113 protein-coding genes (2 of these 113 only partly in view) are annotated in these 112,353 nt (G+C 64.9%); 54 read left to right on the top strand and 59 right to left on the bottom strand.

The window, feature by feature from the left end:
* The 3 genes from DM806_RS21610 to DM806_RS21600 form a co-directional block, all read left to right on the top strand.
* On the top strand, window positions 1-1,811 hold the 3' portion of the coding sequence (locus tag DM806_RS21610; RefSeq protein WP_179045218.1) for a calcium-binding protein. 712 nt of this gene lie to the left of the window's left edge; 1,811 of the gene's 2,523 nt are visible here — the last part of the coding sequence; its start codon lies off the left edge, out of view; it ends in the stop codon at window positions 1,809-1,811.
* A 74-nt stretch (window positions 1,812-1,885) separates the two neighbouring features.
* Window positions 1,886-2,707: a phosphotransferase family protein gene (locus DM806_RS21605; RefSeq protein ID WP_179045217.1), complete on the top strand. Its 822-nt coding sequence runs from the start codon at window positions 1,886-1,888 to the stop codon at window positions 2,705-2,707.
* A gap of 544 nt (window positions 2,708-3,251) precedes the next feature.
* Entirely contained in the window at window positions 3,252-3,596 is a 345-nt protein-coding gene (locus tag DM806_RS21600; protein ID WP_179045216.1) for a UrcA family protein, read from the top strand.
* A 64-nt stretch (window positions 3,597-3,660) separates the two neighbouring features.
* On the opposite strand, the gene DM806_RS21595 is transcribed toward DM806_RS21600, so the two are convergent.
* Window positions 3,661-3,894: a hypothetical protein gene (locus DM806_RS21595; RefSeq protein ID WP_179045215.1), complete on the bottom strand. Its 234-nt coding sequence runs from the start codon at window positions 3,892-3,894 to the stop codon at window positions 3,661-3,663.
* Window positions 3,895-4,073: 179 nt separating this feature from the next.
* Between DM806_RS21595 and pyrC the strand changes: the two genes are divergently transcribed.
* Window positions 4,074-5,111 carry a dihydroorotase gene (gene pyrC, locus DM806_RS21590; RefSeq protein ID WP_179045214.1) on the top strand — a complete coding sequence of 346 codons (1,038 nt, stop codon included), beginning with the start codon at window positions 4,074-4,076 and terminating at the stop codon, window positions 5,109-5,111.
* 33 nt (window positions 5,112-5,144) lie between these two features.
* Here pyrC and DM806_RS21585 read toward each other — a convergent pair whose 3' ends face one another.
* Entirely contained in the window at window positions 5,145-6,809 is a 1,665-nt protein-coding gene (locus DM806_RS21585; protein ID WP_179045213.1) for an ArnT family glycosyltransferase, read from the bottom strand.
* A gap of 26 nt (window positions 6,810-6,835) precedes the next feature.
* On the opposite strand from DM806_RS21585, the gene rfbF reads away from it, so the two are divergent.
* Together rfbF and rfbG are read left to right on the top strand one after the other, a co-directional pair.
* Window positions 6,836-7,609 (top strand): glucose-1-phosphate cytidylyltransferase, encoded by a 774-nt coding sequence (gene rfbF, locus DM806_RS21580; RefSeq protein WP_179045212.1) that lies wholly within the window; start codon window positions 6,836-6,838, stop codon window positions 7,607-7,609.
* Entirely contained in the window at window positions 7,594-8,688 is a 1,095-nt protein-coding gene (rfbG, locus tag DM806_RS21575; RefSeq protein ID WP_256869423.1) for a CDP-glucose 4,6-dehydratase, read from the top strand. The genes rfbF and rfbG overlap by 16 nt, the downstream gene beginning before the upstream one ends.
* Here the strand turns inward: rfbG and DM806_RS21570 are convergent.
* From DM806_RS21570 to DM806_RS21525, 10 genes are read right to left on the bottom strand one after another with little or no spacing between them, the layout of a single operon-like run.
* Window positions 8,673-9,593 (bottom strand): class I SAM-dependent methyltransferase, encoded by a 921-nt coding sequence (locus tag DM806_RS21570; RefSeq protein WP_179045211.1) that lies wholly within the window; start codon window positions 9,591-9,593, stop codon window positions 8,673-8,675. The genes rfbG and DM806_RS21570 overlap by 16 nt on opposite strands.
* Before the next feature lie 4 nt (window positions 9,594-9,597).
* Window positions 9,598-10,005, bottom strand: a complete 408-nt coding sequence (locus DM806_RS21565) for a GtrA family protein (RefSeq protein WP_372859687.1) — start codon at window positions 10,003-10,005, stop codon at window positions 9,598-9,600.
* Entirely contained in the window at window positions 10,002-11,822 is a 1,821-nt protein-coding gene (locus DM806_RS21560) for a thiamine pyrophosphate-binding protein (protein ID WP_256869422.1), read from the bottom strand. Before DM806_RS21560 ends, DM806_RS21565 begins: the two co-directional genes overlap by 4 nt.
* Window positions 11,819-12,829 carry an NAD-dependent epimerase/dehydratase family protein gene (locus DM806_RS21555; RefSeq protein ID WP_179045209.1) on the bottom strand — a complete coding sequence of 337 codons (1,011 nt, stop codon included), beginning with the start codon at window positions 12,827-12,829 and terminating at the stop codon, window positions 11,819-11,821. The genes DM806_RS21560 and DM806_RS21555 overlap by 4 nt, the downstream gene beginning before the upstream one ends.
* Window positions 12,826-14,124: a glycosyltransferase family 87 protein gene (locus DM806_RS21550; protein WP_179045208.1), complete on the bottom strand. Its 1,299-nt coding sequence runs from the start codon at window positions 14,122-14,124 to the stop codon at window positions 12,826-12,828. Before DM806_RS21550 ends, DM806_RS21555 begins: the two co-directional genes overlap by 4 nt.
* Window positions 14,121-15,056, bottom strand: coding sequence for a glycosyltransferase family 2 protein (locus DM806_RS21545; RefSeq protein ID WP_179045207.1), 936 nt, complete (start codon window positions 15,054-15,056; stop codon window positions 14,121-14,123). Before DM806_RS21545 ends, DM806_RS21550 begins: the two co-directional genes overlap by 4 nt.
* Window positions 15,053-16,168 carry a capsule biosynthesis protein gene (locus tag DM806_RS21540; protein WP_179045206.1) on the bottom strand — a complete coding sequence of 372 codons (1,116 nt, stop codon included), beginning with the start codon at window positions 16,166-16,168 and terminating at the stop codon, window positions 15,053-15,055. Before DM806_RS21540 ends, DM806_RS21545 begins: the two co-directional genes overlap by 4 nt.
* Window positions 16,165-18,054, bottom strand: coding sequence for an SLBB domain-containing protein (locus DM806_RS21535; protein WP_179045205.1), 1,890 nt, complete (start codon window positions 18,052-18,054; stop codon window positions 16,165-16,167). The genes DM806_RS21540 and DM806_RS21535 overlap by 4 nt, the downstream gene beginning before the upstream one ends.
* The gene (locus DM806_RS21530; RefSeq protein WP_179045204.1) at window positions 18,051-18,884 is read right to left on the bottom strand and encodes an inositol monophosphatase family protein; all 834 of its coding nucleotides are present in this window, start codon (window positions 18,882-18,884) and stop codon (window positions 18,051-18,053) included. Before DM806_RS21530 ends, DM806_RS21535 begins: the two co-directional genes overlap by 4 nt.
* Before the next feature lie 11 nt (window positions 18,885-18,895).
* Window positions 18,896-19,708 (bottom strand): aldolase/citrate lyase family protein, encoded by an 813-nt coding sequence (locus DM806_RS21525; RefSeq protein ID WP_179045203.1) that lies wholly within the window; start codon window positions 19,706-19,708, stop codon window positions 18,896-18,898.
* A gap of 240 nt (window positions 19,709-19,948) precedes the next feature.
* Here DM806_RS21525 and DM806_RS21520 point away from each other — a divergent pair, with 240 nt between their 5' ends.
* On the top strand, window positions 19,949-20,548 hold the full coding sequence (locus tag DM806_RS21520; protein WP_179045202.1) for a M23 family metallopeptidase: 600 nt from the start codon (window positions 19,949-19,951) through the stop codon (window positions 20,546-20,548).
* Between the two features lie 54 nt (window positions 20,549-20,602).
* On the opposite strand, the gene DM806_RS21515 is transcribed toward DM806_RS21520, so the two are convergent.
* The 9 genes from DM806_RS21515 to DM806_RS21475 all read right to left on the bottom strand — a co-directional run bounded on the left by DM806_RS21515 (window position 20,603) and on the right by DM806_RS21475 (window position 28,565).
* The gene (locus DM806_RS21515) at window positions 20,603-22,648 is read right to left on the bottom strand and encodes a DUF3857 domain-containing protein (protein WP_372859686.1); all 2,046 of its coding nucleotides are present in this window, start codon (window positions 22,646-22,648) and stop codon (window positions 20,603-20,605) included.
* Window positions 22,649-22,806: 158 nt separating this feature from the next.
* On the bottom strand, window positions 22,807-23,595 hold the full coding sequence (locus DM806_RS21510; protein ID WP_179045201.1) for a ThuA domain-containing protein: 789 nt from the start codon (window positions 23,593-23,595) through the stop codon (window positions 22,807-22,809).
* 28 nt (window positions 23,596-23,623) lie between these two features.
* Window positions 23,624-23,875: a hypothetical protein gene (locus DM806_RS21505; RefSeq protein ID WP_179045200.1), complete on the bottom strand. Its 252-nt coding sequence runs from the start codon at window positions 23,873-23,875 to the stop codon at window positions 23,624-23,626.
* Window positions 23,876-23,993: 118 nt separating this feature from the next.
* Entirely contained in the window at window positions 23,994-24,701 is a 708-nt protein-coding gene (gene trmB / locus DM806_RS21500; RefSeq protein ID WP_179045199.1) for a tRNA (guanine(46)-N(7))-methyltransferase TrmB, read from the bottom strand.
* A 48-nt stretch (window positions 24,702-24,749) separates the two neighbouring features.
* Window positions 24,750-25,145, bottom strand: coding sequence for an MAPEG family protein (locus DM806_RS21495; RefSeq protein WP_179045198.1), 396 nt, complete (start codon window positions 25,143-25,145; stop codon window positions 24,750-24,752).
* A 68-nt stretch (window positions 25,146-25,213) separates the two neighbouring features.
* Window positions 25,214-25,966 (bottom strand): TorF family putative porin, encoded by a 753-nt coding sequence (locus tag DM806_RS21490; protein ID WP_179045197.1) that lies wholly within the window; start codon window positions 25,964-25,966, stop codon window positions 25,214-25,216.
* Window positions 25,953-26,360, bottom strand: coding sequence for a hypothetical protein (locus tag DM806_RS21485; RefSeq protein ID WP_179045196.1), 408 nt, complete (start codon window positions 26,358-26,360; stop codon window positions 25,953-25,955). The genes DM806_RS21490 and DM806_RS21485 overlap by 14 nt, the downstream gene beginning before the upstream one ends.
* 243 nt (window positions 26,361-26,603) lie before the next feature.
* On the bottom strand, window positions 26,604-26,984 hold the full coding sequence (locus DM806_RS21480; protein WP_179045195.1) for a hypothetical protein: 381 nt from the start codon (window positions 26,982-26,984) through the stop codon (window positions 26,604-26,606).
* Between the two features lie 405 nt (window positions 26,985-27,389).
* Complete coding sequence (locus DM806_RS21475) at window positions 27,390-28,565, bottom strand: vWA domain-containing protein (protein WP_179045194.1); 1,176 nt, start codon at window positions 28,563-28,565, stop codon at window positions 27,390-27,392.
* Between the two features lie 145 nt (window positions 28,566-28,710).
* On the opposite strand from DM806_RS21475, the gene DM806_RS21470 reads away from it, so the two are divergent.
* Entirely contained in the window at window positions 28,711-30,075 is a 1,365-nt protein-coding gene (locus tag DM806_RS21470; protein WP_179045193.1) for a methyl-accepting chemotaxis protein, read from the top strand.
* Here DM806_RS21470 and DM806_RS21465 read toward each other — a convergent pair.
* From DM806_RS21465 to DM806_RS21445, 5 genes are all read right to left on the bottom strand, one after another.
* Window positions 29,960-30,904, bottom strand: a complete 945-nt coding sequence (locus tag DM806_RS21465; protein ID WP_179045192.1) for a DUF817 domain-containing protein — start codon at window positions 30,902-30,904, stop codon at window positions 29,960-29,962. The genes DM806_RS21470 and DM806_RS21465 overlap by 116 nt on opposite strands.
* Window positions 30,905-30,945: 41 nt before the next feature.
* The gene (locus DM806_RS21460) at window positions 30,946-31,974 is read right to left on the bottom strand and encodes a hypothetical protein (protein WP_179045241.1); all 1,029 of its coding nucleotides are present in this window, start codon (window positions 31,972-31,974) and stop codon (window positions 30,946-30,948) included.
* A 91-nt stretch (window positions 31,975-32,065) separates the two neighbouring features.
* The gene (locus tag DM806_RS21455; RefSeq protein WP_179045191.1) at window positions 32,066-32,479 is read right to left on the bottom strand and encodes a GFA family protein; all 414 of its coding nucleotides are present in this window, start codon (window positions 32,477-32,479) and stop codon (window positions 32,066-32,068) included.
* 40 nt (window positions 32,480-32,519) lie between these two features.
* Window positions 32,520-33,365 carry an AAA family ATPase gene (locus DM806_RS21450; RefSeq protein ID WP_179045190.1) on the bottom strand — a complete coding sequence of 282 codons (846 nt, stop codon included), beginning with the start codon at window positions 33,363-33,365 and terminating at the stop codon, window positions 32,520-32,522.
* Window positions 33,366-33,439: 74 nt separating this feature from the next.
* Window positions 33,440-34,120 (bottom strand): DUF6975 family protein, encoded by a 681-nt coding sequence (locus DM806_RS21445; RefSeq protein ID WP_179045189.1) that lies wholly within the window; start codon window positions 34,118-34,120, stop codon window positions 33,440-33,442.
* A gap of 575 nt (window positions 34,121-34,695) precedes the next feature.
* Between DM806_RS21445 and DM806_RS21440 the strand changes: the two genes are divergently transcribed.
* Entirely contained in the window at window positions 34,696-35,424 is a 729-nt protein-coding gene (locus tag DM806_RS21440; protein WP_179045188.1) for an FkbM family methyltransferase, read from the top strand.
* A 303-nt stretch (window positions 35,425-35,727) separates the two neighbouring features.
* Here DM806_RS21440 and rpoD read toward each other — a convergent pair whose 3' ends face one another.
* Genes rpoD through DM806_RS21420 form a run of 4 tightly spaced genes read right to left on the bottom strand, consistent with a single transcriptional unit; the run spans window position 35,728 to window position 40,648 of the window.
* Entirely contained in the window at window positions 35,728-37,773 is a 2,046-nt protein-coding gene (rpoD, locus tag DM806_RS21435) for an RNA polymerase sigma factor RpoD (RefSeq protein ID WP_179045187.1), read from the bottom strand.
* A 45-nt stretch (window positions 37,774-37,818) separates the two neighbouring features.
* Window positions 37,819-39,726 (bottom strand): DNA primase, encoded by a 1,908-nt coding sequence (gene dnaG, locus DM806_RS21430; RefSeq protein ID WP_179045186.1) that lies wholly within the window; start codon window positions 39,724-39,726, stop codon window positions 37,819-37,821.
* Window positions 39,723-40,136, bottom strand: a complete 414-nt coding sequence (locus DM806_RS21425; protein WP_179045185.1) for an endonuclease domain-containing protein — start codon at window positions 40,134-40,136, stop codon at window positions 39,723-39,725. Before DM806_RS21425 ends, dnaG begins: the two co-directional genes overlap by 4 nt.
* 59 nt (window positions 40,137-40,195) lie before the next feature.
* Window positions 40,196-40,648 (bottom strand): GatB/YqeY domain-containing protein, encoded by a 453-nt coding sequence (locus DM806_RS21420; RefSeq protein WP_179045184.1) that lies wholly within the window; start codon window positions 40,646-40,648, stop codon window positions 40,196-40,198.
* A 154-nt stretch (window positions 40,649-40,802) separates the two neighbouring features.
* On the opposite strand from DM806_RS21420, the gene carA reads away from it, so the two are divergent.
* The 6 genes from carA to DM806_RS21390 all read left to right on the top strand — a co-directional run bounded on the left by carA (window position 40,803) and on the right by DM806_RS21390 (window position 47,267).
* The gene (gene carA / locus DM806_RS21415) at window positions 40,803-41,981 is read left to right on the top strand and encodes a glutamine-hydrolyzing carbamoyl-phosphate synthase small subunit (protein WP_179045183.1); all 1,179 of its coding nucleotides are present in this window, start codon (window positions 40,803-40,805) and stop codon (window positions 41,979-41,981) included.
* Window positions 41,978-42,346 (top strand): ribonuclease E inhibitor RraB, encoded by a 369-nt coding sequence (locus tag DM806_RS21410; RefSeq protein ID WP_179045182.1) that lies wholly within the window; start codon window positions 41,978-41,980, stop codon window positions 42,344-42,346. The genes carA and DM806_RS21410 overlap by 4 nt, the downstream gene beginning before the upstream one ends.
* 71 nt (window positions 42,347-42,417) lie before the next feature.
* Window positions 42,418-42,714 carry a hypothetical protein gene (locus DM806_RS21405; protein ID WP_179045181.1) on the top strand — a complete coding sequence of 99 codons (297 nt, stop codon included), beginning with the start codon at window positions 42,418-42,420 and terminating at the stop codon, window positions 42,712-42,714.
* Window positions 42,707-46,042, top strand: coding sequence for a carbamoyl-phosphate synthase large subunit (gene carB / locus DM806_RS21400; protein ID WP_179045180.1), 3,336 nt, complete (start codon window positions 42,707-42,709; stop codon window positions 46,040-46,042). The genes DM806_RS21405 and carB overlap by 8 nt, the downstream gene beginning before the upstream one ends.
* An 84-nt stretch (window positions 46,043-46,126) precedes the next feature.
* Window positions 46,127-46,603, top strand: a complete 477-nt coding sequence (gene greA, locus DM806_RS21395) for a transcription elongation factor GreA (protein ID WP_179045179.1) — start codon at window positions 46,127-46,129, stop codon at window positions 46,601-46,603.
* Window positions 46,604-46,607: 4 nt separating this feature from the next.
* Complete coding sequence (locus tag DM806_RS21390) at window positions 46,608-47,267, top strand: rhomboid family intramembrane serine protease (RefSeq protein WP_179045178.1); 660 nt, start codon at window positions 46,608-46,610, stop codon at window positions 47,265-47,267.
* Between the two features lie 49 nt (window positions 47,268-47,316).
* On the opposite strand, the gene DM806_RS21385 is transcribed toward DM806_RS21390, so the two are convergent.
* The 5 genes from DM806_RS21385 to DM806_RS21365 all read right to left on the bottom strand — a co-directional run bounded on the left by DM806_RS21385 (window position 47,317) and on the right by DM806_RS21365 (window position 49,750).
* A complete protein-coding gene (locus DM806_RS21385; RefSeq protein WP_179045177.1) occupies window positions 47,317-47,538 on the bottom strand; it encodes a DUF4170 domain-containing protein in 222 nt (73 codons plus the stop codon).
* Between the two features lie 183 nt (window positions 47,539-47,721).
* The gene (locus tag DM806_RS21380; RefSeq protein ID WP_179045176.1) at window positions 47,722-48,363 is read right to left on the bottom strand and encodes a DUF883 family protein; all 642 of its coding nucleotides are present in this window, start codon (window positions 48,361-48,363) and stop codon (window positions 47,722-47,724) included.
* Window positions 48,356-48,679, bottom strand: a complete 324-nt coding sequence (locus tag DM806_RS21375) for a hypothetical protein (RefSeq protein WP_179045175.1) — start codon at window positions 48,677-48,679, stop codon at window positions 48,356-48,358. The genes DM806_RS21380 and DM806_RS21375 overlap by 8 nt, the downstream gene beginning before the upstream one ends.
* Entirely contained in the window at window positions 48,676-49,062 is a 387-nt protein-coding gene (locus tag DM806_RS21370; protein ID WP_179045174.1) for a hypothetical protein, read from the bottom strand. The genes DM806_RS21375 and DM806_RS21370 overlap by 4 nt, the downstream gene beginning before the upstream one ends.
* Window positions 49,063-49,138: 76 nt before the next feature.
* Complete coding sequence (locus tag DM806_RS21365; RefSeq protein ID WP_179045173.1) at window positions 49,139-49,750, bottom strand: hypothetical protein; 612 nt, start codon at window positions 49,748-49,750, stop codon at window positions 49,139-49,141.
* Between the two features lie 224 nt (window positions 49,751-49,974).
* On the opposite strand from DM806_RS21365, the gene eno reads away from it, so the two are divergent.
* The 4 genes from eno (at window position 49,975) to DM806_RS21345 (ending at window position 54,353) form a co-directional block, all read left to right on the top strand.
* Window positions 49,975-51,249, top strand: a complete 1,275-nt coding sequence (gene eno / locus DM806_RS21360; protein WP_179045172.1) for a phosphopyruvate hydratase — start codon at window positions 49,975-49,977, stop codon at window positions 51,247-51,249.
* Between the two features lie 91 nt (window positions 51,250-51,340).
* The gene (locus DM806_RS21355; protein WP_179045171.1) at window positions 51,341-51,652 is read left to right on the top strand and encodes an FtsB family cell division protein; all 312 of its coding nucleotides are present in this window, start codon (window positions 51,341-51,343) and stop codon (window positions 51,650-51,652) included.
* Between the two features lie 233 nt (window positions 51,653-51,885).
* Window positions 51,886-52,965: a pyruvate dehydrogenase (acetyl-transferring) E1 component subunit alpha gene (gene pdhA, locus DM806_RS21350; RefSeq protein WP_179045170.1), complete on the top strand. Its 1,080-nt coding sequence runs from the start codon at window positions 51,886-51,888 to the stop codon at window positions 52,963-52,965.
* The gene (locus tag DM806_RS21345; RefSeq protein ID WP_179045169.1) at window positions 52,965-54,353 is read left to right on the top strand and encodes a pyruvate dehydrogenase complex E1 component subunit beta; all 1,389 of its coding nucleotides are present in this window, start codon (window positions 52,965-52,967) and stop codon (window positions 54,351-54,353) included. The genes pdhA and DM806_RS21345 overlap by 1 nt, the downstream gene beginning before the upstream one ends.
* A 40-nt stretch (window positions 54,354-54,393) precedes the next feature.
* Here the strand turns inward: DM806_RS21345 and DM806_RS21340 are convergent, their stop codons facing one another.
* From DM806_RS21340 to DM806_RS21330, 3 genes are read right to left on the bottom strand one after another with little or no spacing between them, the layout of a single operon-like run.
* Window positions 54,394-55,047 (bottom strand): TadE/TadG family type IV pilus assembly protein, encoded by a 654-nt coding sequence (locus tag DM806_RS21340; protein WP_179045168.1) that lies wholly within the window; start codon window positions 55,045-55,047, stop codon window positions 54,394-54,396.
* Window positions 55,048-55,055: 8 nt separating this feature from the next.
* On the bottom strand, window positions 55,056-55,637 hold the full coding sequence (locus DM806_RS21335) for a TadE/TadG family type IV pilus assembly protein (RefSeq protein ID WP_179045167.1): 582 nt from the start codon (window positions 55,635-55,637) through the stop codon (window positions 55,056-55,058).
* An 8-nt stretch (window positions 55,638-55,645) separates the two neighbouring features.
* Complete coding sequence (locus tag DM806_RS21330) at window positions 55,646-57,592, bottom strand: Tad domain-containing protein (protein ID WP_179045166.1); 1,947 nt, start codon at window positions 57,590-57,592, stop codon at window positions 55,646-55,648.
* A 150-nt stretch (window positions 57,593-57,742) separates the two neighbouring features.
* Here DM806_RS21330 and DM806_RS21325 point away from each other — a divergent pair, with 150 nt between their 5' ends.
* Both DM806_RS21325 and DM806_RS21320 read left to right on the top strand, forming a co-directional pair.
* A complete protein-coding gene (locus DM806_RS21325; protein WP_179045165.1) occupies window positions 57,743-58,414 on the top strand; it encodes a hypothetical protein in 672 nt (223 codons plus the stop codon).
* A 43-nt stretch (window positions 58,415-58,457) separates the two neighbouring features.
* Complete coding sequence (locus DM806_RS21320; protein WP_179045164.1) at window positions 58,458-58,922, top strand: EF-hand domain-containing protein; 465 nt, start codon at window positions 58,458-58,460, stop codon at window positions 58,920-58,922.
* 16 nt (window positions 58,923-58,938) lie between these two features.
* Here DM806_RS21320 and trmFO read toward each other — a convergent pair whose 3' ends face one another.
* The 3 genes from trmFO to DM806_RS21305 all read right to left on the bottom strand — a co-directional run bounded on the left by trmFO (window position 58,939) and on the right by DM806_RS21305 (window position 61,992).
* Complete coding sequence (trmFO, locus tag DM806_RS21315) at window positions 58,939-60,282, bottom strand: methylenetetrahydrofolate--tRNA-(uracil(54)-C(5))-methyltransferase (FADH(2)-oxidizing) TrmFO (protein WP_179045163.1); 1,344 nt, start codon at window positions 60,280-60,282, stop codon at window positions 58,939-58,941.
* Between the two features lie 118 nt (window positions 60,283-60,400).
* Complete coding sequence (locus DM806_RS21310) at window positions 60,401-61,390, bottom strand: SRPBCC family protein (protein WP_179045162.1); 990 nt, start codon at window positions 61,388-61,390, stop codon at window positions 60,401-60,403.
* Between the two features lie 56 nt (window positions 61,391-61,446).
* A complete protein-coding gene (locus tag DM806_RS21305; protein ID WP_179045161.1) occupies window positions 61,447-61,992 on the bottom strand; it encodes a GbsR/MarR family transcriptional regulator in 546 nt (181 codons plus the stop codon).
* Between the two features lie 101 nt (window positions 61,993-62,093).
* Here DM806_RS21305 and DM806_RS21300 point away from each other — a divergent pair, with 101 nt between their 5' ends.
* Window positions 62,094-62,507, top strand: coding sequence for a VOC family protein (locus tag DM806_RS21300; RefSeq protein ID WP_179045160.1), 414 nt, complete (start codon window positions 62,094-62,096; stop codon window positions 62,505-62,507).
* Between the two features lie 96 nt (window positions 62,508-62,603).
* On the top strand, window positions 62,604-63,149 hold the full coding sequence (locus tag DM806_RS21295) for a superoxide dismutase family protein (protein ID WP_179045159.1): 546 nt from the start codon (window positions 62,604-62,606) through the stop codon (window positions 63,147-63,149).
* A gap of 22 nt (window positions 63,150-63,171) precedes the next feature.
* Here DM806_RS21295 and thpR read toward each other — a convergent pair whose 3' ends face one another.
* Entirely contained in the window at window positions 63,172-63,732 is a 561-nt protein-coding gene (gene thpR, locus DM806_RS21290; protein ID WP_179045158.1) for an RNA 2',3'-cyclic phosphodiesterase, read from the bottom strand.
* Window positions 63,733-63,868: 136 nt separating this feature from the next.
* Here thpR and DM806_RS21285 point away from each other — a divergent pair, with 136 nt between their 5' ends.
* Window positions 63,869-64,615, top strand: a complete 747-nt coding sequence (locus DM806_RS21285; protein WP_179045157.1) for a Bax inhibitor-1/YccA family protein — start codon at window positions 63,869-63,871, stop codon at window positions 64,613-64,615.
* Between the two features lie 61 nt (window positions 64,616-64,676).
* Here the strand turns inward: DM806_RS21285 and DM806_RS21280 are convergent, their stop codons facing one another.
* Complete coding sequence (locus tag DM806_RS21280) at window positions 64,677-65,321, bottom strand: glutathione S-transferase family protein (RefSeq protein ID WP_179045156.1); 645 nt, start codon at window positions 65,319-65,321, stop codon at window positions 64,677-64,679.
* A 124-nt stretch (window positions 65,322-65,445) separates the two neighbouring features.
* On the opposite strand from DM806_RS21280, the gene DM806_RS21275 reads away from it, so the two are divergent.
* Window positions 65,446-66,216 (top strand): NUDIX hydrolase, encoded by a 771-nt coding sequence (locus DM806_RS21275; RefSeq protein WP_179045155.1) that lies wholly within the window; start codon window positions 65,446-65,448, stop codon window positions 66,214-66,216.
* Window positions 66,217-66,219: 3 nt separating this feature from the next.
* Window positions 66,220-66,945: an extensin-like domain-containing protein gene (locus tag DM806_RS21270; protein ID WP_179045154.1), complete on the top strand. Its 726-nt coding sequence runs from the start codon at window positions 66,220-66,222 to the stop codon at window positions 66,943-66,945.
* Between the two features lie 37 nt (window positions 66,946-66,982).
* On the opposite strand, the gene trpE is transcribed toward DM806_RS21270, so the two are convergent.
* Window positions 66,983-68,485 carry an anthranilate synthase component I gene (trpE, locus tag DM806_RS21265; protein WP_372859694.1) on the bottom strand — a complete coding sequence of 501 codons (1,503 nt, stop codon included), beginning with the start codon at window positions 68,483-68,485 and terminating at the stop codon, window positions 66,983-66,985.
* Between the two features lie 19 nt (window positions 68,486-68,504).
* Window positions 68,505-70,457: a peptidyl-prolyl cis-trans isomerase gene (locus DM806_RS21260; RefSeq protein ID WP_179045152.1), complete on the bottom strand. Its 1,953-nt coding sequence runs from the start codon at window positions 70,455-70,457 to the stop codon at window positions 68,505-68,507.
* Window positions 70,458-70,658: 201 nt separating this feature from the next.
* Here DM806_RS21260 and tpiA point away from each other — a divergent pair, with 201 nt between their 5' ends.
* The 3 genes from tpiA to DM806_RS21245 all read left to right on the top strand — a co-directional run bounded on the left by tpiA (window position 70,659) and on the right by DM806_RS21245 (window position 73,803).
* Window positions 70,659-71,420 carry a triose-phosphate isomerase gene (gene tpiA / locus DM806_RS21255; protein ID WP_179045151.1) on the top strand — a complete coding sequence of 254 codons (762 nt, stop codon included), beginning with the start codon at window positions 70,659-70,661 and terminating at the stop codon, window positions 71,418-71,420.
* Window positions 71,421-71,694: 274 nt separating this feature from the next.
* Entirely contained in the window at window positions 71,695-72,081 is a 387-nt protein-coding gene (secG, locus tag DM806_RS21250) for a preprotein translocase subunit SecG (protein ID WP_179045150.1), read from the top strand.
* A 90-nt stretch (window positions 72,082-72,171) separates the two neighbouring features.
* Entirely contained in the window at window positions 72,172-73,803 is a 1,632-nt protein-coding gene (locus DM806_RS21245) for a CTP synthase (RefSeq protein WP_179045149.1), read from the top strand.
* Between the two features lie 52 nt (window positions 73,804-73,855).
* Here DM806_RS21245 and DM806_RS21240 read toward each other — a convergent pair whose 3' ends face one another.
* Together DM806_RS21240 and DM806_RS21235 are read right to left on the bottom strand one after the other, a co-directional pair.
* Window positions 73,856-74,968: an NADH:flavin oxidoreductase/NADH oxidase gene (locus tag DM806_RS21240; RefSeq protein ID WP_179045148.1), complete on the bottom strand. Its 1,113-nt coding sequence runs from the start codon at window positions 74,966-74,968 to the stop codon at window positions 73,856-73,858.
* 84 nt (window positions 74,969-75,052) lie between these two features.
* Window positions 75,053-76,183, bottom strand: a complete 1,131-nt coding sequence (locus tag DM806_RS21235; RefSeq protein WP_179045147.1) for a PQQ-dependent sugar dehydrogenase — start codon at window positions 76,181-76,183, stop codon at window positions 75,053-75,055.
* 197 nt (window positions 76,184-76,380) lie between these two features.
* On the opposite strand from DM806_RS21235, the gene rimP reads away from it, so the two are divergent.
* From rimP to DM806_RS21180, 11 genes are all read left to right on the top strand, one after another.
* Complete coding sequence (rimP, locus tag DM806_RS21230) at window positions 76,381-76,905, top strand: ribosome maturation protein RimP (protein ID WP_179045146.1); 525 nt, start codon at window positions 76,381-76,383, stop codon at window positions 76,903-76,905.
* Between the two features lie 14 nt (window positions 76,906-76,919).
* The gene (gene nusA, locus DM806_RS21225; RefSeq protein ID WP_179045145.1) at window positions 76,920-78,491 is read left to right on the top strand and encodes a transcription termination factor NusA; all 1,572 of its coding nucleotides are present in this window, start codon (window positions 76,920-76,922) and stop codon (window positions 78,489-78,491) included.
* 6 nt (window positions 78,492-78,497) lie between these two features.
* A complete protein-coding gene (locus DM806_RS21220; protein ID WP_179045144.1) occupies window positions 78,498-78,731 on the top strand; it encodes a tautomerase family protein in 234 nt (77 codons plus the stop codon).
* A 63-nt stretch (window positions 78,732-78,794) separates the two neighbouring features.
* Window positions 78,795-79,451: a DUF448 domain-containing protein gene (locus DM806_RS21215; protein ID WP_179045143.1), complete on the top strand. Its 657-nt coding sequence runs from the start codon at window positions 78,795-78,797 to the stop codon at window positions 79,449-79,451.
* An 84-nt stretch (window positions 79,452-79,535) separates the two neighbouring features.
* On the top strand, window positions 79,536-82,166 hold the full coding sequence (gene infB, locus DM806_RS21210; RefSeq protein ID WP_179045142.1) for a translation initiation factor IF-2: 2,631 nt from the start codon (window positions 79,536-79,538) through the stop codon (window positions 82,164-82,166).
* A 179-nt stretch (window positions 82,167-82,345) separates the two neighbouring features.
* Window positions 82,346-82,747 (top strand): 30S ribosome-binding factor RbfA, encoded by a 402-nt coding sequence (gene rbfA, locus DM806_RS21205; protein ID WP_179045141.1) that lies wholly within the window; start codon window positions 82,346-82,348, stop codon window positions 82,745-82,747.
* 1 nt (window position 82,748) lies between these two features.
* Window positions 82,749-83,060 carry an AbrB/MazE/SpoVT family DNA-binding domain-containing protein gene (locus tag DM806_RS21200; protein WP_256869421.1) on the top strand — a complete coding sequence of 104 codons (312 nt, stop codon included), beginning with the start codon at window positions 82,749-82,751 and terminating at the stop codon, window positions 83,058-83,060.
* Window positions 83,057-83,443 (top strand): type II toxin-antitoxin system VapC family toxin, encoded by a 387-nt coding sequence (locus DM806_RS21195; protein ID WP_179045140.1) that lies wholly within the window; start codon window positions 83,057-83,059, stop codon window positions 83,441-83,443. The genes DM806_RS21200 and DM806_RS21195 overlap by 4 nt, the downstream gene beginning before the upstream one ends.
* A gap of 17 nt (window positions 83,444-83,460) precedes the next feature.
* Window positions 83,461-84,336 carry an alpha/beta hydrolase family protein gene (locus DM806_RS21190; protein WP_372859693.1) on the top strand — a complete coding sequence of 292 codons (876 nt, stop codon included), beginning with the start codon at window positions 83,461-83,463 and terminating at the stop codon, window positions 84,334-84,336.
* A gap of 9 nt (window positions 84,337-84,345) precedes the next feature.
* Window positions 84,346-84,924, top strand: a complete 579-nt coding sequence (locus DM806_RS21185) for a thymidine kinase (protein ID WP_179045139.1) — start codon at window positions 84,346-84,348, stop codon at window positions 84,922-84,924.
* Window positions 84,921-85,478, top strand: coding sequence for a GNAT family N-acetyltransferase (locus DM806_RS21180; protein WP_179045138.1), 558 nt, complete (start codon window positions 84,921-84,923; stop codon window positions 85,476-85,478). The genes DM806_RS21185 and DM806_RS21180 overlap by 4 nt, the downstream gene beginning before the upstream one ends.
* 3 nt (window positions 85,479-85,481) lie before the next feature.
* On the opposite strand, the gene DM806_RS21175 is transcribed toward DM806_RS21180, so the two are convergent.
* A complete protein-coding gene (locus DM806_RS21175; protein WP_179045137.1) occupies window positions 85,482-86,177 on the bottom strand; it encodes an HAD family hydrolase in 696 nt (231 codons plus the stop codon).
* A gap of 121 nt (window positions 86,178-86,298) precedes the next feature.
* On the opposite strand from DM806_RS21175, the gene truB reads away from it, so the two are divergent.
* The 8 genes from truB to ligA all read left to right on the top strand — a co-directional run bounded on the left by truB (window position 86,299) and on the right by ligA (window position 96,595).
* Entirely contained in the window at window positions 86,299-87,207 is a 909-nt protein-coding gene (gene truB / locus DM806_RS21170; RefSeq protein WP_179045136.1) for a tRNA pseudouridine(55) synthase TruB, read from the top strand.
* A 17-nt stretch (window positions 87,208-87,224) separates the two neighbouring features.
* Window positions 87,225-87,494, top strand: coding sequence for a 30S ribosomal protein S15 (gene rpsO / locus DM806_RS21165; protein WP_179045135.1), 270 nt, complete (start codon window positions 87,225-87,227; stop codon window positions 87,492-87,494).
* Between the two features lie 175 nt (window positions 87,495-87,669).
* Complete coding sequence (gene pnp, locus DM806_RS21160) at window positions 87,670-90,012, top strand: polyribonucleotide nucleotidyltransferase (RefSeq protein ID WP_179045134.1); 2,343 nt, start codon at window positions 87,670-87,672, stop codon at window positions 90,010-90,012.
* A 157-nt stretch (window positions 90,013-90,169) separates the two neighbouring features.
* Window positions 90,170-91,189, top strand: coding sequence for a sensor histidine kinase (locus DM806_RS21155; RefSeq protein ID WP_179045133.1), 1,020 nt, complete (start codon window positions 90,170-90,172; stop codon window positions 91,187-91,189).
* A 56-nt stretch (window positions 91,190-91,245) separates the two neighbouring features.
* Entirely contained in the window at window positions 91,246-92,043 is a 798-nt protein-coding gene (locus tag DM806_RS21150; protein ID WP_179045132.1) for an outer membrane protein assembly factor BamD, read from the top strand.
* Between the two features lie 108 nt (window positions 92,044-92,151).
* Complete coding sequence (gene recN / locus DM806_RS21145) at window positions 92,152-93,816, top strand: DNA repair protein RecN (RefSeq protein WP_179045131.1); 1,665 nt, start codon at window positions 92,152-92,154, stop codon at window positions 93,814-93,816.
* A 49-nt stretch (window positions 93,817-93,865) separates the two neighbouring features.
* A complete protein-coding gene (locus tag DM806_RS21140; RefSeq protein ID WP_179045130.1) occupies window positions 93,866-94,240 on the top strand; it encodes a putative quinol monooxygenase in 375 nt (124 codons plus the stop codon).
* 237 nt (window positions 94,241-94,477) lie between these two features.
* A complete protein-coding gene (ligA, locus tag DM806_RS21135) occupies window positions 94,478-96,595 on the top strand; it encodes an NAD-dependent DNA ligase LigA (RefSeq protein ID WP_179045129.1) in 2,118 nt (705 codons plus the stop codon).
* 118 nt (window positions 96,596-96,713) lie between these two features.
* On the opposite strand, the gene DM806_RS21130 is transcribed toward ligA, so the two are convergent.
* The 8 genes from DM806_RS21130 to DM806_RS21095 all read right to left on the bottom strand — a co-directional run bounded on the left by DM806_RS21130 (window position 96,714) and on the right by DM806_RS21095 (window position 104,608).
* On the bottom strand, window positions 96,714-97,520 hold the full coding sequence (locus DM806_RS21130; protein WP_179045128.1) for a phosphoadenylyl-sulfate reductase: 807 nt from the start codon (window positions 97,518-97,520) through the stop codon (window positions 96,714-96,716).
* Window positions 97,513-97,953, bottom strand: coding sequence for a DUF934 domain-containing protein (locus DM806_RS21125; RefSeq protein ID WP_179045127.1), 441 nt, complete (start codon window positions 97,951-97,953; stop codon window positions 97,513-97,515). Before DM806_RS21125 ends, DM806_RS21130 begins: the two co-directional genes overlap by 8 nt.
* The gene (locus DM806_RS21120; RefSeq protein WP_179045126.1) at window positions 97,946-99,577 is read right to left on the bottom strand and encodes a nitrite/sulfite reductase; all 1,632 of its coding nucleotides are present in this window, start codon (window positions 99,575-99,577) and stop codon (window positions 97,946-97,948) included. Before DM806_RS21120 ends, DM806_RS21125 begins: the two co-directional genes overlap by 8 nt.
* Window positions 99,578-99,579: 2 nt before the next feature.
* The gene (locus DM806_RS21115) at window positions 99,580-99,876 is read right to left on the bottom strand and encodes a DUF2849 domain-containing protein (RefSeq protein WP_179045125.1); all 297 of its coding nucleotides are present in this window, start codon (window positions 99,874-99,876) and stop codon (window positions 99,580-99,582) included.
* Window positions 99,873-100,688 (bottom strand): uroporphyrinogen-III C-methyltransferase, encoded by an 816-nt coding sequence (gene cobA / locus DM806_RS21110; protein WP_179045124.1) that lies wholly within the window; start codon window positions 100,686-100,688, stop codon window positions 99,873-99,875. Before cobA ends, DM806_RS21115 begins: the two co-directional genes overlap by 4 nt.
* A 274-nt stretch (window positions 100,689-100,962) precedes the next feature.
* A complete protein-coding gene (locus DM806_RS21105) occupies window positions 100,963-101,469 on the bottom strand; it encodes a hypothetical protein (protein ID WP_179045123.1) in 507 nt (168 codons plus the stop codon).
* A 158-nt stretch (window positions 101,470-101,627) separates the two neighbouring features.
* Entirely contained in the window at window positions 101,628-103,061 is a 1,434-nt protein-coding gene (gene astD, locus DM806_RS21100; RefSeq protein ID WP_179045122.1) for a succinylglutamate-semialdehyde dehydrogenase, read from the bottom strand.
* A 149-nt stretch (window positions 103,062-103,210) separates the two neighbouring features.
* Entirely contained in the window at window positions 103,211-104,608 is a 1,398-nt protein-coding gene (locus tag DM806_RS21095; RefSeq protein WP_179045121.1) for a protein adenylyltransferase SelO family protein, read from the bottom strand.
* A gap of 37 nt (window positions 104,609-104,645) precedes the next feature.
* Here DM806_RS21095 and DM806_RS21090 point away from each other — a divergent pair, with 37 nt between their 5' ends.
* The 6 genes from DM806_RS21090 (at window position 104,646) to DM806_RS21065 (ending at window position 109,499) form a co-directional block, all read left to right on the top strand.
* Entirely contained in the window at window positions 104,646-105,515 is an 870-nt protein-coding gene (locus DM806_RS21090; RefSeq protein WP_179045120.1) for an alpha/beta fold hydrolase, read from the top strand.
* Complete coding sequence (locus DM806_RS21085; protein WP_179045119.1) at window positions 105,508-106,653, top strand: glycosyltransferase; 1,146 nt, start codon at window positions 105,508-105,510, stop codon at window positions 106,651-106,653. The genes DM806_RS21090 and DM806_RS21085 overlap by 8 nt, the downstream gene beginning before the upstream one ends.
* Window positions 106,654-106,744: 91 nt before the next feature.
* Window positions 106,745-108,148, top strand: a complete 1,404-nt coding sequence (locus DM806_RS21080; RefSeq protein ID WP_179045118.1) for an NAD(P)H-dependent flavin oxidoreductase — start codon at window positions 106,745-106,747, stop codon at window positions 108,146-108,148.
* Between the two features lie 11 nt (window positions 108,149-108,159).
* Complete coding sequence (locus DM806_RS21075; RefSeq protein ID WP_179045117.1) at window positions 108,160-108,369, top strand: DUF2093 domain-containing protein; 210 nt, start codon at window positions 108,160-108,162, stop codon at window positions 108,367-108,369.
* 402 nt (window positions 108,370-108,771) lie between these two features.
* The gene (locus DM806_RS21070; protein WP_179045116.1) at window positions 108,772-109,155 is read left to right on the top strand and encodes a VOC family protein; all 384 of its coding nucleotides are present in this window, start codon (window positions 108,772-108,774) and stop codon (window positions 109,153-109,155) included.
* Window positions 109,156-109,343: 188 nt separating this feature from the next.
* Window positions 109,344-109,499: a hypothetical protein gene (locus tag DM806_RS21065; RefSeq protein WP_179045115.1), complete on the top strand. Its 156-nt coding sequence runs from the start codon at window positions 109,344-109,346 to the stop codon at window positions 109,497-109,499.
* 300 nt (window positions 109,500-109,799) lie between these two features.
* On the opposite strand, the gene purU is transcribed toward DM806_RS21065, so the two are convergent.
* The 3 genes in view from purU to DM806_RS21050 are tightly spaced (at most 42 nt apart) and all read right to left on the bottom strand, a layout consistent with a single transcriptional unit that may run on beyond the window.
* Complete coding sequence (gene purU, locus DM806_RS21060) at window positions 109,800-110,666, bottom strand: formyltetrahydrofolate deformylase (RefSeq protein ID WP_179045114.1); 867 nt, start codon at window positions 110,664-110,666, stop codon at window positions 109,800-109,802.
* Window positions 110,667-110,708: 42 nt separating this feature from the next.
* A complete protein-coding gene (astD, locus tag DM806_RS21055) occupies window positions 110,709-112,109 on the bottom strand; it encodes a succinylglutamate-semialdehyde dehydrogenase (protein WP_179045238.1) in 1,401 nt (466 codons plus the stop codon).
* A 5-nt stretch (window positions 112,110-112,114) separates the two neighbouring features.
* On the bottom strand, window positions 112,115-112,353 hold the 3' end of the coding sequence (locus tag DM806_RS21050; protein WP_179045113.1) for a DUF1338 domain-containing protein. It continues 790 nt past the right edge of the window; 239 of the gene's 1,029 nt are visible here — the last part of the coding sequence; the start codon falls outside the window, past its right edge; its stop codon occupies window positions 112,115-112,117.

Here is a 112,353-nt window from a genome sequence, read left to right as displayed (position 1 = left end):
CCGGTGACGCCGGCAATAATGTCATTGACGGCTGGTGGGGCGGCGACCGGATGGCGGGGCTGGAAGGCGACGACATCTATATCGTCGACAATGCGCGGGATAATGTCGTCGAGGTCGCGGGCCAGGGCAATGACATGATCTACAGCTTCGTGTCCTACAGCCTGGAAGGGCGAGACGTGGAGATGCTGGTGCTGTCGGGCGACGGTGCGCTGAACGCGACCGGCAACGCCGAGGCCAATACGCTGATCGGCAATGACGACGCCAATATGCTGGACGGCAAGGGCGGCAACGACATTCTGATCGGCGGCGCGGGTAACGATGTCCTGAGCGGCGGTGCGGGAGAGGATAGTCTGGAAGGCGGCAGCGGCAACGACTATCTGTCGGGGGGCGATGGCATCGATCGCCTGGCGGGCGGCGCAGGGAGCGACAATTATTCCGACTATGACGGCACCGACATCATCATCGAACTGGAAGGTGAAGGGGTGGATGGCGTCACCACCTATGCGCACAGCTATGTTTTGGCGGCACATGTCGAAAATCTGTATTTTCATGACAGCGGGGATGTGAACGGGACCGGAAACGATCAGGGCAACCGGATATCCACCTGGGGCCTTGGCAATGATGTCCTGCAGGGGCTGGGCGGCAATGACCAGCTCTTTTCCTATACTGGCGACGACCAACTGGATGGCGGAGACGGTGACGATGAGCTTCATCCGGGCACCGGCCACGATATCGTCGATGGCGGCGCGGGGTTCGATATGCTGGTGCTGTCGGGCGCTAAGGCAAGCTACAGCCTGATCGCCGCAGATGGATGGACCTGGCTCGTCGGCGAGGAAGGGGCGAGCCGTTTCGCGAATGTCGAGCAGGTCGAGTTCGCCGATGGCACCCTGGCGACGGGCGCGTTGGCGGGGAGCCTGTCGGCGTTCGACGGGCTGCGCTACGTCGCGGGTGCGCCGGACCTGATCGCGGCGATCGGACTGGATGCGGCAAGGGCGACCGAACATTATATTACATCGGGCTTTGCCGAAGGGCGCGATGCGCTGGCGTTCGATCCGCTCGACTATATTGCCGGCTATGACGACCTGATCGTCGCCTTCGGCCTCGATACGGCGGCGGCCACGGAGCATTATATCCTCACGGGCTTTGCCGAGGGACGCAGCGACGCGCAGTTCGACGGGCTGCGCTATCTGGCGTCCTATGTCGACCTGTCGGATGCGCTCGGCACCGATACCGAGGCCGCGGCGCGCCATTATATCCAGGCAGGCTTTGCCGAAGGACGCGATGCGCTGGCGTTCGATCCGCTCGACTATATCGCCGGCTATGCCGATCTGAGCGCGACCTTCGGCCTCGATACGACGGCCGCCACAATGCATTATCTGACGGTGGGGCGTGCACAGGGGCGCAGCGACGCGCAGTTCGACGGGCTGCAATATCTGGCGACCTATGCCGATCTGGCGGCCGCGCTCGGCACCGATGTCGAGGCGGCGGCGCGGCATTATATCGAGACCGGGCGGGCGGAAGGCCGGGTCGCCGACGGGTTCGACGGGCTGCGCTATATCGCGTCCAACCCGGACCTGATCGTCGCGCTGGGCAGCGATGACGATGCGGCGGCGCGCCACTATATCATGGCGGGCCGGGCCGAGGGGCGCGATGTCGACGGTTTCGATGCGCTTGCCTATGCGGCGGCCAATCAGGATTTGCGCGCGGCCTTCCACGCCGATGTCGAGGCGCTGACCGAACATTATATCGATGCGGGCTATTATGAGCATCGCGTCCTGGCGCCGAGCGCCGACATGTTCCTGGCGGCCTGAGCGGAGGCCGGAAGGGCGGCGCGGGCGGCGAAAGGCACTGGCCAAGCCCAGCCGGCTGGGGCACAGGCGGCGCGATGAACCCGCCTGACCCTTCGTCCTTCATCGCCGCCGGCGCGAGCGCGCAGGTCTACCGGCTGGATGGCGGCCGGGTGCTCAAGCTGTTCCATGCGGGTGTCGATCCGGGCATCATCGCGCGCGAACATGCGATCGCGCGCGTCGTGCAGGCGAGCGGCCTGCCGGTGCCGCGCGTCTTCGGCCTGGAAGAGGCCGACGGGCGGCAGGGCATCGTCTATGAAGAGATAAGCGGCCCCAACCTGCTGGCCTATATCGCCCGGCATCCCCATCGCACGCGCTGGGCGCTGGACCAGATGGCGCGGTTGCAGCGGCATATCCAGGCCTGCCATGCGCCGACGCTGCGCAGCCGCAAGGCGATCCTGATCGAGGATATCGAGGTGGCGCCGGTCGGTGCGGCGCTGCGCCGGGCGGCGATCGACCGGCTGGTGCAGCTCAACGAAGGCGATGCGCTGTCGCATGGCGACCTGCATCCGGGCAATCTGATCGTGACGGACGAGGGCGTGAGCGTGATCGACTGGTCGCGTGCGGCCTGCGGGACGATCGCCACCGATCTGGTGCGGACCGAGATGGTGATGCGATTCGGGCCGGGGCGCGGGGCGGGCGATGTCGGACGGGTGGAGGCGGCGGTGCGCGATGCGGCGAGCGGCTGGTATGTGCGGCGCTATCGCGCGCTGACCGGGCTGGATGCCGAGGCGCTGGCGGCCTGGCGGGCGCTGGTGGCGCTGGCCTGGACACGCCAGCGCGCGCCGGTGCGCGAATCCGCCTTTGCCGTCTATCTGGCCGATGCGCTGCGCGTGGCGGGGCTGCCGCCGATCGACTGATGTCGTTCGTCGGCGTGGATGGGTGGTTGGTCCAGCCCCCATGCCGCCCGGCGTCCGGGGAAGGCCGGTCATCGAACCATGGGTCACGCCTGCCGTCCGGGCGATATGATGGGGGCGTTAAGGGACGGTTCAGCGCCGATAGCGTCGTCTCTCTGGCATATAGTTCAACCCGATCCGGAGTGCCCGACAGCATCTGGATACGCCCCCGGCCTTCCCTTGCGCCGGGGGCGTTTTCATGTCTGGCGATATCGTTGCGATTCGCGCTTTCCGTTACGGAAAATGTCGTTTGCCGCCGGGCAGATGTCGTTCGTCCCGCCGTTCGTCCCCTTCCGCACAGTCATTGGTCGAAGCTGGTGCCGTTGGCCGACGACGGTCGCTTCCGGTCGAAGCGGACGCGCGGCGCGCGGCGTCCGGGCCTAAACAGGATGGGCGAGCGGGACAGGAGCCGACCCCGAAAACCTCCGGCTTCCCCGCCCGCACCCTCCGGCGCCGCGATGCCCCCCATGGGCGGCCCGGTCACAACAGGTTTCGAGGAGATATGCCCATGTTCCGTTCGTCAAAGATCGCCGCCGCCCTTGCCGCCGCCACCCTGACCGTCGCCGCCGGCGCCGCTTCCGCCGAGGACTTCCAGTCCAACGGCCGCACCAGCGAAGTCTATCATGGCGACCTGAACCTGGCGAAGGCCGACCAGCAGAAGGAGCTGCGCAGCCGCATCGCGCGCGCCGCTTCGCGGGTGTGCGCCACGGCGGATACGGCGACCATGGTGGCGTGCCGCAGCAAGGCGATCGCGCAAGTCCAGGCGCCGATCACGGCCGCCATCGCCCGCGCCGAAACGCGCGAACGCTATGCCGACGCCGGCGCCGGCCCGCGTTCGATGGCGGGCAACTGATCGTCGCGCCATCCGCGACGGCCCGAAGCGAAAGGCCCGGAGTCGATCCGGGCCTTTTGCCGGTTCAGCGCGATGCGGTGAGGATGGGATGGGCAAGGCGCAACTCGTCGGCGAGTTGCTCGACCCGCTCGACCTCGGCCGGAGAGCCGGCCGGATTGAGGGTCCAGTTGCAATGCGGGTGGGTCGCGCGATCATAGAGGCGGACCGGCCCCAGCAATGTGCGCCACTTGTGTTTCTGTCCGCCATGGGCGCGCAGGAGCCTGGCGACGAGCAGGTCGATCATCTGGTCGGCGGTCATGTCCGTCTCCGATGTCCTCTTGTCCCGCGGACGGCGGGAGGGACGAAAAAAAAGCTGGGGTTCCGATCGCGTTTGTCGTGCGCCATCCCATGGCGGTGACGAAATTCCCATCGAAAACTGGTGGCGATGGATTGAAGCTCGGCATCGACGGCCGGCGTGCAAACGGCTAGAGCGGGCGCATGACTGCTCAGATAACGATCCGCCGCCCCGACGATTGGCATGTGCATCTTCGCGATGATGAGATGTTGCACGCGGTTGTCGGCTATACCGCGCGCCAGTTCGCGCGCGCCATCGTCATGCCGAACCTGACGCCGCCCGTGGTCAGCGTCGCCGCGGCGCAAGCCTATCGCGGGCGAATCCTGGACGCCCTGCCGGCGGGCGCGGACTTCACGCCGCTGATGACCTGCTATCTGACCGACGATGCCGACCCGGCGGAAATCGCGCGGGGCTATGAGGAGCGGGTGTTCGCCGCCTGCAAACTCTATCCCGCCCATGCCACCACCAATTCGGCCCATGGCGTCACCGATATCCGCAAGCTGACCGGCCTGCTGGAGACGATGCAGCGGATCGGCATGCCGCTGCTGATCCATGGGGAGGTGACGGATCGCGATATCGATATTTTCGACCGCGAGGCCGTCTTCATCGAGCGTATCCTGACCCCGCTGGTCCGTGATTTTCCGGCGCTCAGGATCGTGCTGGAGCATATCACGACAGCCGAAGCGGCTGCGTTCGTCGCGGAGAGCGGTCCCCAGATCGGCGCGACCATCACGCCGCAGCATCTGATCATCAACCGCAACGCGATTTTCGACGGGGGCATTCGTCCTCACGCCTATTGCCTGCCGGTTGCCAAGCGAGAACGTCATCGCCTCGCGGTCCGCAAGGCGGCCGTGTCGGGATCGCCCAAATTCTTCCTCGGCACCGACAGCGCGCCGCATGGCGTCGGGCGCAAGGAAGCGGCCTGCGGATGCGCCGGCATCTTCAACGCGCCGTTCGCGCTGGAAAGCTATGCCCAGGTGTTCGACGAAGAAGGCGCCCTCGACCGGCTGGAGGGCTTCGCCTCCGAACATGGCCCCAATTTCTATGGGCTGCCGCTGAACGAGGGCGTGGTCACGCTGAAGCGCGAGGCGGTGATCGTGCCGGAGCTGATCACCAGCGGCGATATCCGCGTCGTTCCCTTCCACGCCGGCGAGACGATGCGCTGGCGGATGGTCGGCTGACCGGGGGCATCGGCGGCCGCCTCGCCCCTGCGTCTATGGGGCGGGGGCGTCCAGCCGGATGACCCGCGTAACGGGGCCGCCGACCCGGCCGGGCCGGGGCCGGAAGATGGCGAGGCTCTGCGCGCCGCGCATCAGCCTGTCATATTGGTCGAGCTGCCGGGGGAAGCGGGCGGCCTCGAGCCGATAGCGATCATAATGGGTTATGATGGCGATCCGGGCACGGCAGCCGTCCAGCAGGGCTGGCGCGACATTGCCGAGGTCGACGATCGCCTTGCCGGATCGCTTCTCGCCGACCTGCCGGTAGCTGGGGCCGGCCTTCAGCATCTGATGGACGTCGATGCAACCCGCATCGCCCAGCGGGAAAATGACGGGGCCAGGGCGGTCGAGAAGGTCGAAGGCCGCATCCTCGATCAGGATGGATTGATCGCCTGCGACATGGTCGCGCACCCATTGGCTCGCCTGCTGGCGGGTGTCGTGCGCGCGCACGATCGACCGCGATATGGCGGCATATCCCATCGGGACCAGTAGCGCGGCGAGCGCCGCGACCGGCATCCAGCGCCGCCACCCGCCACTGCCCGACAGGGTCGCGAGCCGATCCAGTGCGACGGCGATGGCCAGGGCGATCCAGGGCAGGAGCGGAACGGCCCAGCGTTCCCAGACCAGAAATTGCGCGGCGATCCCGATCAGGAACAGCGAGGCGCCGGCAAAGCCGGCGAGCGCGAGCGCCCGGTAGCGCAGGCAGATCGTCGCCATGCCGATCGCCGCCAGCACGGTCCCGAACCAGCCGAAGCCGTCCACCAGAATATGGCGCGCATACCAGAGGAGATTGTCGCCAGCCGACCCGCCGGTCGCACCGAGATGCGTCGGCCGCGCCTCTCCGCCCAGGTCGCGCAAGACCGTGCCATGGTCCAGCAGGAGATAGGGGGAGACGAGGCACAGGGTCGCTACGGCAACGACGGGAAGGAGCGGCAGCGATCGCAGGCTGCGCTTCCACCCCGCCTGCCGCCAGCGATGGCCGACGGCGCCGGCGCCGTTGACGACGAACAGCAGCGCCGGCCATTTCGTCGCGCCGCCCAGACCCAGCATCACGCCCGCCAGCACATGATCGCGCAGACTGCCGCTGCCCGCCGCCCGGACGGCGTAGCGGCTGCTCCACAGCATGAAGAGGCTGGCAAGCATGTCGGTTCGAATGACCTGCGACAGTTCGACATGGAGCCCGTTGCAGGCCAGCAAGGCGGCGGCGATTAGGCCGGATCGCGGGCTGACATGATCCCGGCCGATCCGGTAGGTCAGGTAGACGCAGCCGACCCCGGTCGCCGCGATGAACAGGCGCATCGGCAGGATCGCGATCGAAGGGTCGGCATAGACGGCCGAGACATAGCCGGCCGCATCCGGCCACTGGCCCGACAGGGTGCCCGCCCAGCCGACGAAGGCGAAGATGGCGGCGAGGGCGTAGAGCAGCATGGTCGCCGGATGGCCGAACCATTCGGGGTTGAGGCGGTGTTCGCGCACCATGTCGAGCGCCGTCATGACGAACAGCGGTTCGTCCGGATCGTTGAGCGCGGGCAAACCGAAATTCAGGTGCCAGAGGCGCAACGCGGCCGACAGCGCGAGGATGCCGATCAGGACGCCGGTTTCGACCCGCCGCGATTTGCCTCCCTTTTCCGGACGGGATGCGCGATCCGACACCGTCTTCATGCCAAACACCAGTTCTCGGAGGATGAATGCGCACCGTGATTCTGGCTGGCGGCCTTGGCAGCCGGCTCGGCGAAGAAACGGCCGTCCGGCCAAAGCCCATGGTCGAAATCGGCGGCATGCCGATCCTGTGGCACATCATGAAAATCTATTCGGCCGCCGGGCTGAACGACTTCGTCATCTGCCTTGGCTACAAGGGCTATCTGATCAAGGAATATTTCGCCAACTACTTCCTGCACACGGCCGACGTCACCATCGACCTGCGCGGCGGCAACGGCATGGAAATCCACCATGCGCGCAGCGAGCCATGGCGCGTTTCGCTGGTGGAGACCGGCGCTGATACCATGACGGGCGGCCGGCTGGCCGCAATCCGCTCCTATCTCGACCCCGACCAGCCCTTTTGCTTCACCTATGGTGACGGGGTTGCCGACATCGACATTGCTGATCTTGTGCGTTTCCATCGTTCGCATGGACGTCGCGCGACGATCACCTCCGTCACCCCGCCAGGCCGTTTCGGTTCGCTGGAGTTCGATGGCGATCAGGTGACGGCGTTCAAGGAGAAGCCGGCGGGCGACGGCGGGCAGATCAACGGCGGCTTCTTCGTCGCCGATCCGAGCGTCCTGGACCTGATCGACGGCCCCGGCACCGTCTGGGAAACCGGCCCGCTGGAGCAGCTGGCCGCCGGTGGCGAGCTGATGGGCTATCGCCATGACGGTTTCTGGCATCCCATGGACACGCTGCGCGACAAGATTCATCTGGATACGCTCTGGCATTCGGGAGGCGCGCCTTGGAAGCGCTGGTAACGCCTGCCTGGCAGGGCCGCCGCGTGCTGGTGACGGGCGACAGCGGCTTCAAGGGCAGCTGGCTGGCGCTGTGGCTGCGCGCGATGGGGGCGAGGGTCACGGGCTTTTCGCTGCCACCGCCAAGCGACCCCAGCCTGTTCGACGCGGCGCGGCTGGACCGGATGATCGATCATGTCGAAGGCGATGTGCGCGATCCCGCCGCCGTGCGGGCGGTGGTGGAGCGGGCGCGGCCCGAGATCATCTTCCATCTGGCGGCGCAGCCGCTGGTGCGCCTGTCCTACGAACAGCCGATCGAAACCTATGCCGCCAACGTCATGGGCACGGTCCATGTGCTGGAAGCGGCGCGGCAGGCGGGCGGCGTGACCGGCATCGTGTGCGTGACGAGCGACAAATGCTATGAAAACCGCGAATGGGAATGGCCCTATCGCGAAAGCGACCCGATGGGCGGCCATGATCCCTATAGCAGCAGCAAGGGATGCGCCGAACTGGTCGTGTCGGCATGGCGCCAGTCCTATTTCCAGCAGAGCGGCCCGGCGCTGGCGTCGGTGCGCGCGGGCAATGTGATCGGCGGCGGCGACTGGGCGGCCGACCGGCTGGTGCCCGATCTGGTGCGTGCGTTCGAGACGGGCGCGGCGCCGTTGATCCGTTCGCCGGAGTCGGTGCGGCCGTGGCAGCATGTGCTGGAGGCGCTGGGCGGTTATCTGATGATTGGCGAGCGGCTGCTGGCGGGCGAACGGCGCTTTGCCGAGGCGTGGAATTTCGGCCCGGCGGACGAGGATGCCCGGCCGGTGCGCTGGATCGTGGACCGGATGCGCGCGGCCTGGAGCGATGCCGCCCCATCGGCGATGCTGGACGAGGGGCCGCGCCCGCACGAAGCGGGGCTGTTGCGGCTGGACTGTTCGCGTGCACGATCGGCGCTGGGCTGGCAGCCGGCGATGGGGTTGGCGCAGGCGATCGACTGGATCGTCGACTGGCACAAGCGGGTGGGCGCGGGCGAGGATGCGCGCGCCGTGACGCTGGAGCAGATCGGCCGCTACAGCGCGCTGTCGGGGCGGGGGATCGTTCAGGCCGCGGCCTGAGCGATCGTCAGCATATTGCCGAGGCGCAGCGCGATGGCGCGCCTTGGCAGCGGGAGGCGGCCGGGCAGGGTGAAGCCCGCCGCCTGCGCGCCCTGACGGACGAGGAAGTCGATCGGGAAATAATTGGTGCTGGGGACGACCCGAATGGCGGGGAAGCCCGCGCGCGCCACCAGCCGCCGGATCGTGCCGGGGTTGTAGAGCAACGGATGCTGCAGGCAGAAGGGCGGCCAGCGGCGGCCCAGCGCGCGGCGCAGCAGCGACCCCTCGTCATGGGTAACGATCAGCAGCGTGCCGCCGGGCTTCAGCTTCGTGCCGATCGTGCGCAGCATGGTCAGCGGATCGAGCAGATGGTCGAGCACATGGACCAGGACCGCCAGCCCCACGCTGCCGTCCGGCACGGGCGACAGGTCGGTCATGTCGGTCAGGATCGACGCCGGCTTGCCGCCCGTGGCCTGTTTCAGCTGATCGTGGACGGCGCGATTGGGTTCGAACAGCCAGAAACGGCCGAAGCCGCCATGGGCGACCGCTTCGGTGACGAGATGGCCGATATCCGGCCCGATTTCGAGATAGTCGCCCGACAGCGGGCCGCTGCGCGCGGCGGCGGCGAAATAGCCGCGCTGGGTGTCGGCCACGGCGGAGAAAGGCAGCATGTCCATGTTCGGCGGCATGGCGGCGTAGAGATCGGCCAGTTGCGCATCGTCGAAGAAGACGGGATTGTAGAGCAGCGCGCAATCGGCGCAGCGACGGTAGGGGAAGAAATGCTTCGTCTTTTCCAGTCCGTGCCAATAGGGCCGCAACTGCGCCACGGTCATCGTCCCGGCGTCGCCGGGGCAGGCGACCTCGTCCTTTCCGGTCTTGGCCCCGCAGGCAGGGCAGGCGCGATCGCGCAGGGCCGGAAGCGTCATGATCTCATCTCCTCTCCTTGAAGGTGACGCGGCTGTGCCAGAACCAGCTTCCGGCGATCAGCAGCAGGGAAAAGCCGAACTGGGCAAGGACGGGCGACAGGCCGCCGGCTTCCACGAGCAGCGGCAGGGCCGCCCAGTTGAGGGCATAGTTGAACAGATAATAGCCGGCGAAAGCCGCGAATTCGCGCAGCACATGTCCCTGCGTGCGGAACACCCCCAGCTTGTAGGTGGCGAAGGCGAAGCAGAGGCACACCGCCTGCGCGACCAGCAGCGCGACCATATAATGGCTGTGGAACAGGGGCATGGCCCATAGCAGCAGCGGATAGAAGGCAAGGCCGAACGCGGTGTTGACGCCCCCCGCGACCAGGAAACGCAGGGGGCGGCGCTGGCCGGGCAGGGTTGCGGCCTTCACGATTCCTCCAGCAGCGGGATCGCCATATTCTCCCGCAGCACCTCGCGCGGGAGGAAGGGCGAGAGATCCTCCAGCGCCGGGGAGGTGATGCGTCCGTCGGGATGGACCTTCGCCCCGAGCTTTGGCGCGAAGGACACATGTTCGTCGACGATGATCTCGCACAGGGCCGGGCCGGGCGCGGCGAGCGTGTCGGCGATCGCCCGCGCCAGGTCGCCGTGCCCGTCCGCGCGCGCATAGGCGAAGCCGAAGGCGGCCGACACCTTGGCGAAATCCGGGAAGGTCACATGGCTCTTGGGGCCGCCGCCGACCTCCACGCCGTTGAAGAAATTGCGGTGGGTCTGGAAGATCGAGACATAGCCGGCATTGTTGATGAGGAAGACCTTGATCGGCAGGCCATAGCCCGCGATCGTCTGCATTTCCTGGATGTTCATCATGATGCTGCCGTCGCCCGCGATGCAGATGACGCGGCGGTCGGGACCGATGGCGGCGCTGACGCCGATGGCGGCGGGCAGGTCATACCCCATCGTCGCGCAGCCCGAATTGGTCCACAGCCGCTGGCCTTCCTTCAGATGCGCCGACTGGAAACTGACGACGCAGGCGCTGCCATTGCCGGTCACGACCACATCGTCCCCGTCCAGCGCGCCGAACAGCGCCTCCATCGCGACATAGGGGTGATTGGCCGGGCCATGGTCATGATATTCCGGCAGCACGGCGGGGAAGCGGGCGACCCGCTCGCGCGACCAGTCGAGCCATGCGCGATGCCGGTCGGTCGGGCCGGCATAATCCTGCGCCAGCAGGGCGGGGATGAGGTCGGCGAGATCCGCCACCACCGGCATGTCGGGCCTGACGGTCGGCTTCTGCAATTCGATCGGGTCGATATCGACCCAGATCTTGTAGGCGGCGCGGGCGAAGCTGCTCCAGTTGTAGCTGACCTGGCGGATGTTGAGGCGGCTGCCCAGCACCAGCAGCAGGTCGGCGCTCTGCGTCACCATATTGCCGCCGCGATCGCCGACCGTACCGGGGCGGCCGGCATGGAGGGGATGGTCGTTCCACAGCACGTCATGCGCGTTCCAGCCGGTGACGACGGGGACGCCCAGCCGCTCGACGAGGGCGATGAAGTCGCGATGCGCGCCCGACAGGCGCACGCCGCCGCCGGCGAACACGACCGGGCGCTCCGCCTTTTGCATGCGATCGAGAATGTCGCGCGCGACCGGGCCGAGATCAGCGGCGAGCCAGGGCTGGTCCAGTTCGGCCGGATCGAAGCCGGGCAGGTCGTCGGGATCGATTTTCGCTGCCTGCACGTCGAGCGGGATGTCGACCCAGACCGGGCCGGGCCGGCCCCTGGTCGCGAGATGAAGCGCCTTTTCCAGATGATGGCGGATCGACCGGGGATCGTTCACCATAACCGCATATTTGGTGACGGGGCGCACCAGTTCCTCGATATCCAGTTCCTGGTCGCCCAGCTGGCGCAGCGGCAGGCCGGTCGAGCGAACGGTGGTTTCCCGCTTCACCTGGCCGGAAATGACCAGCATCGGAATGGAATCGACATAGGCGCCATAGACGCCGGTGATGGTGTTGGTGCCGCCGGGGCCGGACGTGACGTTCACCACGGCCGGCCGGTTGGTGAGGCGCGCATAGGCTTCCGCCGCCATCGACAGCGCCTGCTCATGATGGGTGAAGAGCGTCTTGAGACCCGGATGCGTGCCGATGCTGTGGTTGAGGTGCATGGCGCCGCCGCCGGTCAGCATGAAGACCTGTTCGATGCCATTGTCGGCCAGCCAGTCGGCCAGCCAGTCGGAAAGTTTCACTTGTGTCATGGGGTCCATCCATTGGAGGCTGCGGTGCGGCGGATTGCTTCGTCGAGGTCGATGGCGGCCGATACGCCGAGGATTGTGCGGATGAGCGCGGTGGAAGGGACGTAGCGGCCGGGGTTCCAGCCGGGGTCGGGGCGACCCAGGATGCGGACGTCCGGGGCGCCCAGCAGCTGGGCGGTGCGGCGGGCGAGGTCGGCGATCGACACCGCCTCTTCGGAGCCGACATTATAGGCCGCGCCCTTGTCGCCGGCGATCAGCAGCGTCCACATCCAGACGGCGAGGTCGGCGGCGTAGAGATAGGAACGGACTGCCTGACCCGAGCCGTGCACCTCGATCGCGCGACCCGCGATCGCGTCTCGGATGAAATTGCCGGCGGCGAAATGGGTGTCGAGCGAGAGCAGGGGGCCGAGCAGCGCGAAGATGCGCGCGGTCACTGTCTCCACCCCGAACTGATGCGCATAGATGGCGCAGAGGGTTTCGGCGGCGCGCTTCCCTTCCGCATAGGCGGACCTGGGATCGCGGATGGAGGGCGCGCCGATCCAGTCTTCGGCGACATGGGTGACGTCCCATGGCTGGACGCCATAGACCGCGCCCGAACTCATGAAGAGCAGGCGGGCCTGCCGGTCGCGGGCGAGGTCCAGCATGGCGCGGGTGCCGTCCAGGATGGTGTCGAACATGCGGCGCGGATCGGTGGCGGTCAGCGCCGCGCTGGCGTCGGTCGCGCCATGGATGATGTGGGTGAAATCGCCTTGCGGCGCGGGGCCACCCCGAATGTCGCCGCGCAGGACGGTGAAGCGTCGGGCCAGATGCGGCGCGCGGGCGGCGAAGGCGGCCGGATCGCGGCTGAGCAGGGTGATATCGACCCGGACCGGCGCGCGGGCCAGCGCCTCCAGCATCCAGCGGCCGATGAAGCCGGTGCCGCCGGTGAAGAAGAGGCGCGCGCCGTCGAGGCGCGGCCATAGCGGGGCGAGGGCCGCGTCGATGGCGGGAAGGTCGGTCTGCGGGATCATGCGGGTACCAGTCCGAGGCTGGGGCGGTGCGTGCCATGGGCGCGGGCGATGCGCGCCAGCGCGTCGAGCGACAGCGCCCAGAGGATGAGGATGAGCAGGCCGGGACGCAGGAAATGGCCGATGGTGAGGCCGAAGCCGGGCGTCACCGGACGGCCGCTGAGCCAGCCATTGGTGTTGAGTTCGATGATCGTCGCGATCGGCACGTCGCCTGACAGGCAGAGCAGATAGGTGCAGATGATCGCGATCTTTGGCCCGGCGCCGTCCCATTTTTCCAGCAGGACAAGGAAGAGCAGGAACAGCTGGGTGTAGCCGCCCGGCGACTGGGTGACGAGATAGGCGCCCAGCAACAGGATGGCGATGCGCGCCCGCGGGAGGGCCGTCGGCTGGAGCCAGGCACCGGCGAGCGCGGCGAGGGCCAGGCACTGGCTGGCCCCGATCAGCAGCGGAACGGCATATTCGATCCCCTCCACCAGGCGCGAGGGAACGAGATCGAGCAGCGGGATCGGCGACGCCTTGCGGATGGAAAGCAGGGGGGCGTAGCTGGTGGAATAATTGACCTCGTTCCACACCTGCCCGCTCTGGAAGATAACCCAGTTGGCGGTGTTGGACGCCAGTTCGCCCGGCGTGCCCGACCCGACAAGGGCGAGGGTCAGCAAATATAGGGCGATCGTGGCAAGGCCCGCCCATTCCAGCGGGCGCCATTCGCGGCGGACCAGCCCGGCGAGCGCGGGCAGCAGCAGGTAGGGCTTGAAATTGATCGTCGCGGCGGTGGCGAGGGCGCGCACGAGCGGCGAGCGGACAAGGGGATCATGCGCCAGGATGAAGGCCGGCATGGCGACCAGGATCAGGTTGGCGCGCTCCAGCGTGAAGAGCAGGGGCAGGCCCAGCGCCATGGCGATGGTGCGCGGCAGCGCGCTGGGCCGGTCGTTACGCCGGAAGGCGATCCAGAGCAGCGCGACGGTGAGCGCATAGGCAGCAAGGATCGTCGCCTGGCCCAGCCAGTCGCAATCCCGCGCCGCGAAGGGCGAGGAGAGGTAGCAGCCAGGCAGGCTGAACAGGTCGAGAAAAACGAAGGAGAGCGGCGGATAGATGCTGCGCCAGACATCATAGGCGCCCGGCCGGTTCGCCCAGAAGGCGGTGTTGAACCAGTCCATGAAAGTGTCGTTGGTGTCCATCACGAACGGCTGCGGCAGGAAGCCGTTCTGCCGGAACCAGAGCGCGGCCCCGACGGCGCTGGCGACCACGGAGGCGGCCAGCGCATATTCGGTCAGCGCCGCGCGTCTGCCGCCGGTCATGCCGGGTCCGCGAAGTTGAGCCGTTCTTCCTCGATCACCAGCGGCACGCCGCGCGTGCGCTCCCCGATCAGGCGTATCTGGTCGCCGATCAGGCCGATGAACAGCAGCAATGTCGCGAACATGCCCGTGCCGACGCTGAGCGCGACGAGCGGCCAGACCGGACCGCCGGCGATGATCGCGCCCAGCGCGGCGACCGACAGGGCGATGGCAGCCATGCCCGCCCAGACCGACAGCAGGATCGGCAGGCGCAACAGGCCCTTGGCCGAGCCGGCGAGGCCCGACAGGGCGAAGGACAGGAGGGTGCGGAAGCCGTTCTTGGTTTCGCCCGCCGCGCGCTCAGGCCGATCGAAGGGGATGAGCGCGAGCGAGAAGCCGCTTTCGACCACCATGCCCCGGAAAAAGGGTTCCGGCTCGTTCCAGCGCTTGAGCGCGTCCACCACCGCCCGGTCGAACAGGCCGAAACCGGTCGCGTTGGGAATGACCGGATAGTCGGCGAAACGGCCGAGCAGGCCATAGCCGATCCGCCGGGAGAGGGAGAGCAGGGCGGAACTGCGTTCCTGCCGCCGCTGCGCCAGCACGACCTTCGCGCCGCCGCGCCAAAGGGCCAGAAGATCGCCGATCATGGCGGGCGGATCCTGGAAATCGGCGCACATGCCGATCACGGCGCGGCCATGGGCCTGATAGATGCCATGGGTGGGCGACCGCATCTGGCCATAGTTGCGATTGTTGAAGATGGCGCGGACGCGATGGTCCTGCGCGCAAATCTGCCGGATGATGGCGCGGGTCGCGTCGGTCGAATCATTGTCGATCAGGATGATTTCATGACCGTCGGCATGGCGTTCCGCTTCGGCCGTGACGGCCGCGCAGATGCCGCGGACATTCTCCTCCTCATTATAGCAGGGAATGACGACGGAGAGTTCGGGTACGGTCATGGCCGGCGGTCCGGCGGGGACAGGAGCGGCAGGCGCATGCCCGTCGCGGGCGCATAGATTTCCGTGAAGAAGGCCAGCACCAGGATCAGCGCCAGCAGCGCCACGGCGGGAATGTTGAACTTGCGGTCGATATCGAGCCGGGGCGCCTCCACCACCTGCGCGTCCGACGCGGTTTCGGCGGCCAGCGATTCCACCGTCACCTCCTCCGAGGAGCGCGCATAGACTTCGTAGAGCGCCTGGGCGAAACGATAGTCGCGATAGAGGTCGAGATAGCGGCCGGAGACTTCGGACAGGCCCGCGACATTGGGCCCGGCCGCGCCGGTGCTGGGATCGGCGCTGCGCGCGATCTGGGCGCGGAGCGAGGCGACTTCCGACCGGAGCGCCTGAAGCGCGGGATTTTCGTCCCCCTGGAACTGGCGCGCGGTCTGGAGTTCGACCAGCTTCGCCTGCAACTGCGCCTGAAGCCCGGCGCGGAGCGACAGTTCGGACCCCAGTTGCGCCTCGGGCGCGGCGAGATTGTTGCTGCGGCGGAAGGCGTTGAGCGCGGTTTCCGCCCTGCCCACGCGCGTGGCGGCTTCCCTGAAGCGCTTTTCGACGATGCCCCGTTTGCGCTGCACGCGGTCATTGCCCAGCGCGTTGAGGCGGGTCGTGATCGCCGCGACATAGGCGCGAGCGAGCGCTTCGGATTCCTGCGGATCGTGGGTGCGCGCCTCCACCTCGATCATGCCGCCGGTCAGCGAATGAATGTCGATCTTCTGCCTGAGCGCCTTTTGCGCGGCGCGGGCCGATCCATAGGCGTCCGGGGCGTCCAGCTTCAGCGTGCGGATCACCATGTCGCCGACCTCGGGTGTGCGCGACACGGCGAGATAGAGATCGATCGGCTGCTTCGCGCCGCCCAGCAGGGAGGCGAAGCTGCCGAGTTGGCCGCCCAGCGCATTCATCATGGAATTGAGACCAATGCTGCCGCTGTCTTGCGGCACGATCTTGGCGCGGGCGACATAGGGCTGGGGCAGGATGCTGAGCAGCGCGCAGGCGGCGGCGCCCAGCGCATAGCCGCGCCGGCGCATGCGCGCGTCGGCGATTAGCGCGCGGGACCGGTCGACCAGGTTCATTGCACCACCGCCGCGACCGACGCCGCGCCGATGAAGCCGCCGAACAGGCTGGAGCTGATGTCGCGCAGACGCGCCCAGAATTCGCCGCGATCCGCATCGATCGGCACGAAGACGAGATCGCCCGGCAATGCCTTTGCCCGCAATGTCGCGCGACCGTCGGCCAGAACGGTGCCATTGGCGCGGACGACGAAGATTTCCTTCCTGTCGCCCAGCTTCTGGATGCCGCCTGCGGTTTCCACGAAGTCGCCGATCGTCCTGCCCGCATCATAGGCGAAGGAGGCCGGGCTGGGCACGGCGCCGAACACGCCCACCGTCACCGGGCGGGTGGGAACAAAGACGGCATCATTATTCTCGACGACCAGATCGGCGGGCAACTGCGTCGCGGTGACGGGCAGATTGAAGACGAGGCGGCCGGTCGGTTCGCGGTCCTGCATTTTCTGCACGACCGACTGGATCAGCGCCTGGTTGCCCGGCGTCGCCAGCTGGGCGCGGTTGACCGACACGAGCGGCTGGGTGCTGAGCAGCATTTCCATGTCCTTGACCGCGCGGTCGAAACTTTCCTTTTGCTGCGCCTTCACGCTCTGGCGCGTGATGACGCTGGCATAGGGGAAGGCATCGGTGGTGAGGCCGCCGGCCTGCGACACGACATCGGCCAGGCGCGTGCCGGGCTGGACATAATAGCGGCCGGGCCGGGTGACTTCGCCGCTGATCGTGACCAGCACCGGCTGCTGGCCCAGCGGGCGGGCGATGCCGATGTCGGACAGGACGCGGATGATATCGCCGCGCTTCGCCACGCGGGTGGTGGCGTCGGCCGGGGCAAGCTGTTGCCAGCCGATCTCGCTCCGGCCGAGGGAATCGAAGAGGAGCAGCCGGCCGGTATCCGCCACGGTCGAGGCTCCGCCGGCATAGCGCAGCGCCGCGTCGACGGTCTCGTTCGGGCCGACTTCGAAGATCGCCTCGCGATTGACGCTGCCGATCACGGCGACCTGGGTGCCCGCGGGCGCGATATGGATGACGTCGCCATTCTGAAGCGCGGCGTCGCCGCTCTTGTCGCCGCGCAGCAGCAGGTCGTAGAGATCGAAGTCCGACACGAGCTGGCCGTTGCGGCGCAGCTGGATCGAACGGAAACTGCCGCCTTCGCTGGGGCCGCCGGCCGCCAGCACGGCGTTGACCAATGTCGACAGGCTGTTGACGCTATAGGCGCCGGGTCGCTGGGCGAAGCCGGTCACATAGACGGTCAGCCCCTTCAGCCGGGCCACCGCCACGTCGAGGTCGAAGCCGCGATATTGGCGTCCGACCTGGCGCGCGATCACATCATGCACGTCGCCGAAGCGCACGCCGCCCACGGTGACGGCGCCGACTTTCGGCACGAAGATGCGGCCGTCGCGATCGACGGTGAGCAGGACATCGTCGGCCTGAACGCTGCCCGACAGGCCAAGGCGCAGCTGGTCGCCGGGGTTGAGCCGATAATCGTCGGGAATGGCCGTGGTGACGGGCGTGCTGTAGTCGCGCGCTTCGGGGAGCAGCAGTTCCGATCCGAAGCGGCGCAGCGGCTTGCCGACTACGTCCGACACATAGGCTTCGAATTCATTGGCCGGGACGGGGTGGGGTGGAGGCGGCGTATCGCCGCGCGGCGGCAGCGCTGCCGCATCCGGCCCGGATACGGCGGCGCGGTTGCCCTGGATGACCGCGGGCTGGAACGGGGCGGGGGCGGCGGCGCTCGGCACCGAGACGTCGGTGCGCGCGCGGGCGACGGCGCCGTCGCCTTGGGCCGCGCCGGTCAGCGGCGACGCGAGCTGCGCATGGCCGGGCAGGGCGACGAGGCCGATCGTTAGGCCGATCGTCAGGACCGTGGCGGACAGGAGGAGGGAACGGGTCAGGATCATGAGGCGAGGGCTTCCGATGCGATCGGATGGTCGAGGAGAAGGGCGTGCAGCAGACCGGCAGCCAATGTATGGCGCCCTTGCGAAGCGGCCAGCAGCACCCCGGTCGAGGTCGATCCGACGCGATAGGGGCTGCCGTCCCAATGGGTTGCGCAGCCGCCGGCTTCGGTCAGGAACAGGACGCCCGCGGCATGATCCCAGGGCAGGATGCGCTGGAACAAGGCGATGTCGTTGCGGCCCAGCACCAGCCGGGGATAGCTTTCCGCGGCGCAGCGGGGAATGGATTCAAGGTCGAAGGCCTTTTCCGCCGCGGCGTGAACCGCGATGCGGCGGGCGGCGTCCATGAACTGGGTGCCCAGCGCGGCGACCGGGCGAGGCCGATCGCACAGCCGCACGCGGACCGGGACGCCGTCCATGGTGGCGCCGGCGCCGCGCACCGCTTCGCACATCCGCCCGCTGACCGGGTCGAGCATCCAGCCGGCAAGCGGCAGGCCATCCTCCACCAGCGCGATCATCATGCCGAAGGGCTGGCGACCGGCCGCGAAATTGGCGGTGCCGTCGAGCGGGTCGATCAGCCAGACGCGGCCCGCGCCGATATCCTGCAGCAGCGAGGGGTCGGCGGCGCAGGCTTCCTCGCCGACGATGCGTGCGTCCGCGCCCAGCCGGTCGAGACCGTCGCGCAGCGCTGCCTCCGCCTCATGATCGGCGCAGGTCACGATCTCGCCCGCGCCCTTGTCGGCGATTTCATGCGCGGCAAGGGTGCAGAAACGGGGCGCGACGATATCGGCCGCCACGCGACGCATCAGCGCGGCGACTTGCTGGTGCAGGGACATGGTAGCGACGGTCAGGCGGCGACGGACTTGATCGGGCCGGCATGGGCGGCCGAGACGCGATCGCGCATCATCCTGATGCGGGCCTGATCCTCCGCGCCGATCGCCTGATAATAGGTCTGCTTGTTTTCCAGCCAGGCCAGTTCGAAGGCCACGGCATTGGCGATGCCATCCTCGAAATCGGCGGATTCGGCGGCAGCGCCGTCGAAGATCACCTTGCGGGTTTCGAAGCGGTCCAGCCGGACCTTGCGGAAGGACCGCAGCGCCGGGGCGGCTTCGACCGCGACCGATCCGCCGACCACCAGGTCGAGATCATTGCTGGCGCAGACCTCCGCCACCCGAAGCACCGCCTGGGTGATTTCCGATGCGTTGATGGCGTTGCGCGGCATGCCGCGCGACAGGGTGAAGTCGACCCGCCCGAAGACGATGCCGTCCAGCCGTGCGCGCGCGATCGGCAGCATCTCGTCCAGCGCCCCCAGCGTCGCTTCGGTTTCCAGGTTGAAGAGGAACTGGGTATCGGTGGGTTCGGCGCCATAGACCTTGTCCCGGGCGTCGGCGAATTTGGACAGCGCATAGGCGGTCTCGACCATGGGCGCGATGATATAGTCGATGCCGTAGAGCCGGGAGGCGAGCAGATCGGAAATCGCCTCGCAGCCGCCGATCTTGAGCGCGACCTTGAGGTCCGCGCGGCGCGCGAGATCGAGCAGGCGCAGCAGTTCGTCGGGACGGGTGCCTTCCGCTTCGAACTCCGCCTTGACGGCGACGACGCCATAATGGTCGCGGCCCTTCTTCAGCATGTCCAGCATCTTGCGTTCGCGGTGGTTCATCTCTCTGTCCCCTATCCGTTATGCGGCATTTCAGGTGTCTTGCGGAATTCGAGACGACGCCGTTCAGAGCAATCCGTGGGGCAAGGCCGAAAATTTTTTGCAGATTTGTAGCGCATTCATGTCGCGCGGATTTTGGCAGAAAATGGCGGATTAGCGTGTGTTTTGGCCGCTTTTCGAAGCCAGCGCGCAAGAACATATTTTTGTCGAACGGATTTTGGCGGCCGACGGCGTCAGCTTGCCATGCAGATGTATTGCGCCTTGGTCGGCGGCCTTCTCGCGGTGCTCATGCCCGCTGCCGAACCATGTATCGGACGGACGCCGATCCCGCCCGTTGCATCGAACTTCGGCGTGCGGCGTGATCCGATCAGCGGGGCCGTGCGGCTGCACAGCGGGATCGATCTCCCGGCGAAAGCGGGCGCGCCCGTCCTGGCCGCCGCTTCGGGCAGGGTCGAATTTTCCGGCTATCGCGGGGGATATGGCATTTTGGTGGAGATCGCGCATGCGGACGGGACGCGCGCCCGCTATGCCCATCTTTCGGCGAGCGAGGTCCGCGCCGGAGAGTGGGTTCCCGCTGCCGCCGTCATCGGCCAGGTCGGGTCCACGGGAAGATCGACCGGACCCCATCTGCACTTCGAATATCGCATCGCCGGCCGGGCCGTCGATCCCTTGCCCTATTTCTCGGACGTCGCACCGCCGGTGGGAAGGAGGCGCCCGAAGCCGGTCGTGCACCGGTCCCAATATTCGGTGCTGCGCTGTCAGGCCGCGCGCGCGGCCATGACGGATGGTCTGTTCGCAACCGGGCTGGACAGCAAGGCGAGGCCGGCCGGTGAATGCGACTGAGCTGATTACGGAATTTGCTGGCGGATGACCGCAAAGGGCCGATGGCAGAAGCCGTTATTCTCGCCGTTCGCTTCCCGGGCTGGCCGCCAGGCACGGCACATTGTCGGCGGTCCAGTCGATATCGAATGTCGTGGGCACGCGCTTCATTGCCGACGCAGCGGCGTTCTTGCCGTTCGGACTGTAGCTTATCCATGCCATGCTGTTGTCGAACAGGGGAAGGCGGCCATTATCGCGCTGCGCTTTTGAGGCGTCCACTTCCTTCTGTTCGATCCGGGCTCCACGGATCATGCGCAGCGAGCCATCATATATGTCGAAGGCGCGGTAATAGGCCCGGCCGAACATCCGGTTATTGATATCGTCCTTGTGCGACCATTGTTCGGCCTTCGTCGTCGATGGGAGGCGAACCGTCGTGACATAACAGTCAAAATTCGGCTTGTTGTAGAATGGCAGCGCCTGGTCCTGCTCCGCCGCGCGTATCCGCTTTTCGGGTGGGCTGAAGCCGCCGCCAGGCAGTGCGAGCGACCTTGCTCCATCGCCATCATCGTCCCAGTCGACGGTGCCGGTGCCGACGACGGTCAATATGCTGGCCTGCGCTTTCACATCATAGCGCCACCGCACATCCTCGATCGTCTGCCAGGTATTGCCGATTGCATTCTGGCGAAAAGCGCTCAGCAGTTGCGCGGGCGTTGCGGCGGAGAATTGGACTTCCTGCTGCAAGCCTTCGATCCCGCGCTTGATCGTGGTGTTCGTGATCCGCGCCGGCTTGTCAAAGCCGGAGCGGGCGTCGATTTCAAAGAGCGTAATCTCGTTCGGGCGTGGCGCCGGCGCCCAGCCCAGTTGTTCAAGACCGCTGCCCTGCCCGGTCAGAGGAAGAACCCATTGATAGGGGATGACCGGTTCGATCGCAGGCGGAGCGACCGCAGGCAGCGTGCCATCAAGCCAGTAGCTTTTCCCGTCGATATGCGCTCGCACCAGCACATGGTCGAACATGCGCGGACTTGGCAGCCGCTCGTCGAGCCCGTCATCCGCGCCACCATTGTTGACCAGCACGGCCTCGGCTTCGACGCCCAGATCGCGCAGCAATGCCAAAAGCAGGGCGGTCTTGGCCTTGCAATCGCCATAGCGCCGTCGCCATGTCTCATCGGCTCCTGCCGGAGTCAGGTTGCCGCCGTTCAGCCCCACATAAATATAGCGAACATCCTGCTGCACCATTTTCAACGCGGCGGCGGCGCGGTCGAGCGGCGTGGCATGTGCGGCAGCGATACGTGCCGCCTCTTGCCTGAGCGGGGAATTGGCGCTCAATCTCGACGCATCGGCGAATAGCGGCGCGAACAGGCGTGATATGCCCTGCCAATCGTCGAAACTGCTATATTCGACCACCCGCTGCCACTGGTAGCGCGGCGGCGCATCCTTGGGAGGCGCCAGCACTGCGGGGTTGTCGAACCGATAGTCGATCGCATTCTTGCCCTGTTCGGCAACCCTCGTCATGTCGCCGGTCATCTTGATGGCGGGCTTGTTTCTTTCCTCCCAGCTCAAGCGGAGATGGTATCGGCCGGGCGCAGGTTCAGGCGCCAAGAGGAGGAGGCCGGCATCATCCTTCCCCAAGGTGGGATCGCTGGCGCGTATAGTCGCGCCGAACTCGATTTCGTCGCCGACCCTCAGGTCGGGTACGCGCAACACGGCAGTCAGATTGCCGTCCAGTCTGGCAGCTTCGAGCTGGTCTTCTCGACGAAGTATCTCGAACGAAGCCTTTTTGAGTATGTCGATGACCTCGCCGTCGCGATGGATCCTGATGACATGCACGACAGGCGAGCCGGCGGCCGGGTTCCAGACGAGCGATAGATTGCCGAGTTGCAGCGCGTTGGGATGCAGAATCCTGATGCGGTAAGCATTGTAGAGCAACTGCCCCCTGTCATCGAGATGGACCTGGCTATCCTGACGACGGATGAATATGGCCCCGGCTGCATCGGCGGGGACCGGCATAGGCTCCGACTGGACTGTCCATTTGGGCGCAGGCCCATTCTGGATCTGGTTGCCAGCGGCATGAGCGATAGTGCCGGCAAGCAGGCTCGCCAGACAGACAGAAATCGTAAAGCGCACAACATCCCCCTAGATTCGCGCCATAATGTCCGTGGCTTTCGAATAAGCAAGTGTTTGATGTTGGCGGCGATTATCGTCCAGCCGCTGTTTGGCGGTTCGATCTGGGCGTTTCAGGTCAGGGCGATGATCCTGGCAGCGGCCCTACACCGCCTGAAGGATCAGCCGACCGGCACAGCCGCCTCGACGCCCCAGGCGATCAGGCGCCGGACGAGGTCCACATAGGTTCCGCTTGCCCATGGACCCGGCTGAACCGGAATTTCGTCGATGAACGGACGAAGGTCATATTTGCCGCAGGCATGGCCGGGCGCCAGATACATCGCTTCACCGGCGCCATGGCGGTGGCGCAGCAATTGGGGGCGAGCGTCATCCGTCAGCCATGGTCCCTCCACATAGCCCGGCGCCTCGCCGGTAAAGCGCGCCTCCAGCAGCACGTCGCATTCGCCGCGCAGTTCCAGAATATAGGGTTCGTCGACGACCTCGAACGGACCGATCCCCTCGGTCACGGGATGCGCGACCGGGCCGGGCGTGATGGCATAGGCTTGCTGGGCCAGATGCGAAACGAACCGCACCCCCAGCAGGTTCATATATGCGGGCTTGAGGTCGGGCGTGTCGGTGAGGCCGGGCAGGTGAATGCCGCCGAGATTGACCGCCGGCGGCTTAAACTGGGTATAGGCGGCGGCGCCATGGATCGCCAGCCAGCGGCCACCGCCTGCCAGGAAAGCGTCGAGCGCGGCGAGAGCTTCGCCTTCGGGAAAGACGTTATTGGTGTAGGTGATCAGGAAATCGGTGTCCGCCAGCGCCGTCCCATCGCCGAAATCCGGAGCGCAGCGTACCCGCAACAGCTCATTTTCGCCCAACAGTTCGAGCAATGTCAGGCGGATGCGGTTCACGTCATGATTTTCGCCGCCGACGATCAGTTCAACCTGCGGCCGTCCATATTTTGCCATATGCTTCCCTCTCCCGATGATGTTCAGCTCACCATGACGCCGCCGTCGACGTTGATCGTCTGCCCGACCACATGATTGCGGGCCGGGGAGGCGAGGCGATCGCGCTCATCCGCATGAGCCTTGTCCAGCCGGCTCCCTTATAGAAGCTGGCGAAATGATCGGCATAGTTGGAAATGGCGAGGTTGACAGATTCGTGACGCTGCTGCTCGACAGCAGTATCGGCGATCGATGGATCAAAAAGCGCATCGATGTCCCGTTTCGCCACCTTTCCCGTCGCCATGGCAGTACATCATGATCCTCTTCGGGTAATCACCATGCGGAAAAGGGGGTATACAACAAGGTAGGGTGGCGTAGGCAGAGTGGCGGAAATCCGGCGTTTTCTGGCGTAAGCCCGCGTGCTATTTTCGCCGGTAACGAAAGTACCAGACTTCATGCCCGATGCGGCGGGCCTTCGCCTCGTAGCGGGTTTCGGGCCAGCCGCCGGGGCGGTTCTGGAAATCCATGGGTTCGCTCGCCAGCCAGTCGAAATCGGGATGGCCGTTCATCACCATCAGCGCCCAGCGCAGATAGACCGGATGGTCGGTGCCGAAGCGGAATTCGCCGCCGGGCTTGAGCTTCCTGGCGATCATCGCGACCGGGCCGGGGTTCATCATCCGGCGCTTGGCGTGGCGCGCCTTGGGCCAGGGGTCGGGATGGAGCAGGTAGACGAAGCTGAGCGCCCCGTCGGGAATGCGGGACAGGACGTCGAGCGCATCGCCCATGTGCAGCCGGACATTGCCGAGCGCCTGGTCGCGGACATGCCCAAGCGCCTGGACGACGCCATTCAGGAACGGCTCGCAACCGATAAAGCCATGATCGGGCAGCATGTCGGCGCGATAGGCCATATGCTCGCCGCCACCGAAGCCGATTTCGAAATGGAGCGGGCGGTCCCCATGCGAACTTGGGCCGAACAGGTTCGCGGCGGTCACTTCGCCTTCCGCTGGTACCGAGATGGCCGGGAGCAAGGTATCGACCAGTTCCTGCTGGCCCTTGCGGAGCTTCGGCCCCGACTGGCGGCCATAGAGGCGGTTGAGGGTCGTGGGATCGCCGGATTTATGCGCAGTCATGGGGCGCGCGCTTAGCGGGGCAGGCGGCGCGGGGCAAGCGCGCCGATGTCAGAAGCTGAGCAGCGGCCACAACACCATCAGCAGGCCGACGAGGCTGGCGAGGAAGAAGAGGGTTCGCACGGCCGGCACGCCGAAGCCGTAAAGCGGCAGGTAGACGATGCGCGCGGCGAGCCAGATCCAGCCGCCCAGCGCCGTCCATTCGCTGGTCCGCGTCGTAATCACCACCCCTATCAGCGCGACGATGGCGATCGGCAGCGTCTCCACATAATTGGCCTGTGCGCGGGAAAGGCGGCCGGCGAGCGGGTTCATCGGCGGCAGATTCTCGTCGCGGGCGCCCATGTTCCATTTGGTGCCATATTGCTTCGTCTTCACATGTGCGGCGGCGAAGATGTGGACGAGGAGCAGGATCATGCCCCAAGCGAGAATCGTCAGTTCCACAGGCATGTGTTGCTCCCCCTCCGGTTAGAGGGGGAAGTTATGCCAAGACGGCAAAGGCAGCAACATATGTCCGTTCAGAGGGTGAAGCCGACCCTTGCGATCAGGCTGGCGCCCGCATGAGCGCTGTCGGGTGCGTCGATGTCGGTATCGGCATAGCGCAGGCCGGCGGACCAGCGGCCCTGATACCAATCGAGCGCGACGCCATGATCCCAATAGGCGCCGGCAGGGCGCAGGCGGGCGGCGCGGAGCGGATCGCGCACATCGCCCGAGGAGCGGCCGACATGGCCCGACAGGGTGAAGGGCGTGCCGGGAATGGCGAGCGCGCTAGCCCCCGAGACATAGAGATTGTCGCCGCCGATGGCGGACTGGCGTGGGGCGTAGCGGGCGCCAAGATCGATGCTGGCCGGGCCGAGCGCGAACCCGGCGATCGCGCCGACTTCGCCATAGCCCCAACCTCCATCATGGGCGTGGGAGGCGCCGGGGAAGATGTGGTAGCGGCCCTCCGCGGTCAGGCGGAAGCCGCCCCACTGCCTAGCATAGGTGGCGCCAAGGTCGAGCACGGCGTCGGCGCCGCCATGCCGATCGCTGCCCCGGAGCGTCGTGGCCGTGCCGTCGAGGCTGAAGCCTTGCGCGACGGGTACGGAGATGCTGCCGCGCAGCACCGGGTCGCCATCGCTCCAGCTGAGGCCGCGGCGGCGTTCGTCGCTGGCGGCTTCAAGGGAAATGGTCGGGCCGGCCGCATATTGGGCGGCGGCCGGAACGGCATGGCCAGCGAGCAGAAATGCTCCCAGCCATGCCAGGCGGCAGAAACGATCAGTTGGATGCAAGATTACGTACCGAGTCCAGTTCAGCCAGAAGGGGCGCGCGATCGGCCTGCGCCACCGCGACCAGATGCGCCTCTATCTTTTCCTGATGCTGGGCAAGGTTGCGCTCGCCCGAATTGCGACCGGGCGTGCAGGCGCCGGCTTCGCTGCCCGAAAAACGCTTGTCGGTGGCGATGGTGCGGGCCAGCGCCGGGCCGTGGTCCAGCTTGCGGTCGACGACGATGGTCGCGGTCCACTGGCAACGCTGGGCGTCCATGCGGTTGGGGGTCTTGGCGCCCACCGTCTTGGTGCGCATTTCCGCACGGGCAGTGTAGGTCGCGCCGACCTGCTGGCCATGATGTTCTATGGAAACGCTGTGTGACGCGGCTGCGGCCGCGAGGGCGATAATCAAACTCATGTCATTCTCCTGCTTGCGACGCCGCACTTTGCTGTTCGGTCGTCGAATGCGGATTTAGGTTTCCTATGTTGCCGCTTGTTTGCTGGTTGATGAGGAATGGCGACTTGGAGGTCGGCGGGCGGTTCGTCACGGTTGCGCGCCTTGCCGCGGCGACGCGCATCCTCGATCAAGAAGTGACGGTGAAATTGGGGTGGTAAGTGGACTGTCTGCTTTTGAGAACGTATTGATAGAAAGCAGTCGCTGTCAAAACTGTATGAGGCGAGCTGTGTCTTCTATGCCTCTCACAATTTTTCGACCGCAAGCTACGGGCAGCTTTTTTTGGCAATCATACTCCTTCTCGAAAAGATATTTTTCATTCCAGAAGTATGTCACTCTTAACCCGTCTCTATTTCCAGAAGCCTTATCAATGTTAGCGATAAGGACCGTCTCGCCGTCCACGTTAATTGTTACAATTTTAGATCGCATAATCCCGAAAAATATAGCATTTGATAGCTCATCGCCGACGACAACAGCTTTCCCATAATTAATCGTAACGGGCATGCCGGGGCGATTTTGTGCAATAGCTTCTCCTGTTATTATTAAGAAAAGCCCAGCCAGAGCAGCCGATCTTAATAATTTTTGCATTTCCGCTCCCGTCAGCTTTCGGGCATCCTGATCCGGAGAATAAAGGTCCGCAAGTGGTCGTTATGAGCTGAGCATCATTTGGGTGGCACCTTCCGAAATGCTATCCAAGTGCACAACGCATAGAAAAATATAACTGTGCCAAAAACCAGCATGGCCGATTTAAACTTGCTTGCTCCACAATCTGCGCTTTGGCTGCAATCACCGAGCAGAGGCAAACTTGCAAGCAGTAACCCTGCGCAAAGCCAAAATTTGGTCCACTTGAAAAATCCTGATTTGGGCGCTGGCATCTGTGGTCCCTCCGTCCGCTTAGCGATGCAGCTACAACATTAGAAAATGACTGCAACTGGTCGCTTCAAGACTCTGATCCGCCCACGTTCGACCGTCGGTGTTGCCCGTCCCTCGGTTTCACCGCTTGCGCGTCAGTTCGCGCATTGCGGCGTCGATACCCTCGATCGTCAGCGGATACATGCGGTCGTTCATCAGCTCGCGGATGATCCGGGTCGACTGGCTGTAGCCCCAATGCGCCTCCGACGCCGGGTTGAGCCAGACGGCGGCGGGGTATGTGTGGGTGACGCGCTGGAGCCAGACGGCGCCGGCTTCCTCGTTCATATGTTCGACCGATCCGCCCGGATGGCTGATTTCATAGGGGCTCATCGCGGCGTCGCCGACGAAGATCACCTTATAGTCGTGGCCATATTTGTGGAGGATGTCCCAGGTCGGGGTGCGCTCCGAAAAGCGGCGGCGATTATCCTTCCACACGCCTTCGTAGAGGCAGTTGTGGAAGTAGAAAAATTCCATATTCTTGAATTCGCCGGTCGCGGCGGAGAAAAGTTCCTCGCACAACGTGATGAACGGGTCCATCGATCCGCCCACGTCGAGAAACAGCAGCAGCTTGACCGCATTATGCCGTTCGGGGCGCATGCGGATGTCGAGCCAGCCCTGCCGCGCGGTGCCGCGGATGGTTTCGTCGAGGTCCAGCTCGTCGGCCGCGCCTTCCCGCGCGAAGCGGCGCAGGCGGCGCAGCGCGACCTTGATATTGCGGGTGCCGAGCTGCTTCGTGCTGTCGAGATTGGCGAATTCGCGCTTTTCCCAGACCTTGATCGCGCGCTTGTGGCGGCTCTCGCCGCCGATCCGCACGCCTTCCGGATTGTAGCCGCCATGGCCGAAGGGGGACGTGCCGCCGGTGCCGATCCATTTGTTGCCGCCCTGGTGCCGGCCCGTCTGCTCCTCCAGCCGTTCCTTCAGCGTCTTCATGATCTCGTCCCAGTCGCCCAGCGACTTGATCTTCTCCATCTCCTCCGGGCTGAGATATTTTTCCGCCACGAGCCGCAGCCATTCTTCGGGTATCTCGGCCTCGACCCCGTCCTGGCCCAGCACGCCCTTGAACACCCGGGCAAAGACCTGGTCGAAGCGGTCGAGCAGCCCTTCGTCCTTCACATAGGTGGCGCGGGCGAGATAATAGAAATCCTCGGGCCGCCGGGCGATGACGTCGCGGTCCAGCGCTTCGAGCAGCAGCAGATGTTCCTTGATGCTGGCGTTGATGCCGGCGGCGCGGAGCGCATCGAGAAAGTTGAGCAGCATGGCCGCCTTGTCGGGCAGGCGGGGACGGGATGCAAGCCGTCGCTGGGATCGGGGGTTGTCCGAATATTAAGTGTTGCAGTGCATGGTTAATCCGTCATCATCCTGCAACAAAGACAGCGGCGGGGCGCATTTGGAAAACAGGGACTTGTTGGCCGACCTCGGGGAAAGGTCGGGCGACATCGCATTGCAGTGCAGCGAGACGGCTGGATATCTGGGCGAGGTCAATCGTCGGATCCAGGGCGACGCGGCGCGCCTGATCGACTTGCAGGCCCATATGGACCGTCTGGCGGAGAGCCAGGGGGAAAGCGTCGCGGCGGCGCGGGAATTGAGCCTGACCGCGCGTCGCGCCGGCCAGATCGTCGCTGACGGTCATGCAGTGATAGGCCTGTCGCTGGGCGAGGTCGCGGGGCTGGTCGAGCATGTCACGGGCCTGGAAGGGCATTTGCGGCAATTCCTGTCGGTGATCGAGGCGGTCGGCTCGATTTCGGAGGATTTGGGCGCGATCGCGCGGCAGACGCGGCTGCTGGGCATCAATGCCGCGATCGAGGCGACGCGCGGCGGGGAGCGGGCGCAGGGCTTTGCCGTGGTGGCCGAGGAAATCCGACGGCTGGCGGGGCAGGCGGGGGAATCCGCCGCGACGGTCGGCGACAAGCTGGGCCAGCTGGACCGCGACGCGCGGCGGCTGATCGGCGGGGTGGAGGCCAATATCGTGCGTGGGCGCGAGGCCGGAACCCATATCGACCAGTTGCGCATGAGCATGGCGGAAATAGCGTCGCTGGTGACGCAGTTCGGCGACCGATCGGAGACGATCGTGGCGTGCACTGACGCCGCCGATCAGGACGTGGCGGCGTTGCGCCATGGGCTGGGCGATTTCAGCCGCTCATCGGGCGAGAGCGCGGCACGGGTCGATGCGGCGCGCGTGCAGCTGGACGGATTGGAGGGGATGGCGAACGCCATGCTCAACACCACCGCCCATGGGCCGCAGGCGACGCGCAACAGCCGCTATATCGCGCTGGCCGAGGAAGGGGCTGACGAGGCGCGGGCGTTGATCGAGGGCGCGCTGCGCGGCGGGCAGTTGAGTGTCGATGCGCTGTTCGATACGGATTATCGCCGGATCGACGGGTCGGAACCGGCGCAATATAGGAACGGCTTCACCGCTTTTGCCGACACTGTGCTGCGGCCCGCGCTGGACCGGCATACGGCGCAGGACAGGGCGGTGGTCGGCTGTTGCTTGATCGACATGAACGGCTATCTTCCCACCCATATCAGCGCGCGCAGCCAGCCGCAGCGTCCCGGCGCGCGCGACTGGAATATGGAACATGCGCGCAACCGGCAGATATTCATGGACAGCCAGACCCGCCGCGCGCTGGACGGGGCGGGGGACTTCTTCCTCTTCACCTATCGGCAGGATCTGGGCGAGGGCCGCTATCGCGCGCTGCGCAGCGTGTTCGTGCCTCTGGTGTTCGCCGGGCGGCGCTGGGGCCTGTATGAGGTCGGCTATCTGATCTGATGCCGTGGATCAGCGACACGAGCACGAAGGAAATGATCATCAGCAGATACCAGCTGCCCAGCTTGGCGAGGCCGACCATCTGCCAGCCAAGACGCTGGTCGGGATAGGTCCAGGCATTGGCGAAGGTGCCGATATTCTCCGCAAACCAGATGAACAGCGCGACGAGGAAGAAGCCGACGAGCAGCGGCATGCGGCGCGGTTCGCGCCATGGGGTGTAGATGATCCAGCTCCGGCCGAAGAGCAGGATCGCCGCCGCGAACAGGGCGATGCGGATGTCGGGCAGCCAGTGATGGGCGAAGAAATTCACATAGATGGCGACCGCCAGCAGCACCGTGGCCCAGACCGGCGGATAATGGGTGAAGCGGAACCCGAAAATGCGCCAGATGCGCGCGATGTAACTGCCGACCGCCGCGTACATGAAGCCGGAGAAAAGCGGGACCGGGCCGACATGGAGCAGGCTGGCCTCGGGATAGATCCATGATCCCGCATGGGTCTTGAACAATTCCATGATCGTGCCGATCAGGTGGAAGGCGAAGATGACCTTTGCCTCGCTCCAGCTTTCAAGGCGGAAGGCAAGCATCGCGGCCTGAATGGCGAGCGCGGCGAGCGTCAGGACATCATAGCGATGGAGCGGTGCATCGGCCGGATAGAAGAGATGCGTCGCCAGCAGCAGCGCCAGCATCAGTCCGCCGAACAGGCACGCCCAGCCCTGCTTGAAGCCGAAGAGGAGAAATTCGAACGCCCATGCCTGCGGGCCGGGGGCGATGCGGATCGCTTCCAGCCGGGCGCGGATGCGGGCGAAGCGGGTCGCACCCGATGCCTTGATCATGATGGACGTCTAGAACGGCTCTGGCGGCAGGGGAAGGGCGATCAGCGGCCGCGTGCGGCCTGCATCGTCACCTGACCATTGGCGGCATAGGTGGCGACGGCCTGCGCCTGCGCGGTCTGGCTGTCCTTGCCATCGAGGATCGCGGCGATCTGGCGCGGGCTGGGCACCTTGTCATAGGTGCCGTAAAGGTCCGTCTGGCCGACCATGTGGATGGAGAGCTGATAGCCCGGCGCATCTTTGGCCGGATCGAAGGCGAGGACGGTGCCACTGTCGTCGACCGGTACGATGATCGCGCCGTCGCTACGCCCGGCCTGTTGGAGCATGTCGTAGCGGCCCTCCGCCGTGGTCACGGTGCCGCGCACGCAGAGCGCATCCTTGCCCTCGCGTGGGATGCGGACGTCCTGCGGGATGGCTCGTTCGGCCGGGTTTGCCTTTGCCAGCTGCGCGTCGCCTGCATCGGCGGCCGGACAGGCGCTAAATGTCGCGGGGGCAGTGGCGTGGAGCGACGCGGCATCGTCGAAGGCGAGGCCGGACAGCATGCCATCGAGGCCAGCCAGCACTTCGGCGCGGCGTTCGGTCGGGCCGGTGACGCGGATCTTGGCGATCCAGCGCCCGGCATGGACGAAGCCCGCCGCCGTGGTCAGTGCGCCGTCAGCGGCATCGTCATACACGGCGCGGATGGCGCGATCCGCCTGGCCGGCGGCGGGGGCGCTGGCATAGGCGGTGCGGCGGGTCTGGTTGCCGAACCGCTCCATGATCGCCTTGTCGGTCATATAGGCCGCAAGCGAGGCGTCGGCATAGGTCGGCATATAGACATAAAGGGTCGCCTGGACGGCGCCGTCCTCGGACAGATATTGGGCGTAATTGTCGATCGCGCGGCCGCCATTGGAGGCTTCGCCGCTCTTGCTGAGCGAGAGGCCGGCGACGGTCTGGGGCAGGCTGATCCCGGCGGCATTGGCGCGGATAGCATCCGCCCTGGGTGTCCAGGCTTCGGCTTCTTCAGCACTGGCCAGCGACGGCACGGCCAGCGACAGGACGGCAGACAACAGGAACAACGCGCGCTTGGGCATCAGCATCCCTCTCCAGATCAAACCGTCTTGGCGCGGCCTTGAACTATGACAGGAAGGCTACAGACTATCCCGCAGCGCGCAAGCGTCTAATTCACGCCACCGGCGGGATTTGCGCGGGATAATGCGGCAACGCGGGATCATGATGCGCCCAGTCGGGGGCAGCGTCGGTCCAGATCACCGCCTGCGGCCCGATGAGCGAGGGGTCGTCCAGCGCACCGGCGCGGATGAAGGTCAGATGCGGCCGCGATTCGGCCATGCTGAACAGCGGCGTGCCGCAGGTCGGGCAGAAGCCCCGCTTCATGGCATTGCCGCTGTCGGCGACGCTGTCATGCCAGCGCACCTCGCCGGTGGTGGTGACATGCTCGGTCGGAAAGCAGACATTCACTGTCGCCGACCCGCCGCCCAAATATTGGCACAGGCGGCACCAGCACATGCGGGCGGCCATCGGCTCTGCGTCGATCGAGATGCGGACGGCGCCGCACAGGCATCCGGCGGTGTGGGGCATGGGGAGGCTTCCTCGGCAACGGAGGTTGTTGGTTGCGTCTTTACCGCCCTTGCCGACGGGCCATGAAGGCCAGCCGTTCGAACATCATGATGTCCTGCTCATTCTTGAGCAGGGCGCCATGGAGGGGCGGGATCGCCTTGGTCGGGTCGCTGTTCTGAAGGATGTCGAGCGGCATGTCCTCGTTCAGCAGCAGCTTCAGCCAGTCGAGTAGTTCGCTGGTGCTAGGTTTCTTCTTGAGGCCGGGGACGTCGCGTATTTCGTAGAAAATCTCCATCGCCTTGCTCACCAGAATCTTCTGGATACCGGGGAAATGGACATCGACGATCGCCTGCATCGTGTCGCGGTCGGGGAATTTGATATAGTGGAAGAAGCAGCGGCGCAGGAAAGCGTCGGGCAGTTCCTTCTCGTTGTTCGACGTGATGACCACAACCGGACGTTCGGCCGCCGCGATCGTCTCGCCCGTCTCGTAGACGTGGAAGGCCATGCGATCCAGTTCCTGCAACAGGTCGTTGGGAAACTCGATATCGGCTTTATCGATCTCGTCGATCAGCAGCACGGGCAATTTGGGGGAGGTGAAGGCCTCCCACAGCTTGCCCTTGCGGATATAGTTGGAAATCTCGTGGACGCGCGGGTCGCCCAACTGCCCGTCGCGCAGGCGGGCGACGGCGTCATATTCGTAAAGGCCCTGATGCGCCTTGGTCGTCGATTTGACGTTCCATTCGATCAGCGGGGCGTCCAGCACCTTGGCGATTTCCTGCGCCAGCACGGTCTTGCCGGTGCCCGGTTCGCCCTTCACCAGCAGCGGTCGGCGCAGCAGCACGGCGGCGTTGACGGCGACCTTCAGATCGTCGGTGGCGACATAATCCTGCGTGCCTTCAAAGCGCATCCTGCAATCCCGTCCCGTTGCCATTGGCAACCGGACTAGGCAATGCGGCGCGCGGGTGCAATGCGTTTATACGGTCAGCCCGCCCTGACGCGGACGGCGGCGCGGGCGCTCAGCAGATCCCACAGGCCGCGATGCTGGGCGAGGAGCTGGCGCGCGCCGAACTGGATCGCGCGATCGATGCCGTCGTCGCCGCCGATGGCGCGGGCGACGTCCAGCGTGGCGGCGCGGTCGGGCAGGCCGCAGGGTTGCGGTTCCAGGCCGGCGCGGATCGCCGCCATGTCGAGCACATGGCGCATCGCGCGCCAGTCCAGCACCAGCGCCATCGCCGCGCCCATGGCGCAACCGCGCCGGTCGGACTGGGCAAGCGTGTCGAGCGCATGGCGCTGCTGGCTGACGGCGGTTTCGCAATCGGCCTGGCCCGCCGTGCTGGGGGCGGGGCCGGCGGCGACCGTGACGTGGGTCAGATAGGCGCGCTCCGCGGCGAAGGCGTCGCCCGCCTCGATCAGCCAGCGGCGCGCGGCATTGTCGGTCGAGCGGGTGGCGGCATAGTCGATCACGCCGGGATGGCGGCCATGAAGCAGCGAGATGTAGGAGGCCGCATCGGCCAGGTCGGACAGCGGCAACTGGCCTTCGCGCACCACGCCCATGCTGGCGCGGTTGGCATAGCTGTGCGCGGCGGTCCCATCGGCGGCGACGAGCGCTTCGAGGACCCGCGATATGTCGCCAAATTGATAGCGGGGGGCCGCTTCGCTCATGCTCCAGATCCCTGTGATGCCCCGCCCATGCAGGGAGAAGCCCGAAAATAGGGAGGCCGAGTAAACGTCCGGTTTACAGAATCAGAAAGGGCGACCGTGAAAGCCGCCCTTTTCCGTCAAGGATGGTTAATTTATATTTACCGATCCACTTTAATTCTACCGGTCGAGGAAAATCCGCATCCTGCGCGCGCGTGACCGGCGTTTGGGCGTGCGCTGCCCCTTCGCCTCCAACGGGCGGATGGGTCGTCATGCGCTCATCGCTTCGCACCCCAAATGTACCGCAATGCCAGATAGTGCGGTTCTTCCCAGAGGAGTTTGCCCTTGATGCACGTGGGCAATGCGAAGCCGTTGCTTTGCCGCACTTAAAAGCTTGCCGATTGCCGGAAATGACGGGCCGTGGGAGTGCATGCCATCCCCGAATTTCCGAAATATGTCATACGCAGTTTGCAAATGACGATTGCTATGCCATGCCCTATGCAAATCTGGATGGGTAATCAGGAAAGACAAGATCTTAATGCATTGTAACGGCTGAGAAATTGGCTGCCATGCTACTTGGATGTCGAGAAGGAGAGATGATGTTACCGGCCTATGAAGCGATGGTGGAAGACGTATATAGTTCTCTGCTGATTTCTGGGGATGTCGCGATAGATGTCGGTTCGCATAATGGCCGGCATTCCATTCCCATGGCGGAAAAGGTGGGAAAAGATGGCAGAATTTACTGCTTCGAGCCCTTGCCTGCGCAATTTGCCAATTTCCAGAATTTGGTAGACGAGCGGAACTTGCAACAAATTTCCGTTTTCAATATCGCGCTGGGAACTGAAGATGGCAAGGCAACCTTTACGTCGGTTCCCGATTTTCCGGAATTCAGTGGATTTAAAGAGCGTCAATATCACGATCATCACGTCCGCGTGGAATCAATAGAAGTCGAAGTTCGATCGATAGATTCTTTCTTTTCCGATATTAATAAAGTAAAATTCATAAAAATCGATACGGAAGGCGGAGAGTTGACTGTTTTGCGCGGCGCTTCCGGTCTTATTTCTCGATCGCGTCCGTTCATTTCATTTGAACTTGGGGACTCGTCTCTTATAAACTACGAATATACATCAAATGATTATTTCTCCTATTTCGAGGATATGGGGTATAAGATATTCTCCATATTCGGTATCGAGCTGGATAGATCTCAATTTGTTCAGTTTTCGGCTGAACAGTTTTTCTGGGATTATGTGGCCATCCCGCGCGAGAAGGCGTGGCCAGCAGCGCATGGGCCGATCCGCACCCTTGTCGCGCAAATGTCGGGATTATAAGTTTGATGTCAGAGCGGCGTGGTTTGCACCTGCTTGGCATCGATCCCTGCTCAAGGCATAAGCGTGTCTTAAACTGGTCGCCCGACGCAAAATAAATGCGGCTTTGGAAGCATTTTAAAGAAGGTGCGATCGGCTGCGGGCGCGAAGATGGCGTAAGATAAGATTGGAGCGGCCAATCCGGTGGAATCGGGTTGAAATCCGTTCCAGTCTTTAACCTTCTGAGGTTTTTCTTGCCTGTGGTGATAAAAAAGGGGGGGCAGCACACAGGCGCTGCCCCCCCTTTTTTATCAATAGCCCTTGATTTTACTGGTCGAGGAAAGACCGCATCTTGCGCGAGCGCGAGGGGTGCTTGAGCTTGCGCAGCGCCTTCGCTTCGATCTGACGGATACGTTCGCGGGTCACGCTGAACTGCTGGCCCACTTCTTCGAGCGTATGGTCGGTGTTCATGCCGATGCCGAAGCGCATGCGCAGCACGCGCTCCTCGCGCGGGGTCAGCGAGGCAAGGACGCGGGTAACCGTTTCCTTGAGGTTCGCCTGGATAGCGGCATCCACCGGGATGATCGCGTTCTTGTCCTCGATGAAATCGCCCAGATGGCTGTCTTCCTCGTCGCCGATCGGCGTTTCGAGGGAGATCGGCTCCTTGGCGATCTTCATCACCTTGCGCACCTTTTCGAGCGGCATGGAAAGGCGCTCGGCCATTTCTTCCGGCGTCGGTTCGCGGCCCTGCTCGTGCAGGAACTGGCGGCTGGTGCGGACCAGCTTGTTGATCGTTTCGATCATATGGACCGGTATGCGGATGGTCCGCGCCTGGTCCGCGATCGAACGGGTGATCGCCTGGCGAATCCACCAGGTGGCGTAGGTGCTGAACTTGTAGCCGCGGCGATATTCGAACTTGTCCACCGCCTTCATCAGGCCGATATTGCCTTCCTGGATGAGGTCCAGGAACTGAAGGCCGCGGTTCGTATATTTCTTCGCGATGGAGATGACGAGGCGCAGGTTCGCCTCCACCATTTCCTTCTTCGCGATGCGCGCTTCACGCTCGCCCTTCTGCACCATGTTCACGATGCGGCGGAATTCGCTCAAGGACATGCCGGTCGCCTGGGCGATCTCGTTCACCTCGTTGCGGATGCGTTCGACGGCGCGCGCTTCGGCAGCGGCGAAAGCGGCCCATTTCTTGTCGAGGCCCTGCACCTTTTCCAGCCAGGCGTCGTCCAGCTCGTTGCCGACATAGCGGTCGAGGAAATCCTTGCGGCTGACCTTGTGACGCTCCGCCAGACGCAGCATCTGGCCGCCCAGCGCGGTCAGTCGGCGGTTATAGGCGTAGAGCTGATCGACCAGATATTCGATCTTCTGCTGGTGGAACTGGACGCTTTCGACTTCGGCGGTCAGGCTTTCACGCAGCGCCTGATAATCGTCCTCGGCCTTCTGGCTCAGCGTTTCGCCATTGGCCATGGCGACCATGCGCGATTCCTGCGCGGCGGAGAAGGTGCGGAAGATGTCCGTGATGGTCGCGAACTTCTCCAAAGCCATCGGCTTCAGGGTCTCTTCCATCTGGGCGAGGGAGAGGGTGTTGTCCTCTTCCTCTTCTTCCTCGTTGCGGCGGGCGCGGGGCGCGCCGTCCTCGTCCTCGTCGGCGTCGGCGGATTCCTCCTCCGGCTCTTCCTCTTCCTTGAAGCTGGGACCGGCGGTCTTCTCGCTGATTTCGCCATCGTCATCCTCGGCGCCTTCCTCCAGATTTTCCGGAGCAGGATCCTTGGACAGCATGGCGTCGAGATCGAGAATCTCGCGCAACTGCATTTCGCCGTTGTTGAGGGCGGTCGACCATTCGATGATCGCGTTGAAGGTGGTCGGGCTTTCGCACAGGCCCAGGATCATCGTGTCGCGGCCGGCCTCGATCCGCTTGGCGATGGCGATTTCGCCCTCACGGCTGAGCAATTCCACTGCGCCCATTTCGCGCAGGTACATGCGAACGGGATCGTCGGTGCGATCGACCGTTTCCTTCTTCTTCTCGGTGACGAGCTTGGGGCCGTCATCGTCGTTCGAATCGTCCTCGGCGTCCTCGGCATCCTCGCGCTCGCGCTGCTCGTCGCCGTCTTCGCTGGCTTCCTCATTCTCGACGATGTTGACGCCCATCTCGTTGAGGGCCGCCATGATATCCTCGATCTGCTCGGACGACATCTGGTCCTGCGGCAGGGCGTCGTTCAGCTCGTCGTAGGTGATGTAGCCGCGCTTCTTCGCACGGGCGATCAGCTTCTTGACCGAGGCTTCGTTGAGATCGAGCAGGGGGGCGTCGCCGCCATCCTCGCCATCGCTCACGCTGCCATTCTTGCTGTTCGCCTTGGTCGCCATCTATTCGCCTTACTTCGTCGCCCTTTTAGAAAGGGCTAACCTAAATCAAACAATGTCTTCGGACTGCGCAAGTTCCGCCAGACGACGGTCGTGATCGGCCTTCAGCGCGCGAACGCGCTGCTGTTCAGCGAAATTCTCCTCGCTGAAGTCGCTCTCGAACCGCCTCGTGGCCTCCACCAGTGCCGTTTCCAACTCCGGTCCCTGCGCCATCACTCGAACGGCCTCCTCCAGATCGCGGGCAAGGCGATCAGGGTCGGTGGCCATCCTGTCGGGAGTGAGTGTGAACGCATCGGCCCGGAGCATCCCCTTGGCCATATTATACAACTCACCTTGCCCCAATATGGTAAGGAGGGCCTGCGTTTCAACTGTTTCTTTGCGAAAGGACAGGCTGATCATCGCAGCGAGCAGTTGCGCGAGCAACGGATCGCCGATTTGCAGGGCCGACAGCATCTCCCGATGAGGCGCGATCTGCTCGGGATGGCGCAGCAGGGCGGCCAGGATCGCGCGCAGCAGGCGCTGCTCCATGCCGCTGGCGCCGATCGCACGGGCTTCGCTGCCAACGGGGGGAATTGGCGGTTTCCAGTTGCCCCGCTTGTCGCGTTGCCAGCGGCCGGCACTGTTGCCGCCGCCCTGAAAGCGCTGTTGCGCCGGGGCCGAGTCGCGGCGGGCGAAGAAGAGGGCGTCGTATCGCTCGCGAAATTCATGGGCGTAATGGGCGCGCACATCGGGATGTGCAATCGCATCCGAAATGGCGCGAAGGCGCTGCTTGAGGGCGGCTTTCTGTTCCGGCGTATCCAGCGGGGCGACGGACATCTCATGTTTCCAGAGGCGTTCGATCAGCGACTCGGCGCCGTTCAGCACGGACTCCATCGCTTGTCGGCCGCTGGCGCGGATCAGGTCGTCGGGATCCTGTCCGGTCGGGAGTGTCGCGAAGGCGAGGCTGTGGCCGGGACGTAGCAGGGGGAGCGCGCGGGTGGCGGCGCGGATCGCGGCCTTCTGTCCGGCCGAATCGCCGTCAAAGCAGAGGAGGGGGACCTCCACCATCTTCCACAGCCGCTCGATCTGATGCTCGGTGAGCGCAGTGCCGAGCGGGGCGACCGCTTCGCCGAAACCGGCCTGCGCCAGCGCGATCACGTCCATATAGCCTTCGACCACGATGACGCGGCCGGTCGAGCGGCTGGCTGGGGAGGCGCGATCGATATTGTAGAGGGTGCGCCCCTTGTCGAAGAGCGGCGTGTCGGGCGAGTTCAGATATTTGGGTTCTCCCGCGCCCAGGATGCGGCCGCCGAAGGCGATGACGCGGCCGCGAATGTCGCGGATCGGCAGCATGAGACGGCCGCGGAAGCGGTCATAGGTGTCGCGTTTCTTGGCTTTTCCGCCATCCGGCTCGGCCCCGTCGGGATCGATGAGCAGCCCGGCCTCGACCAGCATCGGCTCGCCAAAATCCTTGAGCGCGGTCTTAAGGCGGCCGCGTCCGTCGGGCGAATAGCCAAAGCCAAAGGCGCGGCGGGTGGCGTCGCTGATGCCGCGTTTGCCGAGATAGGCGCGCGCCTCCCCGCCGTCGATGCCGCCCAGTTGCTCCTCGAAAAAGCCCTGCGCGGCGGCCATGGCGTCGTGCAGCCCCCTGGCCTGTTCGGCGCGCTTGGCGGCGCGCGGGTCGGCGGCGGGGACGTCCATGCCGGCGGTGGCCGCCAGTTCCTTCACCGCCTCCATGAAGGGAAGGCCGCGCTGGTCGGTCATCCAGCGGATCGCATCGCCATGCGCGCCGCAGCCGAAGCAATGGTAGAAGCCCTTCTCGTCGTTGATCGTGAAGCTTGGCGTCTTCTCGTTATGGAAGGGGCAGCAGGCCTTATATTCGCGGCCGGCCTTCGTGACCTTGATGGTCTTGCCGATGAGGGTCGAAAGCGAGGTGCGCGCGCGCAGTTCGTCCAGCCATTGCGGGGTGAGGGTCATGAGCGCTCTTCCCCCTCCCGCGTGCGGGAGAGGGGCAGGGGGGTGGGCTGGACCGGGCCACCCAAAGCTGCCCTCACGATGGTTTCCAACACGCCCTCTAGATTGTCTGTAAGATCATTATTCCAGAAGCGGATCAGCCGGTAGCCCTGCGCTTCGATCTTTCTGGTTCGCACGGCGTCATAATCTGCCGCATCGACATGCTGGCTGCCGTCGAGTTCGACAACCAGCTTTCGGGAACGGCAGACGAAATCACTTATGAACCCGGCTATGGGCATCTGGCGGCTGAATTTCAGGCCTGCGAGTTGTGCGCCTTTGATGTGGTTCCACAACAGGCGCTCCGCATCAGTGGCGTTGTTGCGCAGATTGCGCGCATCATCGGTCGGACGTGCCAGTCGATAGGGCGAGCCCACCCCCCGGCCCCCTCCCGCAGGCGGGAGGGGGAGAGTGCGTGGCGCTCCCCCGTCGTCGTTCACCCAAGCGCCGCCTTCACCAGCCCGCTGGCCTTGCTCATGTCGATCACCGTGCCATGGCGTTCCTTCAGCACCGCCATCACGCGGCCCATGTCCTTCACGCTTTCCGCGCCGACTTCGGCCTTGATCCCCTCGATCGCGGCCTTCGTCTCTTCCTCGCTCAGCTGCTGGGGCAGGAAGCCTTCGATCACGTCCAGTTCGACCTGTTCCTTGGCGGCCAGTTCGTCGCGGCCGCCGCTCCTGAACATATCGATCGATTCGCGGCGCTGCTTCACCATCTTCTGCAGCACTTCCACGACCACGGCGTCGTCGTCCGGCACGCTGGACGCGGTGCGCAGTTCGATGTCGCGGTCCTTCAGCTTCGCCAGGATCAGGCGCACGGCGGCCAGACGGTCCTTGTCGCCGGCCTTCATCGACTCGATCTGGGCGCTCTTGATGGTGTCGCGAATCATGGGCGAATGAATCCTGTCTCTTCGGGAAAGGAGTAGATATAACGGCAAAAGAGATTTTTAACAGACGTTGACCTTGGGAGGATGCGCGCCTACCTGACCGGCCGTTTAACCCGCTCCAGACGGGTTCCCGCAAAAGCATAAAGGACCGCAGACCATGGCAGACGCCAAGACCCTCATTGTGCCCAAAGGAGCGACAGGGGTCGTGGTTTTTGCGGACGGCTCCGCTGTCTTCGGTCGCGGCTTCGGCGCGGTCGGCGATGCGGTGGGCGAACTCTGCTTCAACACGTCTATTACCGGCTATCAGGAGATCATGACCGATCCCTCCTATGCCGGGCAGATCATCAACTTCACCTTCCCCCATATCGGTAATGTCGGCACCAATCTGGACGATGTCGAGGCGGCCTCGCCCCATGCGCTCGGCTGCATCGTGCGGCAGAATGTCACCGCGCCCAGCAATTTCCGCAATGTCGAACCGTTCGACCAGTGGATGCGCGAAAATGGCCGCATCGGCCTTGCCGGGGTCGACACCCGCGCGCTGACCCGCCTGATCCGCATCAAGGGCGCGCCCAATGTCGTGATCGCCCATGATCCCGAGGGCAAGTTCGATATCGCCGCGCTCGCCGCCAAGGCCGCAAGCTGGCCGGGCCTCGAAGGCATGGACCTCGCCATCGAAGTCACGGGCAAGGAAAGCCGCCTGTGGAAGGACGGCGTGTGGAAGCTGGGCCACGGCTATGGCCTCGATGAGGCGGGCGATGAGCGCCCCCATGTCGTCGCGATCGATTATGGCGCGAAGAACAATATCTTCCGCAATCTGGTGCAGGCCGGCGCGCGCGTCACCGTGCTGCCCGCCACGGCCAGCTATGAACAGGTGATGGAGCAGAAGCCCGACGGCGTGTTCCTGTCCAACGGTCCGGGCGATCCGGCCGCGACCGGCGCCTATGCCGTGCCGGTGATCGCCGCGCTGCTGACCGACAATATGCCGATCTTCGGCATCTGCCTTGGCCACCAGCTGCTGGGCCTGGCGGTCGGCGCCAAGACGATCAAGATGCATCAGGGCCATCGCGGCGCGAACCATCCGGTCAAGCGCCTGTCGGACGGTCTGGTCGAGATTACGTCGATGAATCATGGCTTTGCGGTCGATGTCGACACGCTGCCCGCCAATGCGCGATCGACCCATGTGTCGCTGTTCGACGGCAGCAATTGCGGCATCGAACTCACCGACAAGAACGCCTTTTCGGTACAATATCATCCCGAAGCCTCGCCCGGCCCGCAGGACAGCTTCTATCTGTTCAAGCGGTTCGTGGACGGCATCAAGAAGCCGGTCGCGGCGTGAGCCAGAACCTGCCCCCGGTGGACGAAGCGCGCCTTGCCGCAGAGTGGGAGGCGGACAAGGCCGTCCTCGCCAATCTGGCCGCCAATGGCGACGTGGCGCGGATCGCCCGGCCCGTGGACGTCAGCTTCAAGGGCAGCGAGAAGGATTTCGAGCGCGTCCTGACCATCGCCAGCCAGTTCGGCTTTGTCGAACTGGACCGGGAAGAGGATGAGGAAGGCGACCTGTTCCTGTTTCTGGAATGCGTGCAGCCGGTCGACGAAGCCTCGATCCGCGCGCTGACCAAAAAGTGCCTCCAGATCGAAATCCTCTGCGGCGTCGAATATGACGGCTGGGGCTGCGAGGCGCAGGCGGGGGGCGTGCATTGATTTTTGATTGGCTCTTCGTCCATTGGAGAGCCGTTCTCATTACGGTATTCCTCGCTTTCCTGGCGATTTCGATGCTCGTCAAGTTCATCATCGATCTTCGAAAGATCGAAGCTTTTGATCGTGATGACATCAAGTACTTTCAGTACTGCGCGGCGCACTGGATGTGCGATCGGATCGTTAAACGAGCCGAACCGATGGGGTGGGATTTGGTCAGGCGCGAGGATGCTGAACATAATTGTGAAAGAATAACTTTCAAAGCCAGCGATGGCGCTCCGCCCCTTTCGAAGCTTTTGATAAGCCTTCATTGGTCCGGCTTCCCGATTAAGCCACAACATATGCAATTGGATTGCGATAAGCCCGATGCCTAAAAGAACCGACATCTCCTCCATCCTCATTATCGGCGCTGGTCCGATCATCATCGGCCAGGCGTGCGAGTTCGATTATTCGGGCACGCAGGCGGTGAAGGCGCTCAAGGAAGAGGGCTATCGCATCATCCTGGTGAATTCCAACCCGGCCACGATCATGACCGACCCGGAATTTGCCGACGCGACCTATGTCGAGCCGATCACGCCCGAAATCGTGGCGAAGATCATCGAGAAGGAGCGGCCCGATGCGGTGCTGCCGACCATGGGCGGGCAGACCGCGCTGAACACGGCGCTGGCGCTCTATAATGACGGCACGCTGGAAAAGTTCGGTGTCCAGATGATCGGTGCGGACGCCGAAGCCATCGACAAGGCGGAAGACCGGATCAAGTTCCGCGACGCGATGGACAAGATCGGCCTTGAAAGCGCCCGTTCGCGCATCGCGCACACGATGGAAGAGGCGCTGGAGGCGCTGGAGTTTACCGGCCTTCCCTCGATCATCCGCCCCAGCTTCACCATGGGCGGCACCGGCGGCGGCATCGCCTATAATCGCGAAGAGTTCGTCAACATCGTGCGTGGCGGTCTGGACGCGTCGCCGACGACCGAGGTGCTGATCGAGGAATCGCTGATCGGCTGGAAGGAATATGAGATGGAGGTTGTGCGGGATCGCAACGACAACGCCATCATCATCTGCTCGATCGAAAATGTCGATCCGATGGGGGTCCACACCGGCGACTCCATCACCGTCGCGCCCGCGCTGACGCTGACCGACAAGGAATATCAGATCATGCGCAACGCGAGCATCGCGGTGCTGCGTGAAATCGGCGTGGAAACAGGTGGTTCCAACGTGCAGTTCTCGGTCAATCCGAAGGATGGCCGCCTGATCGTGATCGAGATGAACCCGCGTGTGTCGCGTTCCTCGGCGCTGGCGTCGAAGGCGACCGGCTTCCCGATCGCCAAGGTCGCGGCGAAGCTGGCCGTCGGCTATACGCTGGACGAGATCGAGAATGACATTACCGGCGCGACCCCGGCGTCGTTCGAACCGACCATCGACTATGTCGTGACCAAGATCCCGCGCTTCGCCTTCGAAAAGTTCAAGGGCGCCGAGCCGCTGCTCGGAACCGCCATGAAGTCCGTCGGCGAAGTCATGGCGATCGGCCGCAACATTCATGAATCGATGCAGAAGGCGCTGCGCGGTCTGGAAACCGGCCTCAGCGGCTTCAATCAGGTCGACCATCTGGTCGGCGCGCCCAAGGACGACATCATCGCCGCGCTGGCGCAGGCGACGCCTGATCGGCTGCTGGTCGCCGCGCAGGCTCTGCGCGAAGGCCTCACCGTTCAGGAAATCCATAATATCGCCAAGTTCGACCCCTGGTTCCTGGAGCGGATCAAGGAAATCGTCGACGCCGAAGCCGAAGTGCTGGAAAACGGCCTGCCGCAGGATGCGGACGGCATGCGCCGCCTCAAGGCCATGGGCTTTTCCGACAAGCGCCTCGCTTGGCTGGCGCTCAAGTCCGCGAACCTGCGCGGCAATGAGCGCGGCATCGCGCGCGGTTCGGGCCTGATCCACGACGCCGTCGTCGCCATGACCGGCGGCGTGACCGAAGAGGAAGTGCGCAAGCTGCGTCACAGGCTGGGCGTGCGCCCGGTGTTCAAGCGCATCGACACCTGCGCCGCCGAGTTCGAGGCGAAGACGCCCTATATGTATTCGACCTACGAAGCGCCGATCTTCGGCGAGGCGGAGAATGAGGCGCAGCCCAGCGACCGGAAGAAGGTCGTGATCCTGGGCGGCGGTCCGAACCGGATCGGGCAGGGCATCGAGTTCGACTATTGCTGCGTCCATGCCTGCTTCGCGTTGGGCGAGGTCGGCTATGAGACGATCATGGTCAACTGCAACCCGGAAACGGTGTCGACCGACTATGACACGTCCGATCGCCTGTATTTCGAGCCGCTGACGGCGGAGGATGTGCTGGAAATCCTGCATGTCGAAATGTCGCAGGGGACGCTGGCCGGCGTGCTGGTGCAGTTTGGCGGGCAGACGCCGCTCAAGCTGGCGCAGGCGCTGGAGGATGCGGGTATCCCGATCCTGGGCACCAGCCCGGACGCGATCGACCTGGCCGAGGATCGCGAGCGCTTCGCCGCGCTGATCGACAAGCTGAAGCTCAAGCAGCCCGCCAACGGCATCGCCCGCAGCCGTGAGGAGGCGATCGCGGTCGCCAACCGCATCGGCTATCCGGTGCTGATGCGTCCGTCCTACGTCCTTGGCGGTCGCGCCATGGAGATCGTCGACGGTCAGGCGCAGCTGGAGGAATATATCACCACCGCCGTGCAGGTGTCGGGCGATTCCCCGGTGCTGATCGACCAGTATCTGCGCGATGCGGTCGAGGTGGACGTGGACGCGCTGTGCGACGGCGACGATGTCGTGGTGGCGGGCGTACTCCAGCATATCGAGGAAGCGGGCGTCCATTCCGGTGACAGCGCCTGTTCGCTGCCGCCTTACAGCCTGTCGGACGAGGTCATCGCGGAAATCGAGCGGCAGACCGAGGTTCTGGCCCGCGCGCTTTCGGTGCGCGGCCTGATGAACATCCAGTTCGCGGTCAAGGACGGGGTGGTCTATCTGATCGAGGTCAACCCGCGCGCCAGCCGCACCGTGCCCTTCGTCGCCAAGGCGATCGGCACGCCCATCGCCAAGATTGCCAGCCGCGTGATGGCGGGCGAGAAGCTGAAGGATTTGCCGACGATCGACCGCAACGCGATCAGCCATGTCGCGGTCAAGGAAGCGGTTTTCCCGTTCGGTCGATTCCCCGGCGTCGACCCGGTCCTCTCGCCCGAAATGAAGAGCACCGGCGAAGTCATGGGAATCGACAGCAATTTCGCGACCGCCTTCGCCAAGGCGCAGCTGGGCGCGGGTACTGTGCTGCCGACCAGCGGCACGGTCTTCGTGTCGGTCAAGGACAGCGACAAGCCGGTTATCCTGCCGGCGGTGCAGAAGCTGGCGGGCATGGGTTTTACCATCATCGCGACGGGCGGCACCGCGTCCTATCTGGAAGGGCAGGGCATCGCGGTCGAGACGGTGAACAAGGTGGCCGAGGGACGCCCGCACATCGTCGACCGGATCACCGACGGCGACGCGCATCTGATCTTCAACACCACCGAAGGCTGGCAGTCGCTCAAGGACAGCAAGGCGATCCGCACATCGGCGCTGCGCGCCAAGATCGCCAGCTTCACCACGGCAGCGGCCAGCGTCGCTGCGGCGGATGCGATCGAGGCACTTCGGGGGCATGCCCTTGAAGTGCGCTCGCTCCAGTCCTATTATCCCCTGTCGCAAGCCTGAACCCCTGCACAAGGAATGATGCTGCGGGGCGGCTCCTGTCGAAGGAGTCGCCAGAGGGAAGTTTTGACGAAGGATTTTTAGGGAATGGCGACCGTCGAGAAGATGCCGATGCTGCAGCAGGGCTATGACAAGCTCAATGCGCAGCTCCGCGAACTGAAGGCCGAACGACCCCTGATCGTGGACGCCATCGAGGAAGCGCGGGCGCATGGCGACCTGTCGGAAAATGCCGAATATCATGCGGCCAAGGAACGGCAGGGCCAGGTCGAGGCGACGATCAACGATCTGGAAGACAAGCTGTCGCGCGCCCAGATTATCGATCCGACCACATTGTCGGGCAACAAGATCGTGTTCGGCGCGACCGTGACGCTGTTGGACGAGGACGACAAGCCGATCCAGTATCAGATTGTGGGCCAGGCCGAGGCGGACGCCAAGGCGGGCATGATCAGCTATAACAGCCCGCTGGGCCGTGCGCTGATCGGCCGCGAAGTCGGCGACGAGGTCGAAGTGTCGGTCCCGTCGGGCGACAAATTCTACCTGGTCGACAAGATTCAGTTCATTTGACGCCGTGAGACTGCCAGCCGGTCGCGCCACCAACGGGATCGCGGCGATCAGTGTCGCCGCCTTCCTCCTCCTGTACCTGACGGGCAAGGTGGATGACGCCGCAATCCTTGGCGGTTTCATCCCTGCGCGTATCGGCGAACCGGCCCTGTTGCAGGGCATGGTGGCGGTGCCGACCTGGCTGACGCCGCTGTCCTGCACGCTCATCCATGCCGGATGGCTTCACATCGGTTTCAACATGCTGATGCTGCTCTTCTGCGGGCGGCAGGTGGAGCATGTGCTGGGCTGGGGCGGGACGCTGTTGCTCTACGGCGTCGGCGGCTATGCGGCCTGTCTGGCGCAATGGGCGATCGATCCGGCCTCGACCAATCCGATGGTGGGGGCGAGCGGGGCGATTTCCGCGATCCTGGCAACCTATTCCCTGCTCTACAGCCAGCAGCAGGTGCGCAGGGTGGGGCCGCTATCGGCCAATCTGGTGCGGGTGCTATGGCTGGCGGCGGGCTGGGTCGCGATCCAGCTCATGATCGGGGTGGCGACGTCCGGTGGGTTCAGCGATCTGGGCCAGATCGCGATTGCCGCACATATCGGCGGCTTTTTGGCAGGGCTGGCGCTGACGCGGCCGCTGTTGCGCTGGCGCTTCCGAAAGAAGCCGCGGGTAGTGAACTGAAAATCAAAACCCGTTCAGGCTCAGCCCGAACGGGTTGGGGAAGACTGGATCAGCCGTTCGGCAGTTCCGGTTCCAGCAAGCGGTGCAGGTGCACGATCACATAGCGCATCTCGGCATCGTCGACGGTGCGCTGCGCGGCGCTGCGCCAGGCCTTTTCGGCCGAGGCATAGTCGGGAAACACACCGACCAGATCGACCTGGCTCAGGTCCTGAAATTCCAGCGTCTGCGGGTTGGTGACGCGACCACCCATCACCAGATGCATCTTGCTCATGGTCTCATTGTTCTCCTTTAGCTGATGGCGAGCGCGTGCATTTTTTCCGTCGCATCGCTTTCCACAAAATCCGATCCCGCCTGTCAGCGGGTTCGGATTTTAGTGGGCGATGCTCTAGCACTGACGTCGCGATCAGCCAAGGAGAGGAGAGGCAAGTGTCGATTGCGTATCGGGCAATCGCGATTAGTTTTTCGGCAATCGCGCCTTGATCGCTTCGCTCAGCGCATCGACTTTGGCTGCGACCAGAGTGGCGACATCGTCGGCGAGCTTCGACGCCCTGGCAGGGATTTCGGCCGATGCGACGCTGTCCTTCGCGCTCGACGCGGCATCGCCCGCAGCGTGCAGCGCGTTGCTCGCGCCCTGCTTCACCGTTTCCGCGCCTTCGACGGCAGCGTCGCGCGCGGCGACGGCGGCATCGGCGGCTGCGTCCCGCGCGGTCACGGCTGCTTCGGCCGCTGCGGCACGGGCAGCGATGGCGGCTTCCACCACTTTCGTCCCGGCGCTGGCGGCAAGGCCGGGCAGCGCCTTCATCGCGCGACGGCTCTTGGGAAACATCCAGGCGACGACGGCGCCCACGGCGACCGCGCCGGCGACGGCCGCGATCGGATGTTCCTGCACGATCTCGTTCGCGCGTGCGGCCACGCGCTGGGTGCGGTCCTTCGCATCGCCATAGGCCTCGCTCGCCTTGTCGCGCCCGCTCTGGAGCAGGTCGCCGGCACTTTCGCGTGCCTTGTCGGTGGTGTCCTTGATCCGGTCGGTCGCGGTAATCGCCGCATCATTGGCGGCTTCCCGAACGCGGGTGAATTGGGCGCGGATGTCAGCCATCGTCAGTCTCCGAATTTTCTGAATCTTGGTTCCTGAAGCGAACGTATAGCCGCCGGAAAAGTGCCGCCAGCGGGCGCCGGGCCAGGAAAAGCCCAAAGGCGCCGGCCGCTGCGCCGATTGCGACGGGCCGCTGCTGCACCTTGGCGGCGACGAGCGCGATGCCGTCCTTGGCCGCGCCGCCGATCCCGTCCTTCACATCCTGCTTGAGGCGCGCGGGCGCGACGCGCGCCTTGGCGTCCTCCGCGGTGGCGAGCAGTTGGGCACGTGCGGCGTCGGCGCGTACAGAGGCTTCGCGAAAGTCGAGTTCCCGACTCATGGCCTGATCGCTTTCTTCATGCGGCTGATGCAGCCCTTGGCCGCGAGCAACAGCACGACCACGATCAGCAGCGCGCCGCCGACCACGATCAGCGTGCCCCAGAGCGGCCCGACCTGCTGGGCGAGGGCGATGATGAGGCCGATCAGCAACGCGACAATGCTGGCAAAGGCCAGGATCAGGGCAATGCCGCCAAGGATCGCGGCGTTGCGGATGCCCGCTGCAGCAATGCCCGCACGCAGTTTCTGCTTTTCCGCCTCGGCAGCGGCATAGGCGCATCCGTCAGCGTAAAGGCGGGCGAACACGTCCTTCACGCTCTCGTCGGACGCGTCATGCTGCCCATCGGCCCGCGGCGTCACCGCCGTTTCCGCTGGTTCGTCGATCAAAAATCCCTCCGCCCCGCCTTGCGGGCCTGTGCGTCCGTTCAGGAACGTGCGTCGGTCAAGGAAGCAGGCGCGCCGATCAGGCCTTATCGTCCGATCCCTTGGCGAGGCGCATCAGCACATAGCCGACCACCGCCGCCGCGCCGATCGCCACCGCCGGGCTCTTGCGGACAAAGTCGCGCGCCTCGGTCATCAGCTCGTCGACATCCTTGCTGTCCAGCGTATCTGCTGCACCGGCCACCGATTCCGCCGCCTGGCGCGCATAGTCGCCATATTGCGGGCCGAGCTTCGCGTCGACCGTCCCGGCCGTGTCGGAAATCAGCTTGGCAAGGCTCTGCATCGCGGTGCCGGTCTTGTCCTTGGCGGCGTCGGCGGCAGACCGGGCGGTCTTGCCCGCCTGCTCCTTGATCGGCGTCCAGTCGACAGCGTTGATCTTGTCGGCGGCGGCCTTCGCGACCTTTTCGGCCTGCTCCTTGATCGGCGCGATCTGTGCGGCCCAGCCATGGGAAGCGGCGCCATTGCCCGGCTTCTTGGGCGCAGGAGCCTTGCGCGTCGCGGCCTTCTTGACCGGCGCCGCCTTGACCGGCGCAGCGGCGGCAGTCGTCGCCTTGACCGGCTTCGCCTTTACAGGCTTGGCCACGGGCGTCTTCTTCACGCGCTTGACGGGCGGGGTTTCCGGTGTGTCGGCCATCGTCGTCAATCTCCCTTTCATGTCCAGCATGGCGGCCGCGGGGGAACGCGGCGGGGTCATGCTCCTAATGCTTCGCGGCGGCCTACAGTTCCGTTGCCGTTACATTTTGAGCATCGGCATTTTTTCGCATCGCGCAACCCCCCGCATTGCCAAGGCGGGAGGCGCTGGCTAAGCGGGGCGCGAAATAGCCCCGGCCGTGCAGGGCCGTTCATCAGGGAGCGATCATGACCGCTATTCTCGACATCCACGCCCGCCAGATCCTCGACAGCCGTGGCAACCCCACCGTCGAAGTCGACGTCATGCTGGAAGACGGCAGCTTCGGCCGCGCCGCCGTGCCTTCGGGCGCCTCCACCGGCGCCTATGAGGCGGTCGAGAGGCGCGACGGCGACAAGAGCAAATATCTGGGCAAGGGCGTGCTTCAGGCCGTTGCCGCCGTCAATGACGAGATTGCCGAGCAGATCATCGGCCTCGACGCCGAGGACCAGGCCGAAGTCGACGCCGCGATGATCGCGCTCGACGGCACCGAGAACAAGTCGCGCCTGGGCGCCAACGCGATCCTGGGCGTGTCGCTCGCCACCGCCAAGGCCGCCGCCGATGCGCGCGGCCTGCCGCTCTATCGCTATGTCGGCGGCGTGTCGTCGCATGTCCTGCCGGTGCCGATGATGAACATCATCAACGGCGGCGAACATGCCGACAACCCGATCGACTTCCAGGAATTCATGATCATGCCGGTCGGTGCGGAAAGCATCGCCGACGCGGTCCGCATCGGTTCGGAAATCTTCCACACCCTCAAGAAGGGCCTGCATGACAAGGGTCTGGCGACCTCGGTCGGCGACGAGGGCGGCTTCGCCCCCAACATCGCCTCCACCCGCGATGCGCTCGACTTCATCATGCTGTCGGTCGAGAAGGCGGGCTACAAGCCGGGCGACGACGTCGTGCTGGCGCTGGACTGCGCCGCGACCGAATTTTTCAAGAACGGCAAGTATGAGATTTCGGGCGAAGGCCTGTCGCTCAGCCCGGTCGAAATGGCCGATTATCTCGCCGCGCTCTGCGCCGACTATCCGATCAAGTCGATCGAGGACGGCATGAGCGAGGATGATTTCGAGGGCTGGAAGGCGCTGACCGACAAGATCGGCAACAAGGTCCAGCTGGTCGGCGACGACCTGTTCGTCACCAACCCCGCGCGCCTCGCCATGGGCATCGGCAAGGGTCTGGCCAATTCGCTGCTGGTGAAGGTGAACCAGATCGGTACGCTGACCGAAACGCTGGCTGCCGTCGATCTGGCCCACCGCTCGCGCTACACGGCGGTCATGTCGCACCGTTCGGGCGAGACCGAGGATGCGACCATCGCCGACCTCGCCGTCGCGACCAATTGCGGCCAGATCAAGACCGGTTCGCTGGCCCGTTCGGACCGGTTGGCCAAGTACAACCAGCTGATCCGCATCGAGGAAGAACTGGGCGATATCGCCGTCTATGCGGGGCGCTCGATCTTCCGTTAAAAGTCGGTCCTGAAGGACCAAAATATTCGGCCGGTCGCAAGTTGACATTTTTTCACTTGCGGCCGGCCTTTTGCTGTGATTCCACTAGTCCATGGCGCATATCGCGAAACTTCGACTGTTGCTGGCGTCGGCCTTTGGTCCTGCGATCGCGCTGCTCCTGCTGCTTTCGTTCGCGGGCTATGTCGTGCTGGGGTCGAACGGCGTGCTGGCCTGGGGCGATTATACCCGCCAGCTGCGTCAGGCGCAGGCGGAACTCAAGAAGACCCAGGAAGCCCGCGCCGAACTGCGCAACCGCGTCGACCTGCTCAATCCGCGCCGGGTCGATCCCGACCTGTCGGATGAACTGATCCGCCGCCAGCTTGGCGTGATTCACCATGACGAAGTGATCGTCCCGCTCAACTGAACCTTGCGCGCGCTGGTGTGCTGCGCAAGGATTTTGCGCCGGAAAAGCCGTCTCGGTAATAATGCTGCGAGCGTGTCGAAGCCTCCGCCGCAGAGCGCCTTGAGAGTCATCAGTTTTCGGCGGCAGCTATTGGTTTTGCCCGGATTCCGCGGCGTCCGCCGTTGCAATATATGCAACTCTGCCGCTATATCGAGGCTCCTTCCATCCTACCCCCACGCAAAAGGATAACAGCCTTGGCGAAACCAACGACGCCGCGCGCAGCGAGCGCAAAGGCAAAGGCGGCTGCACCCGCCACTGCCGGTGCGGACCATAACCGCCCGCGCCCGCAAACGCCGACTGACTACAAGGCCAGCAAGGAAGAGCTGCTGGAATTCTATCGGCAGATGGTTCTCATTCGTCGCTTCGAGGAAAAGGCCGGCCAGCTTTACGGCCTGGGTTTCATCGGCGGCTTCTGCCACCTCTATATCGGCCAGGAAGCGGTCGCGGTGGGCATCCAGTCGGCGCTCAAGCCCGGCAAGGACAGCGTCATCACCGGCTATCGCGATCATGGTCACATGCTGGCCTATGGCATCGATCCCAAGGTTATCATGGCCGAACTGACTGGTCGCGAAGCGGGTATCTCGCGCGGCAAGGGCGGTTCGATGCACATGTTCAGCGTCGAACATAAATTCTACGGCGGTCACGGCATCGTCGGCGCGCAGGTGTCGCTGGGCGCAGGCCTGGGCTTCGCGCACAAATATAACAATGACGGCGGCGTCTGCGTCGCCTATTTCGGCGACGGCGCGGCCAACCAGGGCCAGGTCTATGAATCCTTCAACATGGCCGAGCTGTGGAAGCTCCCGATCATCTTCGTGATCGAGAACAACCAGTATGCCATGGGCACCAGCGTCAACCGCGCCTCGTCGGAAGACCAGCTCTACCGTCGCGGCGAAAGCTTCCGCATCCCCGGCCTCCAGGTTGACGGTATGGACATTCTCGCCGTGCGCGGCGCGACCGAGGAAGCGCTGAAGTGGGTGCAAGAGGGCAATGGCCCGATCCTGCTGGAAATGAAGACCTACCGCTATCGCGGTCACTCCATGTCCGATCCGGCCAAGTACCGGTCGCGTGACGAAGTGCAGGCCGTGCGCGAAAAGTCCGACCCGATCGAGGGCGTGAAGAAATATCTGATCGATGCCGGCGTCAGCGAAGACGAGATCAAGGTGATCGATCAGGATATCCGCAAGATCGTCGCTGAGGCGGCCGATTTCGCCGAAACTTCGCCTGAACCCGAAGCGCATGAACTCTATACCGACGTGCTGGTGGAGCAATATTGATGGGTATCGAAATCAAGATGCCGGCCCTTTCCCCGACGATGGAAGAAGGCACGCTGGCCAAGTGGCTGGTGAAGGAAGGCGACGAAGTGAAGTCCGGCGACATCCTCGCCGAAATCGAAACCGACAAGGCGACGATGGAATTCGAAGCCGTCGATGAAGGCAAGATCGGCCAGATCGTGATTGCCGAAGGCACCGAAGGCGTGAAGGTCGGCACCGTCATCGCGACGATGGCTGGAGATGGGGCGGGCGAGGACGGCGAAGCGGCCGCTCCGGCGCCTGCAGCACCCAAGGCTGCGGAAGCCCCCAAGGCCGAGGAAGCGCCCAAGAAGGCCGAAAGCGGCACGTCCAAGCTGGCGTCGGAAGCCCGGGCGACCGTGCAGGACCCGGATCTTCCGGCCGGCACCGAGTTCGTCAAGACGACCGTCCGCGAAGCACTGCGCGACGCGATGGCTGAAGAAATGCGCAAGGATGAGCGCGTCTTCGTGATGGGCGAGGAAGTGGCCGAATATCAGGGCGCCTACAAGGTCACGCAGGGCCTGCTGGACGAATTCGGCGACAAGCGCGTCATCGACACGCCGATCACCGAATATGGCTTTGCCGGCATTGGCGCGGGTGCGGCCATGGGCGGCCTGCGTCCGGTCATCGAGTTCATGACGTTCAACTTCGCCATGCAGGCGATCGACCACATCATCAACTCGGCGGCCAAGACCAACTACATGTCCGGCGGCCAGATGCGCTGCCCGATCGTGTTCCGTGGTCCCAACGGCGCGGCCAGCCGCGTTGGCGCGCAGCACAGCCAGAACTATGGTCCCTGGTATGCCGCCGTCCCCGGCCTGATCGTCATCGCGCCCTATGACGCGGCCGACGCCAAGGGCCTGCTCAAGGCCGCGATCCGCTCGACCGACCCGGTCGTGTTCCTGGAGAATGAACTTCTCTACGGTCGCAGCTTCGACGTGCCCAAGGTTGACGATTATGTCCTGCCGATCGGCAAGGCGCGCATCATGCGTCCGGGCAAGGACGTGACGCTGGTCAGCTATTCGATCGGCGTGGGCCTGGCGCTCGACGCGGCGGAAACGCTGGCGGCCGAGGGCATCGACGCCGAAGTGATCGACCTGCGCACGCTGCGCCCGCTCGACACCGCGACGGTGCTGGAGAGCCTGAAGAAGACCAACCGCCTCGTCGTGGTGGAAGAAGGCTGGCCGACCTGCTCGATCGCGTCGGAAATCGCTGCCGTGGTCATGGAAAAGGGCTTCGACGATCTCGACGCCCCGGTCCTGCGCGTCACCAACGAGGACGTGCCGCTGCCTTACGCCGCCAACCTCGAAAAGGCGGCGCTGATCGACGCGGCCCGCGTGGTCGAGGCAGCCAAGAAGGTCTGCTACAAGTAAGAAGAGGAAAGGGCGGTCCTGACGGGCCGCCCTTTTTCCATCAGGTGCAGGCGGCGGTGGCCGAAGTCGCCAGGTTGCCCGCGTTCTTGATCGCCTGATCGGTCCGTTCGCGCACATTGAAGGCGCTGCTGTAACGGATCACCCTGTTGCCGAAGATCGCATTGCTGACCAGCGGCTGGTAATTATAGGCGACTTCCACGAACATGACGGCGGTGCCGCTGGAGGCGGTCACTTTGGTCGCAGCCGTGGTGCCTGGCCCCATGCCCAGCACCATGCTCGCATCATTCTGGCCATTGCCCGCCACGCCATAGCTGGACGTGAAGCTGCCGCTGCCCCAGCAACGCTGCCAACGAATATATTGACCGGTGTTCGGGCTGGCTTTGCCGTTGGGTTCAAGGTCGGACAGGAAGATGCGGCCATTGGCTTTCAGCCTCAACGCCTCTGTCGACAGGTCCGCGCCGGTCATGATCTCATTGACGTCGGCTTCGTCGATCGAGGTACGGACGCGCGCGGCATTGTCGGCGACGAGCATGGCGACCTGGCTGACGCGCAAATGCGCCAGCGCCAGATTGGCGCATTCGAGACCCGCCAGGCATAATATCACCAATACCGGCAAGGAGATGGCGAACTCGATCAGTGCCACACCGCGATCATCGCGATGCAGGCGGTCCGCGAAAGGGAAAAGACGGGGCATCGGCGTCCTCAGCAACGGATCGTCGGCGCGCTCTGGTTGGACCAGGGCTGGTTGCGGACCATGGTGGTGGCGGTGGCGGATTGCGTTGCGCTCCATCCGAGAAATTTTGCCATCGGAAACAGGCGCGGCATCGACACGGTGACTTCGTAATAGACGATATCGTCCGCGCCACCCAGGCCAGACGCACCGCTGTTCGTGTCGTAAGTGCCGTTGTTGTTGGCGTCTTCGTAGCAGTCGCCCGTATTGTAGGTGCCCAGAGGAGCCGTGTCGGTGGTGATCTTTTCCGGCTTCCCGACGCGGGAGAAGTTATAATAGCTCTTCTTTGTCGTCGAAGTCGTGCCGTTCTTGGTGTTGATCGTGGCCATCTGCGCTTCGATATAGGCATCGATCTGGGTCGTATTGAGCGTGCCGACCGATGCCGCGCGTGCGGCCTTTTCCAGAACCCCGCGCGTAACCGCGCGCAGATAGGATTGATAGGCCAGGTCGCCGATCGCCATGATGGTAAGGATCAAAACCGGCGCGACCAGTCCGAACTCCAGCAGCGTCGCGCCCCGCGCATGATCGCGCAGGCGGGCAAGGAGGCGTCGCATGCGCCCGATCATTGCGACAGCCTCAGGCCGCCGATATTCTTGGCGATATCCCTGAACTTCTGGCTGAGCGAAGCAGCGGTATAGGCCATGGTCCAATGGTTGGAAGAGGAGGCGCAACCCTGCAACGGGGTCTGGATATCGCCTTCGGACTGGTTGCGGAATCCGATCACCCAGACGGTGATCTTCTTGCCTTTGACCGCATTGCACAGCATCTGGAGGCGCTGGTTGTGAATCGCCGTGAGGCCGGTGTCGTTGGTGTTGGTCGCCGCGACGCGGCCGTCCAGCACCTGATAGCCATAGGCGCCATAGACGCTCTGATAGGCGCTCATGTCGCCATCGGTCATGAACACGATATGGCGGGAGATGTTGAAGCCGTTGGGCGCACTGGCGTTGTCGCTGGCGAAGATGCCGGTCGGCGACAGGAAGCGCGCGCCCCACAGCATGCCGATGTCATGATAGGTGCCGCCTACCGCGATCAGGCCGTCGACATAGGCATTGAAGCTGCTCGTCATGCCGGCCGGGGTCGAACTGCGGCTGGCATAGCTGGCTAGCCGCCGCGACTGGCTGGGGCAGGCGTTCCAGCCACCGCTGATGCGCGTGGCGTCGTTCAGATAGGCTCCCGCTCGCGTGAACTCGACTTCGGGCCAATGCGGGCGCCATCGCGTATCGGTGTCGGTCGGCGCTTCGTCGATATTGAGGTCATGGGCGTTGTCGGGGACGGACGCGGTCGAGGTGGTGGCCGTGATGGTGCTGTCGGTCGATCGTTCCTCGATGCAGCCCGACCATGTGACGGTCGCCGGCACAGGCTCGCCATCCACGTCATTTGGCGTGCTGACATAATAGGTTGGATTGGCGATCGAACTGCCAGCGATGTAGGCGGATACGGGGATGTCATAATCCCCATATTCCAGTTTCAGTTCGGACCAGCCGGTACCAGCGACATAGCCGCTATTATGGGTCGTCGTGGTTTCACGCCGGACGCAGGAGCGCGCGGTCGAGCCGGATGACGGCACGGGTGAGACGCCATTGTAGGTTTCGGGGGTGTAGGTCACTTTGGTGATGGTGTTCGGCGCGGACCCGCTCAGCGTGGCGGCCGTGTTGCCCCAGTTGTAGCATTGGCTTTGAGTCCGGGTGTTGCCGGAATCGCTTTCCGCAGTCGCGAGCGTCGTGCGGCAGTTGTTGTTGTTATATTTGCGGTAGCAGGTGCTCGTGGTCAGGGCCGTATTGTTGTAATAGGTCATGCGGCGGCTGTTGTAGGTCCATGTCTCGCCGCTCCTGCCGCCGACCAGGGCGGTGGAGGGTAGCTGATAGCCGACATTGACGGTCGAGCTATATGGCATGAAGCCGTAGCGGATCCGGCCGGTGCTGTCCGAACCCGCGCCCAGCGTGTCGTAGAAATCCTTCACCGCCTGCTTGAGCGCGGCCAGGCGGGTGGTTGTGCCGCCGTTGCCGTCGGAGATGGAGTAGGCCATCGATCCGGTGGTATCGAGCACCAGCATGACGTCGGTATTGCCGATGTCGAACCGGCTTTCGCACGTGACCGAGAGCGCCAACGTGCTGTAGCCGAACATCTTCATCACGGTGGTGGGGATCGTCGTTGCCGCCGTCACCTGCACGGTGGTGGTTTCGCCGGGCTTGCTTTGGATGACGGGCGTGAAACTGGCGGTCTGGAACGTTCCCTGGGGAAAGTTGAAGTCGAAGAATTTCTTCGCTTCAGCCTTGTCGGAATCGGTCATGGATGACGTCGTCATGGCGCGCCTGCCGGCGAGGGCGGCGGCGTCGCACGCCTGTTGTATGCGCGCGCGCGCCATATAAGAGCGGCCCATGTCGAGACCGCCACCGATCAGCGCGGCCAGTGGGATGATCGCCGCTGCGACGATCGCCATGGTGTTGCCGGCCTGGTTTCGCAGCAGCCGCGCCAGAAAGCCCGTTTGATGTCCGTTCGACTTGCCCATTTGTCCGCAATCACCCATGTCGCGCCCGCGTGCCCAATATGGACTGGGCCTTATCCCGGCCTATGCAGGCCCACCCGTTAGAATGTGTATGAGGAAGATGGTTAAAGGACCGATAACCCGACGAACCCTTTGGATGTGCGGAGTTGTGCGATGAGCGGGGAAGAAGATGCGCTGCCGCCGCTCGCCATGTTGTTGAGCGCCCATGCCGGGTCGCGGGCGGCGCGGCATCGGGCGATCTGGGGCTTTGACGGGCGGCTGGCCAAGGTCGCGCGGACGACCAGCGAGCGGACGATCGGGCAGATGCGGCTTGCCTGGTGGAACGACGTGATCGAGGATGCGGACGCGCGCAAGGGGCGGGGCGAGCCGGTCGTGGACGCGATGCGGGCGACGGGTGCGATGGCCGCGCCCGGCCTTGTCGCGATGATCGACGGCTGGGAAGTGCTGGTGGTCGAGCCGGAGATCGATGCCGATGGCCTGCGCGATTATGCGGTGGGGCGTGGCGGCGGGCTGTTCCGGGCGCTCGCAGAGATTGGGGCGGAGGTTGACGACGCGCCCGAATGGCTGGTTGCGGCGGGGCAGGTCTGGGCGCTCTGGGATCTGGTCGGCCATGTCGATGATCCGGCGCTGTCGGAGGCCGCGTTGAAGATGGCGCGCGATCTGTTGCCGCAGGTCGAGGGCGCACGCTGGCCGCGCGCCTGGAAGCCGCAGCGGATCGCCTTCACTCTCGCTCGGCAGGATGTGTTGGCGGGACAGGGCGCGCCGGCGGGGATGCCGCGCGGATTGGCGCTCAGGCTGCTGCGGATCGCGCTTGTCGGGCGCTAGTCTATCGGGATAGGTTCCGCGCTCCGAAGCTGAGGGGGACGGCATGGGACGAGTGTTGGCGGGGGGCATGGCGGCGCTGCTGCTGGTCGCGGGCGGACTGTTCTGGTGGCAGGGGCGCGCGGATACTGCACCTGTGCCCCAATTGGCGAGCGCGCCGCCGCCACCGCCCGAAATCGAGAGCCTGCCGGAGGGCGATCCCGATGCCGTCGGCGAAGCGCCACCGATGCCGGGCGAGGCCAGTCCGCAGAGCCGCGAGCAGAAGCGCTTCGCCCGCTATGACCGCAATCGCGATGGCGTCATCACCCGCGTCGAGATGATGGGCAGCCGCACCAAGGCGTTCAAGGCGCTGGACAAGGATGGTGACAACCTCCTGTCCTTCGAGGAATGGGCGGTGGCGACGGCCGACCGCTTCGGCGCAGCGGACGCGGACAAGGATGGCAAGCTGACCCCGGCGGAGTTCGCCGCGACCGCGCCCAAGCGGGCGCCTAAGCCGAAGTGCAGATGTTGACCCGAAATTTATAGCGTCAGGCCAGTTCCATCTCGCCCATCCACGCGCCGAAGGAGGCGCGGGCGCGGGATGTATAGGCTTCCTTGCGCTGTTTCTTCTTCACGTCTTCCAGCGTCGGGAAGAGGCCGAAATTGACGTTCATCGGCTGATAGTCCGCCGTCTCGACATTGCCCGTCACATGGCCGAGCAGCGCGCCCAGCGCCGTGTCGGCGGGCGGCGGCGTCAGGTCGCGGCCCAGCAGTTCAGCCGCCGCGAAACGCCCGGCGATGAGGCCGATGGCGGCGCTCTCGACATAGCCTTCGCAGCCCGTCATCTGCCCGGCAAAACGGATATGGGGGGCGCTTTTCAGGCGCAGCGTGGGGTCGAGCAGCTTGGGGCTTTGGATGAAGGTGTTGCGGTGCAGCCCGCCCAGCCGCGCAAACTCGGCCTTTTCAAGCCCCGGAATGGTGCGGAACAGTTCGACCTGCGCGCCATGTTTCAGCTTGGTCTGGAAGCCGACCATGTTCCAGAGCGTTCCCGACGCATTATCCTGCCGCAGCTGCACGACGGCATAGGGCCAGCGGCCGGTGCGCGGATTGTCGAGACCCATCGGCTTCATCGGCCCGTGGCGCAGTGTTTCCGGCCCGCGCGACGCCATGACCTCGATCGGCATGCAGCCCTCGAAATAGGGGGTGCTGGACTCCCATTCCTTGAACTCGGTCTTCTCGCCGTCGAGCAACCCCTGGACGAAGGCCTGATATTGCTCCTTGTCCATCGGGCAGTTGATATAATCCTTGCCCTCGCCGCCGCCGGGGCCGATCTTGTCCCAGCGATTGGCCATCCAGCACTGGTCCATGTCGATGCTGTCATGATGGACGACCGGCGCGATCGCGTCGAAAAAGGCGAGATGCTCCATGCCAGCCGCCTGGCCGATGCTCTGGGCGAGGGCGGCGGCGGTCAGCGGGCCGGTGGCGACGATGGTCGTGCCTTCGGTGGGCAGCGTGTCGATCCGCTCGCGCACGATCTCGACATTGGGATGTTCGGCGAGCGCGCGGGTGACGCCGCCGGAAAAGAGATGACGGTCGACGGCAAGCGCGGAGCCGGCCGGCACCTTGGCGGGTTCGGCCTGCGCCATGATGAGCGAGTCCAGCCGCCGCATTTCCTGATGCAGCAGGCCCACGGCATTCTTGTCGGCATCGTCGGAGCGGAAGCTGTTGGAGCAGACCAGTTCGGCAAGGCCATCGGTCTGGTGCGCCGGGGTCATGTCTCCCGTTCCCCGCATTTCCGACAGGCGGACGCGAATGCCGGCCTGCGCCAGCTGCCAGGCGGCTTCCGATCCGGCGAGGCCGCCGCCGATGATATGGACCTGATGATTGGACATGGTTCGCTTAACTTCGCACTTTTCCCGCAGATTCGGCAATTTCCGGTCGCCAGTGGGACATATTGTTATCAGAGGCAAGGAGTATAGCCGATCAGACCGCCGATAGGACAGGGGCGGTTCAACGCCGCTCCGCACGCTGGCGGATGAGAGCAAGCAGATTGTCTTCGATGTCGCCCAGGAAGACCTCTCCCCACAGGCGGGAATAGCCATTGACCGGCGTCTGCATCCAGTAACGGGTGTCGATGGTGACGCGCGTGCGGCCGGGGGCGATCGGCTCCATGCGATAGCCGCCGGTCGTCACCTTGAAATAGCGGCTGTCGGGCATCAGGTGCCGGTCGGTGAACTGCCAGGCGTCGAGGCCGCGAAAGTCGAAGCGCCAGCCGATGCTGCGGCCCGGCTGCCAGTCGATGATATGTTCGGCGAAGCGCACCTGCCGTCCCCAATTGGCCAAGCGCGTGGCGCCGATGCCTTCGCCCAGCATATGGGCGCCGATCGGACGGGGTACGCCCAGCACATCCTGGGTGAAGGTCCATGTGCCGTCGCCGGGGCGGACGTCGGGGATGCCGCGCAGCAGCGGCCAGATTTCCACCGGGCTGGCGTTGACGATGACGGACCGGCTGACGGTCGCGGTCGCCTGCGGCAGGGGGATCATTGGTTCGACCTGCATCGCGACCAGCGGCAGGGCGAGTGCCACCATGCAATAGGTGCCGCCATCCCCGGCGCGGCCGCGCATCCGGTAGGTGACATAGGCGCCGACCATGCCGCTGGCGATCCAGAGCGGCGCGAGCATCACGACGCAGATGATGCCTTCCTTCAGAACCGGGATTGAGATGAGCATTACCGCGCCCAGCAGCCAGAGCGGCATGGTCATGTAATAGGCGCGGTTCCGGGTCGCCATCGGATCGCCGACGAAGGTGACGAAGGCGGTGATCGCGGCGGGCAGGATCAGCAGGAAGGAGAAGCTGATGAGGCCGCCATTGGGCTGGAGCGCTTCGAGCAGCAGGTAGACGCCGAGCGCGAAGGCGAAGGCGGTGCCGATCGCGGCGAGGATGCGGAGCAGGGCCGTGCGGTTCTGGCCGGCATCGGGCATGTCTTCAATGTCAGACATTTCTGGAATCTCCGAAATGTTTGGGCGTGAGAAGGGAAGGAAGGGGCGGCGGCGGACTATTCGGCCTTCTTCGCGCCCGGCAGGAAGCGGGCGACCTTGCCACCCAGTTTCATCAGTGCGACCAGCGTCGGCTTGGGCAGGGCGCGGACCTGTTCATACCAGTTGCCCAGGGTCGACATGAATTCGTGCATCCGCGTGATCCGTTCGCGCACATGGGGCGGGCAGCTGTCATCGTTGGCCAGCCGCTGGGCGAGGTCGTTCAGCAGCGCGATGGTCGGGTCGATCTCACGCCGCTTGCGCTCGGCAGTGATGCGGGTGAGCATTTCCCACAGGTCCAGTTCCGCAACGAAATGGTCGCGCCGGTCGCCCTCCACATGGACGCGGCGGACGATGGCATAGGACTGCAATTCCTTGAGCGCGGTCGAGACGTTGGAACGGGCGAGGCCGAGCTGGTCGACGATCTCGTCGGCGGGCAGCGGTCGGTCGGAGAGGTAAAGCAAGGCATGGACCTGGCTCACCGACCGGTTGACGCCCCATTGCGTGCCCATTTCGCCCCAGTGGAGCAGGAACGCCTTGGCGTCGGGATGGTCGAGAAGTGGCATGACGTTCCTTTCTGTAAAAACAGAAATAACGGAATGAACTGAGTCGGGCAAGCGGGAACGGTCTTCGGAGATCAGAGGTTGGGCGGGAGAGGAGAAACATCATGATCGACCATGTCGGGTTCGCTGTCGGCGATGCGGAACGGTCGGGGGAATTTTATGACCAGCTGCTGGGCGCGATCGGCCTCGTCCGGCTGCGGACGATCCCGCCGGAGGAGAATGGCAGCGGCGGGACGGCGCATGGCTATGGCAGGACGGCGGATGACGATGCCTTTTTCTGGATCGGCGACAATGAACGGGTCGGGGAAGGAACGCATATCGCCTTTCGCGTAGCGAATCGGGCGATGGTCCATGCCTTCCATGCGGCGGGACTGGCGGCGGGCGGCCGGGATCAGGGCGGGCCGGGGCTGCGGCCGCATTATGGCCCATCCTATTATGCCGCCTTCATCCTCGATCCCGACGGTCTGAATGTCGAGGCGGTCTGCCATGTGCCCGAAGAACCCGTCGCGGCGGGGTGACAAATGGATTCGGATCGGCAACAAAAGCCCGTCTGCCGCGTTCGCGCAGAAGTTTCGGCGCTGAGACCTCTCTCGCGTTTTTTCCGGAGATTATCCATGAAGATCGTCCCCCTTTTGCTCGCCCTGCCGATCGGCCTCGCCACGTCGGCCTGCGCCACAGCCTCGTCGGATGCGGCCGCGCCTGCCGCTGCGCCCACGGCGCGTGCCAGCCTGGCCGCCGGTGACGGCAGCGCGCGCGGCACGGCGACCGTGACCGAGGCGGGCGACGGCCTGCATGTGCTGGTCAAGGCGACGGGGCTGACGCCGGGCATCCACGCCGTGCACATCCACACCACCGGTACCTGCACCGGTCCCGACTTCACCAGCGCGGGCGGCCACTGGAACCCGACCGGGCGCCAGCATGGCAAGGACAATCCCGCCGGCATGCACATGGGCGACATGCCCAATATGCTCGCGGGATCGGATGGCGCGGGCGAGCTGGAATATGTCGTGCCGCACGGCCAGATCCAGGGCGGCGAGACGCCGCTGCTCGATACCGATGGCGCGGCGGTGGTGATCCATGCGCAGGCCGACGACAACAAGAGCGATCCGGCTGGCAATGCCGGCGGCCGTGTCGCCTGCGGCGTGCTGAAGGCGGGCTGATCCGCTGTAAAGGCGCGGGGGATCAGGCGGGGGTGCCAACGCCCCCGCTATGGCCCCCGCCATAATGGGCGACCGCTTCGTAGCGGGCGCCCTCATGGCCGATCCGGCTTTCGAACAGGCTGAACCCCTCGACCGGGAAGGGCGGGCTGACCAGGCCTGCATGGACGGCTAGGAAGCCGTCCACCATCCCGCCCGTCCGGCCGAAGCGCGCGACCGTGACATGGGGCAGATAGGCGCGGCCCTCCGGCTCCAGACCGACCGAGACGCAGGCGCGATCGATCTTCCTGTGCAGCGCCGCCAGTTGATCGCGCGGCTGCACCCCGGCCCAGAGCGTGTCCACCACTCCCTTGCGGTCGAAGCTGCCGACGCCCGACAGGGCGATGTCGAACGGCGCGAAGCGGATCGTCGAAAGCGCGTCGGCAATGTCGTTGGCGCGGTGGCGGTCGACTTCGCCGATGAAGCGCAGGGTCAGGTGCAATTGCTCGTCATCCTGCCAGCGCGCGCCGGGCACGCCGGTCATCAGCGACAGCAGCAGCGAACGAATGGGGGCGGGCGGCCGGATGGCCACGAACAGACGGTGCATGGCTTCGATATAGGGCCGTGCCCACGATCTGCCATGGCCTTTCGGGGGCAATCGTTCCGGTTTGTCTTGAAGTCGGGCCGCGTTCGACAGATAATAGGAACATCGGCACTGAACGCCGTCAAAGGAGATGATTTTCATGGCCAACTGGTCCGACCCCCGTTCCGGCGCCCCGACCGGCATTCCGGGCTTCGGCGGAGCCACCGCCGCGCGAGGCGAGGCGTTCGACGCCGGCCTGCGCCGCTACATGCTGTCGGTCTATAATTATATGGCGAGCGGCGTCCTGCTGACGGGCGTGGTCGCCATGCTGTTCGCGTCCAGCGGTCTGGCGCTCCAGATCCTGGCCGGCCCCGGCATCCTCAAATATGTCATCATGTTCGCGCCGCTGGCGTTCGTCATGGTGATGAGCTTCGGCATCAACCGCCTGTCGACCGTGACGATGCAGGCGCTCTTCTGGGCCTATGCGGCCGTGATGGGCCTGTCGCTCTCGTCGATCTTCCTGGTTTATACCGGCACCTCGATCGCGCAGACCTTCTTCGCGACGGCCGCGGCCTTCGCGGGCCTTAGCCTGTATGGCTACACCACCAAGAAGGATCTGTCGGGCTTCGGCACCTTCCTCATCATGGGGCTGGTCGGCCTGATGGTCGCGATGCTCATCAACCTGTTCCTGAAGTCGAGCGCGATGGATCTGGTCATCAGCTGCATCGGCGTGCTGCTGTTCGCGGGCCTGACCGCCTATGACACGCAAAAGATCAAGAGCATCTACGCGCATGTCGCGGGTACCGACATGATGGGCAAGTCGGTGGTGATGGGGGCGCTGAACCTCTATCTCGACTTCATCAACATGTTCATGTTCCTGCTGCGCTTCATGGGCGATCGTCGCTGATCGCGCGAACGCAACGCAGAATAAGAGGCCCGGTGGAGATATTCACCGGGCCTTTTTTATTTTACCCCTTCTTCTGCATTTCTGCGATCAGCGCGCCGTCTATCTCCTTCTGCCGCCTGTAGGCCGGGCGTTCGCGCAGGCGGGCGGCATAGGTTTCGAGGGCGGGGCGGGCTGGCATGGTCTTGAAGCTCAACCCCCAGTCGATCTGCGACCCGACATAGACGTCGGCGGCGGTGAACTGGTCGCCGCAAATCCATGCGTCGCCGGACACCGCGCTTTCCAGCGCATGGATCGTGTCGTCGAAGCTGCCATAGCCGGCGGTCCGTTCGCGCCCCTCGGGGACGACGAAGCCCAGCGCCTTGTTGGTGACGGCGGCTTCCACCGGCCCGGCGGCGAAGAAGAGCCAGCGATAATAATCATGCCGCTGGTCGGCGGGCGGGGCGAGATTGGCGGCGGGGAAGGCGTCGGCCAGATAGGCGCAGACGGCGGCGCATTCGGTGACGACCCGGCCCCGATGGACGATCGTCGGCACCTTGCCCATCGGGTTGATCGCCAGATAGTCGGCCGACTTCATGCCGCCCGTGCCGCCGCCATCGCCATAGTCGAGGATCACCGTCTCATAGACTTCGCCGACCTCCTCCAGCATCCATCGAGCGATCTGCCCGCGCGACATGGGATTGGTGTAGAAAACGAGGTCGAGGGACATGGCACGCTCTCCTGAATCGGGAGGGGGAGGGTGACGCAAGGACGCGCCGGACGCCACCCTGTTCCTTTGCGCAGCGTGACTCACCGACTGGCGGCGGGCGCATCGAGCGCCTAGGATATTCGGCATGACAGAAGAAAAAGAAGCGGGGCGTCCCGCCGCGACGGTGGTGATCGTGCGCGATCGACCGGGAAAGCCGCCCGAGCTGCTGATGATGGAGCGGGCGTCGACAATGGCCTTTGCCGCGGGCGCGCTGGTTTTTCCCGGCGGCGCGGTGGACGAGGCCGATCATGTGCTGGCGGCACGGATCGGCGGCGGGCTGGACATGGACGAGGCCGCCGCGCGCATTGCCGCGATTCGCGAGACGATCGAGGAGGCGGGGATCGGGATCGGCATTACCGGCGCGGTGGATGCGGCCATGGTGCTGCGCCTGCGCGACGGGCTGCACGACGGCCGGCCGCTGGCCGAATTGCTCGACCGGCATGGGCTGGGTCTGGCGCTCGATGCGCTGACCCCGTTCGCACGCTGGCATCCGGCGCCGTTCGAGCAGGCGCGCCGGGTCTATGATACGCGCTTCTATCTCGCCCGTGCGCCTGAGGGACAGGTGGCGAGCGTCGACACGACCGAGAATGTCCGGCTCTTCTGGAGCAGCGCCGCCGACACGCTGGCGCGCTGCGACGCGGGGGAAAGCCGGATCATCTTCCCGACGCGGCGCAATCTGGAGCGACTGGCGCTGTTTGGCTCCCATGCCGATCTGGTCGCCCATGCGGCGGCGCATCCGGTGGAGAAGGTACGGCCGTGGAAGGAGGAGCGGGATGGCGAGGCGCATCTCTGCATCCCCGATCATCTCGGTTATCCGGTGACGTCGGAACCAATGGAGCGGGTCCGGCGTGCTTAGGGGATGCGGAGACTGCATTTGACCCTGCGCCGCCTTGTCCTGCTCGGCGGCGTGCTGATCCTGCTCTTCCTTGGCTATGCGTATCTGCGCCAGCGGCCGCAGGATCTGCCCTGGACCGATCTCGACCTCGGCCAGCCGGTCGGCCTGTTCACCGGGCGCAAGCTGGTGGCGCTGACGGGTGATACCGCGCGGTGCAGGGCGCTGCTCGACCGGGCGGGGGTTGCTTATGTCGCGATGAAGCCGGGCGGCGCGGAGCAGTGCGCCTATGCCGATGCGGTGCGGTTGAAGCGGGAGGTCGACGCCATCGCGCTGGTGCCCGCGTCGGTCGCGCCGTCCTGCCCGGTGGTGGCCGCGCTCAAGCTCTGGGAATGGCAGGTGGTGCAGCCCGCCGCCCAGCGCATCTACGGCCAGCCGGTGCGGTCTATCCGTCATTTCGGCAGCTATAGCTGTCGGCGGATGTATGGCCGCAGCCAGGGTGATTTCAGCGAACATGCGACCGCCGATGCGATCGACGTCGCCGCCTTCGTGTTGAAGGACGGGCGGCAGGTCAGCGTGCTGAACGACTGGAAGGGGGAGGGGAAGGATGCCGCCTTCCTGCGCGCGGTGCGCGACGGGGCGTGCGGCCTGTTCTCGACCGTGCTGTCACCGGACTATAATGCGGCGCATCGCGATCATTTCCACCTCGATCAGGCGGAGCGTGGCGCGATGGGGTGGCGGGCCTGTCGGTGATTTGAATTCCTCCCCAAGCTTACTTGGGGAGGATATTTTACTGCCCGAAGCCGCTTTCCCGCGCCACGCTCACCGCCTCGCGTGCGGCGGCGAGCAGGGCGCCGCTCTTCGCCTCGCATTCGCGCTGTTCATATTCGGCGTTCGAGTCCGCGACGATGCCCGCGCCCGCCTGCACATGCATGACGCCGTCCTTCAGCACGGCGGTGCGCAGCACGATGCAACTGTCCATATTGCCGTCCGGCCCGAAATAGCCGACCCCGCCGGCATAGGCGCCGCGCGTTTCCGGCTCCAACTCGGCGATGATCTCGCAGGCGCGGACCTTGGGCGCGCCCGAGACGGTGCCCGCCGGGAAGCCCGCGAACAGCGCGTCGATCGCATCCTTGTCCTCGGCCAGCCGTCCGACGACGTTCGACACGATGTGCATGACATGGCTGTAGAATTCGACGGTATAGCTTTCCGTGACCGTCACCGATCCGGCGGCGGCGACGCGGCCGACATCGTTGCGGCCAAGGTCGAGCAGCATCAGATGCTCGGCCCGTTCCTTCGGATCGGCGAGCAGGCTTTCGCGATTGGCGGCATCCTCGACCGCGCTCTTGCCGCGCGGGCGGGTGCCGGCGATCGGGCGGATCGTCACCTCGCCATTGCGGGCGCGGACCAGGATTTCCGGCGACGATCCGATCAGCGCAAAGCCGGGCAGGTCGAGATAATAGAGGAAGGGCGACGGGTTGATCCGCCGCAGCGCGCGATAAAGGGCGATCGGCGGCAGGGTGAAGGGGCTGGTGAAGCGCTGCGCCAGCACCACCTGGAAGATGTCGCCCGCGACGATATAGTCCTTGGCCGCGTCCACCATCTGCGCATAGCGGCCGGGTTCCAGCACTGGCGTCACCTCGACATCGGCGATGTCGGCGGGCGCGGGCAGGGCAGGGAGCGGCGCGGCAAGGCGGGCGGCGGTGGCGTCGATCCGCTCCAGCGCGGCCTCGATCGCCTTTTCGGCATCGGCGAAGCTGCCCTTCCAGACCGGCGACACGAGGTAGAGCTGATCGGCGAGGCGATCGAAGATCAGGATGACCGTCGGCCGCACGAACAGCATGTCGGGCACGCCGATCGGATTGGGCGCGGGGCGCGGGAGCTTTTCCACCAGCCCAACCGTCTCATAGCCGAAATAGCCGACGAGGCAGGCGAGGGCGGGCGGCAGCGCCGCGTCCATTTCCGCCCGGCACTCCGCCACCAGCGCGCGCAGAGCGTCGAGCGCCCCGGCGCTTTCCGGCACGAAGGCGTCGCGGTCGGTCGCCCATTGGCGGTTGATCTCGGCACTCTGGCCGTGGGCACGGAAGACGAGGTCGGGGGCGAGGCCGATCAGGCTGTAGCGGCCACGCACCGCGCCGCCCTCGACCGATTCGAGCAGATAGTCGCCGCGATCGGACTCGAACAGCTTGAGCGCCGCAGAGATCGGCGTGTCAGTGTCGGCGATCTGCCGCCGCCACACCAGCGCCGATTCACCCCGCGCCAGAGCCGCGCGCGCGCTGTTCACGCCGTCCATGCCCCCGCCAACCGTCATCTTACTGGTCGCCGCTGTTGGTGGCGGACAGCGCCTGACGGACCTGCGCCACGGCGTTGGGGTTGCGCGTGACCTTCAGTTCCTTTTCGACCGCGCGCTCGAACTGCTGGCCATATTCCTGGCCGATCACTTCGCCCAGCTGGTCGCGGACCTGTGCCAGCAGCTGCGGCTGGTCCTTGGCGTCGCCACGTTCGATCTTGTTCAGCTGGACCACGAAATAGCCGCGATCCTGGCCGATCGGCAGGGTCTTCACCGTGTTCGCCGCCATCGAGAAGAGGATGGCGACTTCCGCCGGCGGGCGCTGTTCGCCGCGCATGATGTCGGCGCGGCGGCCGCCCAGCTGCTGCGGCGCGGGCAGCTTGACGCCGGCCTGCGCGATCGCGTCGGCCAGACTTCCGCCCTTGGCCAGCTTCGCCTGGATCTGCTCGGCCAGCGCCTTCGCCTTCAGATTGCCGGCGTTGAGCTTATATTGAGCGAGCACCAGTTGCTTGACCTCGGCCAGCGGCGGCGGCGCAGCGGCGGTGATCTGGCCCGGCGCGACCAGCGCATAGCGCTTGTCGGCGACGATCGGCACCAGCTGCGCGTCATCGTCGGCGCTCATCGCGAAAACCGGGGCCAACAGCGGCTGGATGTCGGGGGTGGGCAGATAGGTCTGGTCCTTGACCTGCTTGCCGGTCGACAGCAGCGCGGGGCTGGTCTCCAGCGTCAGGCCGTTATCCTTGACGACTTCCTCGAAGGTGCCGCCATCGGCGATCTGGTCTTCCAGCTTGCCGGTGAAGTCGGTCAGCAGCTGCTTTTCCTTCTGGACGCGCAGCTTCTCGACGATCTCGCCGCGCACGGCGGCGATCGGGCGGGCGGCCGTCTCGTTCACGGCCGTGACGCGCAGCAGCAGCCAGCCCAGCGATCCGCGCACCGGACCGACCAGTTCGCCCTGCTTTGCGGCCCATGCGGCGTCGGCCACGGTCTTGCTCGCCGAAGCGGCCAGCGCCTCGCGGCTCTGGTCGGCCAGCGTCGACACGGCGAGGCCCGCGCCCCTGGCGGCGTCGGCCAGGCTCTTGCCGCCCTTCACCTGATCGGCGATCGCCTTCGCGCCGGCCTGCGTCGGCAACACCAGCTGCTCGACGGTGCGGCTCTGCCGGGCGGCGTAGGTCGCCTTGTTCTGGTTGTAATAGGCGCTGATGTCCGCGTCGGTCGGGTTCGCCGCCTGCACGAAGCGCGCGGAATCGACCACGGCATAGCGGATCTGGCGCTGCTCCGGGATGGTGAAGCGTGCGCTGTTCTTCTTGTAATAATCGGCCAGCTGCGCGTCGGTCGGATTCTTGTCGTCGAGGAAGGCGACCGCCGGGATCGCCGCGACCGTGCCCTGCCGCGCTTCCAGCAGCAGCGAGGCATAGGGCAGCACCAGCGTTTCGGACGGGCGCGCGCCAAGCCCGATCGGCGCCAGCAGCTGGCGCTGGAGGATTTCGCGGCTGATATCGTCGCGCAACGCCTGTTCGGTCAGCCTTTCGCGGGCCAGCAGCGCGCGGAAATTATCATTGCTGAAATTGCCAGCCGCATCCTGGAAGGCGGGGATCTGCGCGATCTGCGCATCGACCAGCCGCTTCGAAATATGCACGCCCTGATCGTCGGCGAAGGCACGCAGCGTCAGCGATGCGACCAACTGGTCGAACACCTGCGCGGCGCCGCCCTGCGCGAAGAAGTCGCTGATCTGCAGTCCCGGATTGGAACGGCGGGCGTTTTCGAACACGCGCTGGACGCGGTCCTGAAACTCGCCCTGGCTCAGCGATTGGCCCTTCGCTTTGGCGGCGGAGGCGCCGCCAAACATCGATCCGTTGCCGAATTTGCCGCTGGTGATGTCGCCCATGATGAAGGCGCCAGCGATGATCCCCAGGAAGAGGATCGCGAAAAGTGCGCCGAACTTGGAGCGGATGAAGCTGCGAAAGACAGAAAGCATAGATTTTCCGGAACTGCGGCTGTGTGGCGGCCCGCTTTAAGGGCGGATCGCCGTGCGGGCAAGGCTTGCACTGGACAAATGCGTGAGTGCCGTTCATCGGCTTTCCTCAGTTCCCATTTCTTCCGGGGAGGCGCCGGGCAACGGACCGGCGGCGGAAGGGCGGGGGCGACGTGCAGCAATAATCATAAGGAAAGAAAGCGGATGGACAGGCGAAAGCTGGTTGTCGGCAACTGGAAGATGAATGGGATGCGCGCGCATCTGAGCGAGGTGGAGGCGATCGGCCGCGTGGCGGCGGCGCATCCGGCGGTGGAAGTGGGCCTGTGCCTGCCCGCGACGCTCATCATGGCCGGCTCCGAACGGCGCGGCGCAGCCTTCATCGGCGCGCAGAACTGCCATATGGATATGAGCGGCGCCTATACCGGATCGCTGTCGGCCGAGATGCTGGCCGAGGCGGGCGCGACCTGGGTCATCACCGGTCATAGCGAACGGCGCGAGGCGCGCGGCGAAACCAACGCCGATATCGCCGCCAAGTCGGTCGCCGCGCATGAAGCCGGGATCAACGTCATCCTGTGCGTCGGCGAAACGCTGGCCGTGCGGGACGCCGGACGGGCCGAGCAGGTCGTGGCCGACCAGTTGCTCGCATCCCTCCCCGAAGGCGCATCGGCCGACTGGCTGGCGGTCGCCTATGAACCCATCTGGGCGATCGGCACCGGCCGCATTCCGACGATCGAGGCGGTCGCCGCCATGCATGCCGCCCTGCGCGCCGCGCTGGCCAGCCGGATCGGCGAGGAAGCCGACAAGGTGCGAATCCTTTATGGCGGGTCGATGAACGGCGACAATGCGGCCGACCTGATGGCGATCGCCGATGTCGATGGCGGCCTGGTCGGCGGCGCAAGCCTGACCGCGGCGAAATTCGCCCCGATCATCGAGGCGGCGGACCAGCGCATGGCGACAGCGGCCTGATAATCCAATCTCCGTTCGCTTCGAGCGAAGTCGAGAAGCGGCTGGCGCTGTGTCGGTGTTTAGCTTCGCTGAACTCGGCTCTGCCTCGTTTCTCGACTTCATCCGCAGAGCGGATGAAGTTTATCCTGAGCGACTGCCGCAGGCAGGCAGTCGAAGGGCTCGAAACGAACGGTGTAGTGTCCGGGATCAGGATGCGGCCCCTCACAGGTTGCCCCCGCGCCCCATCATCGCTATGTGCGCGCCAACGCACTCCTTCACCGGACAGAAACTCGCAATGTTCACTTTCCTCCTCGTCGTGCAGGCAATCGTCGCCGCCCTGCTGGTTGCCGTCATCCTGATGCAGAAGTCGGAAGGCGGCGGTCTGGGCGTGGGCGGCAGCCCGGCGGGGCTGATGTCGGCGCGCGGCGCGGCGGATTTCCTGACCCGTTCGACCACGGTCCTCGCCAGCATCTTCGTGCTGCTGTCGATCGTGATGGCAGTCATCGCGTCGGTGCGTCATGCGCCCAGCGACATCGACACCTCGCTGGTCAAGCAGGCGCCCGCGACCCAGAGCGCTCCGGCTACCCCGAACGCCGATCCGCTGGCGGGTGCGGCCAGCAACGCAGCCTCTGCACCGGCGGGTGGCAACGCGGCTGGCGGCGCGGTTCCGCTCGCCAACTAACCACTTCACCGATCTTTCGATCTTTTTTTAAGCGCGCGTGGATTCGCGCGCTTGCCCTTTGTTGTTCCGAAAGGCTAAGCCTCCACTCCCATGGCGCGGTATATTTTCATCACCGGCGGCGTGGTCTCCTCGCTTGGCAAAGGCCTGATGGCCGCTTCGCTTGCAGCTCTGTTGCAGGCGCGAGGTTTCCGTGTTCGCATCCGGAAGTTCGATCCCTATCTCAACGTCGATCCGGGCACGATGAGCCCGTATCAGCATGGCGAGGTCTATGTGACCGACGACGGGGCGGAAACCGACCTCGACCTTGGCCATTATGAGCGGTTCACCGGGGTTTCCGCGCGCCAGTCGGACAATGTGACGCAGGGCCGCGTCTATCAGACGATCATCCAGCGCGAACGGCGGGGCGACTATCTGGGCGCGACGGTGCAGGTCATTCCGCACGTCACCGATGAGATCAAGGCGTTCGCCACCGCCGACACCGAAGACCTCGACTTCGTGCTCTGCGAAATCGGCGGCACCGTCGGCGACATCGAATCGCTCCCCTTCATGGAAGCGATTCGCCAGCTGCATAATGATCTGGATCGCGGCCAGTCGATCTTCGTCCATGTGACGCTGGTGCCCTATATCGCGGCCGCCGGCGAGCTGAAGACCAAGCCGACCCAGCATAGCGTGCGCGAGCTGACCTCGCTCGGCATCCAGCCCGACATCCTGCTCTGCCGCTGCGAGCATCCGCTGCCCGAGAGCGAGCGCAGGAAGATCGCGCTCTTCTGCAACGTCCGTCCCGAAGCGGTCATTCCCGCGCTCGACGCCAGCAGCATCTACGCCGTGCCCCAGCAATATCATGCGGAAGGGTTGGACGCCGAAGTGCTGCGCGCCTTCGGCATCAGCGATGCGCCCGCGCCCACCATGGAGCGCTGGGACGACATCATGGACCGCCAGCTGAACCCGGAAGGCGAAGTCACCATCGGCGTGGTCGGCAAATATGTCGGCCTGCTCGACGCCTACAAGTCGCTGCACGAAGCGCTGCACCATGGCGGCCTCGCCAACCGGGTGAAGGTCAACATCAAGTGGATCGACGCCGAACTGTTCGAGAAGGGCGAGGATCTCGCCGTCAGCCTTGAGCCGATGCACGGCATTCTCGTCCCCGGCGGCTTCGGCGTGCGCGGGTCGGAAGGCAAGATCGCCTCGGTCCGCTTCGCGCGTGAACGCAACGTGCCCTTCTTCGGCATCTGCCTCGGCATGCAGATGGCCTGCATCGAAGGCGCGCGGAACACGGCGGGCATCGCCGACGCGTCGACCACCGAGTTCGGCGAAACCAGCGAGCCGGTCGTCGGCCTCATCACCGAGTGGATGAGCAAGGAAGGCCTGCAACAGCGCACCGCCGAAACCGATCTGGGCGGCACGATGCGTCTGGGCGCCTATCCGGCGAAGCTCACCGGCAATAGCGTCGTCGCGGGCATTTACGGCGCCAACGACATCAGCGAGCGGCACCGCCATCGCTATGAAGTCAATGCCAGCTACCGCGATCCGTTGGAAAAGGGCGGCCTGATCTTCTCGGGCATGTCGCCCGACGGGACGCTGCCGGAGATCGTCGAGCGGCCCGACCATAGCTGGTTCGTGGGCGTGCAGTTCCACCCGGAACTGAAATCCAAGCCCTTCGACCCGCACCCTCTCTTCGCCAGCTTCATCGAGGCCGCGGTCAAGCAGAGCCGGCTGGTGTAAAAGGAAACGGGGCCGACAAGGCCCCGTTTTTCGTTTGAGTGCTGTTCTTGTGTCAATCCTTCGGCGCGTCGAACAGATGTCGATACTGCCGCGGCTGGCAGCGCAGATATTGCGGGGCGGCCTTCACCGAAGCGCCCAGATGGGCTGCCGCGTGCCAGGGCCAGCGCGGGTCGTAGAGGATGGTGCGCGCGATCGCGATCAGGTCCGCGTCGCCCGTGCCGACGATCGCCTCGGCCTGTTCATAGTCGGTGATCAGGCCCACCGCGATCACCGGCATCGCCACCGCCTGCTTCACTGCGCGGGCGAGCGGAACCTGATAGCTGGGGCCGACCGGAATATCCTGTCGCGGATCGAGACCACCGCTCGACACATGGATGGCGCTGCATCCGCGCGCCTCCAGCGCCCTGGCGAAGGCGACCGTCTGCTCGATGTCCCAGCCACCCTCGACCCAGTCGGTGCCCGACACGCGCATCGTCACCGCCTTGCCCGCCGGGAAGGCGGCGCGCACCGCGTCGAAAATCTCCAGCGGCAGGCGCATCCGGTTTTCGAGACTGCCGCCATAGTCATCGTCGCGCCGGTTGGAGAGGGGCGAGAGGAACTGGTGCATCAGATAGCCATGCGCGCCATGGAGCTGCAAGGCATCCAGCCCCAGATTGTCGGCCCGTTTCGCCGACGCGACGAAGGCGTCGCGCAACCGCTCGATCGCCGCCCGGTCGAGCGCCATCGGGGCGTTGGTGCCGGGCGTGAAGGGCAGGGGAGAGGGGGCAACCGTCTGCCAGCCATTGGCGGCATCGGGCGCAATCTGCGCGCCGCCCTGCCACGGCACCTGCGTCGACGCCTTGCGTCCCGCATGACCAAGCTGGATCGCGATCGGCATATCGCTATGGCGGCGCACGCCGTCCAGCACCCGCTTCATCGCCGCCTCGGTGCGGTCGTCCCACAGGCCGACATCGGCATGGCTGATCCGCCCCTCCGGCAGAACCGCGGTCGCCTCGATCGTGAGCAGCGCGGCGCCCGACAGGGCGAGCTGGCCGAGATGGATGAGGTGCCAGTCGGTCATTTCCCCGTCCACCGCCGAATATTGGCACATGGGAGCGATGACGATGCGATTGTCGAGCTTGATGTCGCCGACATGGAAGGGTTGGAACAGCTTGGGACCGCTCATGGGGATCTCCATGAAAGAAAAAGGCGCGGCACGAATGATCGTGCCGCGCCGCAAATAGGGAGCGTAATGGGCCGCGGAAAGGGGTCAGCCCATCGGCGTCAGCTTTAGCATCCGTCCCTGCGACTTGCCGCCATCCTCCAGTAGCCAGAGCGCGCCGTCCGGTCCCTGCTCGACCTCGCGGATGCGCGCGCCCATGTCCCACTGGTCGGCCTTTTCCGCTTTCTCTCCGTCCAGCTTCACGCGGACCAGCGCCTGGCTCGACAGGCCGCCGATAAACAGCGAGTTCTTCCATTGCGGGAAGAGGTCGCCCGAATAATAGAGCAATCCGCCCGGCGAGATGACCGGGTTCCACCAGACCTTGGGCGCCTCATACCCGTCGCCCGGTGCGTGGTCGGGAATCGGCTTGCCGTCATAATGGTCGCCGTTGGACACCTTGGGATAGCCGTAATTGAGGCCCGGCTTGATCAGGTTGACCTCGTCGCCGCCCTTCGGCCCCATTTCCTGTTCCCACAGCCGCCCGTCAGCGTCGAAGGCAATGCCCAGCAGGTTGCGATGGCCGTAGGACCAAATGGCGGGGTTGAAGCCCTTCGCGCTAAGCGGATTGCCCGCTGCCGGCGTGCCGTCGAGGTTCAGGCGCAGCACCTTGCCCAGCGTCGACTTGGTGTCCTGCGCGGGATCGAACTTCTGCCGCTCGCCATTGGTGAAGAAAAGATATTTGCCGTCGGGGGAAAAAGCGATGCGGCCGGAATAATGACCGTTGCCGTCGACATAGGGGCTGGCGCGGAAGATGACCTGAACGCCGTCCAGCTTCGTCGTCCCGTCGCTCGCCTGGTTGAACGCACCCTTGGCCAGCGCCACGCCCTTGAGGCCGTCGCGCTCCTCGGAGAAGCTGAAATAGACCGCCTTGTCCTGCGCGAAGGTGGGCGACAGCACCACGTCCATCAGCGCGCCCTGTCCGGCATAATCGACCTTGGGGATGCCCGCGACCGGGATTTTGGTGCCGTTCTTCGGATCGAACAGGATCATCTCGCCCGCCTTCTCCGTCACCAGCGCGCGGCCGTCCGGCAGGAAGGTCATCGCCCAGGGCGAATCGAAGTCGGCGATGACGGAGGTCTTGAACGGCTTTTCGCCGGGGGCGGTCGTCTGGCTGCTTGCCCCGTCACCCGAACAGGCGATCAGCAGAAGGGGAAGGGCGGCGAGCGTCAAATGGCGCATCTGTGTCTCCATGTCAGGGCTTTGGGGCGGGCGTAAGGCGCGGGGTGATGCGCTTCAAATGGTTCGAGACGAATAATGTTGCAGATTTTCGACGTCGCGCCTATATCGCGCTTGCTTCCTTACATCGTCAAACATGTCAGGGTCGCAGGCCAAGCCTGCGGCGCGGGAAGACGCACATATTGGTTTACGGAGACTGCATGGCGGACATCGCCGAACTGACCGCGCTGATCGAACCTGAAGTGAAGGCTTTGGGCTTTGCACTGGTGCGCATCAAGCTGTTCGGGTCGGGCGACGAATATACGCTCCAGATCATGGCCGAAAATCCGTCGACCAAGCAGCTTGTGATCGAGGATTGCGCGACCATCTCGCGCCGCCTGTCTGACGTGCTGGATGAAGCCGACCCGATCGAGGACGCCTATCGCCTGGAAGTGAGTTCGCCCGGCATCGACCGGCCGCTGACCCGCCTGCACGACTTCCTCGAATGGGCCGGGCACGAGGCGAAGATCAACGCGACCGAAATCGTGTCGGGCCGCAAGAGCTTTCGCGGCATCCTGAAGGGCGTCGAGGGCGAGGAGATTCTCTTCGCCGACGCCAAGGCGGGTGACGTTTCCATTCCTTTCGCGCTTGTGGGCGACGCCAAGCTGGTGCTGACCGACAAGCTGATTGCTGCTAGTATGCCGCTCTCCTCCGATGGGGCGGACGAGTTTGAAACCGAAGAATAAGGGTTCATAACGTCATGGCCAACGCCATTTCCGCCAACAAGGCAGAGCTGATCGCCATCGCCAATTCGGTGGCATCGGAAAAGATGATCGACAAGGCCATCGTCATCGAGGCGATGGAGGACGCGATCCAGCGCGCCGCGCGCGCGCGCTACGGCGCCGAGAATGATATTCGTGCGAAGCTGGACCCCGACAGCGGCGATCTCCGTCTCTGGAGAGTTGTCGAAGTGGTCGAGCTGGTCGAGGATTATTTCAAGCAGGTCGACCTGAAGCAGGCCGCCAAGCTGAAGAAGGACGCCGTCGTCGGCGACTTCATCGTCGATCCGCTGCCCGCGATCGACCTGGGCCGCATCGACGCCCAGTCGGCCAAGCAGGTGATCTTCCAGAAGGTCCGCGACGCCGAGCGCGAGCGCCAGTTCGAGGAATATAAGGACCGCGTGGGCGAGATCATCACCGGTGTCGTCAAGTCGGTCGAATTCGGCCATGTCGTCGTCAATCTGGGCCGCGCCGAAGGCGTGATCCGCCGCGACCAGCAAATTCCGCGCGAAGTCGTCCGCGTCGGCGACCGCATCCGTTCGGTCGTGCTGAACGTGCGCCGCGAAAATCGCGGGCCGCAGATTTTCCTCAGCCGCGCGCATCCCGAATTCATGAAGAAGCTGTTCGCGCAGGAAGTCCCCGAAATCTACGACGGCGTCATCACCATCATGGCCGCCGCCCGTGATCCGGGCAGCCGCGCCAAGATCGGCGTCATCAGCCGTGACAGCAGCATCGATCCCGTCGGCGCCTGCGTCGGCATGAAGGGCAGCCGCGTCCAGGCCGTCGTGCAGGAAATGCAGGGCGAGAAGATCGACATCATCCCCTGGTCGGAAGATACCGCGACCTTCGTCGTCAACGCGTTGCAGCCCGCGCAGGTCGCCCGCGTCGTCATCGACGAGGAAGAAGAGCGCATCGAAGTCGTCGTTCCCGACGATCAGCTGTCGCTCGCCATCGGCCGCCGCGGCCAGAATGTCCGCCTCGCCAGCCAGCTCACCGGCAAGGCGATCGACATCATGACCGAGGCCGACGCCAGCGAGAAGCGCCAGAAGGAATTCGTCGCCCGGTCTGAACTGTTCCAGAACGAACTGGACGTGGACGAGACGCTGTCGCAGCTGCTGGTCGCCGAAGGCTTTGGCGAGCTGGAAGAAGTCGCCTATGTCAGCGTCGAGGAACTCGCCGCGATCGAAGGCTTCGACGAAGACCTTGCCGCCGAGTTGCAGAGCCGTGCGCAGGAAGCGCTCGACCGTCGCGAGCAGGCCGCCCGCGAAGAGCGTCAGGCGTTGGGCGTCGACGACGCGCTGGCTGACATGCCGCACCTCACCGAAGCGATGCTGGTCACGCTGGGCAAGGCGGGCGTCAAGACGCTCGACGACCTCGCCGACCTTGCCACCGACGAACTGGTGCAGAAGAAGCGCGTCGACCAGCGTCGTCGCAAGTCGGACAGCAGCAGCGACGACAAGGGCGGCATCCTGGCGACCTATGGCCTGTCCGACGAGCAGGGCAATGAGATCATCATGGCCGCTCGCGCCCACTGGTTCGAAGAGGAAGCCTGAGACTCCATGCCTTTTGTCGACATCCGTCTGGCCGGCAACGCCACTCGCGAGCAGAAAGCCGCGATCGTTGCCGACATCACCCAGTCGCTCGTGGAGCGGCTGGGGAAGTCGGCGGCTGCCGTCCAGGTGGTGATCTCGGAAATCCCGACCGAAAATTACGGGGCCGGCGGGCAGCTGCTCGCCGATCGCGCCAATCCTCAGCCCAGGGAGGACGCCAATGCTGCGGACACTCCCCGATGAGAGAATAAGCGCTCCCCACAGCGTTGGACTTGCCCTTTCTTCCGTTCTGGCGGAGGAGCGCGCATGACCGAACGTAAATGCATATTGACCGGCGACCGCGCCGATCCCGAAACGCTGATCCGTCTGGCCGTGGGGCCGGAAGGGCAGGTGCTTCCCGACATCCGCGCCAAGGCGCCGGGGCGGGGCGCCTGGATCGGCGTGACGCGCGCGGAGCTGGAGGTCGCGCTGGCCAAGGGCAAGCTCAAGGGGGCGCTCGCCCGCGCCTTCAAGGAGGGTGCGCTCCAGATTCCCGATACGCTGCCGGACCTGATCGAATCGGGGCTGCGCAAGGCGCTGCTCGACCGGCTGGGGCTGGAGGCGCGCGCCTCCATGCTGCTGACGGGATCGGAAAAGATCGACGTCGCCTGCCGCAAGGGGCAGGTGCGATTGCTGTTCCATGCCGCCGATGCGGCGGCCGACGGCAACCGCAAACTGGACCAGGCGCTGCGCGTCGGACAGGAAGCGGAGGGCACGGATTTGGCGGGCATCGTCTTGCCTGTGGACCGCGACGCCCTATCTATGGCAATGGGGCGGGATAATGTCGTCCATATCGCGGTGACCGACTCGCGTGCTGCATCGCGCCTGCGCGCGGCCATAGCCCGCTTGGAAAGCTATCTGGGTTGCGCTAACGGAGCGCCTGTGCATGGAGAGCATGACTCTGCCGATGCGCCGCGTCCTTGAGTGAATGCGGGCCGAGTAAGCATAATATTGGGCGTCGGCGGGCCTATCCGGCCGAAGCGGAAGTGAAGGGTTAAGTTCGATCGTATGAGTGACAGCAAGGAAGACAAGCCGGTTCTGGGCCGCAAGCCGCTGGGCATCAAGCGGACCGTCGAATCCGGCCAGGTGCAGCAGCAGTTCAGCCATGGCCGCAAGAATACGGTCGTGGTTGAGGTGAAGCGGCGCCGCGTCCTGGGCAAGCCCGGTGAGACGACCGGTGGCGCTCCTGCGGCTGCGCCCCAGGTCGATCCGACGCCCGCGCCGGCCGCGCCGCGTCCTGCCGCTCCGCCGCCGCAACAGCCGCAGGCGCGCGCGCCGCAGCCCGCCCCGGTGCGCCAGTCGCCGCCGCAGAGCCTGATGTCGCGTCAGGAACTCCAGGCCAAGCTGCTGCGCGAGGCCGAGGAAGCCCGCATGACCGCGCTGGAAGATGCGCGCCGTCGCGAAGATGCGCAGCGACTCGCCGCGATCGAGGAAGAAAAGCGCCGCGCCGAGGAAAATCGGCTCGCTGCTGAAAATGCGGAAGCCAATGCCACGCGTCAGACCGAAGCCGCTGTAAAGGCTGCCGAGGACGTTGTCGCCACGCCCGCGCCCGCGCCGGTCGAAGAGGCTGCGCCCGTCGCTGCGGCGCCTGCCGAAACGGCTGCGCCTGCCGCTGCCCCCGCCGAGCAGAAGCCGGCGACGACCGCCGCCACCATTCCGCCGCCGCGCCGCTTCACGCCGGTCGCGCCGGTCAAGCGCCCCGAACCGGCCAAGCCCGACCGCGCCAAGAAGGGCGAGGATAATCGTCGTCAGGCCGGCAAGCTGACCGTGACCAAGGCGTTGGCCGACGACGACAGCGCTCGCGCGCGCAGCCTCGCGGCCCTCAAGCGCGCCCGTGAAAAGGAGCGTCGCGCGCATTATTCGGGTGGTTCCAAGACCCGCGAGAAGCAGAGCCGCGACGTGATCGTGCCTGAAAGCATCACGGTGCAGGAACTTGCCAACCGTATGGCCGAAAAGGGCGCGGACTTGGTCAAGTCCCTGTTCAAGATGGGCACCGCCGTCACGCTCAACCAGCCGATCGACCAGGATACGGCGGAGCTGCTGGTCGAGGAATTCGGCCACCGCATCCAGCGCGTGTCCGATGCCGACGTCGAAATCGGCATGGAAGGCGAGGTTGATGCGTTCGAAACGCTGAAGCCCCGCGCGCCGGTCGTGACCATCATGGGCCATGTCGACCATGGCAAGACGTCGCTGCTCGACGCCCTGCGCGGGACCGATGTGGTCGCCGGCGAAAGCGGCGGCATCACCCAGCATATCGGCGCCTATCAGGTGACGACCAAGGGCGGTGATGTCATCACCTTCCTTGACACGCCGGGCCACGAAGCCTTCTCGGAAATGCGAGCCCGCGGCGCCAACGTCACCGACATCGTCATCCTGGTGGTGGCGGCCGATGACGGCCTGATGCCGCAGACTATCGAGGCGATCAACCACACCAAGGCTGCCGGCGTCCCGATGATCGTCGCGATCAACAAGTGCGACAAGCCCGACGCCAATCCGCAGAAGGTGCGCGAGCGCCTGCTGAGCGAGGAGATCGTGGTCGAGGATATGGGCGGCGACGTCCAGGACGTGGAGGTTTCGGCGCTCAAGAAGACCGGCCTCGACGAACTGATCGAGAAGATCCTGCTTCAGGCCGAAGTCATGGAACTGACCGCCAACCCCGATCGCGCCGCCGAAGGCAATGTGATCGAGGCGCAGCTCGACAAGGGCCGCGGCGCTGTGGCGACCGTTCTTGTCCGCAAGGGCACGCTGAAGATCGGCGACACCTTCGTTATAGGGTCTGAAAGCGGCAAGGTCCGCGCGATGATCAACGACAAGGGCCAGCAGGTGAAGACCGCCGGTCCCTCGACCCCGGTCGAGGTTCTGGGTCTGTCCGGCGTTCCGATGGCAGGCGACCAGCTCACCGTCGTGGAAAATGAAGCCCGCGCCCGCGAAGTCGCCGCTTACCGTCAGGAGCAGGCGACCAAGAAGCGCACCACCGCCGCCCCGACGAGCTTCGAGCATATGTTCTCGGCGCTCAACACGACCGTCATCGAATATCCGGTGGTGGTGAAGGGCGACGTGCAGGGGTCGGTCGAAGCGATCGTGACCGCGCTGAACCGTATCTCGACCGACGAGATCAAGGTCCGCATCCTGCATTCGGGCGTCGGCGCGATCACCGAAAGCGACGTCACGCTGGCCGCCGCCAGCCGCGCGCCGCTGATCGGCTTCAACGTCCGTCCCAATGCCAAGGCGCGTCAGCTGGCGGAGCGCGAGAAGATCTCGCTGCGCTATTATGACGTGATCTACGACCTGCTCGAAGAGGTTCGCGGCGAAATGGCGGGCCAGCTGGCGCCCGAGCGCATCGAAACGATCGTTGGTCGTGCCGAGGTGCTTCAGGTGTTCCCGGCGGGCAAGAAGGACAAGGCGGCCGGTCTGCTCGTCCTCGACGGCATCATCCGCAAGGGTCTGTCGGCGCGCCTCACCCGCGACGATGTCATCGTCTCGCGCACCCACATCGCGTCGCTGCGTCGCTTCAAGGACGACGTGTCCGAAGTGCGTGCAGGCATGGAGTGCGGCGCGGTCCTGCAGGACACGAACGACATCAAGGCCGGCGACACGCTCGAACTGTTCGAGGTCGAAGAGCGCCAGCGCACGCTGTAAGCCAGGACGGACGATCTTCCCTTTCGGGAGAAGAGCTTGGGGTGGGTGCGATTGCGTGAGCAATCACACCCACCCTTTCGTTATTCGGCAGTGCCCGCTACGCTCGCAAACCACCCCCGACCCTCTCAGGAGGGTCATGTGCCCCTCCTGAGACCAAAAGGGAGGGGGGAGTTTTAATTATGGCTCAACAGCAATCCGAAGGCCCCTCCGTCCGCCTCCTTCGCGTGGGTGAGCAGGTGCGCCATGTCCTGTCCGAAATTCTCCAGCGCGGCGATGTGCATGACGATGTGCTGGCCAAGCATGTCGTCAGTGTCACCGAAGTGCGCATGTCGCCCGACCTGCGCCACGCGACGGTCTTCATCAAGTCGCTGCTGGGGCAGGATGAGGAAGCGGTGCTCAAGGCGCTGCGCACCAACACCGCCTATCTCCAGCGCGAGGTGGCGCACCGCATCCGCCTCAAATATGCGGCGAAGCTGAAGTTCCTGTCGGACGAAAGTTTCGACGAGGGTAGCCATATCGACAAGCTGCTCCGTGATCCCAAGGTCGCGCGCGACCTGGCGCAGGATGAGGGCGAGGATTGACTTGGGTGACGGTAAGACGCATCTTACCGTCATGAACGCCAAGACCACCCTGTCGGCGAAAGGTCAGGTCGTCATCCCCAAGGATGTGCGCGACCAGCTTGGTCTTATGCCAGGGCAGGTGCTGGACGTCGTCGCCATGGGCGGCGGCGTGCTGCTGAAACCGCAGCACAAGAAGTCCGGCCGGAGCTTTGATGAGATCATGGCCGGAATCAGGGCGCGTATCGATTATCAAGGGCCGCCCGTGACGATCGAGGACATGAACCAGACGATCGCGGAAGGCTGGCGCAAAGCGGCCGAGGATAGCGATCGTTGAAAGCGGTCGATACGAATATCCTGGCTCGGGCCTTGGTCCGGGACGATATTCGGCAGGCCGAGATCGCGGATGCCCTGATCGCCGAAGGCATCTTCATTCCCCTCACCGTGATGTTGGAAACCGCATGGCTGCTCGGTAGCCGTTACAAGGTGGAGCGATCGGCGCTGGCGGATATCCTGTCCGACATCATGGACTTGCCGAACGTCGAAGTGGAGCAAGCCGATGGCGCGCGATGGGCTGTGGCGCAATTTCGCGCTGGCGCGGACATTGCCGATGCCATCCATGTCCTAGCCGCCAACGGCGCTGAAGCGTTCGTGACGTTTGATGAACAGGCTTTCCGCAAGCTGGCCGATCCGCCCGTAGCAATCGAGGTTCCGAGATGATGCGTTTCCTGTCCGCCATGATGCTGGCCTGTGCGGTGATCGTACCCGCCCAGGCAAAAGATCCCGCCACCCATCCCGCCGTCATCGCCGATCCCAAGCCCGACGCCGCTTACCAGGCGGGCATGAGCGCCTTCGTCATCCCTGCGCAGGATGGGGCAATGAACGCGGTCATATATACTCCCGCCGGGCCGGGCATCCATCCGACGCTGCTGCTGCTCCATGGCTTTCCCGGCAATGAGCAGAATCTGGATCTGGCGCAGGCCGCGCGGCGGGCCGGGTGGAATGTGCTGACGCTCCATTATCGCGGCAGCTGGGGCAGTCCCGGCACCTTCTCCTTCGGCAATGCGTCGGAGGATGCCTTCACCGCGCTCCAGTTCCTCCAGCAACCCTCGACCGTCGCCAGATATCGTATCGACACCAGCGCGATCGTGGTGGCGGGGCACAGCATGGGGGGCTTCATGGCCGCCGATGCCGCCGCCGCCGAACCGCGCGTCGCCGGGCTGTTCCTGATTGATCCCTGGGATCCGGCGCAGACCGTGGCGGCGCTCGCCACGGCGGAAGGGGAGGCGGGCTGGAAGGCCGAGGTGGCGGGCGACCTGCCACCGCTCAATGGCGCGACCTATGAAAGCCTGACGGGCGAGATCAAGGCGGATGGCGCGAAGTTCGATCTGGGGCGGCGGCTTGCCGGCTATGGCCGCCGGCCGCTGACCATGATCGGCGCGGAAAGGGGCATCGGCGCCATGGCGCGCAAGGCGGCCGCCGATGCGCAGGGTGCGAACCCGGATACGCGACTGATGGTCTGGCCGACCGATCACAGTTTTTCCGACAAGCGGATCGCGCTGGCCGACGCGCTGGTCCGTTTCCTCGCTGGCGTCGCGCCGACAATCCGCTAATCCCGCGCGATGGCGAAGCTCTATTTCTACTATAGCTCGATGAATGCGGGCAAATCGACGACGCTGCTGCAATCGGATTTCAACTATCGCGAACGTGGCATGGACACGATGCTCTGGACCGCAGCGCTGGATGACCGCTACGGTCAGGGGCGGATCGTGTCGCGCATCGGGCTGGAGGCGCATGCCGCTCTGTTCGACAGCGAAACCGACATGCTCGCCGCCATTGCCGCGGAGCATGCGGCGACGCCGCTTTCCTGCGTGCTGGTGGACGAAGCGCAGTTCCTGACCGAGGCGCAAGTGTGGCAATTGGGCGGGGTCTGCGACCGGCTGGGCATCCCCGTCCTTTGCTACGGCATCCGCACCGATTTCCAGGGGCAGTTGTTCCCCGGCAGCGCCGCACTCCTGGGGCTGGCCGACTCGCTCAGCGAGATCAAGACGATCTGCGAATGCGGACGCAAGGCGACGATGAACCTGCGCGTCGATGCGCAGGGCAGGGCGATCCGGCAGGGCGACCAGACCGAGATTGGCGGCAATGATCGCTATGTGGCGCTGTGCCGCCGCCATTTCGTGGAGCAGATGCAGGGATGAACCGGATCGATCAATTGCTGGCGCCGATCGACGCGCCCGGCCTGTATCTGGAGCAACTGCGCGAGGCGCATCGCGAAACGCTCCGCGCCATCTGTCCGATCGACGATCCGGTGTGGGAGATTTTCCCAAGCCGCTGGGCGGCGGAGGATTTCGACGCCGTCTTCGACGCGACCATCGCCAACCAGGATCGCTGTCCCTTCCTGATCCGCGCTGATGGCGTGGCAGTGGGCATGTCGGGCTATCTGCACCTCAATCCGGCGGACAACTGGCTGGAACTGGGTGGCACCTACATGACGCCGGCGGTGCGCGGCACGGGATTGAATGGCCGGATCAAGCCGTTGCTGATCGGGCGGGCGATCGACTGCGGCTTTACCCGGATCGAATTCCGCATCGACCAGCGGAACATCCGCTCGCAAAAGGCGGTGGAGAAGCTGGGTGCAGTGCGCGAGGGCGTGCTGCGCCAGCAGCGCATCACCTGGACCGGCCATATCCGCGACACGGTGATCTATTCGATCTTGGCGGATGAATGGCGGGCGCGGGCTGTGGAGAACTAATCATTACGATATAGAAACGATCCAGTCCGGCAGCTCCGCCAGCCGCTCCAATTGTGTGAAGTGCGGATGATCGGACGGCGCCTTGGCGCTTTCATGGTGCCAGGCGCCTTCCTGCGGGATGAAGGCGGCCCATGCCCCGGCTTCCAGTGCCGGGAGGATGTCCGAGCGCATCGAATCGCCGGCCATCACTGCTTCTTCGGGGGCGATGCCGTGGCGGGCGAAGAGGGTGCGGAAGGTGTCCGCCTTCTTGTCGCTGACGATCTCGATGCCGGAGAAAAGGTCGCCGAGGCCCGAGGCGGCCAGCTTGCTTTCCTGATGGAGCAGGTCGCCCTTCGTCACCAGCACCAGCGGGCCGACCTTTTCCAGCGTCTCCAGCGTGTTTTGAACCCCGTCGAACAGCTCGACCGGATGCGCGAGCAGGGCGCGACCGGCCGCCAATATTCCCTCTATCATCGCCGTCGAGAGGCTGTCGCCAGCCAGTTCCACCGCCGTCTCGATCATCGACAGGGTGAAGCCCTTGGCGCCATAGCCGTAGAGCGACAGATTGCGCGTCTCGCAGGCGATCAGCCGCTCGCGCGTGACGTCGGCCTCGGCAAAGGGGCGCAGCATGTCGAGCAGCGCATCCTCGGTCGCATTGAAATGGCGCATATTGTGCCAGAGCGTGTCGTCGGCATCGAGGCAGATGAGCTTGATCGTCATGGGTGACGAATAGCGCGGCGCGGGCCGTTGTGAAATGTCCGATCGACAAGGAGGTGTGTCCGTCGCGCTCATGGCTATTAAGGGCTGACAGGGCGGGGCAGGCGATATAGAGCGCGCCGCCATGCACGGCTGGATCATCCTCGACAAACCCCATGGCCTTGGCTCGACGCAGGCGGTCAGTGCGGTGAAGCGCGCTCTGCGGATACAGCGGGAAGTGCTGGGCGGAACGGAAAAGTGGAAGGTCGGCCATGGCGGCACGCTCGATCCGCTGGCGACCGGGGTGCTGCCGATCGCGATCGGGGAGGCGACCAAGCTCGCCGGGCGGATGCTCGAGAGCGACAAGATTTATGATTTCACGATCCGCTTCGGTGTCCAGACCGATACGCTGGATCTGGAGGGGAAGGCGATAGCGCAGAGCGATCATCGGCCGACGCCGGGGCAAGTGGAGGCGATCCTGCTCCGCTTTACCGGCCCGATCGAGCAGGCGCCGCCCGCCTACAGCGCCATCCTGATCGACGGCCAACGCGCCTATGACCTCGCCCGCAAGGGGGAGGAGGTCGAGATGAAACTGCGGTCGGTGACGATCCATGCGCTGACGATCGGCGCGCAGGAGCAGGAAGGGGGAGCACTCGCCTCCGTCACCCTGACCGCCCATGTTTCCAAGGGCACCTATATCCGCTCGCTTGCCCGCGACATTGCGCTGGCGCTCGGCACGGTCGGCCATGTCACGATGTTGCGCCGGATCAAGGCCGGGCCGTTCGCCCTGGAAGCCGCGATTTCACTGGACAAATTGGACGAAGCTGCTAGGGGCGGCGGCATCGCGCAGTGCATGCTGCCGTTGACGGCGGGGCTGGACGACATCCCGGCTCTCGCAGTCTCTCCCGATGAAGCACTGGCTCTCCGACAGGGGAAGGTGCTCGTGGGGAAACCGCATACCGGCTTGATGCTGGCGATGGCGGGCGACACGCCCGTCGCGCTGGTCGAAGCCAGTGGCCCGGAAATCCGGGTGGTGCGCGGCTTTAATCTCTAGATACAGAAAGGAAGCCGATGTCGATCACTGCAGAGCGCAAGGAAGCGCTGATCAAGGAACATGCCCGCGTCGAAGGCGACACCGGTTCGCCGGAAGTCCAGGTTGCGATCCTCTCGGAGCGCATCGCCAACCTGACCGAGCATTTCAAGGGTCATCACAAGGATAACCACAGCCGTCGCGGCCTGCTGATGCTGGTCAACAAGCGTCGTTCGCTGCTGGACTATCTGAAGAAGAAGGATGTGGGTCGCTATAACGACCTCATCGCCAAGCTGGGCCTGCGTAAGTAAGCCTGCTACAAAGGGACGGCCCCATTCGGGGCCGTTTCCGATTCTGGAATGGGGCGCAATCCGGCGCCCTGTTGCATATCAGGGGCCACACGATGCCCCGACACCGCAGCGGGCCGGCTAGCCCGCGCCACAGGCCCCGCCCGGCAATAGGGCCAGGCGGGCGAAGGAAAATATTATGTTCGATGTAAAGAAAGTTTCGATCGAGCTGGGCGGCAAGACGCTGACCCTCGAAACCGGCCGTATCGCACGCCAGGCCGACGCCGCCGTGCTGGCGACCTATGGCGAAACCGTGGTGCTGTGCGCCGTGACCGCCGCCAAGTCGGTGAAGGAAGGCCAGGACTTCTTCCCGCTGACCGTCCACTATCAGGAAAAATATTCGGCCGCCGGTCGCATTCCGGGTGGCTTCTTCAAGCGTGAGCGCGGCGCGACCGAAAAGGAAACGCTGGTTTCCCGCCTGATCGACCGCCCGATCCGCCCGCTGTTCCCCGAAGGTTTCTATAACGAAATCAACGTGATCGCGCAGGTTCTGTCGTTCGATGGCGAGAGCGAGCCCGATATCGTGGCGATGATCGCCGCGTCGGCCGCGCTGACCCTGTCGGGCGTGCCCTTCATGGGTCCGATCGGCGCCGCCCGCGTCGGTTACAAGGATGGCGAATATCAGCTGAACCCGAGCCTTGACGAAGTGAAGACCGGCGAACTCGACCTGGTCGTCGCCGCCACCGGCAACGCCGTGATGATGGTCGAATCCGAAGCCAAGGAATTGTCGGAAGACATCATGCTGGGCGCGGTCCTGTTCGCCCATGAAGCGTCGAAGAAGGTCGCCAACGCGATCATCGACCTCGCTGAAAAGGCCGCGAAGGATCCGTGGGATATCGCCAAGGGCGACAATCTGGACGATCTGAAGAAGAAGCTGAAGAAGCTGATCGGCAAGGACATCACGGCCGCCTACAAGCTGACCGACAAGTCGGCCCGCTCCAACGCGCTCAATGAAGCCCGCGCCAAGGCGAAGGCCCAGTTCACCGAAGACGGCCTTGACGCCCAGACCGTGATGGCCGGCATCAAGCTGACCAAGAAGCTGGAAGCCGAAATCGTGCGCGGCGCCATCCTGAAGGACGGCAAGCGCATCGACGGCCGCACCACCACCCAGATCCGCCCGATCGAGGCGATGGTGGGCTTCCTGCCGCGCACCCATGGTTCGGCGCTGTTCACCCGTGGTGAAACGCAGTCGATCTGCACCACCACGCTGGGCACCAAGGACGCCGAGCAGATGATCGACGGCCTGACCGGCGTTCATTATGAAAACTTCATGCTGCACTATAACTTCCCGCCCTATTCGGTCGGTGAAGTCGGCCGCTTCGGCGCGCCGGGCCGTCGCGAAGTCGGTCATGGCAAGCTGGCATGGCGCGCCCTGCACCCGGTGCTGCCGACCAAGGATGAGTTCCCCTACACCATCCGCGTCCTGTCCGACATCACCGAGTCCAACGGCTCGTCCTCGATGGCGACGGTCTGTGGCGGTTCGCTGTCGATGATGGACGCGGGCGTTCCGCTGAAGCGTCCGGTGTCGGGCATCGCCATGGGGCTGATCCTGGAAGGCTCCAAATTCGCTGTCCTCAGCGACATTCTGGGCGACGAGGATCATCTGGGCGACATGGACTTCAAGGTGGCCGGTACCGAAGCGGGCATCACCACCATGCAGATGGACATCAAGGTTGCCGGCATCACGCAGGAAATCTTCGAAGTCGCGCTGCGTCAGGCCAAGGAAGGCCGCGCGCACATTCTCGGTGAGATGAGCAAGGCGCTGTCCTCGACCCGCACTGAACTGTCGGCCCACGCCCCGCGCATCGAGACGATCCAGATCGACAAATCGAAGATCCGCGACGTCATCGGCACCGGCGGCAAGGTCATCCGCGAGATCGTCGCGGAAACCGGCGCCAAGGTCGACATCGACGACGAGGGCATCATCAAGATCAGCTCGTCCGACATCGCCCAGATCGAGGCCGCCAAGAAGTGGATCCTCGGCATCGTCGAGGAAGCGGAAGTCGGCAAAGTCTACACCGGCAAGGTCGTCAACATCGTCGACTTCGGTGCGTTCGTGAACTTCATGGGCGGCAAGGACGGTCTCGTCCACGTGTCCGAAATGAAGAATGAGCGTGTCGAAAAGCCGACCGACGTCGTGTCGGAAGGCCAGGAAGTGAAGGTCAAGGTTCTCGAAATCGACCCGCGCGGCAAGGTTCGCCTGTCCATGCGCGTCGTCGATCAGGAAACCGGCGAGGAACTGGAAGACACCCGTCCGGCCCGCGAACCGCGTGAACCCCGTGGAGATCGCGGCGACCGTGGTGATCGGGGCGACCGTGGCCGTGGCCCGCGTCGTGACGGCGGTGATCGTGGCGGTCGCGGTGGTGATCGGGGCGGCGATCGCGGCCCTCGCCGTGACCGTGGCCCGCGCAGCGAAGGCGGCAAGGGCGGCGATGACGACGGCTCCAACGCCGGTCTGCCCGACTTCCTGACCCAGGACTGATCGGTCCGGTCAGCGTCGCATCAACAGGATAGAAAGGGGCATCCGGTTTCGCCGGGTGCCCCTTTTTTCGTCGCAAAAGCGATCCGGCGACTGATTTCGATCAATGCGACCCGATAAGGTTCTGCTACTGTAACAAAACGCCATCCTGGGGATCGAGATGCAGAGGAGCAACGAGCGCTTTGTCGAACGCCTGCCGCTCGTGCTCGATCGGCCGGTCTATGCCTATGTGTTGAGCCTGATCTTCTGCGCCGCGGCGCTGATGCTGCGCTTCGCGGCCGATCCGCTGCTGCCTAGCGGCTATCCCTTCGTCACCTTCTTTCCTGCCGTCATCCTCTCCTCCTTCCTCTTCGGCGTGCGGCCAGGCATTTTCTCCGCGATACTCTGCGGCATTCTGTCCTGGTATTTCTTCATCCCGCCGCCTTTCGGCTTCGTGCTGAACCCGGCCGTCGCCGTGGCGATGCTTTTCTATTCGGCCGTGGTCGTGGTCGACATCCTGCTGATCCACTTCATGCAGAGCGCCAATTTCGCCGTGGCGGTCGAGCGTGAGCGCAGCCGGACCCTGGCGGACAATCGCGAACTTCTGTTCCGCGAATTGCAGCATCGCGTGTCCAACAATCTCCAGGTGGCGGCCGCGATGCTCTCGCTTCAGCGCCGCCATATCGACCATGACGGCGCCCGCCGCGCGCTGGACGACGCCGCCGAACGGCTGGCGCTGATCGGGCGCATCAGCCGTGCGCTCTACGATCCATCCGGCAAGGGGCAGAATCTGCGCGAATTCCTCACCGAACTCGCGCGCGACGTGCTGGATGCGAGCGGACGTCAGGATATCCGGCTGAGCGTGGTCGCGCCTGCCGGCCTAACCCTGGACGCCAATACCGTCATTCCGCTGGCGCTGGTCGTCGCCGAAGCGGTCAGCAACGCCATCGAACATGGCCTGCCCGACCGGGCCGGGCGGATCGAGATCGCGCTGGCGGAAGAGGGGGATGGCGTCAGGCTGCGGATTGCGGACGATGGATATGGCGTGGCCGCGGATGTCGATGCGAGCAAGGCCGAATCCTTGGGCCTGCGCATCGCCCATGCGTTGGCGGCGCAGCTGGGCGGCTCCTTCGTGCTGGAGCCGGGCGACCCGCGCGGGGCGATCGCCAGGCTCGATCTGCCGTTCCGGACAGCGAGTTGAACGGCCCAGCATTCTGCCGCTTGGCGGCGGCCACCGGCTCGGCTATGACCCGCCCCATGCTGACGAAAAACCTGACGCGCATCGGCGCGGTCGCCGCCCCGGTTCTGCCCGCGATCCTTCTGGCCGCCCTGCTGTCGGGTTGTTCGACATCGAAGAACAAGGCCGATACGCTCTATGTCGCGCGCGACGTATCGACCCTCTACAATAGCGGCAAGTCGCGGCTCGATCGCGGCCAGTATAAGCTTGCCGCCGCCCTGTTCGATGAGGTGGAGCGCCAGCATCCCTATTCGCCCTGGGCGCGCCGCGCGCAGCTCATGTCGGCGTTCAGCTATTATATGAACCGCGATTATCCGGAATCGATCGCGGCCTCGCAGCGCTTCCTGTCGATCCACACCGGCAACAAGGACGCGCCCTACGCCTATTATCTGATCGCGCTCTGCTATTATGAGCAGATTGCCGACGTCACCCGCGACCAGAAGATCACGCAGCAGGCGATGGATGCGCTGGGCGAACTGATCCGCCGCTATCCCGACACCCGCTACGCCGCCGACGCGCGGCTGAAGGTCGACCTGGTGAACGATCACCTGGCCGGCAAGGAGATGGAGGTTGGCCGCTTCTACCAGCGCCGCGGCCAGTGGCTCGCCGCCACGCTGCGCTTCCGCACCGTGATCGACAAGTATCAGACGACGACCCATACGCCCGAAGCGCTGGAGCGTCTGGTCGAATCCTATCTCTCGCTCGGCATCCCCGCCGAAGCGCAGAAGGCCGCCGCCGTGCTGGGCCGCAACTATCCCGGCACCAAATGGTATGAGCGCAGCTACAAGCTGATGCAGCAACATGGCGGCAAGGCCTGACGGCCTGACATCGTCACCCCGGTGCAGGTCGGGGTCTCAGGCCTCTGGGTTCGCCCCAGCGGCACGAGATCCCAGCCTTCGCTGGGATGACGATCGTGAACGAACGGCATGCTGACCTCGCTCGCCATCCGCAATGTCGTGCTGATCGAGGCGCTGGACCTGGAGTTCGGCGCGGGTCTGTCCGTGCTGACCGGCGAGACGGGCGCGGGCAAGTCGATCCTGCTCGATTCGCTGGGCCTTGCGCTGGGCGCGCGCGCCGACACCGGCCTCGTCCGCAATGGCGAGGCGCAGGCGAGCGTGGTCGCGACCTTCGATCCGCCTGCTGCCGACCACCGCGCCACCGCGCTGCTGGTCGAGAATGGCATCGATATCGAGCCGGGCGAGCCGCTGCTGATCCGCCGTCTGGTGAAGGCCGATGGCGGCAGCCGCGCCTTCGTCAACGACCAGCCCTGTTCGGCGGCGCTGCTGCGCGACCTGGGCGGATCGCTGGTCGAGATTCACGGCCAGCATGACGATCGCGGCCTGCTCAACCCGCGCGGCCACCGGGCGCTGCTCGACACTTATGGCCGCTGCGAGGCGGAGGCGGTCGCTGCCGCCCATGCCGGCTGGCGCAGCGCCACGAGTGCATTGGCCGAAGCCCGCACCATCGTCGACAATGCCGCACGCGACCGCGATTATCTGACTCATGCGGTCGAGGAATTGCGCAAATTCGCGCCGGAAGCCGGTGAGGAAGCGGCGCTGGCCGAGGAACGCGCGACCATGCAGAAGGGCGCGCGCCTGACCGACGATTTGTCCGCCGTCAGCGACTGCCTGACCGGAACGGATGGCGGCCTTGCCCAGTTGCGTCAGGCTGCGCGGCGGCTCGACCGGATCGCCGGGGAAGAGCCGCTGCTGACCGCCGTGCTCGAAGCGCTCGACCGCGCCGTTGTGGAAGCGGGAGAAGCGGAGGATCGTCTGGCCGAAGCCGCCGAGGCGCTGAGCTTCGATCCCGCCCGGCTCGACGCGATCGAGACGCGGCTGTTCGACCTGCGCGGTCTGGCCCGTAAGCATCAGGTCGCAGCGGACGACCTTGCCGCGCTGCGCGACGAGATGGCCGCGAGGCTCGCCGCGATCGAGGGCGGGGAGGAGCATATCGTGGCGCTGGAAAAGGATGTCGCGGCGAAGGCCGCCGCCTATCGCGCCGCCGCGCAGGCGCTGTCGGCCGAGCGCCAGCTGGCCGCCGGACGGCTCGATGCGGCGGTCGCCGGGGAACTCGCGCCGCTGAAGCTGGACGCCGCGCGCTTCCGCACCGTGGTCGCGCCGCTGGACGAGGGCCAGTGGAGCGCGCAGGGGATGGACCGGGTCGAGTTCGAGATTTCGACCAACCCCGGCGCGCCTTTCGCGCCGCTGGCGAAGATCGCGTCCGGCGGCGAATTGTCGCGCTTCATCCTCGCGCTCAAGGTCGCGCTGGCGGAGCGGGGCGGGGCGGATACGTTGATCTTCGACGAGATCGACCGGGGCGTGGGTGGTGCTGTGGCTGATGCGATCGGCGAGCGGCTGGCGCGGCTGGCGCAGAGCAACCAGATCCTCGTCGTCACCCACAGCCCGCAGGTCGCGGCGCGCGGGGCAGGCCATATGCTGATCGCCAAGTCTTCGGATGGTACGGTGACGCGCACCGGCGTCCACGCGCTGGACGATAGCGAACGCCGCGAGGAAATCGCGCGGATGCTGTCGGGCGCGGAGATCACGGCGGAAGCGCGGGCGCAGGCGGAGCGGTTGCTGGAGCGGGTTTAATTCTCCTTCGCTCGAAGCGAACGGATAGTGGAGGTAGAGGACAAGCTATATGACCCATAACCGCAGGGACATGCTCGGCCTCGCCGCCGCCGCGATCGCCAGCACCACCATTCCCGCAGCCGCGCAGGAGGCAAAGCCGCGCTATGGCCTGATCGGCCAGATGCTCAGCGCACCCGGCAAGCGCGACGAACTGGTCGGCTATCTCAGGGCAGCGACCGGCGCGATGCCGGGCTGCCTGTCCTATATCGTGGCGCTCGACACCGCCAATCCCGACGCGATCTGGATCACCGAAGTCTGGGACAGCCGCGAAAGCCACGCCGCCTCGCTCAAACTCCCCGCCGTCCGCGCCGCCATCGCCAAGGCGAAGCCGATCATCGCGGGCTTCCCCCAGCATTTCGAGACGGTGCCGGTAGCGGGGGTATGACAATGGAAATGACTTGGTTTTGGGTGATCGCTCTGTTGTTCGCAGCACTAGTCTTGCTGGTTCGCGCATTCGTTGACGCCAGAAAGCGGCAATATCTCTGGGCAGTGGCAAGTTTTGCCGGAGCCTTGGCCATTTTATGCGCCCCTATCCAGACGCACGCTGTTAAAATCGACCTGCCGCGCTCCGCAGGACAATAGCGGTCTTTGTGGACGACAAGCTGTTCGCTAAAGCATCCCCATGATCGATCCCGCGACCCTCACCGAAGCCGAAGCCGCCAACCGCCTGATGCGCCTTGCCAAGGAGGTCGCACGGCATAACCGGCTCTATCATGACCAGGATGCGCCGGAGATCAGCGACGCGGACTATGACGCGCTGATCCGCGAGAATAACGCGCTCGAAGCCGCCTTCCCGCAGCTGATCCGCGCCGATTCGCCCAATGCGCAGGTCGGCGCTGCTGCCACTTCGGCACTGAAGAAAGTGCCGCACGCGGTTCGCATGATGAGCCTCGACAATGGCTTTTCCGATGAGGACATTGCCGAATTTCTCGCCCGCGTGCGCCGCTTTCTGGCGCTGCCCGAGGCCGAACCGCTGGCGCTCACCGCTGAGCCGAAGATTGACGGTCTGTCCTGTTCGCTGCGCTATGAGCAGGGCGAACTGGTGCTGGCCGCGACCCGTGGCGACGGCGCTACCGGCGAGGACGTCACCGCCAATGTCCGCACCATCGCCGACATTCCCCAGCGGCTGACCGGCCCCGCCATCCCCGACCTGTTCGAAGTCCGCGGCGAGGTCTATATGGCCAAGGGCGATTTCGTCGCGCTCAACCAGCGTCTGCTGGCCGAGGCCGACGACCCGGAAAAAGCCCGCCAATTCGCCAATCCCCGCAACGCCGCCGCCGGATCGCTGCGGCAGAAGGACGCCGCCGTCACCGCCAGCCGCCCGCTGCGCTTCCTCGCCCATGGCTGGGGCGCCCACAGCGCGCTGCCCGCCGAGACGCAACTGGGCGTGATGCAGGCGATTGCGGGCTGGGGGCTGCCGGTATCGGACATGCTCGCCTGCGTCGATAGTCTCGACGCCCTCATCGCCCATTATCGCGGGATCGAGGCGGCGCGCGCCGACCTGCCCTTCGATATCGACGGCGTGGTCTACAAGGTCGACCGGCTCGACTGGCAGCAGCGGTTGGGCTTCGTGGCGAAGGCGCCGCGCTGGGCGATCGCGCATAAATTCCCCGCCGAGCGTGCGCAGACGACATTGGAAGCGATCGACATTCAGGTCGGGCGCACCGGCAAGCTGACCCCGGTTGGCCGCCTGACCCCCGTGACCGTGGGCGGCGTGGTCGTCTCCAACGTGACGCTGCACAATGCCGACGAGATTGCGCGGCTGGGCGTCCGCCCCGGCGACCGCATCGTCGTCCAGCGTGCGGGCGACGTCATCCCGCAGGTGGTCGATAACCTGACCCGCGAGGAGGCGCGCGAACCCTTCCACTTCCCGACCCATTGTCCGGTCTGCCAGTCCGAAGCCGTGCGCGAGGAGGAAGAGGTCGATTTCCGCTGCACCGGCGGCCTGATCTGCCCGGCCCAGCGCTTCGAGCGGCTGCGCCATTTCGTCAGCCGTGCGGCGCTGGATATCGAGGGGCTGGGCGAAAAGACGATCCAGGAATTTCTCGACCTTGGCTGGATCAAGGAGCCCGCCGATATCTTCCGGTTGAAGAAGCACGGGTCGGAGTTGCTGGGCCGCGAGGGATGGAAGGAGAAGTCGGTGGACAACCTCCTCGCCGCGATCGAGGCCAAGCGCCAGCCCGACGCCGCGCGCCTGCTTTTTGGCCTTGGCATCCGCCATGTCGGTGCGGTGACGGCGCGCGATCTGCTCAAGCGGTACACGACGCTGCCGGGCGTTCGCGCGCTGGCGCAGGAGATCATCGCCCTGCGTGACGCCGCTGATCCGGCGGAAACGCAGGCCAAGCGCGACAAGGCGATCGCCGAACATATCGGGGTCGAGAATGTCGGCGCGGCGGTCGGTCATGCGCTCGCGGATTTCTTCCACGAACCGCATAATATGGAGGCGTGGGACGATCTTCTGTCCGAGGTGACGCCGCCCGACTATGTCGTGGAAACCACCGCCAGCGCGGTGACGGGCAAGATCGTGGTCTTTACCGGCAAGCTCGAAACGATGAGCCGTGATGAGGCCAAGGCGCAGGCCGAACGGCTGGGCGCGAAGGCGGCGGGATCGGTCAGTGCCAAGACCGATCTGGTCGTGGCCGGGCCGGGCGCGGGCACTAAGCTCAAGCAGGCCACAGCGCTCGGCATCGAAGTCATAACCGAAGAGGCATGGGCGAAGATTGTGAAGGCGGCTGGGTAAGGCAGCCGTCATCAAGGCGAGATACGTCAATCTCCGTTTGGAGATTTGAAGCAGGTGAGGTCGACAAAGAAAAAGGCCGCCAATGGCGACCTTCTTCCGAACCAGCTAATATCTAGCCTCAGAACACCGGCATGTTCGCCGGATCTTCCGGATCGGCGACTGGCGCCGGGATCGGCGAGACAGGCGAATGGATGCCGCATTCCACCTTGTCCCAGCCGCGCCAGCGGCCTGCGCGCGGGTCTTCGCCAGGCAGCACCTTGGACGTGCAGGGTTCGCAACCGATCGACAGATAGCCCTGCGCCTCCAGCGGATGGCGGGGCAGGTTCTCGCGGTCGAAATAGGCTTCCAGATCGGTCTTGGTCCAGTCGCCCAGCGGGTTGAGCTTCAGCCGGCCGTCTTCCACCTCAAAGCGGGGCAGGTTCTGGCGCGTCACCGACTGGAACGCCTTGCGGCCCGAAATCCAGGCGTCCAGGCCATCCTTGGCGCGCTTCATCGGTTCGACCTTGCGGATTTCGCAGCAGCCGTCCGGGTCGTAAGACCAGCGCAGGCCCGTCTCGTCCTTCTTCGCGATCACATCCGCGATCGGCGCGACGGTGCGGCTGTCGGTAAAGCCCATGCGCGCGATGAGCGTGTCGCGATAGTTGAGCGTTTCGGCGAACATCTTGAGCGTATCGACGAAGATGACGGGGACGTTCCGGTCCGCCTTCGCCACCAGATCGAGCAGCACCGCGCTTTCCGTGCCGAAGGAGGAAACGACGGCGACATTGCCGGCGAGGCCTTCCGCAAACACGGTCTTGAGCATGGTCAGCGTATCGACGCCCTCGAACCGCGCGTTGAGCGCGTCGGCTTGCCCCTGGTTAAAGGCGGGGCGGGCGTCGATCACATCTATTAGCCGCTCTGGGATCTGGCGGGCAGGTTCAGCCATCAATTTTCTCCGGATGCCGTTTCGCCCAGACGGGCTGGCGGCCATCGATCGTCTTCTGATAGACGTCGGCATAGCGGTTGAGCGCACGCTCCACGGCGGCGTCATCCAGCGGCTTGGCGGGGTGGAAACTGTCGAAGCCGCAGCGGCGCATGGCATTGATCTGGTCGACCAGCACGTCGCCCACGGCGCGCAATTCGCCCTGATAGCCCGATTCCCGCAGGATGCGGGCGGCGGAGTAGCCGCGCCCGTCGCCATAGGCCGGGAAGTTCACCTCGACCAGCGAGAGCCGGTCGAGATAGGGCAGCAATTCGCGCGCATCCTCGCCCGCTTCGATCCGCACCGCAGTCGAGTTGGACTGGCCGGTGAAGGATTCGACCGTGACGGCGGGTTCCTGCGTGGCTTCGCCATCGCGGAAGGACAGGAACTCAACCATAGATCGCCTCCTTGAAGGGCTTCATGCCGATGCGGCGATAGGTGTCGAGGAAACGCTCCCCGTCGGTGCGTTCCGCCAGATAGATGTCCGTGACCTTCTCGATCGCGTCGACCACGCCGTCCTCGGAGAAGCCGGGGCCGGTGATCTGGCCGAGTGACGCATCCTCCGCGCCCGATCCGCCGAGCAGCAGCTGGAAATTCTCGACGCCCTTACGGTCCACGCCAAGGATGCCGATATGGCCGGCATGATGGTGGCCGCAGGCGTTGATGCAACCGCTGATCTTCAGCTTCAGTTCGCCCAGTTCCGTCTGACGCTCTGCATCGGCGAAGCGCTGCGCGATCTTCTGCGCCAGCGGGATCGAGCGGGCATTGGCGAGCGCGCAATAGTCCAGGCCGGGGCAGGCGATGATGTCGGTGATGAGGTCGAGATTGGCTTCGGCCAGCCCCGCTTCGTCCAGCTTCTGCCAGATGGCGTAGAGGTCCGCCTTCCTGACATGCGGCAGGACGAGATTCTGCGCATGGGTCACGCGCAGTTCGTCGAGGCTGTATTGCTCGGCCAGCGTCGCGACCAGTTCGATCTGTTCCGCCGAAGCGTCGCCGGGGATGCCGGTCAGCGGTTTCAGGCTGATATTGACGATCGCATAGCCCGGCGCCTTGTGCGCCGCGACCTGACGGTCGACCCAGAGCGCAAAGGCCGGATCGGCGCGGTCGATCGCTTCGGAAAGGCCGGTTTCATAGGCGGGCGCGGCGAAGAAGGCGCGGATGCGGTCCAGTTCTTCCGTGGGCGGGTTGAGGCCCAGTTCGCGCATATGGGCGAACTCTTCCTCGACCTGGCGCTTATATTCCTCGACGCCGATCTCGTGGACCAGGATCTTGATGCGCGCCTTATACTTGTTGTCGCGGCGGCCGTAGCGATTGTAGACGCGTAGGCACGCCTCCAGATAGGAGACGATCTCCTCCTCCGGTACGAAGTCGCGGATCTGCGGCGCGACCATCGGGGTGCGGCCCATGCCACCACCGGCATAGACTTCGGCGCCGATGACGCCGTCCTTGGACACCAGTTTCAGGCCGATATCGTGCAGCTTCATCGCCGCGCGATCATCGTCGCTGGCGATCACGCAAATCTTGAACTTGCGCGGCAGATAGGTGAATTCCGGGTGGAAGCTGGACCATTGACGCAGCAACTCGGCCCAGGGGCGGGGGTCCGCCACCTCGTCGGCGCTGACGCCCGCATATTGGTCGGACGAGATATTGCGGATGCAATTGCCGCTGGTCTGGATGGCGTGCATCTCCACCGTCGCCAGTTCGGCGAGGATGTCGGGCGCATCGGCCAACTTGATCCAGTTATATTGCAGGTTCTGGCGCGTGGTGAAGTGGCCATAGCCCTTGTCATACTTGGCCGCGATCTCGCCCAGCTTGCGCATCTGCTTGCCGCTGAGCGTGCCATAGGGAATGGCGACGCGCAGCATATAGGCGTGCAGCTGGAGATAGAGGCCGTTCATCAGCCGCAGCGGCTTGAACTGGTCCTCGGTGAGAGCGCCGGTCAGGCGGCGCTGCACCTGATCGCGAAATTCCTCGACACGCGCGTCGACGATGGACTGGTCGTAGCTGTCATAGCGATACATGGTCAGATCACCCAGTTGCCGGCGTCGGCATCATTCGGTTTGAGATTGAGGTCGGGGCGCACCGTCGGGCCGAGCGCGCGGATGCGGTCCTTGATATGGGCCGGGCGGACGCCTTCGTCGGTCACGGTCGCATCGATCACATAAGCGCCCACGACGCGCAGCGCGGCTTCCTCGGTGCGGGCGAGGTCTTCGCCATGGTCGCCGACATCGACGCTGTCGCCGACCTGCCGCGACCAGCCGTCGCCCGCCCACCAGATGACGTCGCCGCTCACCAGGTCATTGCCCGTCAGTATCTTCATTCTACCCTTTTCCCGTTAGATCCGGTCGTTGCCGAACCTTCCATAGTCTGTACCATGTCGCGATAGGCGATCAGGCTGTCCTGCGCCAGCGCATGGGCGGCGACTTCACCGACCACGATCAGCGCCGGGCTGACCACCTGTTCCCGCGCCACCATGTCGCCCAGATCGGCGAGCAGGGTGCGCAGCGTCCGCATGTCGGCGCGCGTGCCATTTTCCAGCACCGCCACCGGCAGCGCCGGCGACACGCCGTCGGCGATCAGCTTGTCGGCGATGTCGGCGGCGGTCGCGACGCCCATATAGATGACGAGCGTGCGCCCTTTTCCCGCAAGGCCGGACCAGTCCTGATCGGTCAGCCCCTTGCACTGGCCGGCGACGAAGCTAACCGCGCTCGACGCTTCGCGATGGGTGAGGGGGAGCTGGGCGGCTGCTGCGCTGCCGATCGCGGCGCTGATGCCCGGCACGACCTCCACCGGCACGCCGGCGGCGCGGCAGGCGTCGACTTCTTCGCCGCCCCGACCGAAGATGAAGGGATCGCCGCCCTTCAACCGCACGACGCTGCGCCCTTCGCGGGCGAGGTCGACGAGGAGGGCGTTGATCCCTTCCTGCGGCATGGAATGGCGGCTGCGCTGCTTGGCGACGGAGATGCGTTCGGCTTGCGGAGAGGCGAGGGCAAGGATGGCGTCCGACACCAGCCCGTCATGCACGATCACGTCCGCGCCGCCGATCAGGCGCGCGGCCTTGAGCGTCAGCAGGTCCGGGTCGCCCGGTCCGGCGCCGACCAGATGGACGGTAGCAGGTGCATGTTCAGCCATGGTCGCCCACATGGCGAATGCGCCGCGCGAGTTCAATTCAGAATGGGTATGGCGGGGATTAGGAAATGTTTTTGCGTGGCGGGGTATGGAGGTAGGGATTTGCTTCCAACTCCGTCATCCCCGCGGAGGCGGGGGGATCCATCTCCCCGGCCTGGTGCTGGACGCAAGGTCAGGAGATGGGTTCCCGCGTTGGCCTGCGGCCGCCCTTCGGGTCGCGGGAATGACGAAAAGGGGTGGTTAGCGGACATTCCGGTGGGAATATGGTCAGTTCGCATTACAACCAATTTTCCCCACGAAGAAAGTGTAGCCCAAATTTATTCGCGAGATTTTCGAGTGCCCGCTCGTCTGCCTCTTCTTCTAAGAGAAGGACGTCTGTCCGGTCGTCACCAGACATGACACGAACGTGATTAGTAGGCGCGTAGAATTCAGACCCCCATCGTAAATCCCATGCGATAGCATTTACAGCCTTCTTCAATCGACGATCCCAATGAGGATGCCAAGCCACCTGTCGCTTTGTCCTCAGGCCGGTGAGGCGGAAAACGCCTTTCTCGAAAAGACAGCGGTAAAAAGCTTGGAACTGATAGCATTGTTCAAGAAAATCCGCCTCAAGCCCCACGGCCTGCGCCCGCTCTAACACAATGTAAGGGCTTGCTTCCCACTCCTCTTCCGTCAGCCAATGATCAAAAACTGAAACTGCACGCCGCCTATAACCAAGTTCATTTAGTAGGTCATCAGTCCAATCTTCTGGATATGGGAAATGCTCGATACCTCGTTTCGTCATGCTGACACATTAACAGGGCGTGGTTCATATTCCACCTCCAAGTGGCAACTATCACTGATCAATGTGCGAGAAACCGGACGGTCTGATGCGCGCGATGTGTGCGATCTATCTCTATGTCAAAAAATGGTCGCAAACCGCCAGCCAGATACGCGCGCCCCTCAATCCCCCATCGCGCTGACGTCGACTTCCTTCAGTCCAACGCCGATCGATGCGCGGGGTGTTTCGATCTCGACCGACACCACGGGATAGGCGCAATAGTCGGCGGCATAATAGGCGCTGGGCCGGTGATTGCCCGATATGCCGACGCCCCCGAAGGGCGCGCTGGATGCCGCGCCGTTGGTCGGGCGGTTCCAGTTGACCACGCCGGCGCGGACGTTTGACCAGAACTGGCTATAGTGTTCGGGCGATCCGCCGATCAGCGAGGCGGACAGGCCGTAACGGCTATTGTTCGCCTCCGCGATGGCGTCGCCGAACTCGGCCACGCGCACGACCTGGAGCAGCGGGCCGAACAGCTCGACATCGGGCCGTTCCTTCATGCCGGTCACGTCGATGATCGCGGGCGTCAGGAAGGGCAGGCCCGGCTTCACGCGCACCATATGCTTGATCGGTCGGCCGCCATTGCTCATCAGCCAGAGGAAGCTTTCGGTCAGTCCATCGGCCGCCTGATTGTCGATCACCGGACCCATATAGGGGGCGGGATCGGCATGGGGATGGTCGACGATCAGCCGGTCGGCCAGCCGCTTGACCTCCGCGATCAGCCGGTCGGCGAGGCTTTCCCTGACGATCAGCCGGCTGGCGGCGGTACAGCGCTGGCCGCTGCTGAGGAAGGCCGACTGGATGACGATCGCGGCGGCGGCATGGATTTCGGGCGTGTCCCACACGACGAGAGGGTTGTTGCCGCCCATCTCCAGCGCGAGGATCTTGGACGGCTGGGCCGCGAACTGGCGGTTGATGGCGATGCCGGTCTGGGCCGAGCCGGTGAAGAGGATGCCGCCAACGTCCGGGTGCGCGGCGAGCGCCTTGCCTGCATCCGCGCCGCCGACCAGCAGTCGCACCGCATCCTCCGGCACGCCCGCCTCATGATAGAGGCGGACCAGCATCTCGCCCACGGCGGGCGTCTTGTCCGACGGCTTGAACACCACGGCGTTGCCGGCCAGCAGCGCGGGAATGATATGGCCGTTGGGCAGGTGCGCCGGTAGATTATAGGGGCCGAGCACCGCCATCACGCCATGGGGCTTGTGCCGCACCGACTGGCGCGCGCCCAGATTGGCCTCCAGCCGCCGCTGCCCGGTGCGTTCGGAATAGGCGGCGACGCTGATGTCGACCTTGGCCATGACGGCGGTGACTTCGTCGCGCGCGTCCCAGAGCGGCTTGCCCGTCTCGCGCGCGATCAGGTCCGCCAGCGCGTCTTCATTGCGGCGCACGACATTGACGAAGCGGCGGAGCGTCTCGATCCGGTAGGCGATGGGCTGGGCCGCCCATCTGGGCCAGGCGGCGCGGGCGCGCGCCACCTCGGCATCGACATCGCCCGGCTCGCCCTGCCAGAGCAGCGTGCCGGTAGCGGGTTCATGGGATGTAAGCGGCGCGACCATTTGCGGGCGGGTATGGCGGAAAATGGTTAAGGAATGACGAGGGGGTGGCGTTTCAGTTCTTCCGTCATCCCGGGCCTGACCCGGGATCCCGCTTTCTTTGGTCGACAGAAGAAGCTGGACCCCGGCTCAAGGCCGGGGTGACGCAGTAATCAAACTACCCCCGGTCCATCCCCATGCGCCTCGCCCATGCGCCGGATCGCGGCGACCTTGGCGTATAGCGGCGTCCAGTCGTCGTCCTTGTCGATCGCGTTCCAGATCGCCTCGACTTCCTCGATGTGCATCGAGCAGGGGGTTTCGTCGGCCCAATAGGCGTGGTCCCTCGCTCCCGGCACCGCCGCAAAACCTGCGATCGCTTCACGGAACGTTGCCCATCCCGCATCGCCATAGGCCGCCCCGTCGCGCGCCACGCCGCCGTGCCAGTCGTGGAAGAAGCGGTCGATCCCGGTGCCCGTCGTCACCATGCCGCGCACCGCCGCCTCGATCATCGGGCCGGGGTCGGCGCCCGGCTCGACGCCCAGCCGCCAGCAGAAGCGCCGCTGCATCGCCTCGCCATAGAGCGCCGGGAACCGTTCCAGCTGCGCGATCAGCGGCTCGGCCTCCACCAGCGGCCTGAGGGACACCGCCAGTTGCGCCACGTCCCAATGGATCGCCTCCGCCTGCCGCCCGAAGGCGTAGAGCCCGGCATGGTCGAAATAGGCGGCGGTGAAGCCTGCATCCCAGAGCGGCGTGAAGCGCCACGGGCCATAATCGAAACTCTCGCCCGTCACATTGATATTGTCGCTGTTGAGCACCCCATGGACGAAACCCGCGACCATGTAGCTCGCGGCGAGATCGGCGGTGCGCTCCACCACCCGGCCAAGAAGCTGTGCGGGCGGATTGTCGCCCGGCGTTTCTGCGTAAAGCCGCGTCAGCGCATAGTCGGTCAGCCTCTCCAGCAACGCCTTGTCGTCATGAAATGCGGCGCGCTGGAACGATCCGATGCGGACATGCGAATGGCTGAGGCGCACCATCACCGCCGCGCGGGTGGGGGAGGGTTCGTCGTTGCGCTCCAGCGCCTCGCCCGTCTCGACGATGGAGAAGGTTTTCGACGTGTTGACGCCCAGCGCCTCCAGCATTTCGGTCGCCAATATCTCGCGGACGCCGCCCTTCAGCGTCAGTCGCCCGTCGCCAAAGCGGCTATAGGGCGTCTGGCCCGATCCTTTGGTGCCCAGGTCAAGCAGCCGCCCGCCTGCGTCGCGCAACTGCGCGAACAGGAAGCCGCGCCCGTCGCCGATATCGGGATTATAATGGCGGAACTGATGGCCATGATAACGCAGCGCCAGCGGCCGGGGCAGGCTGCCTTCGAGCGGCGCGAAGCGGCCGAAATGGGCGAGCCAATCCTCATCGCTCAATCCTGCCAGCCCGACCGAGGCGGCCGCCCGGTCGTTGCGGTAGCGCAGGATGGTCTGCGGAAAGTGTGCGGCCGCGACGGGATCGCCAATGTCGGGCATCAGCGTGTCGATTTCGGTCGCGGGACGATAAGTTGCGGGTTGCGGCGTCTGGTTCATAGGGCGATATGGGGGAGCCAGGGCGGAAGGATCAAGCTTGACCGGCTATAAGGACGGATATTGGTGGTCTCCCGATGGGCTCCGGCTCCATTATCGGGACTATGATGGCGGTGAGGATGGGCGGCCGCCCTTGCTTTGCCTGCCGGGGTTGACCCGCAACGCGCGCGATTTCGAGCCGCTGGCCGGTCGGCTGGCGGGCGAATGGCGGCTCATCTGCCCGGACATGCGCGGCCGTGCCGAAAGCGCCTATGCCAAGGACGCGATGACCTATGTCCCGCTGACCTATTTGCAGGATATCAGCCGCTTGCTGGCCGACCTCGCCATCACTCGCTTCGTTGCGGTGGGGACGTCGCTGGGCGGGATCATCACCATGCTGATCGCCGCGACCCAGCGCGACTGGCTGGCCGGCGCGCTGCTCAACGATGTCGGCCCGACGCTGGACGAGGCGGGGCTGGCGCGCATCCGGTCCTATGTCGGGGTCGGCCAGTCGCACCCGACTTGGGTCCATGCCGCGCGGGCGCTCGCGGAAAATAATGAAGACGTCTATCCCGGCTATGACCTGGAACAATGGCTCGCCATGGCCAAGCGGCTCTATCGGCTGAACAGCGGCGGGCGCGTCGTGCTCGACTATGACATGAAGATCGCCGAGCCGATCCGCGCCATGGGCAGCGAGGCAGGCGTCGACATGTGGCCGGTGATGCAGGCGTTCCGCGGTATTCCGACGCTGCTGCTGCGCGGCGAGCGGTCCGACCTGCTGAGCGCCGCCAGCGCGGAGCGGATGATGCGGGAGATGGGGGAAAGCGCCGAACTGGCGACGATCCCCCATGTCGGCCATGCCCCCGCGCTCGACGAGCCGGAAAGCGCCGCCGCGATCGACCGGCTGCTGGCGCGCGTCCTGCATGGCTGACGGGTCCGGCCAGTTCCGGCCTCATATCCTCCACGTCCATGGCAGCTTCTCGCTGGGGGGCAAGGAAGCGCGCGCCGTTCGGCTGATGAACATCTGGGGCGACCGGGCGCGGCACAGCATCGTCAGCGCCGATCCAGCCGCGATGGGCGCGCGCGATGCGATCGATCCGGCGGTCAAGGTGGATTTTCCCGATGGCCCGTCCTTCGCGGGCAAGCCGGGGCTGGCGCGGTACCGGGTCATCACCGCCTTTCTCAAACGGTTCGATCTCGTCCTCACCTATAATTGGGGATCGATGGACGCGGTGATGGCGCATCGGCTGGCGGGGGCGTCGGCGGGGCTGCCGCCGCTGATCCACCATGAGGATGGATTTAACGCGGACGAGACGGAGCGGCTGAAGACCAAGCGCAACCTGTTCCGCCGCGTCGCGCTTCAGCGTGCGCATGCTATGGTGGTGCCTTCGGTCCGGCTGGAAGGGATTGCGCGCTCCGCCTGGAAACAGCCGGCGGGCAGGTTGCATCTGATCCGCAACGGGATCGACGTCGCCCGCTATGCGCAGCCGCCCGCGCCCGACGCCATTCCCGGTCTGGTCCGCACGCCCGGCAAGCTGCTGGTCGGCACGCTGGCGGGGTTGCGCGCGGTCAAGAATATCCCGCGCCTCGTCCGCGCCGTCGCCGCGCACAAGGACCGGCTGCAACTGGTGGTGGTGGGCGAGGGGCCGGAGCGGGACGCGATCCTGGCGGAGGCCGCCACCCATGGCCTCACCGACATCCATATGGCGGGGTTCATGGACCGGCCCTGGCGCTTCGTCGGCCTGTTCGACATGTTCGCCCTGTCGTCGGACAGCGAGCAATTTCCGATCTCGCTGGTGGAGGCGATGGCGGCTCGCGTGCCCGCCGCGTCCATGGACGTAGGTGACGTCGCCAACATGGTCGCGCCGGAAAATCGCCCCTTCGTCGTGCCGGACGAAGCGGGGCTGGCGGCGGCCCTTGGGGTGCTGGCGGGAGACGCCGAATTGCGCGCACGGCTGGGCGCGGCCAACCGGCAGCGCGCGCAGCGCGATTATGCGGAACAGGACATGGTACACGCCTATGCACGCCTTTATGGGGAGGCTCTGGCCAGCCCCATGATTTTGCGCTAGGGCGCGCGAAATTCGTCATAGACAGCCAAAGCTGCTATAGGGTCGCTTTTTACCCGGTCGAGGGGGCCGGGTGCATGTGCAGGAGATGTCGTTGTTCAAGGGGTTGAAGCCCATCGTCTATGGTGGCCGTGAAGTGTGGCCGATCGTGGAGGGCGGCAAGGGCGTTGCCGTGTCCAACCATAGCAGCTCCGGCGCCTGGGCGGCGGCTGGCGGCATCGGCACCGTGTCGGCGGTGAATGCCGACAGCTATGACAGTTTCGGCAACATCATCCCCCAAATCTATCATGGCCGCACCCGCCGCGACCGGCATGAGGAACTGATCGCCTATGCCATCGACGGCGCCGTCGAGCAGGTGAAGCGCGCGTTCGAGATTGCCGGCGGCAAGGGCGCGATCAACATCAACGTCCTGTGGGAAATGGGCGGTGCGCAAAGGGTGCTGCACGGCGTCCTTGAAAAGACCAGGGGCATGGTGGCCGGCGTCACCTGCGGCGCGGGCATGCCCTACAAGCTCAGCGAAATCGCCGCTTCCTACAATGTCAGCTATCTCCCCATCGTCTCCTCCGGCCGCGCCTTCCGCGCGCTGTGGAAGCGCGCCTATTCCAAGGCGTCGGAATGGCTGGCGGCGGTGGTCTATGAAGATCCCTGGCTGGCGGGCGGCCATAACGGCCTGTCCAACGCCGAAGATCCGCGCGCGCCGCAGGATCCCTATCCCCGCGTCCGCGACCTGCGTGCGACCATGCGCGAAGGCGGCATTTCCGACGACGTGCCGATCGTCATGGCCGGCGGCGTCTGGGCGCTCAAGGACTGGAACGACTGGATCGACAATCCGGAACTCGGCTCGATCATGTTCCAGTTCGGCACGCGCCCGCTGCTGACGCAGGAAAGCCCGATCCCGCAGGACTGGAAGGACCGGCTGATGCAGCTGGAGCCGGGCGACGTGCTGCTGCACAAATTCTCGCCCACCGGCTTCTACAGCTCGGCGATCCGCAATCCCTTCCTGCGCTCGCTGGAGGCGCGGTCGGACCGGCAGATCCCGTTCAGCACCGAACAGGCGGGCGACCATACCCACCAGCTCGACGTGGGCGTGAAGGGCAAGAATTTCTGGGTGACGCTGGGCGATCTTCAGCGCGCGCGCGAATGGTTCGGGGCGGGCTTCACCTCCGCGCTCAAGACGCCGGACAATACGCTCGTCTTCGTGACCGAGGAAGAGAAAGCGGAAATCCGCAAGGACCAGACCGACTGCATGGGCTGCCTGTCGCAGTGCAGCTTCTCCAGCTGGATGGACAGCGAGACCAACTCGACCGGTCGCCTGGCCGACCCGCGCAGCTTCTGCATCCAGAAGTCGCTCCAGGAATCGGTCCATGGCGGCGACCTCGACAAGAATCTGCTGTTCGCGGGCCATGCCGCCTATCGGTTCAAGCAGGACCCCTTCTATTCGAACGGGTTCGTGCCGACCGTGAAGCAGCTGGTCGACCGCATCCTCACCGGCGATTGATGGCGCCGGAGATGAATGCGGATATTCAGGGGCTGGCGGTACTTCATTATGAAACGCCGCATTTCGATATCGTGCGGCCGGGGCAGTTCGTGCTTTGCGCAGTCTCGGGCGCGCGAATCGATCTGGATGACCTCAAATATTGGAGCGCCGAATTTCAGGAGGCCTATCGCGGCGCGGAAGAGGCCACGCGTTCCTTTTTGAAGCATCGCGGCATCGATTAGAGCTGAACAGCGGGCGGCAACGCTGGATTGATGCGCTATCACCTTGAATTTGGCGGTTATATTTTCGAGCCACAGATGGTTTCTGCTCGCCGCCTATCAAGGTCGATAGGACGCAACTTTACTATTCCGTGACGGTAAAAACTGATGTAATCTTTCCACAGAGGCGACCTGAGAGCGCCCAGGGTGGAAGGATGTTTGCTAATGTCTCGTATCGACATTTTTGGTGATCGTGTCTGCATTGTGTCGAGCCTGCTGATCGTCGGCTGGTTTCTCTACAGCGTTATCGCCTGATCCTCTGCCGGACGGCCGATGACGGCTATTGATCGTTCCAAGCCTTCAGTGTCGCGCTGAACCTCCGCCTCTTGTGCGGTTTTGAATTCCCATGATCCCGGAGTAAGAAGCATGTTCAGCCATGTCATGGTTGGCACCAACGATATCGATGCGTCCAAGGCCTTCTATGACGCGTTGTTCGCTGCGATCGGGGCCAAGCCCGGCTTCATGGACGACAAGGGACGTGTCATCTATGTGCATGGTGGCGCTTTTTTCATGATCTCCCGCCCCATTGATGGGCAGGCGGCGTGCCATGCCAATGGCGGCACGATCGGCTTTGCCATGGCGTCGCCCGAGCAGACCGATGCCTGGCATGCGGCAGGCGTCGCGTCCGGCGGAAAGAGTTGCGAAGACCCGCCCGGCATTCGAGAGGGCGGCTTTGGCAAGCTTTACCTTGCCTATCTGCGCGATCCGGCCGGCAACAAGCTGTGCGGCCTGCATCAGATGGGCGCATAAAGCCCGGCTGGCCCCAGCCCAAGCAAAGCTATTTCGACATTCTCAATTCAATCGCTAGATAAAGTCGCGAGCTTCACGCTCCGCGGCTTTTGAAGGATGTCAGCTTGCTCCGCGTCACCAACGGCTAAAGCGCACGGTTCCGAAGCGACCACGCCAGGTTTCGTGTTCCCTTGCTTGAGGAGAAGACGATGACCCGCCTTGTTACCCGTACCCGTCGATCGCGCCCTGCCCAGCCGGACGGCCATGTCTATCTGCCCCATTCCTCTTGGGCACGCGTGGAGCGCAAGCCTGCATCCAGCGTGCCGATCGCGGCGGATGATTTTTGGGCGCGACTGGGGATTTGAAGCGAGTTCCGGTCGGATCGCAACGAGGACTGACTAGGAGCGATCGACATTCAGATGATGACGTGGCGAAAATGCTGGTCTTTGGCGATCCGGCGCGCAGCGTACCAGAGCACGCTGCGTTAAATCCGACGCAGGTCGCGCGCTCTAAGCTTTTGTTGTCGCATCGTCTTGAGCGGAGCCGAAGGCCAGCGTAGCTAAAACCGGTTCCCACTTTTCCGCACGATGCTTTAAAGGTACGTGAGCACCGGAAGCGCCAAGGATCGCCATTTGCAGCCCGTCAGCGCTGAATGTCGATCGCTCCTATCGGAACACCACCGTCTTGCCGCCATTGAGCAGCACGCGCCGGTCGGCAATCCAGCCGACCGCGCGGGCCAGCACCTGCGCCTCGATATCGCGGCCGATGCGGATCATGTCGTCGGCGGTGGCGCGATGATCGACGCGCTCGACCGCCTGTTCGATGATCGGCCCTTCGTCGAGGTCGGCGGTCACGAAATGGGCGGTCGCGCCGATCAGCTTGACCCCGCGTTCATGCGCGCGGTGATAGGGGCGGGCGCCCTTGAAGCCAGGCAGGAAGCTGTGGTGGATGTTGATGCAGCGCCCGGCCAGCCGCTCGACCAGATCCTCCGATAGAACCTGCATATAGCGGGCGAGGATCAGATAGTCGGACCGGCTGCGATCGAAGATATCGAGCAGCGCGGCTTCCTGCGACGCCTTGTCGCCATTGGCCGGCAGTTCATGATAGGGGATGCCGTGCCATTCGGTGATGCGGCGCATGTCGGGATGGTTGGACACCACGCCCATGATATCGACCGCCAGCATCCCCGTCTGCCAGCGATGGAGCAGGTCGGCCAGGCAATGCGATCCCTTCGACACGGCGATCAGCATCCGGGGCCGGTGGCTGGCGGCGGTCAGCGACCAGTCCATTGCGAACTCTTCCCCGATTCCGGCGAAATCGGCGCGCAGCCCGTCAAGATCGGTGATGCGGTCGTCGGTCGCCTCGAACGCGACGCGCATGAAGAAGAGGTCGGCTTCCCGGTCGGCATATTGCTGGCTGTCGGTGATGAAGCCGCCGCGTTCCGCCAGGAAGCGGCTGACCGCTGCGACGATGCCGACGCGATCGGCGCAGACCAGGGTCAGAACCCAGGATGGAATGACGGGATTTGGCAACGGCCCCTCCGAAATTGATCGGTAGCCGTTGCCCTAACCGCTTTAGCTGTTCAAGCCATTAACCGGCACCGCTGCGACGTCGGCCGCCTCGAAACTGGCAATGGGATAGGCGCAATAGTCGGCGGCATAATAAGCGCTGGGGCGGTGATTGCCCGATGCGCCGAGGCCGCCGAAGGGCATGTTGCCTGCCGCCCCGGTGGTGGGGCGGTTGCGGTTGACGACGCCGGCGCGGCTTTCCTCCACCACCCGCTGCCACAGCGCCTCGTCCTGCGAGATGAGGCCCGCGGACAGGCCGAAGCTGGTGGCGTTGGCGGCGGCGATCGCTGCGTCGAAATCGCCCACGCGGATGATCGTCAGCACGGGTGCGAAAATCTCCGCATCGGGCGCTTCGACGCTTGTCAGGTCGAGCAGGGCGGGGGTGACGAAGGCAGCGCTGCGGCCCTCTATCCCCTCGAAGGGGCGGATGACTTTCGCGCCGCGCGCGATCAGGTCGCTGACGGCGCGGTGCGATGCAGCGGCGGCCTGATCCGATACGAGCGGTCCCATGAAGGCATCGCCCGGCTCGTTCCAGGCGGCGATGGGAAGCCGCGCGGCGAGGGTGGCGGTCGCCTCCACGATGGCGTCGCCGGTTGCCCCCTCTGGCAGGATCAACCGGCGGGCGCAGGAGCAGCGCTGGCCGGTGGTGATGAAGGCGGAGTTGACGATGATGGACGCGGCGGCTTCTGGGGAATCCCACGCGATCAGCGGATTATTGCCGCCCAGTTCCAGCGCCATGATGACATGGGGCCGTTCGACCAGCGCGCGGCGCAGCGCCGCGCCGGCCCCCGCCGATCCGGTGAAGAGCAGTCCGTCGATATCGCCCGCGACCAGCGCTTCGCCGGTAGAGCGGCCACCCTGCGCCACGGTCAGCAGGCCATGGGGCAGGCCGGCGGCTTCCCAGGCGTCGGCCATCGCCGCGCCGGTGGCGGGGGTGATCTCCGAGGGCTTGAAGACGACGGCATTGCCCGCGATCAGGGCGGGGACGATATGGCCGTTGGGCAGGTGGCCGGGGAAATTATAGGGGCCGAGCACCGCCATCACGCCATGGCCGCGATGGCGCAGGATCGCGCGCCCGAACGGCATGTCGGCGGCCCGCTCGCCGGTGCGTTCGCCATGCGCCTTGATCGACACTTCGACCTTGGCGATCATCGATCCGACTTCGGCGTCGCTTTCCCAGAGCAGCTTGCCCGTCTCGCGCGAGATGAGCTGCGCCAGCGCGGCGCGGCGCATGCCCAATATCTCCGCATAGCGGCGGGCGATGGCGATGCGGTCGTCCACGGGCAGCGCGCGCCAGCCGGGCAGGGCGGCGCGGGCGGTGGCGATGGCGCGGTGACAATCGTCCGCGCCCGCAACCGGTCCTTCCCAGACCAGTTCGCGCGAGGCCGGATCGAAGGACTGTAGCATCGCGCTCACCGTGCCGCGCCCGATTGCGCGCTGGTCATGGCGAAGATGCCGGTGGCGTTGCCCGTGTCGAAGGCGAGGTCGAGCCGACCTGTTTCCGGATCGATGTCACGGCTGATGAATTCGTAGAAGGAGCCGGGCACCTGCCGCAATTCGCCATCGGCGAAGAGCCGCTCCACGCTGTCGGCGCGGAAGGCGGTCTGGCGCACCCGGCCGGTGGCGGAGACTTCAAGCTTTTCCTTCATCG

Source organism: Sphingobium lactosutens (assembly GCF_013393185.1).
In the GTDB taxonomy this organism is placed as follows: Bacteria; Pseudomonadota; Alphaproteobacteria; order Sphingomonadales; family Sphingomonadaceae; genus Sphingobium; species Sphingobium lactosutens_A.
This window is presented reverse-complemented; position numbering and strand designations above follow the sequence as displayed.

Bases quoted from the DNA above. Each gene is read 5' to 3' on its own strand.
- DM806_RS21605 (WP_179045217.1), top strand. From the start codon at position 1,886: ATGAACCCGCCTGACCCTTCGTCCTTCATCGCCGCCGGCGCGAGCGCG.
- DM806_RS21600 (WP_179045216.1), top strand. From the start codon at position 3,252: ATGTTCCGTTCGTCAAAGATCGCCGCCGCCCTTGCCGCCGCCACCCTG.
- DM806_RS21595 (WP_179045215.1), bottom strand. From the start codon at position 3,894: ATGACCGCCGACCAGATGATCGACCTGCTCGTCGCCAGGCTCCTGCGC.
- pyrC (WP_179045214.1), top strand. From the start codon at position 4,074: ATGACTGCTCAGATAACGATCCGCCGCCCCGACGATTGGCATGTGCAT.
- DM806_RS21585 (WP_179045213.1), bottom strand. From the start codon at position 6,809: ATGAAGACGGTGTCGGATCGCGCATCCCGTCCGGAAAAGGGAGGCAAA.
- rfbF (WP_179045212.1), top strand. From the start codon at position 6,836: ATGCGCACCGTGATTCTGGCTGGCGGCCTTGGCAGCCGGCTCGGCGAA.
- DM806_RS21570 (WP_179045211.1), bottom strand. From the start codon at position 9,593: ATGACGCTTCCGGCCCTGCGCGATCGCGCCTGCCCTGCCTGCGGGGCC.
- DM806_RS21560 (WP_256869422.1), bottom strand. From the start codon at position 11,822: ATGACACAAGTGAAACTTTCCGACTGGCTGGCCGACTGGCTGGCCGAC.
- DM806_RS21555 (WP_179045209.1), bottom strand. From the start codon at position 12,829: ATGATCCCGCAGACCGACCTTCCCGCCATCGACGCGGCCCTCGCCCCG.
- DM806_RS21550 (WP_179045208.1), bottom strand. From the start codon at position 14,124: ATGACCGGCGGCAGACGCGCGGCGCTGACCGAATATGCGCTGGCCGCC.
- DM806_RS21545 (WP_179045207.1), bottom strand. From the start codon at position 15,056: ATGACCGTACCCGAACTCTCCGTCGTCATTCCCTGCTATAATGAGGAG.
- DM806_RS21540 (WP_179045206.1), bottom strand. From the start codon at position 16,168: ATGAACCTGGTCGACCGGTCCCGCGCGCTAATCGCCGACGCGCGCATG.
- DM806_RS21535 (WP_179045205.1), bottom strand. From the start codon at position 18,054: ATGATCCTGACCCGTTCCCTCCTCCTGTCCGCCACGGTCCTGACGATC.
- DM806_RS21530 (WP_179045204.1), bottom strand. From the start codon at position 18,884: ATGTCCCTGCACCAGCAAGTCGCCGCGCTGATGCGTCGCGTGGCGGCC.
- DM806_RS21525 (WP_179045203.1), bottom strand. From the start codon at position 19,708: ATGAACCACCGCGAACGCAAGATGCTGGACATGCTGAAGAAGGGCCGC.
- DM806_RS21520 (WP_179045202.1), top strand. From the start codon at position 19,949: ATGCAGATGTATTGCGCCTTGGTCGGCGGCCTTCTCGCGGTGCTCATG.
- DM806_RS21510 (WP_179045201.1), bottom strand. From the start codon at position 23,595: ATGGCAAAATATGGACGGCCGCAGGTTGAACTGATCGTCGGCGGCGAA.
- DM806_RS21505 (WP_179045200.1), bottom strand. From the start codon at position 23,875: ATGGCGACGGGAAAGGTGGCGAAACGGGACATCGATGCGCTTTTTGAT.
- trmB (WP_179045199.1), bottom strand. From the start codon at position 24,701: ATGACTGCGCATAAATCCGGCGATCCCACGACCCTCAACCGCCTCTAT.
- DM806_RS21495 (WP_179045198.1), bottom strand. From the start codon at position 25,145: ATGCCTGTGGAACTGACGATTCTCGCTTGGGGCATGATCCTGCTCCTC.
- DM806_RS21485 (WP_179045196.1), bottom strand. From the start codon at position 26,360: ATGAGTTTGATTATCGCCCTCGCGGCCGCAGCCGCGTCACACAGCGTT.
- DM806_RS21480 (WP_179045195.1), bottom strand. From the start codon at position 26,984: ATGCAAAAATTATTAAGATCGGCTGCTCTGGCTGGGCTTTTCTTAATA.
- DM806_RS21475 (WP_179045194.1), bottom strand. From the start codon at position 28,565: ATGCTGCTCAACTTTCTCGATGCGCTCCGCGCCGCCGGCATCAACGCC.
- DM806_RS21465 (WP_179045192.1), bottom strand. From the start codon at position 30,904: ATGATCAAGGCATCGGGTGCGACCCGCTTCGCCCGCATCCGCGCCCGG.
- DM806_RS21460 (WP_179045241.1), bottom strand. From the start codon at position 31,974: ATGCCCAAGCGCGCGTTGTTCCTGTTGTCTGCCGTCCTGTCGCTGGCC.
- DM806_RS21455 (WP_179045191.1), bottom strand. From the start codon at position 32,479: ATGCCCCACACCGCCGGATGCCTGTGCGGCGCCGTCCGCATCTCGATC.
- DM806_RS21450 (WP_179045190.1), bottom strand. From the start codon at position 33,365: ATGCGCTTTGAAGGCACGCAGGATTATGTCGCCACCGACGATCTGAAG.
- DM806_RS21445 (WP_179045189.1), bottom strand. From the start codon at position 34,120: ATGAGCGAAGCGGCCCCCCGCTATCAATTTGGCGACATATCGCGGGTC.
- DM806_RS21440 (WP_179045188.1), top strand. From the start codon at position 34,696: ATGTTACCGGCCTATGAAGCGATGGTGGAAGACGTATATAGTTCTCTG.
- rpoD (WP_179045187.1), bottom strand. From the start codon at position 37,773: ATGGCGACCAAGGCGAACAGCAAGAATGGCAGCGTGAGCGATGGCGAG.
- dnaG (WP_179045186.1), bottom strand. From the start codon at position 39,726: ATGACCCTCACCCCGCAATGGCTGGACGAACTGCGCGCGCGCACCTCG.
- DM806_RS21420 (WP_179045184.1), bottom strand. From the start codon at position 40,648: ATGATTCGCGACACCATCAAGAGCGCCCAGATCGAGTCGATGAAGGCC.
- carA (WP_179045183.1), top strand. From the start codon at position 40,803: ATGGCAGACGCCAAGACCCTCATTGTGCCCAAAGGAGCGACAGGGGTC.
- DM806_RS21405 (WP_179045181.1), top strand. From the start codon at position 42,418: ATGCTCGTCAAGTTCATCATCGATCTTCGAAAGATCGAAGCTTTTGAT.
- carB (WP_179045180.1), top strand. From the start codon at position 42,707: ATGCCTAAAAGAACCGACATCTCCTCCATCCTCATTATCGGCGCTGGT.
- greA (WP_179045179.1), top strand. From the start codon at position 46,127: ATGGCGACCGTCGAGAAGATGCCGATGCTGCAGCAGGGCTATGACAAG.
- DM806_RS21385 (WP_179045177.1), bottom strand. From the start codon at position 47,538: ATGAGCAAGATGCATCTGGTGATGGGTGGTCGCGTCACCAACCCGCAG.
- DM806_RS21380 (WP_179045176.1), bottom strand. From the start codon at position 48,363: ATGGCTGACATCCGCGCCCAATTCACCCGCGTTCGGGAAGCCGCCAAT.
- DM806_RS21375 (WP_179045175.1), bottom strand. From the start codon at position 48,679: ATGAGTCGGGAACTCGACTTTCGCGAAGCCTCTGTACGCGCCGACGCC.
- DM806_RS21365 (WP_179045173.1), bottom strand. From the start codon at position 49,750: ATGGCCGACACACCGGAAACCCCGCCCGTCAAGCGCGTGAAGAAGACG.
- eno (WP_179045172.1), top strand. From the start codon at position 49,975: ATGACCGCTATTCTCGACATCCACGCCCGCCAGATCCTCGACAGCCGT.
- DM806_RS21355 (WP_179045171.1), top strand. From the start codon at position 51,341: ATGGCGCATATCGCGAAACTTCGACTGTTGCTGGCGTCGGCCTTTGGT.
- DM806_RS21345 (WP_179045169.1), top strand. From the start codon at position 52,965: ATGGGTATCGAAATCAAGATGCCGGCCCTTTCCCCGACGATGGAAGAA.
- DM806_RS21340 (WP_179045168.1), bottom strand. From the start codon at position 55,047: ATGCCCCGTCTTTTCCCTTTCGCGGACCGCCTGCATCGCGATGATCGC.
- DM806_RS21335 (WP_179045167.1), bottom strand. From the start codon at position 55,637: ATGCGACGCCTCCTTGCCCGCCTGCGCGATCATGCGCGGGGCGCGACG.
- DM806_RS21330 (WP_179045166.1), bottom strand. From the start codon at position 57,592: ATGGGCAAGTCGAACGGACATCAAACGGGCTTTCTGGCGCGGCTGCTG.
- DM806_RS21325 (WP_179045165.1), top strand. From the start codon at position 57,743: ATGAGCGGGGAAGAAGATGCGCTGCCGCCGCTCGCCATGTTGTTGAGC.
- DM806_RS21320 (WP_179045164.1), top strand. From the start codon at position 58,458: ATGGGACGAGTGTTGGCGGGGGGCATGGCGGCGCTGCTGCTGGTCGCG.
- trmFO (WP_179045163.1), bottom strand. From the start codon at position 60,282: ATGTCCAATCATCAGGTCCATATCATCGGCGGCGGCCTCGCCGGATCG.
- DM806_RS21310 (WP_179045162.1), bottom strand. From the start codon at position 61,390: ATGTCTGACATTGAAGACATGCCCGATGCCGGCCAGAACCGCACGGCC.
- DM806_RS21305 (WP_179045161.1), bottom strand. From the start codon at position 61,992: ATGCCACTTCTCGACCATCCCGACGCCAAGGCGTTCCTGCTCCACTGG.
- DM806_RS21300 (WP_179045160.1), top strand. From the start codon at position 62,094: ATGATCGACCATGTCGGGTTCGCTGTCGGCGATGCGGAACGGTCGGGG.
- DM806_RS21295 (WP_179045159.1), top strand. From the start codon at position 62,604: ATGAAGATCGTCCCCCTTTTGCTCGCCCTGCCGATCGGCCTCGCCACG.
- thpR (WP_179045158.1), bottom strand. From the start codon at position 63,732: ATGCACCGTCTGTTCGTGGCCATCCGGCCGCCCGCCCCCATTCGTTCG.
- DM806_RS21285 (WP_179045157.1), top strand. From the start codon at position 63,869: ATGGCCAACTGGTCCGACCCCCGTTCCGGCGCCCCGACCGGCATTCCG.
- DM806_RS21280 (WP_179045156.1), bottom strand. From the start codon at position 65,321: ATGTCCCTCGACCTCGTTTTCTACACCAATCCCATGTCGCGCGGGCAG.
- DM806_RS21275 (WP_179045155.1), top strand. From the start codon at position 65,446: ATGACAGAAGAAAAAGAAGCGGGGCGTCCCGCCGCGACGGTGGTGATC.
- DM806_RS21270 (WP_179045154.1), top strand. From the start codon at position 66,220: ATGCGGAGACTGCATTTGACCCTGCGCCGCCTTGTCCTGCTCGGCGGC.
- trpE (WP_372859694.1), bottom strand. From the start codon at position 68,485: ATGGACGGCGTGAACAGCGCGCGCGCGGCTCTGGCGCGGGGTGAATCG.
- DM806_RS21260 (WP_179045152.1), bottom strand. From the start codon at position 70,457: ATGCTTTCTGTCTTTCGCAGCTTCATCCGCTCCAAGTTCGGCGCACTT.
- tpiA (WP_179045151.1), top strand. From the start codon at position 70,659: ATGGACAGGCGAAAGCTGGTTGTCGGCAACTGGAAGATGAATGGGATG.
- secG (WP_179045150.1), top strand. From the start codon at position 71,695: ATGTTCACTTTCCTCCTCGTCGTGCAGGCAATCGTCGCCGCCCTGCTG.
- DM806_RS21245 (WP_179045149.1), top strand. From the start codon at position 72,172: ATGGCGCGGTATATTTTCATCACCGGCGGCGTGGTCTCCTCGCTTGGC.
- DM806_RS21240 (WP_179045148.1), bottom strand. From the start codon at position 74,968: ATGAGCGGTCCCAAGCTGTTCCAACCCTTCCATGTCGGCGACATCAAG.
- DM806_RS21235 (WP_179045147.1), bottom strand. From the start codon at position 76,183: ATGCGCCATTTGACGCTCGCCGCCCTTCCCCTTCTGCTGATCGCCTGT.
- rimP (WP_179045146.1), top strand. From the start codon at position 76,381: ATGGCGGACATCGCCGAACTGACCGCGCTGATCGAACCTGAAGTGAAG.
- nusA (WP_179045145.1), top strand. From the start codon at position 76,920: ATGGCCAACGCCATTTCCGCCAACAAGGCAGAGCTGATCGCCATCGCC.
- DM806_RS21220 (WP_179045144.1), top strand. From the start codon at position 78,498: ATGCCTTTTGTCGACATCCGTCTGGCCGGCAACGCCACTCGCGAGCAG.
- DM806_RS21215 (WP_179045143.1), top strand. From the start codon at position 78,795: ATGACCGAACGTAAATGCATATTGACCGGCGACCGCGCCGATCCCGAA.
- infB (WP_179045142.1), top strand. From the start codon at position 79,536: ATGAGTGACAGCAAGGAAGACAAGCCGGTTCTGGGCCGCAAGCCGCTG.
- rbfA (WP_179045141.1), top strand. From the start codon at position 82,346: ATGGCTCAACAGCAATCCGAAGGCCCCTCCGTCCGCCTCCTTCGCGTG.
- DM806_RS21190 (WP_372859693.1), top strand. From the start codon at position 83,461: ATGATGCTGGCCTGTGCGGTGATCGTACCCGCCCAGGCAAAAGATCCC.
- DM806_RS21185 (WP_179045139.1), top strand. From the start codon at position 84,346: ATGGCGAAGCTCTATTTCTACTATAGCTCGATGAATGCGGGCAAATCG.
- DM806_RS21180 (WP_179045138.1), top strand. From the start codon at position 84,921: ATGAACCGGATCGATCAATTGCTGGCGCCGATCGACGCGCCCGGCCTG.
- DM806_RS21175 (WP_179045137.1), bottom strand. From the start codon at position 86,177: ATGACGATCAAGCTCATCTGCCTCGATGCCGACGACACGCTCTGGCAC.
- truB (WP_179045136.1), top strand. From the start codon at position 86,299: ATGCACGGCTGGATCATCCTCGACAAACCCCATGGCCTTGGCTCGACG.
- rpsO (WP_179045135.1), top strand. From the start codon at position 87,225: ATGTCGATCACTGCAGAGCGCAAGGAAGCGCTGATCAAGGAACATGCC.
- pnp (WP_179045134.1), top strand. From the start codon at position 87,670: ATGTTCGATGTAAAGAAAGTTTCGATCGAGCTGGGCGGCAAGACGCTG.
- DM806_RS21155 (WP_179045133.1), top strand. From the start codon at position 90,170: ATGCAGAGGAGCAACGAGCGCTTTGTCGAACGCCTGCCGCTCGTGCTC.
- DM806_RS21150 (WP_179045132.1), top strand. From the start codon at position 91,246: ATGCTGACGAAAAACCTGACGCGCATCGGCGCGGTCGCCGCCCCGGTT.
- recN (WP_179045131.1), top strand. From the start codon at position 92,152: ATGCTGACCTCGCTCGCCATCCGCAATGTCGTGCTGATCGAGGCGCTG.
- DM806_RS21140 (WP_179045130.1), top strand. From the start codon at position 93,866: ATGACCCATAACCGCAGGGACATGCTCGGCCTCGCCGCCGCCGCGATC.
- ligA (WP_179045129.1), top strand. From the start codon at position 94,478: ATGATCGATCCCGCGACCCTCACCGAAGCCGAAGCCGCCAACCGCCTG.
- DM806_RS21130 (WP_179045128.1), bottom strand. From the start codon at position 97,520: ATGGCTGAACCTGCCCGCCAGATCCCAGAGCGGCTAATAGATGTGATC.
- DM806_RS21125 (WP_179045127.1), bottom strand. From the start codon at position 97,953: ATGGTTGAGTTCCTGTCCTTCCGCGATGGCGAAGCCACGCAGGAACCC.
- DM806_RS21120 (WP_179045126.1), bottom strand. From the start codon at position 99,577: ATGTATCGCTATGACAGCTACGACCAGTCCATCGTCGACGCGCGTGTC.
- DM806_RS21115 (WP_179045125.1), bottom strand. From the start codon at position 99,876: ATGAAGATACTGACGGGCAATGACCTGGTGAGCGGCGACGTCATCTGG.
- cobA (WP_179045124.1), bottom strand. From the start codon at position 100,688: ATGGCTGAACATGCACCTGCTACCGTCCATCTGGTCGGCGCCGGACCG.
- DM806_RS21105 (WP_179045123.1), bottom strand. From the start codon at position 101,469: ATGACGAAACGAGGTATCGAGCATTTCCCATATCCAGAAGATTGGACT.
- astD (WP_179045122.1), bottom strand. From the start codon at position 103,061: ATGGTCGCGCCGCTTACATCCCATGAACCCGCTACCGGCACGCTGCTC.
- DM806_RS21095 (WP_179045121.1), bottom strand. From the start codon at position 104,608: ATGAACCAGACGCCGCAACCCGCAACTTATCGTCCCGCGACCGAAATC.
- DM806_RS21085 (WP_179045119.1), top strand. From the start codon at position 105,508: ATGGCTGACGGGTCCGGCCAGTTCCGGCCTCATATCCTCCACGTCCAT.
- DM806_RS21075 (WP_179045117.1), top strand. From the start codon at position 108,160: ATGAATGCGGATATTCAGGGGCTGGCGGTACTTCATTATGAAACGCCG.
- DM806_RS21070 (WP_179045116.1), top strand. From the start codon at position 108,772: ATGTTCAGCCATGTCATGGTTGGCACCAACGATATCGATGCGTCCAAG.
- DM806_RS21065 (WP_179045115.1), top strand. From the start codon at position 109,344: ATGACCCGCCTTGTTACCCGTACCCGTCGATCGCGCCCTGCCCAGCCG.
- astD (WP_179045238.1), bottom strand. From the start codon at position 112,109: ATGCTACAGTCCTTCGATCCGGCCTCGCGCGAACTGGTCTGGGAAGGA.